Consider the following 115,343-nt stretch of genomic DNA (forward strand, 5'->3'; position numbering starts at 1 on the left):
TATGATCTGTGTAGCATTTTCAGCCATCGACAAATATGGCACAGGAATCTGCACAGTTTGTAAAACCGTCATTCTGGCCACCTGCGGAACGAAAGGTAAAAGTCTGGGGGAATACTGTGAAACTCAAAGGATCTTGCCACTGCCAATCGGTTAAGTTCAGTCTGAACTCCCGGCAACCTTATCCCTTCAACCGTTGTTACTGCTCAATATGCAGAAAAACCGCTGGAGGAGGTGGTTTTGCTATTAACCTGGGGGCGGATTTCCAAACCCTGAAAGTGGAGGGCGAGGAATATTTAAGTATCTATCAGGCTGAAATTGGGATAACGGGTCAGGAAAATGGCGGGAAAAGTCCGGCACGGCGACATTTTTGTTCAAGATGTGGCAGTGCGTTATGGCTTTGGGACCCGCGTTGGCCAGAACTGGTACACCCCTTCGCTTCTGCGATTGACTCTGAGTTGCCGGTACCGCCGGTTCGTAGCCATATGATGCTGGATTCTGCTCCGGGTTGGGCGCAGCCAGATATACGGGAAGGGGATGAAGTGTTTGAAGGCTATCCAGAGGAATCCCTGGCTGAATGGCACCAGCGGAATATTCCCAGTGCTTAGCAGGGGATAAAGAGAGGCGGGGCGAGCCTGAGGCCGCCCCGCTTCAGGTCTATAGCGGTGACCTAGTGTTTACTCTTCCGCGAGATAGAGCACCAGATTATCCAGGAAGTTGACCAGGTCTGCCTTTTCAGTGTCACTCAGCGCATTAAACTGTTCTTTACTGGATTCAGCTTCACCACCGTGATAGACAATCGCCTCGGTCATAGTGGTAGCGCGTCCATCGTGTAGATAAGGTGGTGTTGAGCCAACGCCCCAGAGGTTTTCGGTGAGGAATACAGAGGCTCCCACATTGCCCTCATCAATTTCCTCGGCCATGGCTGTGCCCATATCGTGACGCTTAAGGTCGCCATACAAGCGGACTATTGCTCCGCCATTTTCCGACTCCTCAAACTGTCCCAGCGTTTGTCCGGATGGAAGCTCCTGGGGGTTATCCATGATCTCTGTGAGCAAGTTAAATTGCAGGGATCTGCTAGGTAGGCCGGCTATATCGCCTGCGGGATAAGTCTCATCGCGGTAGTTGGCGTGCTGAGAGGGTTCATAGAAGACTGGTGATGCAACTTCCATCTCAGGGGAGTGGCAAGAGGCGCAGCCAATAGAGCTAAATAGCTCTTCGCCATTTTCGATACTGGCGATTTCTCCGTCGCTTAGTGGTAAGCCGTAAGTCTCCTGCTCTTCCTCGGTTAGGGAATCGATCACGCTGTTAAGCTCGATTTTTGTCACCGGACGGGGCTGTGCTGCGTTGTAGATAGTTAACGCGGTAATGTCACCAACGCTGAGCTCGTTAGTGATCGAATCAAAGTCGCTGTCTGCATCACCGACCAATTCAGTGGCCTGCATGCCCAGCTCCTGGTGTGCCGCGCCACGAACGAATGCGCGTACAAATCCGGTTAGGCCTTTCCATTCAAAGGGCCTGACTACCAGGTCAGCATCGAGGCCTTCGACGTTATCGTAGTTGACCTCATCACAGGAGACGGAGATCTCACCAAAGCTAACGCCTTTTGCGGTTAGTGCGACAGTCGTATCTGTGCCGGATGAGCAGCTCTCACTGATAGCCTCATCCCGCAAAGTGTGCAGCTCGGTAGTCATTTCTTCCGCTACCAACTGTACAGCCCCCATACCGAACAGGTGGGGCGACTGGCGCTCGATAAAGCCTTTTTGCTTGCGTTCAGGGTCCATACGAATCACATTATCGTTCACGCCACCACCGCCATCGGCTACCGGTACGTTGTGACAGCTGATGCAGGAATCACCGTTGGGGCCTGTCGCACGATGGGGCAGGACATTCGCCCATGCATTAGGTCCTTTCAGGTCGGGCCTTGGGAAGCTGGTAAATCTTTTGCCATTGCCCACATTGACCCCGACCCCGTCGAGAGCGTTGTAATTCATCTCGAATAATTCATCGCCTTCCTCAAAAGCATGAACATAGGCTTCCAGGGTTTCCATGGATTCGAGATCAGATTGCTCCAAATGCCCACCCAGGTGAATTTCAATTGCTCCAGCATGCAATATCTGTACGGTATCGAAGACTTCACTGAAGTCGAAGGGAGTGGTTCTTTGCTGTCTTTGGTTTTTTCTTGCGTGCTTGGGAACTCGGTTTTTATCGTGCTTGGAACCAAAGTCGGCAAGCGCTGGAGTGGCATTAAATGTTAAAGCCGATATTGCCATAGCGACAGGCAATAGGTGTTTTTTAAGTATCATCAGCTATATCTCCGGGTACTGATATTGAGCAGACGTAAGGTGAGTTCTTCTACGAAAATGCACTCGATGCGGAGACACTCCACCACTTTTCTTTTAAGCACGATTCCCCAAAAAACTGATTATCAGTTGTGCTACAAGGAAAAATTGATAGAGATTTTGGTAATAACATTTTTATCTCGCAAAGTGCATCCAGTAAAGGTTTAACAGCATCCTTGCAAGCTTCTTATAGGTAGAACTGTGCCTGTTCTGCCACTTATGGCAGGCGTCAAGACCACGGGATATACAGTATTGCGATAGCAGACTTTAAAGCTCAGATTAACTGACCTAAAGATCTAAAATGCGATCCCGATTGTGTCGATTTTGCCCATAACCTACCGCGCTAGAGTACGCGGCTATGTTTTTGTTTTTCGGCTTTTTTAGTTGCCGTTTGTGATAGAGAAGTTCCTTAGAAAAGGCAGGTATTTGCATGTTTACCTTTCGGTGACAGGGTTTCCTGCTTCACGGAAATTCCCTGTTCCCGGTGGTTGTGACATTAGATTTAGGAAAAAGTGCTGGTTATTAACGTTACTGAAGGCAATGGATATTTTGAAAAACTTATAATTATTTTCGATTAAGAGTGAATTCCCCAATTGTGGATTCGTATTGTCTTCAGGTGACACATGGTTTGTAGGCTAATAACTCATCTGTTTGTGGAATTTAATTTCACCTTTGTTGATAGGGTTTATGGAAACGCTTCTTATCTTCGGTGAGTGGCCAGTTCGCTATACCAGATCAAAATTCAGCATGTACTTGTGAGCGTAGACACAGAGATGAAGGGTATTTGATCGCTGTCTTACTTACAGAAAGGTGCTTTGGGGGGGGCGACTAATTTGAACCGTATGATTGTCAAAAAAGTTTAGCTTGATTGAAAACATTATTGGCGTATTTTCCTTTCTAATAGAGGGATAGAGTGATCGGTCTAAAACAATAGTGTTTCCGTTCGAGTGCTCAATGTATTTAGGCTTAAAGTAAAATTGGCGCACTATTCATTTGAATGGCGCGATAAAGATCTTTGTCGCCATATATTTCAATATAGAAACAATGAGATAGTTCTATTATTGCGCCTGTAGGCGAGGAAGCCCCCAACTTACTATCAACTACAAAGCTGCTGAGAGATATTTTAAACGAGTGGTTCATTTTTTCTCATTGTGGCGTACAAGGAACATGGATAGTGATATGGATTGTCACGACAATGTCACAAAAAATCGAATAAATTTGTCTGTATGGCCTCGTTTCACGGCAGTTGGTACTTTTGAATGAGGTAGGTTAATTCGAAGCTGATAAAAATATTAGTGTATTCGAATTGTATAAATTCCTAAGAGTTTTTAGGGGGTAGGGTGAGGAAAATATTGATTTTGGGAGGTGATGGATTTTGTGGTTGGCCTACATCTCTCCACCTTTCAGAGGCGGGTTATGAAGTTATTATTGTTGATAACTTATCACGGCGAAAAATTGATATTGAGCTTGAAGTTGATTCATTGACACCAATCAGGCACCTGTCCGAGCGGCTTCGTGTATGGCGTGAAGTTTCCGGTATGTCCATCAGGCATGTTTATATTAACCTCGGACAGGATTTTGATCGATTGCTCACTCTCTTAAAAGAGGAAAAACCAGACGCGATTGTACATTTTGCTGAACAGCGTGCCGCACCCTATTCGATGAAATCTGTCCGGCATAGACGTTATACACTTGATAATAACTTGAATGCTACCAATGATGTCATAGCGGCTATAGTGGAAAGCGGATTGGATATACATTTGATTCACTTGGGTACTATGGGTGTATACGGGTATGGAACAGCTGGTCTCACTATTCCCGAAGGATATTTAAAAATCCAGGTAGAGACTGAAGGGTATTTGAGTGAACAGGAGATTCTTTACCCTAGTAATCCAGGTTCTATCTATCATATGACAAAGGCACAGGATCAATTGTTATTTGCCTTCTATAACAAGAACGATCAGGTACGTGTCACTGATTTACACCAAGGGATCGTTTGGGGTACCCAGACCCGACAAACACAGAGGGATGAATCTCTGATTAATCGATTTGATTATGATGGTGATTATGGAACAGTCCTCAATCGATTCCTGATGCAAGCGGCGATTAATTACCCACTTACCGTTCATGGCACTGGCGGCCAGAAGCGGGCATTTATTCATATTCAGGATACCTGTCAATGTATTCAGTTAGCTATTGAAAATCCTCCAGAGATAGGCGATAGAGTCAAAATTCTGAATCAAATGACAGAGACGCATCGTATCAGGGATCTAGCAAATTTAATCTCCAACAAGACAGGGGTGGGAATTGCCTACTTGGACAACCCCAGAAAAGAGTCAGCAGAAAATGATTTGTTGGTAAATAATGACCAGCTTATCGAGATGGGGCTCAAGCCTATAACTCTGAATGATAATCTTCTCACTGAAGTTGAGGGTATTGCCAAAAAATATTCACATCGATGTGACCAAGCTAAAATCCCTTGTGTGTCGAAGTGGTGATTTTTTTTTATACTTCAATGGTCCTGGTTTTATATGAAATCAAGGCTGCCTGTGGAAGGTGAGGTTTAATGTCTATAGCTGAAGAGTGCAAAATATGAAGATTTTGATTGCTACGGATACTTATCCGGAGCAACTAAATGGTGTTTCCAGAGTACTGGAAAAAACTGAGAAAGAACTCATAGCAAGGGGGCACCAAGTAAAAATTGTTTCTGCTACTGATTTTACTAATTTCCCCTGGCCGGGCTATAAAGAAGTGAAAATTGCAGTATTTCCCGGTGGGAAAGCTGCCCGAATTATTGAGGATTTTTCACCGGACGCTATTCACATTATGAGTGAAGGTCCTGTGGGGTGGGCTGTTCGTGGCTACTGCAAGCGAAATAATTTGCGTTTTACGACATCTTGGCTGTCCCGTCTCTCTGAATATGTATCGATTCGCTATAAAGTTCCACTGAAGTGGTTACACGGTCTCCTTCGTCGCTTTCATAATTCCGCAGCACAAACAATGGTGACTACAGATGGTATGGCAGCGGAAGCTCGAACCTTGGGGATTGCCCGTGTCACCCGCTGGCGAAGAGGCGTAGAGTTAGAAAAATTCCACCCGGTTGAGACAAAACTTTTTGAGAGCCTAACTCGACCTATCATGCTCAATGTAGGGCGTGTTGCAGTGGAAAAATCGCTGGATAAGTTTTTATCTCTTGAGTTACCGGGAACAAAAGTTATCGTGGGGGATGGTCCTCAACTCAATGAATTAAAGAGGAAGTTTCCACAGGCGGTATATCTGGGAATTAAAGAGGGTAAGGACTTAACTGAATGCTACAGCGCTGCAGATGTTTTTGTATTTCCTTCGGTAACTGACACTTTTGGTCTGGTTAATCTTGAGTCTTTAGCCTGTGGTTTGCCCGTTGCCGCCTACCCTGTGACAGGTCCGAAAGATATCATTGGTGATGCCCCCGTTGGAGCGTTGGATAGCAATCTGCAAGTGGCCATAGAAAAGGCACTATTATTGGACCGATCGGACTGTGTTACTCATGCCAGGACCTATTCCTGGGATGTGGCCACTGAGGATTTTATTTCAAGCCTGGTCCCGGTAAGTGCAGTAGAGGCTTTGCCTGTTGATGGCTAGATAAAAGCGTTGCTCGTAAAGTTCGCAAGGCTTACTTGCGAGCTGACTTGAGCAATTCAACCCAGCAGTACTTGTTAACAAATGCATAGTGTCCCAGCTGGTGCCAGCTTTGAGTTGAGCTATTTGGCATTATACTTGAGAGATATTCTGGCATTTTAATATCAATTATATCGTCGGCATCACCATAAAATATTTTGGTGGAAGTGGTGATTTCACGAGGGTCAAACCCCCAATCCCAAAGCGCCATTATCATTTCAAAAAAACCCTCTCCATGCTGCGTTGCTCCAGCAGAGAATGATTCTTCAAACATTTTCTTAAGAGCCGGGTCTCGAATAAACAGTGCGGCATCAGAGGCGTCTTTCTTTGCAAAGAGCTGAATATAATCTTGTATATTGCTATTGGCTTGGTATGCACTTAATCGGCACAGACAACGAGTAAGAAATTGCCAACGATGGATCTTTGCGATAAGTCTAATATCCGGGTTTTTTAGCAGGTCAGTCATTCCTGGGTAGTCCAGTGGCGCAACAGGGGCTGCAAGGGCAATTTTAGAGACTCTGTGGGGAAGTTTGTTAGCGATAGAAAGCGCATGAGGGGCACCACCTGAATGGCCGACTACCGAAAATGTCTCGATATTTAGACGATTAACCAGTTCTTCGATATCCGCCCCCCAATCAACCATTCGCCGGCCTCTATGGGGAGATGACCCCCCCACACCAGGTTGATCTACAGAGATGATTCTTACGCCAAGAGATGCGGTAAGGTCCTTATCAGGATTACGAATTAGTCGCGAATCTGAGAAGCCATGATTGAAAAGCACAGGCCAGCCATTTGGATCACCATAGTCATCATAAGTAAGGATACGGCCGTCACTTATCTGCAAGGCAGGCATTCTGGGCGCTTCTTTAGGTTAGGTATGATCGGAGTATAGTGAGACTTTGTTTTGTGATGGGTGAGGCCAATGTTGTAACTTGTATCTGACCCAAAGGGGGAGTACCAGTTGATTAGGCGAGAAGGAGAATCACATTGAAAATAAAGACCACGCTGATCAACATCTGCTGTTTGACGTTACTGTTGGTTGCGGGTCTCCCTGTAGCACAGGAGACGGCATCTGGTGATCATGTCAAGGTGCGTTGGCTGGCACCTGATACATTTCGCCAAGGAATGAGAGAGACGGTTGGATTCTACTTTGAGGTAGATCCTGGATGGCATGTGTATTGGCGTAATACTGGAGATTCGGGGGCGGCTCCACGATTTGATATGGAGGCTCAGGGCGCTTTATTAGGGCCGATCGAATGGCCATTCCCAACGCGCCTCCGGGTAGAGCATCTTACTAACCTGGGGTACTCCGGGAATGTTGCCTACCTGTTCCAGCTCCTCCCAGATAAGCGCACGCAAGAGGTCATCCTGCATGCGGACCTGGAGTGGTTGGTTTGTAAAGTGGATTGCATACCGGGCTTTGCCACTATGAGCCTTGTACGGCCGGTTGCAGAGCAGGCGGCTTGGCCAGCTACAGATCTGGCGTTAAGGAATTACTTTGCCAACAGGCTTCCAGGGGGAGAAAGTGAGAGCCCGTGGCAACCAGTATCCATTTCAGCGCGAGGTAGTGAGCATATTACTTTGCAGCTCAGTGGGAATCGTAGCGATGAAATACCTAGCATTTTTCCCGTAAATGGTGACTTGTACTCTGCGTCTGAGCCAGAAGTTCAGCGTGAAGATGAAACTCTCCTCTACAAGTTCAAGCGCCTGCCAGGCTCTGAGATTAGTGAAAGCAGCGATTTTGTGATTACAGACTCGAGCCGGGCCTGGAAAGTCTCTGCCCCCCTATTATCCCAAGTGGGAATTGAGAAGAGCGCGACCTCTATATGGCTTTTACTTCTGTCAGCATTTATTGCCGGTATCCTATTGAATCTGATGCCCTGTGTTTTCCCGGTGCTGTCCATAAAGCTATTTGGACTGATTAACGGTGGTAATCGCCCAGCCGAACGTTTGCGTGAATCTTTCCTATATAGCGCCGGCATTATGGTGACTTTTCTTGCCCTGGGGCTTGCTTTATTGGCGCTACGCTGGGGAGGGTTGGCCGTTGGTTGGGGTTTTCAACTTCAGTCACCGGTTGTGGTAATTGGGTTAATTATGCTCTTCTGGCTGATGGCCCTATCTTTTAGCGGCTTTTTTGAGTTTGGGCACCGATTAATGGAGCTTGCTAGCTCCAATAGCCGTGGCTCCTTTACCACTGGTGTTTTAGCTGTCTTTGTTGCCGCCCCCTGTACCGGTCCATTTATGGGAGCAGCTCTGGGAGCAGCGGTGGTGATTCCTCCACTTCAGGCTCTACTCATCTTCTTATGCCTCGGTTTAGGGCTCGCTGCGCCATTTATTTTGATGTGTGCAAGTCCTGTAATACTGAGGCATCTGCCAGCTCCAGGTCCATGGATGGAGAAGTTGCGTCAGTTTCTGGCATTTCCGCTTTACGCAACGGTGATATGGCTACTATGGATTTTAGGGCGCCTAGCTGGGGACTCTGGTTGGTTGGCCGGTTTAATCCTGTTGCTCGTTGTTACTCTTGCAATCTGGCTAGTAAAAAATTTTTCCAAAAAGGGGGGAGCAGCGGGTCTGATTTGTGTCGCTGCTATTTTGCTAATATCTCTACCGGCAATCCGTATGGAGGGTGGTGAGCAACCTGCAGAAATGGCGTATGACTGGCATCGTTATGACAAGGCACTTTTGACGGAAGCCTTGGATAATGGGCGCCCTGTATTTATTGACTATACCGCAGCCTGGTGTATTACCTGCCAGGTAAATAAAAAGCTGGTGCTTGATACCCCAAGTGTACAAGCATTATTTAAAAAGAATAACGTGCTTCTTATTCGGGCCGACTGGACGCGTTATAACCCTGAAATTACCCAAGCTTTGCAGGATTTAGGGAGGAACTCTGTACCTGTATATGCATGGTATCCTGCAGGAGAGAAAAAACCAGAGTTACTTCCACCACTGCTGCAAGAGTCTTTAATTGCAGCACTGTTTAGTAAGCACTTAACTGTTAATAGTGAGGATGGTTAATTATGAAATTATTTTTCAACGTGAATAATTCGATACTTAGAGGAGTTTTGCTTTTATTCCTGATGTTGCCGAGCGTCGTGTTGGCAGCAGCCGTTCCTGGACAAAAAGCGCCAGAATTCTCAGTAGTGGATGCTGCGGGAAAAACTCACAATCTCTCCGATTACACAGGCCAATGGTTGGTTATTGAATGGTTTAATAAAGATTGCCCCTATGTCAGGAAACACTATGGCAGTGGTAATATGCAGTCCCTTCAAAAAAGGTATACAGCACAGAAAGTAAATTGGCTCACGGTTATTTCTTCAGCTAAAGGAAAGCAGGGCTATTTGGAGCCAGAGCAGGCTATGGCAGTTGCGCAGAGTCATAATCTCGGCGCAAGCGTACCCTTCTTGCTGGATACCTCTGGAGTTATGGGGCGTGCTTATGGGGCTAAAACTACTCCGCATATGTTTATCATTAATCCTCAGGGGGAAGTCGTATATGCTGGAGCCATTGATGATAATGACTCAGCCAATCCTGCGGTTATAGGCAGTTCACACAATTATGTTTCTGCTGCACTGGATGCTTCACTGAAGGGACTGGCTGTGCCAAAGTCCTCGTCGCGGGCTTATGGGTGTAGTGTGAAGTACTAAAGGAGTTTATTTGGGGTGGAAAAAGCTCGTTATAGCTACCTGGTTCAGGCGTTGATATTTATCACCTTGGCGGTACTAATGGTTACTGCCGTGGGTTATTTCCACCAAAGAGATATCCCTGAGAACCAGGCCCCTCAGTTAGAGGGGCAATCGCTGCAGGGAAATCTTATTGACCTAAAGCAAATGTACCCCAAAGGGCCAGTATTAATTTACTTTTGGGCAACCTGGTGCCCCTATTGCCGGATAGTTTCCCCCGCTGTGACTGACCTGTCTCGGGATTACAAGGTTGTTGGTGTTGCGATGCAGTCTGGAACAGAAGAGGTGGTTACCGAATACATGCGGAATCACGAACTTGCTTTTCCTTCTCTAAATGATCCACATGGCGTTTTAAGCGCCCAATGGGGCGTGAAAGTGACGCCAACCTTGCTGATTGTCGATACTGACGGGCGTGTTGCCTGGGTCACCACTGGCGCCACATCCAAGTTGGGTCTGCAGCTGCGCTTAAAGATGACAAAGTAGTCTGTCACTATTAAGGTCACTGCGTCGTATTTAAGCTTATATCAAACTCTCTTTCCCTGAGCCTAGGATGGTTGGAGTTAAAATTTCCTAATTGCCGGGGAGGGCTGCCCTTATAGATATGCTTCTATAATTCCTTAAAGGTCTGTCTCTTGCGCTGGAGAGTGGCGTGTCGGTTATTGATTCTTTTGACTATCAAGATCTGGATGCGCAAAGGGTCGGCCGTTTCGATTTTGGTATCAATACAACCTTTATTGTATATCGGTTGGGTGACACTATTATCGATGCCGGCCCCAGTAACCAGTGGAAATACGTCAAGTGGTTTGTAAAAAATAAACCTTTTCGGCAATTGGTCCTCACCCATCACCACGAAGATCATAGTGGTAACGCCGGTGCAATTTATAAGCTTACCGGTATTCAACCAAGAGCCCCTAAGGCGACAGTAGAGATACTAAAGAGAGGCTTTCGGATACCTCCAATACAGATGCTGATTTGGGGAAGGGCCGGGCGCGCAGAAGCTGCTCCACTACCGGAAGATTTGAGATTTTCCGGGGAAAAAGTAGTGGTTATCCCCGCACCTGGGCATGCTAAAGATATGACCTGTTATCTGGTTCAGGATCGAGGGTGGATATTCACTGCTGATTTGTATGTAGCTAGTAAGTTAAAGCTGTTGCGTAAAGATGAAAGTATTCCAATTTTAATGCACAGTATCAAAAAAGTGCTCACTTATGATTTTGATATTATATTTTGCCCTCATAGAGGGATTGTGGAAAAAGGGAAAGTTCGCTTGCAAGCCAAGTATGATTATTTATTAAATCTTGCAACTGAAGCACGGGATTTGGACCGGCAAGGTTTGCCTCTTGGTGAGATTACCCACCGGCTATTGGGAAGAGAAAACATGATGAGTGTCGTGTCTGGTTTTAATTTCAGTAAGAGGAACTTGATTGCCTCCTGCATGCGCTTTGACCCTACAGAAGTATCTGATTATTGATTTCTCACTAAAAAAAAGAAAAATAGTAAATTGCTTCCGTATGCAATTTGCATTGAGCGCCGAATTTAAACAGAAAGTACAAATTGGTACTTCTAAATAAGTTGTTGGTATTCTTGGTCTCTTTTTATTTGCAGTCAGTCTTTCGATTCGCTCATGTTAGTATTCGCAACATGTATTAAGGGATATCAAGTGAGTTTGAAGATGAAGAAGATTGGCCTTTTGGGTGGAATGAGTTGGGAGAGTACGGCAATTTATTATCGCCTGATTAATGAAGGAATTGCTCAAAGGTTAGGAGGGTTGCACTCGGCCGAAATTCTACTTTATAGCGTCGATTTTGAAAAAATTGCACGGTTACAAATGGAGGGTGATTGGGCTCAGGCAGGTAAGCTATTGGTTGAGGCGGCAATATGCCTGGAAAAAGCCGGTGCTGAGGGCATTTTATTGTGCACTAATACTATGCATAAAGTAGCTGGAGATATTATCGAGACTCTTGATGTACCTTTTTTACATATTGGTGATGCTACAGCTGAAGCACTTAAGAACAGAGGGATAAAGACCGTCGGCTTGTTGGCGACAGCTTTTACTATGGAGCAAGATTTCTATCGTGGCTATATGCAGGAAAAGTATGGGATTGAGGTTTTGATTCCGGAGCCTAGCGATAGAGAGATAGTCCACAGGGTTATTTACGAAGAGCTCTGTAAGGGGAGAGTCCTTAACAGTTCAAAAATGGAATTTATTCGTATTGTGGATTTGCTATCCAATCGAGGTGCCGAAGGTGTGATCCTAGGGTGTACAGAGATTTGCATGTTGCTTTCGCAAGAGGATACCTCTACTCACCTGATGAACTCCACAGAGATTCACGCTCAAGCCGCAATAAAGTTCGCACTTGATTGTTGAATAGTGTTGCTAGGTTTACTTAGAGATATCTTTGTCAACCAAAAGTTAGACTGATGCTCCACTGTGACATCCATTAAAGCCACTCTACTAGCTTCGAAGCGTATCAGTGGGTGGTTTTTTTATAACACAAATCTACTCTTGTTAGGTTTGCTTGTCCCATATTCGTTAGTTTTTTAGTATTAACCTATTTTGTTAAGTGGGTTTTCTGTGGATGTTTGTCTGTGAGTTAGAGCTAACAAGATAAAATATCTTCACAGTATTTGTTTGTGGAAATGATATTTATCATGTTTATTACGGTAGGCTAAGGTTATTTTTTTACCTCAAATCATCAAATAAGTTTCATTTGTCCTCTGTAGAAGTTATTATTTGGGATATACCCTGCTTGTGTATGTGTGCTCTATTTTGCTCCCTCTTGTAATTAAATTTAATTTAATCATCTAATTATATTTATTTTATTTTTGGCAGTTTTGTCAGTATTTACATTTTTAGTCGTTCTTAATTTTTAAATTGCCTTTTTTGCTCTTGCAAATTGTAGTTTTTCTGGCATTTTCTCTGGTTGTCACACTTCTTGCAGTGAATGTATTGGTGGTAACCTCCCTCTGCATAAGCGAGCTTTCAAGTGCGTAAAAAATTTTTATTGATCTCCTGGAGCACTACCTTAATTAGCCAATTTATTTTTGCTGTAACGCACAAATTGGTTTAAGTGAAAGCTGGTTGATTTGGCTCGGAAGAAAATAAGAGATAACTAAAACAGGGTATTTCTCCTATGAATGAAAAAAAGAAGCGCTGGCTTACGGCCTGTGGCGCTCCCTCTCTGCTGGCAGCTTCGATTGCTGCATTAAGCAGTCCCACTTTTGCTGAAGATGCACTCCTTGAGGAAGTGATAACAATCGGTACCCGTGTTGAAGGGCGTTCCGCTACAGATTCCTCCGCTCCCATCGATATCGTGACCGGAGAAGAATTTGTAAACCAGGGTGATGGAGATCTCAGTAACCTGCTTAGAAACGTTGTTCCATCCTACAACGTTAATGCAAAGCCAATTTCTGATGCTGCCTCAATCGTTCGCCCTGCAAACCTGCGTGGACTGCCACCCGATAGCACACTGGTTCTGGTAAATGGTAAGCGTCGCCATCGCGCTGCCGTCATTTCCTTCCTCGGAAGTGGTGTTTCAGATGGTGCCCAGGGGCCAGATATCTCTGCAATTCCGGCGATTGCTCTGAAACAGGTTGAGGTCCTGCGTGACGGTGCCGCAGCCCAATATGGCTCCGATGCGATTGCCGGCGTTATCAACTTTCAGTTAAAGGATGCAGCTGAGGGCGGCACGGTTGAAGCCAAGTATGCTACTACCGCTGAAGGTGATGGTGATCAGAGTACGATAGCGGCGAATTTTGGCCTGCCTCTGACAGACTCTGGTTTTGTGAATGTCAGCCTTGAGTATCGTGAGCAGGATTCTACCAGCCGCAGTGTGCAGCGGGATGATGCAGCCCAGTTGATCGCCGATGGCAATACCTATGTTGCCAATCCTGCGCAGATCTGGGGCCAGCCAGAAGTTAATGACGACACCAAGTTCTTTGTTAACAGTGCCATAGAGCTAAATGATACTGCTGAGCTGTATGCCTTTGGTAACTATGCCAGCCGCGAAACAGATGGGGGCTTTTACTTCCGGAACCCGGAAACTCGTCCCGGCGTTTATGCGCTTGATGATGAGCCCTTAATTGGTGATCTGGATGCTAGCAATGGTATCTATGATTGTATTGGCATGACCCATGAGGAAGCACAGTCTAGTGATGAGTGCTTCTCATACACCGAAATGTTCCCAGGCGGATTTACTCCGCGCTTTGGCGGTGAGCTAGAGGACTACTCAGCAGTATTTGGTGTTCGTGGTGAATTTGCAAATGGCATTGGCTACGACGTAAGTGCCAGTACCGGTCACAACGAAGTAGACTTTTTAATCTACAACACCGTCAATGCCACGCTCGGACCTGACAGCCCGACCAGATTTAGCCCTGGTGGTTATATACAGGAAGAAAACAACTTCAATATCGATTTGACTAAGAGCATTGAACTTGCCGGAATGCCTCTGTTCATGGCCACGGGCTTTGAATGGCGTGAAGAAGAGTTTGAGGTCAAACAGGGTGATACTGCCTCCTGGCAAGTTGGTGATCTGGCGGAGCAGGGTTTCCTGATTGGTTCGAATGGATTCTCTGGTTTTGGTCCTGAGGTTGTAGGCACATTTGACCGGGATAATATTGCACTTTACACCGACTTCGAACTCGAAGTCGTCGAAGCTCTTCGATTAGGTGCGGCACTGCGTTGGGAAGACTTCTCTGATTTCGGAGATACTTCCAATTTCAAATTGTCAGCCCACTATACAATCAACGATGTGATTGCCCTGCGCTCTACGCTGAGCACCGGTTTCCGTGCTCCGACACCAGGTCAGTCCAACATTACCAATGTCACTACGGCTTATACCAATGGCGCATTGGCTAACCGGGGAACTATACCGGCAACCAACCCCATTGCTGTATTGAAAGGCGGTAAGCAGCTGCAGCCAGAGGAGTCTCAGAGCTTTACTTTCGGTACAATTATTGCCGCAGGTGATTGGGATATTACCCTGGATTACTTCCTCATCGAGGTGACAGATCGAATCACTCAATCTGCTAACCAGGAACTGACCGATGAAGAGCGGGATCAGTTGGTTCAGGATGGCATCAGTGGTGCTGATTCCCTTGAATATTTCCGTTTCTACACCAATGACTTCGATACCCAAACCCAGGGTGTTGACTTGGTGGCGACTTACCCACTCGGTGATGCAACAGATTTCAACCTGGCTTTCAACTGGACGGAAACAGAAGTTACCGATTTCAGTACGGATACCATGGATGAAATGCGTATCAGGCAGCTGGAGGATGGCTTACCAGAGGTGCGCGGTAATGCATCTGTTACCCATAGTGGTGACAGCTGGCGGGGCCTAGTGCGACTCAACTACTACGGTAGCTACTGGGAAGCACATTTGGACGATTACAGCTTGCCCATTGATGCCGGTGATGAGTGGACTGTGGATATTGAGGCTGCTTATGACTTCAATGATTCCATGACCTTGATCGCAGGTGCGGAAAACGTATTCAACAACTATCCAGATAAAAACCCCTGGTCCGGTGTTGCTGGAGCGGAATATCCGGAAACGGCACCTATGGGATTCAATGGAGCTCTGTACTACGTAAGAGCGCAGTATGAGTTCTAAGTAATCCCAGCTGTAGCTGGCTAACCTGGGTATTCTTAATACCGGGTTAGCCGACTGCAGAATTATGTGACGATTAGATCCCGCTGTAAGTAGCGGGATTTTTACATATCCCACAGTGAATTTGTGGCCATAGATAAGGTAATTCTTTCCTTATCTTGTATTTGCTTTAGGTCTTCAAACACCTCTTTCACCTCCATCGACTCAATTGCACCATACACCGCCTGATAGAGTTCTGAGAAATAGCGATCTACCTCTCGTCCCATATTATTAATTTCACGAATTGTCGGTGGATCACTCAGATTGAGGCGGCGAATAAAGTCATTGGCACTTTCTTCATGGGTGTATTGCAACCATGTCTTCATCACCTTATTTTGCGCTACATCATTGTAGTTCTGCAGGTTTTTCGCCATTCTCTGCTCATGCTCAAGCATGTGTTTTAATAGCAATTGGGTTCGGTAGTCCTCTGATTTGTCCAGTAAGGTCTCGTAAACAGCTGCCATTTCCAGGTGAAATCTCTCAGCATCCTTGATGACTTCAAATGCTTGTTTGAAAGTCTTCATAGTAAGTACCCTCTGATGACCAGGCTATTGCCTGGGCTTTAAAATATTTTTACATCAGCACTCGCTCTCTACTTTATATAGCATTTATCCAGTTAATAAGGACCTGTGGAAATATTCCGAAAAAAACCAGTACGGCAGCGAGAGTTGCGATTAAAAACTGCCCTGAAGTGGTAATTTGTAACGTTTCGCTGTTACTGCTAGTGTCAATGGCATCTCTTTGTACCATCGTAAGTAGAAGACGAAGGTAATAGAAGAGGCCCAATGCACTACCAATAACCACACCAGCGAGAAGAGCCCACATTTTTCCTTCAACACCTGCGGTAAAGACGTAAAACTTCCCAATAAACCCAATAGTTAAGGGAATTCCAGCCAGAGATAACAGCATTAGAGCAAGACAGCTCGCCAGCCATGGACTACGCCAGAGTAATCCCCGGTAAAAGTCTCTGTGATAGGGATCATCTGCACTGTCGGTCACGTCACTGACATTTGTTCCATTGGTTAGTTGGGCGGCCTCCACTGAATCAGCTATCAGGCCAACAATTGCAAAGGCTCCTAGTGTAGTAATGACATAAGCGACCATGTAATAAATAACCGCCTCTGTACCAAACGCGCTATTGCCGATGATAAACGCCACAATTAAATAGCCTATATGGCCGATTGAGGAGTAGGCCAGCAGCCTTTTGATATTGTTTTGCATCAGGGCCAATAAATTTCCTATCAGCATGCTGGCTATGGCGGCGATTGTCAGTAAATCAATAAGAATAGGGCTCTGGTAGAGATTTAAGGTATTAAAGAATCGCAACAGAAAGGCAATTACGGCTGTTTTTCCCACTGTGGCGATCAACGCCGTCGTAGGCGTAGGTGCGCCCTGGAATACATCGGGTGTCCAGATATGAAATGGAACCAGTGATAACTTGAAAGCAACAGAAATGACCAGCAGAGTGGCGCCGGTTGCAAAAAGAGCAGAAGTCTGTGAAAGATCCTGTATCCGTGTAGCGATACTGCCAAAGTCCAGTGCCCCAGACGCCGCATAAATTAATGCGATACCGAATAGCCCGAGAGCGGTAGAAAGTGCTGAAAGGATTAAGTATTTAAAGGCAGATTCCAGGGAATTTACTTGATCTTTGCTTGAGGACAAATTGCCAGTAACCGCAAATCCCAACAGTGGATAAAGTGCGAGGCTAATTAATTCTATACCAAGGAAAAAGGTGGCAAAGTGGCTGGCAAATACCAGGGTGCTTGCTCCCAAAATGGCGAGCAAAAGTAGTATATAAAACTCTTCTGGATAGCTATCCGGATTTCTATTCAGGTCACACCGAAGCTTTAAGTAGTTGTATCCCATAACGCTGACGGCTATGGCGGTAACTAATATCAGCAGACAGAAGAACAATGAGTTGTAGTCAATCGAGAGTAGGGCAGTCACTTGAATGGACCCGTTATTGCCCGATAGGGTGGCTCCAACCCAGAAACAGGCAATGATAGCGGCTACCAAAGTGATAAGAGTTGTAACCAGAGCGCCCGCATGATTTCTCCAGAAGGATACTTGGAGCAGCAAAATTACAATACCGGTACTAATCAGTAAAAGCGGTAGGATAGAAAATAGTTCTTGGGCACTCATAGAGATGTACCTGTATTAGCGCTTTTAGCAGTAGGAGAGGCTAAGCTTGCTGAAGTTTCCGGCCCTGTCTTTTCTATGACGACTTCTTCATTTTCGGGGGGCTGAAATTTTTTCATTGATTTGGCAATCGTAGGCTCGGCGATATCAAAGATAGGCTGGGGGCGGAGCCCGAAGATCACGAGAAGCACCGCCAGTGAAAGAAGCGCAGAGATCTCCCTGAGGCTTAGATCACTGACAGTTTTCCCCTCTGTAGCGGGTTTCAATTTGTCATTAAACTTGCCAAAGAAGACACGCTGCATCATTAATAATGCATAGAGTGCTGCTCCAATAAGCCCAATTGCTGCAATAACCGTTAACCAGTGATTAGCTTTAAAGCTACCAACCAGCACCAGGAATTCGGCAACAAAATTACCCAGCCCAGGCAGTCCCAGTGAGGCGATGGCAAAGAAGAGTGCAACGGCGGATAGCTTTGGCAGAAGAGGCCAGACACCGCCGAGCTGGCTCATATCCCGAGTATGGAGACGATGCTGTAGTGCGCCTACTAATGCGAAGAGTGCAGCGGTACTCAAGCCGTGGGCGATCATTTGCATCACTGCGCCCTGCAGGGCGATAGTATTCAGCGCGTAGAGCCCCAATAGAACAAATCCCATATGGCTCACACTGGAATAGGCCACAAGTCTTTTCATATCCTTCTGAGCGAATGCCAGCGATGCGCCGTAGACCACACTGATGGCTCCAATGGTCATTGCAACCGGTGCAAAAGCTTGTGAACTCTCCGGGAATAAGGGCAGTGTAAAACGCAATAAACCATAGGCTCCTGTTTTCAACAGAATCGCCGCCAGCAGAATACTGCCGGCAGTAGGGGCCTGGGTATGGGCGTCAGGTAACCAGGTATGGAAGGGCAGCGCTGGCAACTTGACGATAAAGGCAATAAAAAATCCGAGCATTAACCAATAAGCTGCTGTTGCAGACAGTTGAGCACCCAACAAATCCATATAGTTAAAGGTCAGTTGTCCGCTATTCCGATAGTGGATAAATGCCAAGGCAACGATGGCAATCAGCATTAACAAGCTGCTTGCCTGGGTGAAAATAAAGAACTTTATCGCAGCGTAGACTCTGCCCTCATAGCCCCAAACTGCAATCAACAGCAGCATGGGAATCAGCATGACTTCCCAGAAGAAAAAGAATAAAAACAGGTCGATAGCGGTAAACACACCGACAATACCGGCCAGTGTCCACAGGTAGTTAAAATAAAAGAAGCCGCGCCGGAAGGTGACATCATTCCAGGTCATTACTAACCCAAAGATTCCCATCCCCATTGTCAGTAGCAGCATAAGAAAGCTGAGTCCATCAATCGCCAGATGGAAGCTGATCCCAAACCTGGGTATCCACGATATCAAAAGGCTATCCCACCACTGACTGTCACCTGTAACAGCTGTGGACTCTGCCTGGGGGAAATAGCTGATCAAGAGCAGGGATGCGATTATCAGGGAAACCAGGCTGATTAAGCGTCCACCCTCATAGAGATGTCTCTCTGCCAGCCAGGCTAATATTCCCCCAACAAATAAAATTATAATTATTGCCAGTAATGTCATAGAGCCACCAACAGGGCTAGGAATAAAATTGATCCGGCTACAAAGGTGGCCAGGTACCAACGTATTTGGCCATTTTGTGAAGAGCTGAGGGCGTTATTTAGATGTGCACTCAGCGAAGCGGTACCCTTGTAGATACTGTCGATAATATCTTTGTGGTTAAGGGCGGTGATAAATTTAAAAGGTCTTACAAAGACCCGGTCATAGACCCAGTCAAAACCCCATCCCTTAAACCAAAACTGCATTAGTGGAGAGCGCTGCTCCCCAACCTTCTTCTCGAACAGGAACATTTTCCAGGCGATAAACAGGCCGATCAGCGGCATGGCAATGGCAATGGCTTCAATGACCCAGGAGTGGTGTTCGTCGGTTGGGGTGCCAAAGACTCCCTGGAGAGGTGGAGCGAGAATTCCACCAAATAGGGCAAGTACAGCGAGGAGGCCCAAGGGAAGCATCATCACCGTGTTATTGGCGTCTTTACAGTGTGAGGAGGCGCTGCCCTCACTGCCCAGAAATGCAAGAAACAGAACCCGGAAGCTATAAATCCCTGTGACCAGCGCTCCCAATAGACCGGCAAGCCAGAGCAGGTTTACTCCTTGATGGTATTCATAGGCACTGAGCAAAATATGATCTTTGCTGTAGAAACCGGACGTAAATGGGAGCGCTGCCAGGCAGGCGCAACCGATGGTAAAGCAGATAAAGGTAAAGGGGATTTTGCGATAGAGGCCGCCCATGGCAAAGATATTCTGCTCGTGATGTACGCTCAGGATTACTGACCCTGCGGAGAGGAAGAGCAGAGCCTTGAAGAAGGCGTGGGTCATCAAATGGAAGATGGCTCCTGACCAGGCACCGACACCCAGGGCCAGGAACATATATCCAATCTGGGAGATGGTTGAATAGGCCAGGACCCGTTTGATATCACTTTGTGCGATAGCACTGAATCCGGAGATTAATAGAGTCAGAGCGCCGACAATGGCCACAGCTGTCATGGCGGTTCCAGACAGCTGATAAAGCGGGTGCATTCGGGCGATCAAGTAGACCCCGGCCGTCACCATGGTGGCAGCGTGGATAAGGGCGCTGACGGGAGTGGGGCCTGCCATCGCATCGGGAAGCCAGGTCTGGAGTGGAATCTGTGCTGACTTACCCACAGCGCCACCCAGTAACAGCAGCATAGCGATAGTGACAATTTGAGTATTGACCCCGGGATTCCCTGCCGCTGTGATGAGCTCCGGTATATTTAGTGTTGAGAACTCAAAGAACAGCAGGAAAAAGCCGATCGCCATGGCGGTATCGCCGACGCGGGTGACGATAAATGCCTTCTGCGCGGCCGCGCCGTTTGCAGGGTCCTTATACCAAAAGCCAATAAGCAAGTAGGAACAAAGACCAACACCTTCCCATCCCAGATAGAGAAGTACCAGGTTGTCCGCCATTACAAGAATTAACATGGCAGAGACAAATAGATTCAAGTAGGAAAAGTAGCGGCGGAAGTCCGGATCTTCACGCATATATCCGGCTGAGTATAAGTGGATAAGGAAGCCCACTCCGGTAATGATCATCAGCATTACCAGGGTTAGCCAGTCCACGTGAAAGGTGAAGCCGAGTTGGAGGTCAGATACTCGCATCCACTGCCAAACTGACAGCGTAACGACCGATTCCGGGTTGCCCAGAAAGGTGGAGAGTGCGAGATTAAAAACCAGAATTGCTGCGATTCCCACACTGCCCACCCCAATCAAGCTCACTAACTTTTGTGAGGGCTCCTTTTGTGTAAAGAGTGGAATGCTGATGAGGGTCAGGAAACCAAGAAAGGGAAGCAATGGTATCCAGGCTAGTGATCCGTTCATATTAACCCCTCAATCCATTGAGCTGGTCAATATCGACCGTGTGTTTGCGATAATAGAATTGCAAGACCAGCGCCAGTGCAATGGCTACTTCGGCAGCGGCCAGGGTGACAACAAAAACAAACATCACCTGCCCATCAGCATTGCCCCAGTGTGCGCCGGCGACAACAAACATTAATGCTGCGGCATTGGTGCAAATTTCAATACACATCAGCATAAAAATAATATTTCTTCGGATTAGTAATCCAGCTAACCCCAAGCAAAACAGGATGGAGGCCAACAACACGCCAGCCTCCAAACCAGGTGCAGATTCGATAGGCATAGCTTCACTCCGGTTTAACTGTTCTTCTATGTCGGGCGAGGTGAAAAGCTCCAACAAGCCCTGCCAAAAGCAGCATTGAAGCCAGTTCGACAGCGAGAACGTAATGGCTAAAAAGTGCGATACCGACCTGTTTGGGCCCGATATAGTGATAGGTTTGCTCTGAAGGAATTTGCCCGCTACTAACCAGCAGAAGTAACTGGATTAACAAAATGGCTGATAGAAGGGCTGGGCCAATCCAGGTGTGGGGTTGTAACCAGGCTTGCTCCTGTGCAACTGAAGCGTCTCCCTGATTGAGCATCATGATGACAAAAATAATCAATACCATGATGGCGCCGGCATAAATAATAACTTCCAAAGCTGCTGCCAGGGGAGCGCCATATTGATAGAAAATAACGGCAACCGATAAAAGTGAAGTGACAAGATAAAGTAGCGCGTGGACCGCGTTCTTGTGAAAGATAACCATGGCGGTTGAGACAATGGCAACCGCAGCGGTTAAGTAGAAAATGTAATTCACTGGGAAAACCTCTTTTTAGTTATTAGCCTTATTGAAATCAGAGATTTAGGCTTTTTACATTAATGGGCTCGGCCTCATTTTGAGCTTCGCCCTTGTCCTTTCCTGAGATGGCCTTTCCTGCAATTTGATAAAAACTGTAATCGTGATACTTACCGGGACCACTAATTAGAAGATCTTCCTTTTCGTACACCATGTTTTGCCGATCGTACTCGCACATCTCAAAGTCAGGTGTTAGCTGGATGGCATAGGTTGGGCAGGCATCTTCACAAAGCCCACACATAATGCAGCGGGAAAAATTGATACGAAAATATTCGGGACGCCAGCGGCCGTCAGGATCTTCTGTTTTTTGCAGTGAAATACAATCAGGAGGGCAGGCAACGGCGCAGAGATTACAGGCAACGCAGCGCTCGTCACCGTTGGGATCTCGGGTGAGCACGATCCTGCCGCGATATCTGGGTGCCAGGTAGGGCTTTTGGTCGGGGTATTGTACGGTAACGTTCTTCCGGAACAGGTGTTTAAATACCAACCACATGCTGCGAATTTGGCTTGAAATCATTTCTTTGGCCTCGCACGCTTATTTTAATTTTCTAGGCTGTCCACAAAAGTACCGCTGCGGTAGCCAGTAGATTGATCAGGGCCAGAGGTAGCATGACCTTCCAGCCGAATTTCATTAATTGGTCGTAGCGGGGGCGTGGAATCGCCGCCCTTAAAAGAATAAAAACACCAACCAGAATGGCAGTCTTCAGGCAAAACCAAATAAATGGGGGTAGTAGGGGGCCGTGCCACCCACCGAGAAACAGGGTGGTGATTAGTGCTGAAATTAGGATTACTGCCAGATATTCACCCACAAAGAACATGCCGAACTTCATACCGGAGTATTCGGTATGGAATCCCGCAGTCAGTTCGTGCTCAGCTTCCGGAAGATCAAATGGAGTTCTGCGGCTCTCGGCAATACCGGCAATAAAGAAAACAATAAAACCCAGAAATTGAGGGATGATAAACCAACCATCTGCCTGGGCATTAACAATCTCGCGCAGATTGAAACTGCCTGAGAGCATAACAACGCCCATCAGGCTCAAACCCATAAATACTTCATAGGACACGGTTTGAGCGGCAGCCCTTAGCCCACCGAGCAGAGCATATTTATTATTTGATGCATATCCCCCAAGAATTACGCTATAGACCGCAATAGAACTCATAGCCAGCACAAACAGTAATCCGATATTCAGGTCGGTGACCCCAATATTGGGCGATATGGGCACTACGGCAAAGGCAATCAACATGGTTGCCATAACTACGGTGGGTGCCAGTACAAATACGGGAATATCTGCAAATTTCGGGGTGAAATCTTCCTTAAAGAACAGCTTGATCATATCTGCCATAACTTGCAGGGTGCCAAATTTTCCCACCCGGTTAGGGCCTGGGCGATCTTGCCAAAAGCCCAATAGGCGGCGCTCGCCCCAAGTTAAAATGGCTGCTAGCAGCACGGTAACTATCAATACACCGAAAATATTGAGCAATATGATCCAGATATTGGTGCTCATAATTAGTCCTCTTGCCCGATTGTGGAGCTTTCTTCCACTGGCAACAGATTGGCGCCTCCCGGTAATACAGGGGCAAGAATTTCAAGCCCTGGAAGACCATAAGGCACACCCAGGCTGCCCGAAGGTTGGCTATCAGAGATAACCACACTGCCCCGGAAAATACCGCTATTGGTGTCTAACGCCACTGTGTCTCCCTGGTTGAGGTTGGCACTTTCGGCATCACCGCGATTTAAAGTAAAGAATGGCTTATCGATCACTGTAGCGATGGCCATTGCGCGGTTACTGAGCTCTTCCGAACCAAACATTCGGTAAATCGGCAGTGTCGCTAGACTGTGGTTATCGCTATCTCTATCGCCATCGGAGGCTGTGGGCAAGGACCAATCCGAAAGTACTTGCTCTTGTCTCTGGATGTATTTGCCCGAGGCACCACCACGGCGTTCGCCACCCACTTCCTGCTGAAACTTGAAAATTGATTGGTTGGAGTTCCATCCGGGAGACCAGATATTGGCTTGCAGCGGTGACCGGTTTGGGTTGTGCACACCTTCCATGCTAAAGCTCATAGGAGCATCGGGGTCTTGGTGTGGAGGCTCCTCTGAGACATGTTCCTCTGCGTGAATAGCCGTGCGCCCACTGTAGCGAGCGGTCTGTCGAGCAACCTTGAGCCCGTCAATTCGGAAGTTTTCATCCGGCCCTAAATCTTTGATGACCTTGAGTGAAGCAACACTTTCTGCTAGGGAATCGGTGATATCTGGGCAGTGATTCCAATTGATAATAGTGTCGATACTCTCGGAGTGTTCTGTGGAAAAACCAGCGGCATCTACCAGCCAGCGCCAGCTCTCCTGGATATACCCAGTGCCTTCATAGACCGCATAAAATCGCTGTGCCAAACCAGTATTGTTAACAAATGTCCCTTGGGATTCAGCCGTTGCGGATACAGGAAAGATTAAGTCGGCATGTTTGGCGGTTTCATTGAGCAGGGTATCCAGCAGAATGATATGGTCGACGCTGGCAAACAGACTGTTTAACTCTTCGCTCGCGATTCTTAAGGAGAGGTCATTCTCCAGAATCACTAGGGTTTTATCGATATTGGTTTTGTCATTCTTGAGTTCAGTGATCAGATGCTCAAGGGAACCGGTTTCGGGCTCAAACAGCTGAATAACTCCCAAGCTATTAGCCTCTTCACAACACAAGTATAGAGACGTGGGTTTGCCATTTTTTTCCGCCAGTGCACAGGCGATTTTTGCTGCGCTGTGGGTTAGGTGGATATTCTTGCTACTGGTTCCAGAGATAATCACTGGGTTTTTGGCCGCAGTTAATATTGCTGAGATTCTTTCAGCTTCCTCCAGATTCTCTGCACTCAGTGAAGTTTTGCTGCTTTTAACCTCCAGAATATTATTGGCAATTGCCTGGCCGATTTGGGCAGCCTGTTCCGGCAGGGTATAGATCGCTTTACAGGTAATATCTGAGATCTGATTGAGTTCGGTGCCGATAAAAATAATCGGGCTGGGTTCACCCTCTAATTGTCGAACAGAAGCATCCTGCCACAAGGGTATTCTTAATGATTCAGCTTGTTCTTTTTGGCGGCTCCGTGCTGCTTGGCGAACTGCCAGGGCAACCCTGGGGGCTGTATTGTAGATATCTTCCCCGAGTATCAATACAACATCTGAATTTTCTATCTCAGGGATGGACGGGCTGTGGATATTGGCATCGCTCTGAATTCTGTCTACAAGGTGTAGTAGCTGCATATCCCGCTGGTTGAGGCCAGAGAAGAAGTTATCCCGCCCTACAAACTTTAATAGGGCGAAGTTATTTTCCAATGATGCCCTGGGTGAACCTATGCCTATTAAGTGATGCTCACCTCTTTGCGCAGATGCGAGTTTTTCTGAAAGTGAGAACACTGCATCCTTGGGGGAAACCTCTTTGTGCAGACGTTCATCAGTTTCTGCTGTAGAGCTGATCACATCATCTTTGCGCGCAGAAAGTACCTGGGTTATCCGGCTCTTACTGTTGACATATTCGTATCCAAAGCGCCCCCGGTCACAGAGAAAATAGCCGTTGATATCGTGGTGATATAAGTTGACCACACGGCGCAACATCGGGTCTTGGTTGTTGCCGGATTCCCTCGATCCTGGCGCGGTGTTGCAACCCACGGCACAGTGTTCACAGACTGAGGCGGCTGTTTGCAAATCCCATTTTCGGACAAAGTGCTGGCTGAAGGTCTTATCGGTAAATACTCCAGTGGGGCACACTTCGACAAGGTTCCCACTAAAACCATTTTCCAGCATGCCCTCAGTATTGCGCCCAAAAAAGACCTGGTGATTGCGACCCAGTGCTTGTAAATCCTCGCCGCCGGCATAGTCGTGATAGAACCTGACACACCGGTAACAGGTAATACAGCGATTCATTTCGTGATTGATAAAGGGGCCAAGATACTGGTTTCGGTGGGTGCGTTTGGTACCCTGATAGCGGCGCATGGTATGACCGGACATTTCAGTCATATCCTGTAAGTGGCACTCGCCACCCTCCTCACAAACCGGGCAATCGTGAGGGTGGTTGGTCATCAAGTCTTCTATCACAGAACCGCGAAAATCTTTCGCGGCCTCCGAACGGACACTGTAAATACCGCCGTCTTTTATCAGTGTCATACAGCTCATAATCAACCGGCCTCGTTGATCTTCGCTGTCCTTATGCTCGATAACCGCACATTGGCGGCAGGCGCCAACAGAACCCATGGCGGGGTGCCAGCAAAAATAGGGGACATTCAAACCCAGCGACAGGCAGGCAGTGAGCAGGTTTTGATCTCCATCAACCTGGTATTTATTACCGTCTATTGTGATGGTTGGCATTTGAAATCCATTTTCTTTTTATTAATGCTTTCAGGGGCAGGGTTGTCGCGCTAATTTATTTATAGGGGCAACAACCGCCTTCAATATGGTCGATAAAATCCTGCTCAAAGAGTTTTAACGCGCTTTGTATAGGCTCGGCGGCACCGGGAGCCAGGGCGCAAAAAGTATTGCCGGGGCCGATACGCTCGCACTGTTCCCTGAGGAGTTCCAAGTCTTCTTTAGTCCCGTGGCCAGACTCTATTCTCTCCAGAATTTTGACCGCCCAGGGCAAGCCGTCCCGGCAGGGGGTGCACCAGCCACAGGATTCCCGCGCAAAGAACTGGGTCAAGTTCAGTACCAGGCCTACGGGGCAGGTTTTATCGTCGAGCACGGTGATCGTGCCGGTCCCCATACGGCTGCCGGCCTTGCCGATAACGTCGTAATCCATGGGAAGATCGAGGTGGTCCGGGCCGAGGAAATCGGTTGACCCTCCGCCGGGGAGAATGCCCTTCAGTTGCAGGCCATCTTTCATGCCACCAGCATGTTGCTCAATAATTTCGCGAATGGGCGTCCCCATTGGGAGTTCCCAAGCCCCTGGATTATTAACCTTGCCGCTAACACCAAATATTTTGCTTCCCGCATCGTCACGCCGGCTAAGGTTTTTGTACCATTCCACGCCGTGGCTAATTAAATGGGGGAGGTTGCACAAGGTCTCTACATTGTTAACGACGGTGGGTTTGCCCCAAAGCCCGCTGACCTGTGGAAAGGGGGGCTTGGCACGGGGAATGGCCCGCTTGCCTTCAAGGGCGTTTAGCAGTGCGGTTTCTTCACCACAGATATAGTTACCGGCGCTGCGGTGCAGACAGATCTCCAGATTAAAGCCACTGTCGAAAATATTTTCGCCAATCATGCCCTGCTGCTTGGCTTCATCGATTGCCTGTTCGAGCCGGTTTGCAGCCAGGTGGTATTCACCACGAATAAAAATATAGGCGTGAGAGGCGCCAATGGCATAGGCGGCTATAGCCATTCCCTCAAGGAGGAGGTGAGGGTCTCGCTCCATTAGCAATCGGTCTTTGAAGGCGCCGGGCTCCATTTCATCGGCGTTACAGACAACGTACTTTTGCTTGGGCGAATCTTCACCCCTAGGTACAAAACTCCACTTCAGCCCAGTGTTAAACCCCGCTCCACCGCGACCGCGCAGGCCTGCATCTTTTACTTCGTTAATAATGTCGTCCGGTACCATGGTGATGGCTTTGCGCCAGCCCTGGTAGCCGTCGTTTTCCACATATTGCTCAATAGTGGCGGCAATATTTTCACTGGAAATATTTTTAGTCAGTGGATTTGTCAGCATGATATTTTTTCTTCTTATCGATTAATTCATCAATACCTTTCTCATCCAAATGGCGATGCATCTCCTCGCCGAGCATAAGGACTGGAGCTTTATCACAATCTCCCAGGCAAGGCGTTTCCAGCAGGGTGAAAATCCCATCTTCGGAGGTCTCTCCAGGCTGGATATTTAAGCGCTCAGATATTTTTTTCTGCAAATTATCGCAACCCATAATCCAGCAGCTGGAGCTTTTGCATAGGTAGATCACTTCCTTGCCTACGGGTTGGCGGAAAATCAACTGGAAGTAGGTGGCGACACTCTCAAGTTCTGCAACGGGAATATCCAGATAATTGGAAATTGCCTGGAGGCTCTCATCGGAAATCCAGCCGCGATGTTTCTGTACAATCCGCAACGCCTCTAGCCCCACTGAAGTTTTTTCGTGGTAGTGGGTGGCTTCCTGATCAATTTCCTCTTTTTCTTGTACTGTTAAGGTCGCCAGGTTGTCTGCTGAATTGCTATTGCCTTGCTCCATTACTTCAATCAATTCCGGTTCTAGTAAGCTGGACATAGTCGCCCCCGAGATAGAACTTGCGGAGGTTTCGTTGAGGCGCTGCCGCCATCTGTGTTTGCGATGGCTGAAACGCTGGGTGTATTTCCGTGCACTTTTCTACTCCGCTGCTGTACGGCCCTGTGCCTGCCGTAATTCTTTATTGTTATCTGTCCACATCCGCCATGACGAAGTCGATGCTGGCAATAATGGCAATAAGGTCAGCAATCAACAGTCCGTTGGACATCAACGGAATCATTTGCAGGTGTGGGAATGAAGGGGTGCGAATTCGGGTCCTGTATGAGGTGGTCCCCCCATCACTAACGATCTGGTAGCTGTTGATACCTTTGGTGGCCTCAATGGGATAACACACTTCGCCGGCCGGCATTACCGGTCCCCAGCTGTTATTCACAAAGTGCTGAATTAAAGTCTCGATATCCTCCATGGTGCGCCCCTTTCGCGGAGGGGTAGTCAAAGGGTGGTCCGACTTGTAAGGGCCTGCCGGCATATTTTCCAGGCACTGGCGGATAATCCGCAGGCTCTGCCATATCTCGTCCACCCGGACCCGGCAGCGGTCGAAACAGTCCCCACCATCGTAGCTGGGAATCTCGAACTCGAACTGATCATAGCCGCTGTAAGGGCGTTTTTTGCGCAGATCCCAATCCAGGCCCGTGGCACGAAGGCCTGGCCCGGTAACCCCCCACTCAAACGCCTCCGCCGTATCGTAGACACCAATGCCACGGGTGCGGCGTTGCAGGAGTTTGTTTTTAATTACCATGCCGTCGTAATCGGCTAAGCGTGCGGGCATATAGTCAAGAAATTCCCGCACTATCTTGTCCCAACCTTGGGGTAAGTCCTGCGCTACTCCGCCGATACGGAACCATGCCGGGTGCATTCTGCCGCCGGTAATGGCCTCAACTATTCCAAACAGTTTTTCCCTATCGATAAACATATAGAACACGGGAGACATCTGCCCCACGTCCTGGGCAAAGGTGCCAAAAAATACCAGGTGGCTGGATATGCGGAAGAACTCGCACATCATCACCCGTATCATCTGTGCGCGTTCAGGGACCTTAATACCGGCGAGTTGCTCCAGTGCCATCACATAGGGCAGGTTGTTCATGACACCGCCGAGGTAATCGATACGGTCGGTGTAGGGCACATAGGTATGCCAGGCCTGGCGCTCGGCCATCTTCTCTGCACCGCGATGGTGGTAACCGATATCTGGCACTGCATCGATAATCTGTTCACCATCCAGCTGAAGGGCTACACGGAATACCCCGTGCACGCTGGGGTGATTCGGGCCCAGATTGAGGAACATAAACTCTGAGTCTTCATTACTCCTGGCCATGCCCCAGTCTTCCGGCCGGAACAGCAGGGCGTCTTGTTCTTTGCGCTCCTTCTCTTCTGACAGACTAAATGGGTCGACTTCGGTAGCTCGGGCGTGGTGATCCTTGCGCAGTGGATGCCCCTTCCAGGTCAGCGGCATCATGATTCTCTGTAAATGGGGATGACCGGGAAATTCGATACCGAATAGATCCCACACTTCCCGTTCATACCAGTTGGCATTCTCCCAAACGGCAGTAATAGTCGGTGCGCTCAGATCACTCTCGGGAAGAGCCACCTTGATACGGATAAATAAATTGCGGGTAAATGAAAGTAGTTGATATACCAGAGTGAAATCGCTGGAAGGCTGTTTTTCAGTTCCCTCCCCACGGTTGACCCGCAGCCGTTCGTCGATAGCACTCAGGTCATACAGCATTTCAAATGGCTGGGCGATATCCCGCTTGAGAAAGAGCAAAAGAGGGATCAAGGCATGTTTCTCGATCCACAGTGTGGGCATATCATCACAGTGTGGCTGCCACCAGAACGAGTGAAGCTTATATCCGGTGTCGAGATCCCGAATAAATGCCTCTGCTGCTTTCCTGTAGGGAGTTGCTGTGTGGACAGTTTTCGCAATTACGCCAGTCATTGGCTATTCCGTTGTTTTTTTCTTATTCCATGAAGCCTAAACACTGTCGGGCGCACGTAGCATGTCAGCTTTCATACGTTCCTCCCTATGGAGATCACGCTGACTGGGCTTTGGAACCTTGTGAGTTCCTTGATCATCCACAACCCAGCTGAAGGCTCGTCTCTCCGCAGCCACCGACTTTTGCAGCAAGGTCAATCCCTGCAGTAGGGCCTCTGGGCGTGGTGGACAGCCGGGCACATAAACATCGACCGGGAGAAACTTATCGACCCCCTGAACCACACTGTAGATATCGTACATACCGCCGGAATTTGCGCAGGAACCCATGGAGATGACCCAACGGGGCTCGATCATTTGCTCGTAGAGTCGCTGTACCACTGGTGCCATTTTCAGGAAAACCGTCCCTGAAATTACAATCAAATCCGCTTGTCGCGGGGTTGCACGGATGACCTCAGCGCCAAAGCGGGAGATGTCGTGGCGGCTGGTGAAGGCGGTGGCCATTTCTACATAACAACAGGACAACCCGAAGTTAAATGGCCATAGGGAATTTGAACGGCCCCAGGAAACCAGTTCTTCGAGTTTGGTAAGGAGAATATTTTTTTCTAAATCTTGAGTGCTTATTTCTTCAGAAGGATTGCCGTGTTCGGTAGCAACCAGGTCGTCGGCTTTGCTCAGCTTCCAGCGCATTATGAATTCTCATTGTTGTTATTGGGGTTTTTGGCGTTTCTCCAAACTCTTCTGGTATCCGCCCCAGTCAAGTGCACCCAGGCGCCACAGATAAATAAGCCCCACCAGCAGTATCACGATAAATACGGTGGCCTCGATAAACCCGAGCAGGCCAGTTTCATAAAATGCGATGGACCAGCTAAACAGGTAAATCGCCTCCAGGTCGAAGACGATAAACAGGATGGCAACAAGGTAATAGGCGACAGAGAGGCGCAGACGCGCATTGCCCTGGGAAACAATACCCGACTCATAGGGCTCATCGGTAGCCGGGTCTCTGCGTTTCTGACCGAGAAAATAGGAAAGGCTGAGCATTAAGGTAATTAGGGCAAATACGGCCAGACAATAAACAATCAATGGCCAAATCTGAGGAGTGAACTGATCCGGGTAATTCAACTTCGCTCTCCCATGTTTCTGCGGGCGAAGCCCGTATCAATCACTGGTCTTGCAGTAAAAGGGCAAATCAAGAATTCTGATTTTGAGGGTGCTCTCACGCAAGAAGAGATAATTTGAAAAACGATTATTGCTTTTCTGAGAAATTTTTTAGTTGTCGGTAATCCTATTCGCTTGTCTGATTTATAAATCGTTGCGGGAGATAGCGCCAGTGGTGCGAAGGAACGTTTAATTCTTATGTGTATACTTTTTATTCGGTAGGGTTATGTAATGTCTTGCGACAGCTGAATAAATGAAAATGTGCGCCAGTTTTCAGAAGATGAAGGAGGGTCCTATTGCTATTAAACTATTCCTCTGATTAAAAGCAGATCGGTATTTTAGGGATACGCTGTACTGGAATTAGAATGTGATGTTATTGATTTGTTTGGCACCTAATAATTCCATCATAGTGCACTCCACTTGCGGTTCTGTATGGGACCTTCCACTTGTTATGAGTGAGGTAGTTTGGCCAAGCAAGTACATTTATCCAATTCTTCTCGGTATTTCTAACAAGGTACACATCGCTTGCGTTACATTGAAGCTTGTACCTACGGAACCCTTCTTCTATCACGGAATAATCTCGCCCCTTAAACTGAACTTCAGAGTCACCCCAATGGCCATCTGAGCTTTCAAAGCTTACATCGGGGTTGTGGATTTTTATAATGCCAAAGAGGAATGTGATTCCTAAAGCCAAAATTAATAAGCAAATTGCTCTTATTGTGGTGGTAGTCATCGCTTGCTTCTGAGTAACTTTTAGTCTCTTTTTAGGCATGCTTTCGGCGTAGGTATATAGAGCTTAACTTCTATAAGAATTGTAATATATAAGCAGTTTGTTGATTGGCGACAATGATTTGCTATGTGTAGATTACTTGCGAATTACAAGGTCACCACCACTAAATCGAATTTTCTGTCCTTCGAAGATAGCTTCCTCCCAGTTATCAGGGTTGGACGACTCGTTTTCATTTACCACTAAGTAGCAAAAATTTGGATTTTCAGTTTTGGGTAAACTACTTACTAGTGAACCTGCACTGATGCCATACTTTTCGCATAGTTCAAGCTGTCCTATCGCCGACTTTACCTGAATTAAAATGCCAATATGTTCAGCTTTAAGTTCTATCGATTCAAAGTCATTCACCGATTCTAGCTCGATTAAATATCTTTTTAATTCTTCTATGGCTGGGTTCATAGTGATTTACTCATGATGCCTCGCTGAGCCGAGGGCATACAGAATTTATTTTGTGATTAGCTCAACGAAGTATATGTAAATATTGTGCACATTCTAGTTATGATTTGTACCAATCTTTAAATGGAAAATCTAATAAATTGGAATTGTAATACTTTGGATCTCCAGTAACCTCTTTATCAATCCACTCCGGCAATTCCACACTCTCAGATTCACTTTGCATCTCGACCTCAGCAACAATCAAGCCGTCATTATCTCCATGAAAGATATCTATTTCCCAAGTGTGTTTTTCGTGTTCTACTATGAACCTCGTTTTATCTATGAGGGGACCATCACATAGCTCCGCAATCATTTCATTTGCGTCTTCAAAGGATATTGGATACTCAAACTCAGTCCGTGTAATTCCTTTACTTTCACCTTTCAATGTTAGATATGCATGATCTCCGATTACGCGAACTCTGACTACAGCTTTGGACTCCGTACTTATATAGGCTTGTTTGATTCTCTTTCCACCTGTAAAAGAAGCAATAGCCTTTTTATCAACTAAGAACTTCCGCTCAATTTCCTTTGCCATACTTTCTCAACCCTAAAATCTTAACACTTGCTTAATAGGCATATACGAGGTGGTCAAAATCTGAAACGTAGCGTAGTAGTCAGCCAGTATATGCCCTTGTTGGAGCACTTATAAACTGTTCTTGCCGACTTCTTTCAATGCAATCAACGCTTCCCTTGCTTTTTCAGATTGTACAAAAATATGGTCATGGAAGTATGCTGCAATTACATTTGCACTAATACCCTTCGAAGCTAGTTTGTTAGAAACAGAGGCTGTTAATCCAACAGCCTCTAAGCTAGAATGTACGGTTAAAGTTATTTGCTTGTAAGTATTTTTAAACTGCAAGCCCTCACGGCTTGCGATATCCTTTGTTAAGACAAGTGTTAATCCTTCTTTTTCGTTGAAGCTCGCAAGTGGGTTCCATTCAATATATTGAGCTAATGAGCCTGAAACAGTGCAAAATACAAATTCATCTTCAATAAGTTCGGGATTCATTTCGCTCAAAAGACGCTCTAGTTCTAGTATTCCTGACATTGCTTGATGATTCCAAGTTCTTGCTTGTACAGCAAGCGCCAATCAATATGGAGCATGGCTGCAAAATGGTGGTGGTCCAACAAATACTTGTTCTTGCGATCTTGCTTGGCTTTGTATGGTTGTTCTTGCCTGATTCTTATACTGAATTCCTTTTTGTTAGCGGGAAATTGAAGCCCATATTCAATGGTAAGCGAAGCCCTTGATTTGTAACATATTGTTTGATAGCCAGTCTATCAAAGCCCGCATAAACAGGGAATTATCAGAAACCTATTAAGCGTAAATTACATAGTCAGGTTTGGACTTGAGGCGGAAAAATAAGATGACAAGAGAATGAAGAAGAGATAGAGGAACCTTTGGTGTTGTAACATATCGTCATACATAGGATTTTATCTCCCCCTGATAGTTCCATGCAAAGGAATATGCAAATCATTGAACTTTATAATTTTCCATTTTATTAATTAAGAAGTCCCAAAAAGCCTTGATACGTGCTGTGTTTCTCAGATCCTTATTAGCTAGAATCCACAAAGATGAGTTGTACTTAGCATCCAATCGATAGAGTTCGACAAGATCATACGAATCATCAGTTGGTAGCAAAGCTATTCCTTGATCATTAAACGCAGCGTTCAGTGCTGTAGTGATAGAATTACAATATATGGATTTAGCATTGTGTTTAATTCGTTTCTGATACCAATGCACTGCTGGGTTATCTAAGTGCACGTAGTCAATAGCTGTTAGGCGTTCAATTTCGGACAACTTGAAAGGAGCGTTATACCCACTAGCCTTCAAAAAGTCTTCAGAGGCATAGATGCTTAAAATTACATCTCTCATTTTACGTGCAATAAGGTTTTCCGGTGCTGTATGACTTGCCCTAATAGCAATGTCCGCATCGCGATGCTCGATATCCAGAGCCTGCTCACTTTCAAGGATCTCAAACTCAACGTCGGGGAATGACCTCCGGAATTCACTAACCCACTCGGGCAAGGTGGTCGTTGCCATTGTTGAGGGTGCGGTAACACGAATTAAACCTTGAACTTTTTCATGTTGCAGAGAACTTTGAATGAGGATGCCGTCGGCCAATGACTCCATTCGCTTGGCACTATCCAAAATAGTTCGCCCCGCCTCAGTCAGTTGGTAGCCGCGACGACTAACAATAAATAGCTGCGTTGAAAGCTCGCTTTCAAGCTGCTGGATCCGCCTCCACACAGTGGTTGAATTAACATTCAACTGCCTAGAAGCCGCCTTTAAGGTTCCTTTCTCTGCAAGCGCGATAACGACCTTCAAATCGTTCCAATCCATGACATTACCCTGACTTTGCATTCATGCAATAGAAGTTTGCCTTTTTGTCTATATAACTGCAATAAGAGAACACTTAGTCTGTGCCCGTCATTTAACGAAATAGGGTTCCCTTCATGAGAAAACAGGTAGTCATCTTTTACGTGGCCTCATCTATGTTCGCGGTGCTGATGATGATATCAGGCATGGCCAAACTAACAGGACAGGAAGCCATTGTTCAGGCAACAGTTGATTTAGGCTACCCGCTTTATTTGTTGAAAATTTTAGGAACCGCCTATTTGATTGGCGCAATTGCAATTCTTCAACCAAAGTTCAAAACACTTAAACAGTGGGGATATGCTGGCTTCTCGATAGCTCTGATCGGGGCTTCGGGATCGCACCTACTGGCCGGGCAAGCGCTCAGCACCGCTTTACCAGCTACTGTCCTATTAGCCGTTTTAGCGGTTGTTGTAACCTTGAATGCGAGACTGACTCGCCTTAATTTTTATGATGAGGAAGTCAGAAATAATATCTCCTCACCGCAAAGAGCAATGTCAGAGGCCAATAAGATATGACCAGTTACGGTGTATTGGATAGAAATATGTCGGCTTACTCCGTTGATTGATCTGACAAGAGTAGCAATCAACAGAAATATAGTTTTATGGAGGTTGCTAATGTTGGATCACTGGGAAAATAGCCTTACCTGACACTCTTCAGGATACCTTGGAAGATGAGGTAACCGGTTCAGGCCGTATTAGCTGTCGCTCGAGTGAGTGTCCTGAAGAATTTAAGCATTGCATTTACAGTCAGGAGTCTCTATCGGTTAGCATAGACTTGCCTCCAATAAAATTTTCAGGGTCTGCTGGCAATTCTTTTTAAAAATTATATACATTGAGGACAATCTTACGCCCTCCGTATAAAGGCTCAAGGACCATGCGTGCTTGTTGTAGCTCAAGGATATTGTACGTATATTCTTTTTGTTCTTTCTCATAATGTTGATCGTATTCTACATACAGCACAGAGTCTTCTATAGACCAAAAAAAATCATAAGTGAGCGGAAAGTATGGGTGGCCAATATATGTATTGAACTCGCCTTTCTCTCCCTCTTGATAGGTTCAATGTTCTCTGGGCTTACTCCAAGTTTGAATTAACAGGCTTATGGTAAGGTTGTCGTCACCTTTGCAAGGCACCTGAATTGCGCAACTGACAGCAGTAGCTATTGCTAAAATAATTAGAACGATACGCATAGTGTTTTTAGTATCATGGAGAGAGCGCTATTTTGTAAGACTTTAGCAGACTTTCTACTTGTTAAAATTTTACTAAGTAGTAGTTTCTGTTGCTTTTAAATCTAGTTTATCTGGTTTACCCTTATGCCGCATACATGGTCAGTTAGGAGTTTTACCCTCGAATTTTGTAGCTATAGACAGATTCATGGATTTTTTTATAGCTGGGGTCAGAGCCATCAGATTCTACAACAGTGACTCCCTTTGCAGGCATATACAAACCGTACTCTGAAACGAATACACTACCATATTTGATATAAGCACCACTTTGGTCGCAATAGGAATGTCTTTTTCCAATGGGCTCGATATGTTCTACCTCGCTAGAAAAATACTCCCCTTTCTCTGCACATTTTAATAATAGCCGCTCTAAAGACTCAGTCGCTGCTTCTATATTTATGCTGTCTTCATTTATACTTGACGAACAGGAGCATAGAATTAAAACCATAGGTAAAAATACGTCTTTCATTATAGCTATTTTTTACTCCTAACACTTTAATCGATCAGCTGTATTGACTTGTTGGTAATTAGTTGTACTCTGGGCTTAGTACTAGGTACTTGCCCTGAACCCTAAAATTTAGCTTTTGTAGATCGGGCATCAATGTACCTTTATTGCTCCCCTGTGAATCCCATTGAGCTTGTTCATGCCAACCTTCATGGAGGATGGGATCTTTGCAATAAAAGCCATCTTTTCGAATGAGAAATTTGTTACATGGCAGAAAAGGGCGCTCCCAGGTGGGGTCTGGTAACCAATATGTCCCATCGGAGTAGGGCACTACGAAAACTGTCATTTCAGGATTTTTGACCACAAGAGCTTTATACCATTGATAATCGACTTCTAGTGCTCCAGCCTCTGGGATCTCGGACAAATCTATTCTGATTTTTGAGCTGCTCTTAGCAGCTTTATTTGGGTTCATAGAGGCGTGTTGCGACAAAGACTAAGCCAATTAAGATGCTCAAAGTGGTAACTAGTGATAATAGCTTGCGTCGATTCATAGGATTACTTACGCCTTTTGCACGTCCTGTTACATAAAGCCTCCACCGGTAAAGTAGACGCTAGCTTATATTCATCTTATGCGGTCATTTTTTCATATTGATCTTAAGGAAGGACACATCACTTGTCCATTAGGAGTCTAGCTCAGTCGGTATACTTGATTCTCTTTATAAACTTTCAACCCTAATATAAGAGATCCCAGTAAAGAGAGTTAACGAAAGATACTTACTGCTTTACACAAGGTTTCAGTCTCACTCTTATGGAACTCAACGCATTTGTGGTTTATTCGTGCATCATTAACTTTCTGCTCTACCCAAATTTTGGGTTGCATAACTACCATTACATTGGGGTTAGGTACCCCGTAATTCGACGGTTTTCTCTGTCTCGCATGCTCTCCTCACGGCTAAGCTGTTTGTAAAAGACGTGAGAGGACGTAATTGAATATCTATACAGGTATATGGTACCAGAGTGCCGTTGTTTGTGGGCAATGAATGTAAATCTTTCAGCTTTTAGAAACGTGTCGCACTTTTTTGGAGAATCAACTTCCTTATGCAGTTTCTCAACTTGTTTTGCTAGATATTCGTCTTCTGTCAGGGGTTGAGGTTTCATCCCTTTTCATACTCATACTACGGCTGGTCTTCTAGACCAACTTTTTCTCTCTACTTTCCCGTTGTTATCTATACTTCATTTCTGGATGTAGTCCGATGATGTCGGAGGTGGTACTCGTATCTACCATTAGTTGATTAATGATAGCGATCACTTTAACTATGAACGCTGTTGAGAATGCAACAAGGTGCTCTTCGCAAGTATTTTCGGAACCTTCTCCCGATATATTCAAAGAGAAGGCGATTATTCAATGGAGCAAAACTTCATCCAAGATTTGATTCGCGATCTCCCAAGTACCACGTAGTAAATTTCTTCCACCATTACCGCGCACCAGTCAAGATAACGTACGCAATAGAATTCATAGAGCTTGCCTTACTTATTGCCATTATAGGTACGCTTGTTTTGTAATTGATATCTATTGCGCCTGAAGTCTTTACTAGAAAAGTATATATTTTGACTTACAGTCGTCTGTAAATATGAGATAATGCTGGAAATAACTCTGTCGATAATAGACCTGTCTTCCATCCCATTTGTAAATTGGATTTATCTCAATGAAAAAAGTATTAACAGTATTGCTTCCAGCAGCAGTGCTTACAGGTGTTGTTGCGCCGAAAATTGTTGGCATTCAACTTGAGTCATCCATTGATGAAATAGTCACTGCCGCGAATGAAAATTCGGCATACACGGTTGAAGTAAAAAGCATGGATTCATCCTGGTTTTCAACCCAGACAACCTTTTTGGTGAGCTTGGATGTCAGTGCTTTCTCGGATGTATCAGGTGCCCCTGAAATTGATCCTTTTTCTGTAGAAGTAGACTTTAGTGCTTCCCACGGCCCCTTCCGTTTCGGCGAGCATGCTGGTTTTGGTTGGCTTGGCTGGACGCTAGAAGTTGCCGGTGATCAATTGCGTGAACATTTGGTTTGGGCTGAGGAAGCTCCTTTTTACCAGATCCATGGCAATATGAATGCCTTAGGTGGTTATTACTATAACGATAGCATTACGCCATTTACTACTGATGTTGAGAATCAAAAAGCTCAGTTAACCTTTAGCGGTTTTCAAGGGAAAGGGCAATATCAGGATGAGCAACTAGCTTATCAGGGGAGTGCCGATAGCCTTACCGTTACTTCCGAGCTAAGGGATTTTAAGGTTGAAAGGTTGACTATGGATATGACCATGCCTTCCTCCCTTGAAGCAATGTTTGAAATTGCTTTTTATGATTCTGATACAACAATTAACTTTGGTGCTGTAAAGTTTAATGATAGAGAGCAAAACGAAAATATTGACATTGCTGATTTATATATAAAGGCCAGTACTGAACTCAACCCAGAAAATCAGCTGGGGAATATGCAAGTTGCCTATGGAACTAAAAAGGTCGATATAGCTGAATTCCACGGTGAAGATCTGGCCCTTGAGCTTGAGGTCACCAATATCAGCCAGGAATTTATGAAGTCTTATCAGGACTTTGCCGTCTCACTTAATAAACTACCTACGGAAGAAGCAACCGCTAAGACAATGGAGTTTATGAGCGAAAACTTGCTATCTTTAGTGGCTGGCGAGCCTCAACTGAACATTACCAGCTTACGTGGCACTTTCCCACAAGGCAGCTTTAACAGTAACCTTCATACTAGCTTAGTTGGCATCAGTGCGTTACCGGAGCAACCGCTAGATCCGGCTTTTTGGCTGTCACACACCTTAGTTGACGGAGAGCTAAGTGGAGATAAAGCTGTGATTGAATTTATTGCCGTACAAGTGATGAAAGCCCAATTGAAAAATAACCCTCAAACTCAAGGTATGAGTGAAGAGCAACTGGAGCAAATAGCTGCTCAACAAGTGCCGACGATATTAGCGTCTCTTGAACAGCAAGGTTTGTTAGTGTCTACCAATGACGGCTACATCTCAAATGTCAGCCTGAAAGACAGCGAGCTTAAGGTGAATGAAAAACCTATGCCGCTACCGCTTTAGCAGATATTAGCTGTTTGTGATAGAAGTGGCTTATTTTAAGCCACTTCATACTTCCCCTTCTCTTGTTACTCTTCCAAGGCTGATGATTCATTTGTTTTCCTGTTTTAACAGTGTTGTCCTGGGTTGCCAATAAGGTTGGACATAGGTTAGTGTTGTAGACGGTATAATCGCAATAATATCTCATCTAAACATTGCTGCCCCGTGGTTATCATGAGCTCATATGTGATTCTCTAAATACTGATGATGTAGTTATTAAATCAAAGCTAAGTAATAATAAGTGTTAAAGCTTGGGGTGCTCTATTTTTAATTTTAGTATTTTTTTTGGTAAGTAATTATCAATATATTTAGATTGCGAAAGATCGCTTTGTTGATATCTTTAGGGTGGGATATTGTTAGAGCTCTATTTTCAGTTTTTTGATTTCTGCTTTGCTAAATTTTCTACCTTCAATATCACATGTATCCCTTGCTTTATTCATGTGTTCTCCGTTCGGCATTTTACACTTGTGTATATAATATGTGTATTTAGCACGTTTAGCACCTAGCAAAACATGTAGTGCTGAGTCTGGTGCCTAATCAAGTTACGTGACCGTGACTTTTTGCTTTTTCGGATTTTAAACATTATTATTTTCAGAACTCCTTGCATCAATTAGCTACGAGACCGCTGGATCAATATTTCCTGAAAATATTTTACTTGTAGATGGATTATTTCCATAAGACTATTAACGCGTGGGGTTACCGGTAAAGCCTTGCCGTGTCCAGCTTATTGATTGTTGTTGAGCGATACTTTATCCCTCTCCGGGCTTGCGTTGAACAGCTTGATTTACCTCGCTGAGTATAAAGTTACGAAAAGCCTGTACTCCCAGGGCTGTCCCATATAAATCGGTGTAAAAACGAACAAAATAGACCTAGAATAGCTATCTTTTTTGATAAATAGAGTGTTTTTCAGACAAAATGGATAGCGTAAGCCTTTTACATCACTTTGACGACATGGAAGATCCTCGAGTTGATCGGCACAAGCTGCACGCCCTGCCCGATATTTTACTTATCATGTTTTGCGGTGTTATTTGTGGTGCTGAAAGCTGTAGAGATTTTGTCGATTTCGCAGAATCTAAAATAGATTACCTAAAACGATTCACCCCGCTAAATAGCGGAATACCCTCAAAAAACACTTTTAGCCGTGTTATTTCAAGCTTAGACCCCGAACAATTTAAGCGCTGCTTTCTGCAGTGGGTCCAAGGTATTCAGCAAGAACTCGGTAACGTAATTGCGATCGATGGCAAGGCGCTAAGGCGCAGCTTCGATCAGGCCAGCAAGCGATCTCCTATACATATGGTGAGTGCTTTTGCGTCCGAGGCGCGACTTGTCCTTGCTCAGCAAAAAGTAGAAGAAAAGTCGAATGAGATTACGGCCATACCGAAGTTACTGGAGGTTCTTGATCTTAATGGTGCGATTATTACGCTTGACGCCATGGGCTGCCAGAAAACGATCACCCAGAAAATTATCGAACGAGGCGGCGATTATGTGATTGCTGTGAAGGGCAATCAGGACAAACTGCACCAGCAAATTACCACGCATTTTAATAATTTGTTCGATATGCAGTACCACAAGGATGTCGATACTGATTGTGTGGAAGAGGTGAGCCGAGGCCGAATAGAATCCAGAAAATGTCTCTCTACTAACAGTATTGATTGGCTCGGAGGTAAAGAGCAATGGCACGGTCTAAGAAGTGTTATCGCAGTCCAGGCGAAGCGAACTGTAGATGGGCGAACTAGTTGCGAAACGCGCTACTATATCAGTAGTTTAGAGCCGTGCTCAGCAGAACTTAATCATATTATTCGCTCTCACTGGGGTGTTGAAAACTCGTTACACTGGATTTTAGATGTGGTTTTTCGTGAGGATGATAGTCGCTTCAGATCAGGAAATGCACCAGAAAACATGGCGATCTTGAGGCATTCGGCACTCAATCAGTTGCAAGCGGCAAAGCCCAGCTTTAAAAAAGACATGAGCATTAAAAGGCTTCGGAAAAAGGCTGGCTGGGATAATGAAACCTTGGACAAGATAATTACAGCCACCATTTAGACTGATTTATATGGGACAGCCCTGCCTGTACTCCAGGAGTATCAAGTTTTTCGTATGGGCAAACAAGATAATAAGAGAAGTTGGAATCAATACTTACATCGAATGGTTTTACGATTCTTCCAGATTTTAAGTCATCCTCGATTAGAGATATTCGGCCCAGTGCAACGCCCTGGCAGTTTTCGACTGCAATTGCGAGAGAGTTACCATCATTCATGACGCTACCTGATCGCGGATCGACATCGTCGACCCCGGCTGCTTTGAGCCACGATGCCCAATCGTCAAAATTATCTTCATGCAGCAAGGTTTGGAATTTGAGGTCGGAAGGCACTTTCAAAGGATTTTTGCCGTTAAGCAGCGAAGGGTGGCAAATCGGGCTTAAATCGAGCGGCAACGAAAGCCTGGTCACTGAACCTTGCCAGTTTCCGTCACCAGCTCGAATGGAAATATCGACACTATCGTTAGTGAAATTGGCGAGAGCCAGGGTATGGTGAACATTCAGCTGTATATCGGGGTAGGCTCTCCAGAAGTTACCTAACCGCTGTATCAACCATTTGCTGGCAAAACTGGGGGTTACGCTCACGGTTACCACCGGAGATTGACTCTCGGCTTTGATGAGGTGGAGCGTATTTTCGAGTCGATCAAAACATTCACTGGCTTCGGATAACAGCTTTTTCCCAGCATCGGTCAATGAAATCGACTTTCCCGCACGATGGAACAGTTTTACACCCAGTCTCGACTCCAAATTTCTCACTTGGTGACTGATCGCCGTTTGCGTAACGCTCAACTCCTTCGCAGCATCGGTAAAGCTCATATGCCTAGCCGCAGCCTCAAATCCACGCAAGCCGGCCAAAGATGGTAAAGATCGTGTTTTGGTATGAATTAAACTCATAAATACATGTAATTATATCCTTTTGTTGCCACTTTTAAAGATCGTATATTGATCTCCACCCATGAATTATTTGCACTAGAGGATAGAGTAATGTCCGAAACAAAAGTTGCTATTATGACTGGAGCTGGTCAGGGAATTGGTGCCGGCTGCGCCCGCGAAATGGCTAAGGCGGGTTACAAAGTCTCGTTGATGTCCCCCTCCAACCGCAGTGTTGAACTGGCCAAGGAATTAGGTGGTATAGGGCGGCAGGGTTCGGTTCTCGAAACCGCAGATCTGCAAGCAATGGTCGACGACACGATGCAAACCTATGGCCGTATCGACGCCGTCGTTAGCAATATGGGCCATGGTGGCGGGGTACCGGAAGAAATTAAAACAGTAGGGTTCGATCCTGATTTCAACGGCCCCCTACTCGAGCTAAGTGATGATCTCTGGCATGAGAGCCTCGATATGTACGTGCTCAATGTCGTCAAGCTTGCCCGTATCGTCACGCCGATTTATATCGAGCAGGGAGGAGGGGCATTCGTCAATATTTCTTCAATGAACACGGTTGAGCCGAGAGCGCCTTATCCGATGAGCATGCTGCGTGGCGCTTTACACAGTTTTGCCAAGCTCTATGGTGATCGTTATGCAAGATACAATATTCGCATGAATAATTTAATGCCGGGCTTCTGTGAAAACGTAAACCTGTCGGAGTTTGCCCGCAGATCCATACCCGCACAGCGCACTGCCACGTTCGAAGAAATCGGGCAGACCTGTGTCTTTCTTGCTTCACATGAAGCCCGATACATCAATGGGCAAAGTATCTTGTCTGATGGCGGTATGAATCGGGCGGTTCGCTAGACACTAGTGACTACTTGATTCAGTTGAAAATCCTATTAGAGCGCTCAGTACTTTGAAGCCCAAATTGCCAACCTATGCATGATTGCCTTCTGTGATATTTTGTCTTCTGGAAGCGGTTGAATTACCTTATCGTGAACTAAAAGACGGTAAATATATTCGAGTTTCTCGTGAGCTGAATCGGTAGCTTCGAACTCGACAACTCCTCGCTTGGTGCCATATGCAGTACCGAGTGCTATAGCCTTTTTCACTAACTCTTTTTCGTTTTTGAGCTTCTTCATTATTATGTCTCAACGAGGTTGTCGATATTACGCACCTATCGTTTTTAGCAGAGGGAAACTGCGGAACCGCAGGTGTAGTTATTTTTCAGCTTACCTAAATTTGTTAAGGACTGAACCTCGGCACTAACTCTCCAAGTACGCCCCAACAATGGATTCTAATTCTTGAACTAACTCCGGGTCCATGTACTTGTATTCATCTGGAATGTCTAAGACATGAACTGGCTTATGATCCAGCATTCTAGAAAATTCTGCTAATAGCCTATTTTTATGCTTTTGTTCCATGACGAATATCAAGTCAGCCCAGCGAACATCTGCTGAACTGACTGTTTTTTTAGCCCGCGAGCTGGTACCCGCAGACTTAGCGCTGAAATCAGGGTGTTTTCTCCAAATGGCTTCAGCTGTAGGACTACGCCACTGATTCCGGCTGCATATGAATAGGAGATTTCGCATATCTTAATCTTTCTCAGGAAGCTCAGTATTTAGGATTTGAAGCATAGTTCGCTTGGGGTACTCAATCCCTAATTGCTGAGCTCTACGAAGCTTTTCAGAACGTGTATACATCAACTTCCAGTTTTTCTCCGAAATCCACGGCTTTTCAGTTCTAGCACTATTCTTATGGGGCTTAGCTTTGGTCTTGGATCTTCTCGCAGCCCTGCTTCTTAAATCATCCATTATTCTTTCCTCTATAAATTATCGGGTTCAGCAGCCGCGATAAAACGGAGAGGGCTCCTAATCTTGCGTGTGTTTAACACCTGGCGTGATGACGAAGCACACAATGCTAAGTCTAGCAGCAAATTGGTACACCTAGCATGGGTATGGACTAATGGAGTTATAGCCCACTGTAGAGAGATTACCGTTCAATGGATTCCATTAAATGCTAACTACTAGCGAATGGCAACTGCAGCACTGAGAGATCTTGTGGAGAGGAAGCCGCTAGTAAAACGGAGGTTCATTACGGATAGAGAACCGCCAATTGCGGAGCCGCACGATGGGTGGAATGGGGGCTAGAAACTACCGGCTACCCGATTTAGATTTTTTTTCGCCACGATGGAGAATATATGCCAATGATGCGGTGTACCATCTGTAGTTTCTCCTGAAAGGTCATGTTCAGTCCACTTTAATAGCTCAAAGTTACTGAGGTGTTTTCTTATCTTCGATTCATTCATAACTAGAGTATCACTCCAAAATGCTTCCTTATCATATTCAGGCCCAGCCATTGTGTCTTTCGGCCCTAGGAATGAACCACAAAAGATTCCACCCTCTGTCAAAGAGTTAGTTATTTTCAACCAAACTGACTCAAAATCTTTTTCAGGACAAAAGAAAAGACTGGCATCAGCAACTACCAGCGAGGACTCAGGATAGTTAAAAGTATTAAAACTATCCTTTGATAGAAGGACCTGCTCATCATCTTTGAATCGTTTACGACATCTAGATATAGATTCATTTTCGATATCAAAGGCATGAACTGTGAAATCTTTACCGCGCAAATAAGCGATATCTGATCCTGCTCCACAGCCACAATCAACAGCAACCTTTCTTCCTTTTACTTCGCTAAGAGCAAAAATTAAATCTTCTCGAGTATCACTGTGTTCTGTTGAGTCATAATATTTGGAGATTTTTCTCGTTGACATTCCCTATCTCCGATGAGCAGAAAATCTAACACCTTCAACAGCGGCCGAGCGTTGCGAGGTCCAGCCCCCGAAGGTGATGCTGCTTGGCCTTGGTATGCCCAGTATGGGCGTGGACCAATCCCTTGTAGGAATATCACTGCTGAATGGGGTCCATTAAATGCTAACTACTAGCGAATGGCAACTGCAACACCGCGAGGTCTTGTGGGGAGGAGGTCGATAGCAAAACTACACGCTGGCAAATAGAAACATCATATTTGGCTTAGCTTGGAGGCGAGGTGGCCAGGGGCACCGATGCCGGGTGATCTAACGGGTAGGGTCAATGATGCAGTTGTGTAGTGATAGCTTACGTTCTTATCTGGGGAGATCTGTTTAGCTTGTTACTGTGAAGCTGTCAGTGTGGCCGCTGACTCATAAGTAGGCCCAACCCACTAGCCACTATCGTGGGGTAGCCAAATGAAGATCTGCTTAACACTATCGTTGGGTAGAAATTCATTACGGATAGGAAGCCCCCATTGCGTACCCGCACGATGAGTTGTATGGGGGCTCGTAGCTAGAAACTACCGGCTATCCGATTTAAGTGCTTATCGCCGTGCTACCAGTATGACTCCCAGAACAATGAGAACAGCTCCTGAAATCCTTGTGAGAGATAGCTCGATTTTTGGGTACCCGAGCCATCCATTATGATCCAAAACGATCGAAGCTATAACTTGACCGCAGACAATTGAAATTGCCAATACCAACGCACCTAACTTTGGAGCAAGAAATACCGACATTGCGATATTAAAAGCCCCAAAAGCACCACCGAGCCAAGCCCACCACGGCAAAGCAGAAATCGATTCTTTCGTAAACCAGCTTTCATTTTGAAAAATTGAGATCGTCCCCAAAATTACTGTACCGATTAAGAACGAAATAAATGCAGCTTGAATAGGCGAATTCAAAGCTACACGAAGCTGCGAGTTTACTCCTGCTTGGGATGCTAGTGATCCTCCAACTATAAGCGCAAAAACTAGTAGCGCATATGTACTTAAACTATTCAAATTTCATCACTCTTTACTACTTGCAGCACTTAACGTTCGTATTTGCGGTTGGTTTGGAGCGCAGCGGAAAACTAGTCCGGCAACGTGCACTTGGTACACCCAGCATGGGCGTGAACTAATGGGGTGAAAGTCCCGCGTAGGAAGATCATCGTTTAATGGGCGCCATTAAATGCTAAGTACTGGTGAATGGCAACTGTAATACCGCGAGGTCTTGAGGGAGGAAGCCGCTAGCAAAACTATGAACTGACAAACAGAAACATCCTATAAGACTTAGCCTGGTGGCGAGGTGGCGAGGTGGCGAGGTGGCGAGGTGGCGAGGTGGCGAGGTAGCCAAGGGCAGCGAGGCCGAGCGATTTAGCGGGCAGAGTAAATGATGCAGTTGTGTAACGAAAGTCCGCGTTCCTATCTGGGAAGATTTGTTCAACTTGCCGCTATGAAGTTGACAGCGTGGCCGGTGACTCAGAAGTAGCGCATTGCCATGATACTTAGCTCAAATGAAGAGCTGCTCGACACTATCGTTGGGTAGAGATTCATTATGAATAGGGAGCCACCCATTGAGGACCTGCACGATGGGTGGCGTGGGGGCCGGTAGCTAGAAACTACCGGCTACCCGATTTATGCTGTTAACTATCTTACAGCAACTTTACATTGTTGGCGCACGGTCCTTTTTGCCCTTGCCCCACAACATATTCTACTTTTTGCCCTTCATCCAGAGATTTGAAACCACTCATTTGAATTTCAGAATGGTGAACAAATAGATCTTTGCTTCCATCATCTGGAGTAATAAAACCAAAACCTTTGTCACCATTGAACCACTTTACTGTACCTGTACTCATACTAAATATGACTCTTCTTGGGTGATTGCTATTACCTATTTTCGTTATCACCATCACGAAAAAGGTTTCTTAACCATATTTACACATACGCCCAGCACATGGGAGGCCGAAACAGAGCGAAGCGGCGTGTAGGCCGTCCTGCCCATTTTTTTGCTGGGCTTACGTGCTGCTGCTTGGTGCTCCCCGTATGGGTGGGAACTAATGGGGCCCATTAGATGCTAACTGCTATCGAATGGCAACTACAATACCGCGAGGCCTTGTGGGGAGGAAGCCGCTATTAAAACTACGAGCTGACGAACAGAAACATCTTATAAGGCTTAGTCCGTAGGCGAGGTGGATAAGGATGCCGAAGCTGGGTGATCTAACGGGTAGAGTCAATGATGCAGTTGTGTAGTGAAAGCTTACGTTCTTATCTGGGGAGATCTGTTTAGCTGGCTGCTGTGAAGCTGTCAGTATAGCTGCTGAGTCATAAGTAGGCCTAAGCCGCTAACCACCGTCGTGGGGATAGAAAAAAGTGGTGGGACTTGGCGACGCCTCGGTCACCAATGGTCGAGGTGATTAAAAAGAAGTCAGCCGACGGCATAGTAGCCAAATGCCAGGATTAATACCTTGGATAAGGTGAAGGCCTGAACCTAAATCCTTTAGTTGAAAGATAGGGCTAGCCTACCGACATATTTCCAGTCGGATAAAGTTGAGGTAGTGCACTTCAATGGTACTCAACTGAAATGAAGAGCTGATCGACACTATCGTTGCGTAGAAATTCATTGCGAATAGGGAATCGCCCATTGCGGAGCCGGATGATGGGCGGTATGGAGGTCGGTAGCTAGAAGCTACCGGATACTCGATTTATGCATTTTTACCCATTTACTTGAGCATTATATTTTTTAAGCGTTGACATTATATCCTTGTCGGGATTTTCCATCCCCTTGTATATCAGCAATGCCTTTTCACAATGCTTCTTTGCCTTGGCAAGGTTATAGGTTAATTGCTCTTTATCCGCATAAGCATGACATAAATGATACTCAGATTCATAATGGCCAAGAGACACAGCTTTTGCCCAGTACGAAACCGCTAGTTTTTGATCTTGTTTAATTCCGAAACCAAAGAACTTTAAGTACCCTAGATTATTTAGCACATCTACTTGTAAGCCCTGAAATTCTGGATCAACCTTTTTCAGATTAGATAGCTCTTCCCAAGACCTAGCTGATAGTTCATAGTCTTTATTTCGATAATGGCATGTACCTGTGTAATACAGTTTTTCGGCAACAGTTGAAGACTTCTCTAAGCCGATAGATTCTAGCCCGCAATCTTCCTTTGATAACACAGGTGCCGAGAATAGAACCAAAATTAATAAAATTGAATTTCGCATGATTTTTCCAAAAATTACACAAAGAAAGCTATCTGTTGGAGGCCCGTAGGGTCGGAAAGATCTGATTCGCCTTGGTGCGCTAGGCAAGATTCTAATTTTTATTGAAATCAATGTTTACCCTTAATCTTGGTAACTATCTCATTAATTAATTCAGCTGGTAATAACGATTTAGATAAGTACTGCTGCCCCCCAGATTTAGCCACCAAAATAAGACCTAAATCAGTTTCAATAATACGCTCGATATCTGCCCACGACAGAACTGTTATCGTATAAGGATTCTGTGTCTGGATTCCGTCATTATCTATGGTTAATTTCACTTCACTACCGGCACTTTTCCCAAGCATCTGCCGTGCTAACCACCAAGCTCGTCGATATCGAATGTGAATCAGTTCCAGCGCGCCTAATGCAATTAACGTGCAACTTGCGATCTTAGGTTGCTCAGTAAATAACAGTAATCCTGCACCAGAAGATAATAACAATGTAGGAAGAAGATAATTTGGCTTGACATTTTTCCCATAGGGTAGAGACTGATCATAGCATTCGGCAAGGTAATCTCTAGATAAGGTAAATTGAGTATTAAAAGGCTGCATAAAAACAACTTATTGTGTCTGGTAAATTTGTCGTAGCGCTACAGTGAGTGCCAGGGTGATTCTTTAAGCTAATGTCAATTACGCCACATCTATCAATAAGCTCTCGACTTAGCCCCACATAACACCTTTAGCAACGGCAAATTACGGAATCGAAGGCCTAGTAATTTGTCCGCTTTCTTAAATTTGGCACACCCAGCATGGGCGTGGACTAATGGAGTGAAAGTCCCGCGTAGGAAGATCACCATTTAATGGGCGCCATTAAATGCTAAGTAGTAGTGAATGGCAACTGCAATACCGCGAGGTCTTGTGAGGAGGAGGCCGCTAGCAAAGACGAACAGATATGTCTTATATGATTTGGCCTAGAGGCGAGGTGGTCAAGGGCATCGAAGTCGAGTGATCATCCGGATAGAGTCAATGGTGCAGTTGTGTAGTGAAAGTTCTCGTTCTTATCTGGGGAGATCTGTTTAGCATGCTACTGTGAAGCTGTCAGGGTGGCCGCTGACTCAGAAGTGGCGGACTGCCATGACACTCAGCTCAAGTGAAGAGCTGCTCGACACTATCGTTGGGTAGAGATTTAATACGGATAGGGAACCGCCCATTGCGGACTCGTATGGAGAGTGGTGTGGGGGGGCGGTAGTTAGATACTACCGGCTTTTAATGTTTTATTGAATACAACCACTTTCCGCATTTATTGCATATTCGAGCAGTCTACTATTTTTAACTCTTGCATCCTTTATAAATTTTTTCACTATTTTGGGGGCATCTTTGTAGTAAAGCTCTAGATGACCCAATCCATGAAGACCACTTTCGATACATGCAAGGTTATCTAGCGATAAAGCATATTCCATGACCTCAGCAACAGCTGAATATAGAGCATCTGAATCAGGAAGTTCCTCACAATAGCTAAGGGGGGTTGTATCCCAAAGCATATAGCAAAAATTATTGAGTGGATTTCCTACCTCAGAAAGGTGTCCGAGAGAATCTCGGCACCGAAAATTTAAACACTTTGAATACAAGTGCTTTAACGAGTGTATAGCTTGTAGTCGCTTTTCTAAAGAAGATGGACCATCTCTTAAATAGAAAGATAAATCGGAGAAGGTATTGTTAAAAATGTACTCTAATCCTAACGCTAACTGCCAGTCGCTGTACTGTGCTAAATCACTGTCATAATTATCAAACATGCGAATAATATAAGAAACCAATGACTCTCCGGAGATGTCAGGTTCATCCAAATCAATATCCCATCTCCACTCACCAAGAGATTCATTCCTGTTGAATAGGAACTCTAAGAATTCATTATAAGTCGACTCACTCATATCATTTAACGTTCGTATTTGCAGCGGGTGAAGCGTAGCGTAAGCTGTCCGACCGCGATAGCGGCGAACAAAATGTACCCAGCATGGGCGTGGACTATTGGGGTGAGAGTCCCCTGTAGGGAGATCACCATTTTAATGGGCTCCATTAAAAGCTAACTACTAGCGAATGGCAACTGCAATACCGTGAGGTTTTGTGGGAATGAGTCCACTAGTAATGCTACGAGCTGACGGACAGATACATCCTATAAGGCTTAGCCTGGAGGTGAGATGGCGAAGGGCACCGAAGCCATGTGATCTAACGGGTAGAGTCAAGGATGCAGCTGTGTAGTGAAAATTCACGTTCTTATCTGGGGGGATCTGTTTAGCTTGCTGCTGTGAAGCTGTCAGCGTGGTAGCTGACTCATAGATAGGCCCAACCCGCTATCCACCATCGTGGGAATAGATATAAGTAGTGATACATAGCAGAGCTTCGGTCGGCAATGATCAAGGCTATTAAACAGAAGTCAGCCGACGGCATAGTAGCCAAATGCCAAGATTAATACCTTGGACAGGGTGAAGGCCTGAATCCAAAATCCAGGGGTTAAAAGACAGGACCAGCCTGCTGCCGATAGGTTTCCAGTCGGACAAAGTTGAGGTTGCACGCTGCGATGACACTCAACTCAAATGAAGAGCTGCTCGGCTCTATCGTTGGGTAGAGATTCATTGCGGATAGGGAAACGCCCATTGCGGACCCGTACGATGGGTGGTGTGGGGGCGGTAGTTAGAAACTACCGGCGACCCGATTTACACTTTTTATTATTTAAGCTAGTTAAGTTCATATATTGCGGTAATTCTTTGGCCCACTTTAATATATTCCGGTACCGCCATAACTAAGTCCATACCGTAAGAATCTGCGGCCATAGCCAATGCATATTCTTGGGGGTTGAACTTTAAGGAAAATATAGCGTACGCCTGACCAAAGTTTTCCTCCGTAGTTATGCCGTATACACTTTTCACATTTCTAGATTGGGCTTGGGCAAGAGCATTAGCTTTTTTCCGAGCTTTTGCACTAAGCTCAGATATCATTTTCTCCTTGTACTCTTCTTCTTTAGACGTCTCAAAGAATGCATCTATATTTTGAATACCATCTAGCCGGATTAGTTCACTCATAAGGCTGGGGTATTTATCGAGGTTCGTTAGTCTCAAATTGAATCCTTGCTGTACCTCATAACCCAAAACTTCCAAATTATAAGTGCCGTCTTTTCTAGCTCGCTTTGTATTTTTATCAATTTGGGTTGACTCTAAACTTGAAATGAGTACTCCATGCTTTTTAAGGGCCTCCAACATTAGTGCTGAGGATTTTGTTAATTGCTCCATAGCTCTATTAGAGGTTTGTTCATAAGCTAATATACTAAAGCGTACTTTTACTATATCGGGCTTTACCTTTTGCTCAAGTTTCTCTGTGACAATGACGAACGGAAAGTTAGGTACTGGATTTGCCGTAACTGCTAATGACATAGCAAGTGATAAAGCCAAAATAATAAATTTCACGCACGATTCCTTTGTGAGTTTTAACGCCTCAATCACCCGCAGCTGAAATATAGCGAAGCGGAGTATAAGCTGTAGGGCTGAAGGCGCGCAGTTAATTGACTTGGTACGCTCAGGATGAGCGTGGACTAGTGGGATGAAAGTTCCTTGTAGGAAGATCACCATTTAATGGGTTCCATTAAATGCTAACTACTAGTGAATGGCAACTGCAATACAGCGAAATCTTTTGGGGAGGAAGCTGCTAGCCAAACTACGAACTGAGGAACAGAAAGATCCTGCAAGAATTAGTCTGTAGGTGAGGTGGCCAAGGACATGGAAGCCGTGTGATCTTGGGGGTAGAATCAATGATGCCGATGTGTGGTGAAAGTTCACGTTCTTACCTGGGGAGATTTGTTTAGCGTGCTGCTGTGTAGCTGTCAAGGTGGTCGCTGACTCATAAATAGGTGCAACCCGCTAACCATCATTGTGGGGATAGACAAAATGGCGGAACACAGCAGTGTCTCGGTCAGTAATGGGTCAGGTGATTAAACAGAAGTTAGCCGACGGCACAGTAGCCTAATGTCAAGATTATTACCTTGGAAAGAGTAAAGGCCTGAACCTAGATCCACGAGTTAAAAGATAGGGCTAGCCTAGCAATATGTTTCCAGTCGGATAAAGTTGAGGTGGTGCACTGCCATGACACTCAGCTCAAATGAAGATCTTCTCGACAGTATCGCTGGGTAGAGATTCATTACGGATAGGGAGCCGCTCATTGCGGACCTGCATGATGGGTGGTGTGGGGAGCGGTAGCTAGAAACACCGATTCCTCGATTTAAGCAAACTCGAGGTGAGAATTTCCAGCCTCAAACTTGCATATTAGTTTAAAACTACCCTTATCAAACTTCATTCTGAGGATAATATCACCATTAGTTCTTCCATCGAAGCTTACAGTTGCGGATAAAAGGGTCTTGCCTCTAAACCAACCGGAATGATCTTCCCAAGAGATATCGTCATCCTCATCATTACAAGATTGATCTTCAGGATATTTATCAATTCCGCAATAGAGCCCATCAATAAATATTCGATACCACGAACCGGATAACTCGTCATAAAGCCAAAGAAGGTAAATATCCTTGTCAACATCGTCAATTAACGACTTCACGATAGTAAATTTCGAGCCTTCCAACTCGGGTACATCGCCTTCGTAGTCTTGAAATATTCTATCCATCAGTATGTGTACTTAAGGCTAAGTTAACCAGTGCACAATGCGAAGCACGCTTTGTACATCAGGCAGAGGCCGCTTGTGGCCGGAGTATTGTTATGCGCTGCACCAAAAAGCCTATTTTCAAATTTTATAATTGTCATACTCGCAGTGAAAATACTGAGATAATTGCGCACTAATACCAGCCCAACTGATGCCCTGGCAGTGCTCAAGTATGGTGTCAACTTCAGCTAATACAATTGCCCAAGTGTATTCGTTGAGAATAATTGCATGTTTTGATGAGTTCTTGCCATGAAGATTGTTTGGGGTAACGACTCGAACCTGGAAGTTGTCGCCCCCCTTGCTGTCTAGGCCAATTGTGAAATTCATCCAGAAATCTACATCGTAAGCATCCTCTGGCACCCACTCATCTATCGGGTCATGATCAGTACAATCGTAACTAATGATAATTGGTTTCATCAGAACTCTCTGGACGTATAACGCTTAAGTACTTGCATCAAAACCAAAGCGAAACGGTGGTTTTGATGTTGGGTGCCTTTATTTGGTACGCCCAGCATGGGCGTGGACTAATGGGGTGAAAGTACACTGTGGGAAGATCACCGAATAATGGTTTCCATTAAATGCTAACTACCAGCGAATGGCAACTGCAACACTGCGATGTCTTGTGGGGAGGAAGCCGTTAGCAAAACTACGAGCTGACGAATAGAAACATCCTATAAGGCTTAGCCTGGAGGCGAGGTGGCCAAGGACACTGAAGCTGGGTGGTCTGGCGGATAGAGTCAATGATGCAGTTGTGCAGTGAGAGTTCATGTTCTTATCTGGGGAGACCTGTTTAGCTCACTGCCATGATACTCAACTCAAATGAAGACCTGCTCGAGACTTTCGTTGGGTAGGGATTCATTACGGATAGGGAGCCGCCCATTGCGGGCCCGTACGATGGGTGGTGTGGGGGGGCGGTAGCTAGAAACTACCGGCTACCCGATTTAGGCGGGGAAAGTAAATACGAAGCACTACCTTTTTTTGATAGCGATAGATTGAATTTGTTTTAAATCCACAGATTGCTTCTCGGATTTCTGAAAGGTATACAGAAGTTTTTCATAAAACAGTAAATCTTCTTGAAGATCCATTCTTTCATCATCATCTATTTCTTCAGATTCAATATCTAGTTTCAAAAGGCCAATATAGCCTTCCAAGGCTGAACGGATATATGATATTTCTTTATAAGATAATTCTCTTAACTCACTCATACCTTTCTCATCTGTGTGCCGATTTCACTCAGTTTATCAGTGAATTCTGATAATTTCATGCTGTATGCAGGCTGGAAGGCATAGTGAAAATGCCCATGTGCGTCAGGCTCAACATCCTTGGCGATAAGAATTCCCTCTGGTATAACGACATTCTTTGGCACATAATACCAACAGTCATTTTTTCCCATTTTAAGTTTTGGGCTCATAGCATCAAATAAAGAGACACCACCTGATTTTTCTAATACATAAAGCTCATCGTTTTCTTTGAAGGTGATTATTTCATTCCTCTTCGAGGTTTCAATCCCCGTTCTTTTATTAACACTCTTCATTGGGCGGCTATCTTCATGATGCCTTAATCTAGTTATTCTTGTAGTATCATTTTTTCCCATTCGATAAATCATTCGTTTATCAAGTTGCTTTAGATAAACAACCGGTTTAGCTATCCGATGTTGCTCCCTAAATTTAGACATAGCTTCATGTCTAGTTAGTGTAGTTTCCAATATCACTATTTTTTCCTTGTTATATTGTTGATGACGTGATTGCCTAACGAGCCGGCGGCAAAGTCGTCAGTTTGTGCGCTTTGGTACGCCCAATATGGGCGCGGACTAATGGGACGGAAGTACCCTGTAGGAAAATCGCCATTTAATGGATTCTATTAAATGCTAACTACTAGCGAATGGCAACTGCAATACCGTGATGTCTTGTGGGGAGGAAGCCGCTAGCAAACTACGAGCTGACGAACAGAAACATCCTATAAGGCTTAGCCTGGAGGCGAAGTGGCCACGAACCCCGAAGCTGGGTGATTTAATGGGTAGAGTCAATGATGCAGATGTGTAGTGAAAGTTTACTCCCCTATCTGGGGAGATCTGTTTAGATTGCTGCTGTGAAACTGTCAGCGTGGCCGTTGACTCATAAATAGGCCCAGCCCGCTAGTGACCATCGCGGGGATAGATGAAAGGGTGAGACACAGCAGCGCTTCGGTCAGTAATGGCCAGGGTGATTAAAGAGAAGTCAGCCGGCGGCATAGTAGCTTAATGCTAAGATGAATACCTTGGGCATGGTGAAGGCCTGGACCTAAATCCTTGAGTTGAAAGATAGGGCTAGCCTACCGATATGTTTCCAGTTGGATAAAGTTGAGATTGTGCACTGCCATGACACTCAGCCCTAATGAAGGCCTATTTGACACTATCGTTGGGTAGAGATTCATTAAGGATAGGGAACCGCCCATTGCGGACCCGCATGATGGGTGGTGTGGGGGGCGGTAGCTAGAAGCTACCGGCTACCGGATTTAGCATTAGACTTTAGATCTAAAACCCTCAGCAATTTCAGCCATATCCAGCATGAAATTGATATTTCTAGCCCTTTCATGCGCTCTATCTATAACTGCGATTAGCAGGTATGCATTCGGATTCATAAAACCTCGACAATATAAAAGATGTAGATTGCTCAACCTTCGAAACTGGACAATATTTAAGCTCCATTTTTCATTGCCTTTCAGATGGATATGATGCATATCTGCTTTGAGTACAGCATCTGGACGATTGTATGAGGCATCTCGACCAAAGAGTAGCGGAGCATTTCCGGATTTTTTATACGTTCTGAATTCCGATACAAGACTAGCCAATTCCGACTCTGGCATCGTATCCCGTATTAGAGAAGAGGTAAAAACCTTTACTTCCATTCGGTAAATTCCTCAGTATTACTCTTTTCTTTCTTCCTTTTTTCCAAGGCTTATCGGTATTTTTAGACGATATAATTAGCGATGATTCAGAGATAGGCTTTTGAGTTGTATGTTTAACGGAATATTTCACGTTAATTTGAGTGTTCTTTTTCATGCAATAGGCCTTAATTGGATACCACGATTTCTTTGAATATTTTCATGCCCTTGAAGATCGAATAACAGCCGATATCATCCTCTGTGTATTTTTGAGATGGAAGTTTTTCTAACATTTCCTTAGCTGAGAAATTAAATTCAGCTAAAGTTGAGATAAGTGGTAATAGACCATTCTCAGGATTATCCGGTTTGAAATAATATTCAGTCGAATTAGATTCGCCTTCATATATATTGATTACCAAATAGGCATCATCCCCTTCGCCGAATATTTTTAAATTGCAATCTACATCATCTAAAGAAACGTCCTTTTCATTTACGATGAAATCCATCCATTGATAGAGGCTATTTAGGTTTTCGTAACTTATAGATTTCATTAATTTTTCTCGATCTTTGCTACCGACTCAATTTGCGGCAAGCGTCAGCAAGTCCAGCCACGCAGTGGCGAACAACATTGACTTGGTACGCCCAATGGACGCGGACTAATGGGTGAAAGTCCCTAGTAGGAAAATCACCGTTTAATGGGCGCCATTAAATGCTAACTACTAGCGAATGGCAACTACAACACCGTGAGGTCTTGTGGAGAGGAGGCCGCTAGCAAAACTACGAGCTGACGGACAGAAACATCATACATGTCTTAGCCTGGAGGCGAGGTGGCTAGGGGCACTGAAGCCGGGTGATCTAGCGGGTAGAGTCAATGATGCAGTTGTGTAGTGAAAGTTTACATTCTTATCTGGGGAGATCTGTTTAGCTTTCTGCTGTGAAGTTGTCGGCGTTGCTGCTGGCTCAGAAGTAGCTCACTGCCATGATACTCAACTCAAATGAAGATCTGTTCAAGACTTTCGTTGGGTCGAGATTCATTACGGATAGAGAACCGCCCATTGCGGACCCGTACGATGGGGGGGGCCGGTAGCTAGAAGCTACCGGCTACCCGATTTATAGCTTTATCACAAATTTGTCAGACTCTAGCTTCTTCGAGACAAGGTCAAAAACTTTGTAGCGAAGTCCATCTGACACTTGAACAAGCAAGCCCAGTGTCTGTTTATCTGAGAAATACTCGTATTGGATGATTTTGTTTAATCCAGTATCAAGGCACTCCAGGGTTGTTCCATCGGCGGCGCTGACACAAGCACTTATCCCTTCAGATTCAGGGATAATCTCCACATATATGTAGTCGGACGTCGATACATTTGTTTGATTATCATATGTTTTAAGAACGCGATGTTCAATAATTTGAGAGTTATTGTCTGGAAGTAACCATGTAGGCTCCTCCCCGATTTGACTTAAGAAAAGCAGGTTTCGAAGGGTTCGGCTATATCCCCCAGACTTTAAAACACCGTCACGCTTTGAATAGACACGTATATACTGGATTCCTTTGTCTCGAATTGTTTCTACATCTGAAAGCTCGATTATTTCTTTAGTTTCTTTGTCAGAAGTAGCAATTTCTACCGCATTTCTCCTCGTGCTTTTTGTTATCTCTTGAAAGATAAAAAAAGCCCCAATTAATGAAGTAATCAATAATAGTAGAAAGAGTATTGAGTTAACTCTGTTGATTGTTAGAAATATCTTATTGTTTTCCATATCTATCCTTGGTTATAACGACTACAACGGGCACGGCTGGAGCGTAGGTCGCCCTGCGAAGGTCCAAAGGCTCGAAACAACCTGCTTGTACTTGGTAAGCCCAGCATAGGCGTGAACTAATGGGGTGAAAGTCCCGTGTAGGAAGATCACCATTTAATGGGCGCCATTAAATGCTAACTACTAGCGAATGGCAACTGCAATACTGTGAGGTCTTGTGGGGAGGAAGCGGCTAGTAAAGCTGCGAGCTGACGAACAGAAACGTCGTAAAAAGCTTAGCTGGAGATGAGGTAGCCAAGGACACCGAGGCCCAGTGATCTAACGGGTAGAGTCAATGATGCAGTTGTGTAGTAAAAGTTCACGTTCCTATCTGGGGGATCTGTTTAGCTTGCTGCTGTGAAGCTGTCAGTGTAGCCGCTGACTCATAAGTTGGCCCAACCCGCTATCCACCATCACGGGGATAGAAAAAATGGTGGAACACAGCAGTGGCTCGGTCAGTAATGGCCGAGGTGATTAAGCAGAAGTCAGCCGACGGCATAGTAGTCTAATGAAGATCTGCTCGACACTATCGTTGGTGAGAGATTCATTATCGATAGGGAATCGTCCATTGCGGACCCGTACGATGGTGGTGGGGGCCGGTAGCTAGAAGCTACCGGCTATCCGGTTTAAGATATTTCTCTGACAATTTAAAGCTAGTAACCAGAATATAGTCTTTTAGGTAGACTGCCTGCCCATTTACTATGTGTGGGGCGAAAATACTCCCACTTACATTATATTTTGCCGCTTTAATGAAATCTTTGTTGGGACTGTAATCAACAACCCTGATGTTATTGGGTGCACCAGTTTCATCTATATCCACTTTAAGAATAACCCATCCTTCTTGACCTGCTTCAAGCATACTTTTGGGATATTTTCTCGGGGGGGCATTAACTGGGCTTCCTAATGTTACTTCATTTTTGAATGAAGGGAGATTTTTCACAGGTAGCACTTCGATAGTGGTGCATCCTGTAAAAAATAAGATAAGTATCGAAGTGATAATTCTGATCTTCATATGCTTATTAACGCTATGTTCAGCGACACGATGGTGAGTGACTTGAATGACGTTGCAATGTAATGAAAGCATAATTCAAAGCGTGCAGTATCGTGTCCGATCCCAACATTGTGGTACGCCCAGCATGGGCGTGAACTAATGGGGTGAAAGTCCCATGTAGGAGGATCACCATTTAATGGGTTCCATTAAATGCTAACTACTAGCGAATGGCAACTGCAACACCGTGAGATCTTGTGGGGAGGATCAGAAGTCGCTAGCAAACTACGAACTGACGAACAGAAACATCCTACAAGGCTTAGCTTGGTGGCGAGGTGGCTAAGGGCACCTAAGCCGAGTGATCTAGCGGCTAGAGTCAATCATGCAGCTGGGCATGATTCATGGGTGTCCTATTTGTGGCACTACAAGCCAGAATAACTTTGGTAAACCTCATGATCTTTGTAGCCTCCTTGCTCGTTTAAGTTGATATATATTTGAATGGTGCAGTCATAGAGTAGCCAAAGAAATATAGATTCAAATTTACAGTCAGCCTCATTTTCTCGTACGATGGCTTGATACCTAAAATAATGCTTGTCATAAGAGTGCGCAATGTTGGTTGAAGCTAAGTATTCTTCAATTACTTGCTGACTGTCGCCTTGCGAAAGATTTGCAGAAATACTCTTCTGTATTTTTTCGACTGTATTGAGGCTATTACCCCAAGCAGGATTACCAATTATTGCTAGTACTAATATAATAGCTACCTTCATTGCTCTTCCTTGAACGCCGAGTGCCATTTTTACCCGGTAGGCAAAGCACAGCTTTGACTGCCGGAACGTGTGAAATGCCTTGTTATACCTTTTCTAGTTTTAGGTAATGCCGACGAAACCAATATTTAGGCTCCCCCTGAAAAATGGCCTCCCAAGAGAAAGACCTGAAGCCAAGTTCGCAAATACGTAGCCGCCAGCGCTCATTACTATCAAAGATGCCGAACTCCAAGAGGTCTTCACCTTCGACTGTGAGTTCTTCAATAAATCCGAATCTATCTGGTGTTGAAACGCGATCTATGATGCTGCCATTTTTACCAAGCAGGCTATACCAATAACTTACACCATCGTAATAATCATAATTAGAAATCAGCAGAGTAAGATCACCATATGAATATTCATGGCGCAGCTCATCTCCCGGCAACACTAATTTACGTGTACCATCGGAAACCACAATAGAGTATTCTCCATCGGGTTGTTCTTTCCCATTTGCAGGGCTGTAACTGTAAGATTTCTTCAAGACCCTACCTAGCATAACGCCCATAGCTATGAGCAGTTTGTAGTGAGGAACGATCGGATAACTGGTCCGCCAGCCTGCGCATGGTGCGCCCAGCATGGGCGTGAGCTAATGGGGTAAAATCCCAGGGCTGTCCCATATAAATCAGTCTAAATGGTGGCTGTAATTATCTTGTCCAAGGTTTCATTATCCCAGCCAGCCTTTTTCCGAAGCCTTTTAATGCTCATGTCTTTTTTAAAGCTGGGCTTTGCCGCTTGCAACTGATTGAGTGCCGAATGCCTCAAGATCGCCATGTTTTCTGGTGCATTTCCTGATCTGAAGCGACTATCATCCTCACGAAAAACCACATCTAAAATCCAGTGTAACGAGTTTTCAACACCCCAGTGAGAGCGAATAATATGATTAAGTTCTGCTGAGCACGGCTCTAAACTACTGATATAGTAGCGCGTTTCGCAACTAGTTCGCCCATCTACAGTTCGCTTCGCCTGGACTGCGATAACACTTCTTAGACCGTGCCATTGCTCTTTACCTCCGAGCCAATCAATACTGTTAGTAGAGAGACATTTTCTGGATTCTATTCGGCCTCGGCTCACCTCTTCCACACAATCAGTATCGACATCCTTGTGGTACTGCATATCGAACAAATTATTAAAATGCGTGGTAATTTGCTGGTGCAGTTTGTCCTGATTGCCCTTCACAGCAATCACATAATCGCCGCCTCGTTCGATAATTTTCTGGGTGATCGTTTTCTGGCAGCCCATGGCGTCAAGCGTAATAATCGCACCATTAAGATCAAGAACCTCCAGTAACTTCGGTATGGCCGTAATCTCATTCGACTTTTCTTCTACTTTTTGCTGAGCAAGGACAAGTCGCGCCTCGGACGCAAAAGCACTCACCATATGTATAGGAGATCGCTTGCTGGCCTGATCGAAGCTGCGCCTTAGCGCCTTGCCATCGATCGCAATTACGTTACCGAGTTCTTGCTGAATACCTTGGACCCACTGCAGAAAGCAGCGCTTAAATTGTTCGGGGTCTAAGCTTGAAATAACACGGCTAAAAGTGTTTTTTGAGGGTATTCCGCTATTTAGCGGGGTGAATCGTTTTAGGTAATCTATTTTAGATTCTGCGAAATCGACAAAATCTCTACAGCTTTCAGCACCACAAATAACACCGCAAAACATGATAAGTAAAATATCGGGCAGGGCGTGCAGCTTGTGCCGATCAACTCGAGGATCTTCCATGTCGTCAAAGTGATGTAAAAGGCTTACGCTATCCATTTTGTCTGAAAAACACTCTATTTATCAAAAAAGATAGCTATTCTAGGTCTATTTTGTTCGTTTTTACACCGATTTATATGGGACAGCCCTGGGTAAAATCCCCTGTAGGAAGATCACCACTTAATGACTGCATTAAATGCCAACTACCAGAGAATGGCAACTGCAACATCGTGAGGTTTGTGGGACGGTGTTAATCCTGGACACCCAGTGCGCCGAGATAAATCGGCAAAAGATTGGAGGTGAAAGCCCTCTACCCGGTAAGGTTTAGCAAACCGCTGGGACCCCGAGTCATGGGCGCTGTCCGGTAACGGCCAGGGTTAAGCGTTGACAGGGGAAGGTACAGGCTCAGTATTGAGCTCCGAAAACAAGATTTGAGATCGCCGACCTTGTTGGGTGATGGGGAAGGCAACAGAGGTAGATACGTTTCTTGCGAGTATCTACATCGGTCTCCGGAGTCAATTGACCTGATGCATGTACTGATGTCTTTTGCGCGGAACTCGGGAGATCCTGTAGGTGATTCGTGCGTGTCCCGCACGGGTCGGGTCCGGCGAAGCCAGTTAGGCAAAGGCCGGGCATTTACGCCTTCAGGAAGTCAGATAGATCCATAGTAGTGAAGAACCCGGTGAACAAAGTGCTAACTAATAAAGTGCCACATGGCGGAGCCGGTGGAGCGAAGGGATCTAACGATAAGAAATGGCGTTCTGTGCCGGATCTGACTGCGACTCAGAGCGCAGCCGCAGGGTCGTCGGGGCTGGAGCGTCTACACACTCGTGCAAAAGCACAGCGCAAAGAACGGTTCACTAACTTATTCCACCATCTCACCCCGCGACTATTGGCCGAAGCTTATAAAAGCATCAGCCGCAAAGAAACTCGCGGCCTTGATGGAGAAAGCTGGAGCGACTTCGGTAATAACCTACGGGAACGCATCCTGGATCTCCACACACGCCTCCATCGCCAATGCTATCGACCACAAGCAGTCTGCCGTATTTGGTTGCCTAAAGCCGACGGGAGCCAACGCCCCATCGGGATTACAGCAGTCGAAGATAAGGTAGTTCAGCAAGCGCTGGTATGGGTATTAGAGGCCATTTACGAGGCGGACTTTCTCGGTTTCAGTTATGGTTTTCGCCCGGGTCGCGACCAGCATCGCGCGCTCGACGCGATTGCTGTAGCTATCGAGCAGAAGCCCGTGAGCTGGATACTGGATGCAGATATCAGCCAGTTCTTTGACACTATCGACCACGGCTGGCTACGGCGCTTTCTCGCGCATCGTATTGCCGACCGACGCCTACTGCATTTGATCGAACGTATCGTAAAGGCAGGGGTGGTGGACGATGGACGCTTTACCAAGACCAGGATCGGGACTCCACAGGGTGCAGTGATATCGCCGATGCTGGCAAATATTTACCTGCACTATGTCTTGGACCTTTGGGCGCATCAATGGCGACAGCAATCCGCACGTGGAGCCTGTTACATAGTCCGTTATGCGGACGATAGTGTGATGGGTTTCCAATACTGTTCGGATGCCGAGCACTTTCAAGTGGCATTAACCCAGCGCCTGGCAAAATTCGGGTTACAACTTAACGCGGATAAAACCCGGCTACTGGAGTTCGGTCGCTTCGCGATGAGCAATGCCAAACGTCGCGGAGGTAGAAAACCTGAAAGCTTTACCTTCCTCGGGTTTACCCACCGTTGCGGCAAACGTGTTTCGGATGGTCGCTTTGCACTCTGGCGCACCACCAGCCGAAAGCGGCTTAACGCTAGGTTAAAAGCCATCCGGCAGAAGCTGTTCAAAATGCGTCATAAGGACGTATATAAGCAAGGGCAATGGCTGCAAAGAGTGATGCAAGGGCATTACAATTATTTTGCGGTTCCCCGTAACCATCAAGCGCTAAACCTATTTCGCAGAGAAATATGTCGAGCTTGGTTGCAGGCTTTACGTCGCCGGGGGCAGAAAAAGCCGATCATATGGGCGCGCCTACAACGTTTGTTGAAGCGTTTTATACCCAGTGTGAGAGTGTTACATCCATACCCCAACCAACGCCTGTGTGTCTGACTTATCGTAGGAGCCGTATGCGTTAGTAGCGCACGTACGGATCTGTGCCGGAGGGGCAACAAACCTGTTGGGGTGAGTTGGCCCTTTACGGCGATCCGGTGTTAATCCTGGACACCCACCGGTGTTAATCCTGGACACCCACCGGTGTTAATCCTGGACACCCACCAAATAGAAAGTATAAACCGTCATCCCTATTGACAAAAGATTGAAATCCCACAAAATGCTGTATGTTTATACAGAAAAGTGCGCGTGCAGCCGATGACTCTACCGCGAAGCACCCAGATATCTCTTGATGCAACACCGTACTATCATTGTGTCTCCCGCTGTGTACGGCGTGCATTTCTATGTGGCAGAGATACTGAATCCGGAAAAGATTACGAGCATCGGCGCGAATGGATTGAAAGCCGTATGCATAAGTTAGCCGAGGTGTTTGCGCTAGATATTGCCGCCTATGCAGTAATGAGTAATCACTACCATATAGTCAGGGCTGTCCCATATAAATCAGTCTAAATGGTGGCTGTAATTATCTTGTCCAAGGTTTCATTATCCCAGCCAGCCTTTTTCCGAAGCCTTTTAATGCTCATGTCTTTTTTAAAGCTGGGCTTTGCCGCTTGCAACTGATTGAGTGCCGAATGCCTCAAGATCGCCATGTTTTCTGGTGCATTTCCTGATCTGAAGCGACTATCATCCTCACGAAAAACCACATCTAAAATCCAGTGTAACGAGTTTTCAACACCCCAGTGAGAGCGAATAATATGATTAAGTTCTGCTGAGCACGGCTCTAAACTACTGATATAGTAGCGCGTTTCGCAACTAGTTCGCCCATCTACAGTTCGCTTCGCCTGGACTGCGATAACACTTCTTAGACCGTGCCATTGCTCTTTACCTCCGAGCCAATCAATACTGTTAGTAGAGAGACATTTTCTGGATTCTATTCGGCCTCGGCTCACCTCTTCCACACAATCAGTATCGACATCCTTGTGGTACTGCATATCGAACAAATTATTAAAATGCGTGGTAATTTGCTGGTGCAGTTTGTCCTGATTGCCCTTCACAGCAATCACATAATCGCCGCCTCGTTCGATAATTTTCTGGGTGATCGTTTTCTGGCAGCCCATGGCGTCAAGCGTAATAATCGCACCATTAAGATCAAGAACCTCCAGTAACTTCGGTATGGCCGTAATCTCATTCGACTTTTCTTCTACTTTTTGCTGAGCAAGGACAAGTCGCGCCTCGGACGCAAAAGCACTCACCATATGTATAGGAGATCGCTTGCTGGCCTGATCGAAGCTGCGCCTTAGCGCCTTGCCATCGATCGCAATTACGTTACCGAGTTCTTGCTGAATACCTTGGACCCACTGCAGAAAGCAGCGCTTAAATTGTTCGGGGTCTAAGCTTGAAATAACACGGCTAAAAGTGTTTTTTGAGGGTATTCCGCTATTTAGCGGGGTGAATCGTTTTAGGTAATCTATTTTAGATTCTGCGAAATCGACAAAATCTCTACAGCTTTCAGCACCACAAATAACACCGCAAAACATGATAAGTAAAATATCGGGCAGGGCGTGCAGCTTGTGCCGATCAACTCGAGGATCTTCCATGTCGTCAAAGTGATGTAAAAGGCTTACGCTATCCATTTTGTCTGAAAAACACTCTATTTATCAAAAAAGATAGCTATTCTAGGTCTATTTTGTTCGTTTTTACACCGATTTATATGGGACAGCCCTGACCATATAGTACTCTATATCGACACAAAACCGGCTAATAAGTGGTCTCTTACAGAGGTAATTACTCGCTGGAAAAAACTCTTCAAAGCCTCTAGCTTGGCCCAGCGCTATCTTCAGGGCGATACTCTCGATCACGCTGAGGAAGACAGGCTAAAAGAGGTCGTTTCCCTATGGCGGGAGCGTCTAATGGATATCAGCTGGTTTATGCGCTGTTTAAATGAATCCATCGCCCGCCAGGCCAATGCTGAAGACAACTGTACAGGCCGCTTTTGGGAGGGCCGGTTCAAGTCTCAGGCTTTACTGGATGAAAGAGCACTCGCCGCCTGTATGGCCTATGTAGACCTTAACCCCATCCGTGCCAATATTGCCCATACACCTGAAGAGTCTGATTACACTTCGATTCAACAGCGTATTCGTGCGGCAGTCTCAGGTAAGCAGCCCAAAAATCTACTTCCGTTTGTCGGCGGTGAGTGTTTGAATATGCCGAAAGGGCTTCCTTTCCAGCTGGATCACTATTTGGAGTTAGTGGACTGGAGCGGCCGGCATTTAGACCCCAGAAAACGGGGTTGTATTGCCGAAAACATACCTCCTATTCTGGAGCGACTCGGCATTTCACCCAAGCACTTGCTCTATCTTAGCCGGAACTTTGAAAGCCGCTTTAAAGGCTTGGTGGGATCGGTAGAGGTTGTACAAAAAGTTTGTGCTCAACTCGATAAACGCTGGGTACACGGTATAAGCGACTGTCGGCGCCTCCTCTCAGCTACGCCCTGCTAATCTACCCCGGCCTCAAGTACTCAACAGCACGATTACCGCCCTTTTATCGAAAAGCAGCGATCCCAATAGCCTGAAGACCAATTCCAAGTATTTAATCTCCTTTACCTGTAAACCAAAGAGAAAGAGCCGCTAGAGAGGGAGCTAGCTCTATTGCTGGCACCACCCTCCAGTCATTGGCTGTCCTAGATTGCTGGCCCAAAAATCTACTTCCGTTTGTTGGCGGTGAGCGTTTGAATATGCCGAAAGGGCTTCCTTTCCAGCTGGATCACTATTTGGAGTTAGTGGACTGGAGCGGCCGGCATTTAGACCCAAGAAAACGGGGTTGTATTGCCGAAAACATACCTCCTATTCTGGAGCGGCTCGGCATTTCACCCAAGCACTGGCTCTATCTCAGCCGGAACTTTGAAAGTCGCTTTAAAGGCTTGGTGGGATCGGTAGAGGTTGTACAAAAAGTTTGTGCTCAACTCGATAAACACTGGGTACACGGTATAAGCGACTGTCGGCGCCTCCTCTCAGCTACGCCCTGCTAATCTACCCCGGCCTCAAGTACTCAACAGCACGATTACCGCCCTTTTATCGAAAAACAGCGATCCCAATAGCCTGAAGACCAATTCCAAGTATTTAATCTCCTTTACCTGTAAACCAAAGAGAAAGAGCCGCCAGAGAGGGAGCTAGCTCTCTTGCCGGCACCACCCTCCAGTCATTGGCTGTCCTAGATTGCTGCGAAGAAAATTGAAGCGCAGCGCCAATTTTGTCGGTGTGCCTACGCATGATGCGTCCAGCACGGGCGTGGACTAATTGGGGTGAAAGTCCCATGTAGGAGGATCACCGTTTAATGGGCGCCATTAAATGCTAACTACCAGCGAATGGCAACTGCAATACCGCGAGGTCTGGGGGGAGGAAGCCGCTAGTAAGACTACGAGCTGGCGAACAGAAAAATCCTATAAGGCTTAGCCTGGAGACGAGGTGGCTAAGGACACCGAAGCCATGTGATCTAATGGGTAGGGTAGATGATACAGTTACGTAGTGAAAGTTCATGTTCTTATCTGGGGAGATCTGTTTAGCTTGCTGCTGTGAAGCTGCCGGCGTGGCCGTTGACTCATATGTAGGCTTAGCCCGCTAGCCACCATCGCGGAGACAGAAAAAGGTGGTGGAACACAGCAGCGCCTCGGTCAGTAATGATCAGGGTGATTAAACAGAAGTCAGCCGGCGGCATAGTAGCCTAATGCCAAGATTAATACCTTGGACATGGTGAAGCCCTGAATTCAAATTCCACGAGTTAGAAGGCAGGGCTAGCCTAGCGATATGTTTCCTGTTGGATAAAGTTGAGGTAGCGCACTGCCATGACACTCAGTTCAAATGAAGATCTGCTCGATACGATCGTTGGATAGAGATTCATTTTGGATAGGGAACCACCCATTGCGGACCTGCACGATGGGTGGTGTGGGGGCCGATAGCTAGACAATACCTGCTACCCGATTTATGTATTAGCGCTTGCCAAGAATATCTTTCCACCGTTTTGAATTGTGCCAATTAATAATATCTAGCTCTGCATCTGCGTCTAACCAGTGTTCACCATCAGCTAGAGCGTCTTCCAATAATTTGTACCTACCAGCTTCCAAGTGATTTGCAAAATCAGAATACATTTCTTCTATTGATGAAGCTGGGTTTAGCGCTATGTTATAATCTTGATCATACAAAACTATTTGACCAATCTTACCTTCTGAATTTGGATCTAAGTCTATAAACAGCCCACACCCACTAGAGTCATCTCCTATTGGAATACGCATCATGCTTGATACGGAAGTTACCTTTACACCTGGATCAGCATAATTTAATGGTGGAAAATCTTTCATATCTTTAATATTTTTTAGTCTGGAGTACTCTAGTATGACTTCTTCAATTGAATAGAACTGCAAACCATAAACAAGATTTGCAACAGCATTGCTATTTAAGCCATTGTGGATTCGATAAAGCTCTTTTAAGTCCTCAGGCAATTTTTCACCGATAGTTTCTTCCAGTTCAGTTATAGCTTCTTCGCTAGCAGGAGGGTTTAGCGCGTCCCGTATTTTAGGAGCATTTTCAGATAGCCAGCCATCTATTCGCTTCCACGAATTACGTAACGTTAAATCTGTCTTTTCTTTTTGCATATCTATATTATTTGTAGCGCAACCCAGCAAAACAAATACAACTGCCATTAAAAGTAATTTTTTCATTTCAAAGGCTCTACCCAAAAAACACATGACATCCGTAGCAGGCGTGCGTATTTTGTGTCGCCCGACTACGTTTGGTACGCCCAGCATGGGTGTGGACTAATGGGGTGAAAGTCCCCTTTAGGAAAATCACCATTTAATGGGCGCCATTAAATGCTAACTACTAGCGAATGGCAACTGCAATACCGTGATGTCTTGTGGGGAGGAAGCTGCTAGCAAAAACACGAGCTGACGAACAGAAGCATTTTATATGGCCTGGAGGCGAGGTGGCCAAGGACACCGAAGCCAAGCGATCAAATGGGTAGGGTCAATGATGCAGTTGTGTAGTGAAAGTTCTCGTTCTTATCTGGGGAGATCTGTGTAGCTTGTGCTGTGAAGCTGTCAGCGTGGTTGCTGACTCATAAGTAGGCCCAGACCACTAGCCACCATCGTGGGGTAGATAAAAATGGAGAAATACAGCAGCGCTTAGGTCAGTAATGGCTGATGGTGTTAATCCTGGACACCCACCAAATAGAAAGTATAAACCGCCATCCCTATTGACAAAAGATTGAAATCCCACAAAATGCTGTATGTTTATACAGACAAGTGCGCGTGCAGCCGATGACTCTACCGCGAAGCACCCAGATATCTCTTGATGCAACACCGTACTATCACTGTGTCTCCCGCTGTGTACGACGTGCATTCCTCTGTGGCAGAGATACTGAATCCGGAAAAGATTACGAGTATCGGCGCGAATGGATTGAAAGCCGTATGCATAAGTTAGCCGAGGTGTTTGCGCTAGATATTGCCGCCTATGCAGTAATGAGTAATCACTACCATATAGTGCTCTATATCGACACAAAATCGGTTAACAAGTGGTCTCCTACAGAGGTAATTACTCGCTGGAAAAAACTCTTCAAAGCCTCTAGCTTGGCCCAGCGCTATCTCCAGGGCGATACTCTCGATTACGCTGAGGACGACAGGCTAAAAGAGGTCGTTTTCCTATGGCGGGAGCGTCTAATGGATATCAGCTGGTTTATGCGCTGTTTAAACGAATCTATCGCCCGCCAGGCCAATGCTGAAGACAACTGTACCGGCCGTTTTTGGGAGGGCCGGTTTAAGTCTCAGGCTTTACTGGATGAAAGAGCACTCGCCGCCTGTATGGCCTATGTAGACCTTAACCCCATCCGTGCCAATGTTGCCCAGACACCTGAAGAGTCTGATTACACTTCGATTCAACAGCGTATTCGTGCGGCAGTCTCAGGTAAGCAACCCAAAAATCTACTTCCGTTTGTCGGCGGTGAGCGTTTGAATATGCCGAAAGGGCTTCCTTTCCAGCTGGATCACTATTTGGAGTTAGTGGACTGGAGCGGCCGGCATTTAGACCCAAGAAAACGGGCTTGTATTGCCGAAAACATACCTCCTATTCTGGAGCGACTCGGCATTTCACCCAAGCACTGGCTCTATCTCAGCCGGAACTTTGAAAGTCGCTTTAAAGGCTTGGTGGGATCGGTAGAGGTTGTACAAAAAGTTTGTGCTCAACTCGATAAACGCTGGGTACACGGTATAAGCGACTGTCGGCGCCTCCTCTCAGCTACGCCCTGCTAATCTACCCCGGCCTCAAGTACTCAACAGCACGATTACCGCCCTTTTATCGAAAAACAGCGATCCCAATAGCCTGAAGACCAATTCCCAGTATTTCATCTCCTTTACCTGTAAACCAAAGAGAAAGAGCCGCCAGAGAGGGAGTTAGCTCTATTGCCGGCACCACCCTCCAGTCATTGGCTGTCCTAGATTGTTCGCGCTCCTATGATTCATGGGTGTCCAATTTGTGTTCACCTGCGGCTCGTCCGGTAAAAGTTACTGGCGAAGCGCAAAAACTAAGGGTATTCATATTGCGCTCAATAATGAGTTCTTCGAAGAGATGGGGTTGATTTCATTGCGAGATCGTTGGGTAGAGATTCATTACGGATAGGGAACCGCCCATTGCGGACCCGCACGATGGGTGGTGTGGGGGCCGGTAGCTAGAAACTACCGGCTACCCGATTTAGGCGCCTGGATAAGTTAATCTCCATCCCAAATACTTACTCCAAGATCGTTTGCAAATGGATCAAGTATTTTTCTGTCAAGAGGCCAGTTGTTTAATAATTTATTTTTCTTTCTTTTTAGTAGCCAGTAAATAAATAGCACAGTGCTTTGTTGATATAATGGGTTTTTACTATACTTCGATTTTATTATCTCAGGTATATGCGGATTTTTGCTAATAAAGCTTTGGATGCTATCTACAAGTGCAGCATCCACAAGAGACTCAAACTCGTCCCATATGGTTAAAGACGACTTTTGGTTATGAGATTTTAATCCGGTTATAGAGTAGTAGATTCCATCTAGTCTATTTAGAATTGCGTGATCGTCTAATGGACCGCGATTAAGCTCCTGGGTTACTTCAGAGAAAAACTCATCTGTTGTTTCAATCAGAGCCATGCTCTTTGCAACAGTACGGTGTACAGCAGGTTGAACTGTCTTTTTTGCCTTATAAACAGCATCATGTGTTAATTCTGCATGAGCATGTTGCAGTAAAGTTCTAATTTGAACCTCACACGGTATTGAGCAGGGTATAGTTACTCCATCAATTTCCATTTCGTTCTTTGGCCGTAGAACATAATGTACTGATTGATATGTAAAGAGGAGTGGATCTCTTTCTTTGTCCTCGTCAAAATGTTTGCACGCATCAAACTGCCAAACATCTGATTCTTCGACAATCTCACAGATTTTTTCGATATCCTCAAGTAACAATACTACAAACCGAATACCAACCTTATCTTCTATCTGATTATATGGGTCAGAGTAATTTTTTCCCGGTCTAAAAAATGCCTTATCTATTAGAGAGTTATCATCTTTAAGTCTGTATTTAACTGGAATTTTAAGAAATGTGCTTAGATCAACTTCTCGACCCTCTAAATCTTGGGTTATTGACTGGATAATATAATCCCCCCAAGCACTATAGGCAGGCTTCTCGGAATTCCATAACTCCTTAAATTCTAACTCATTCATTCTTGCTGAGTTATCCTATCTTTGACTGTTACTCTCGTCCATATTTGAGGTGTTCCAGACTCATCAGAATCACCGTCTATAGACTCTATAACAACATAATCTTTGAAAACATCAGATGGCGCAATTATTTTTACATTCTTGCTGAAGTTTACTCTTCTGTATTTTAGCTTACTTTCGATGTGTTCAATATCTTTAGTAAATGCTGTTGTTGGCAATCCAGAGTCTTCCATGTGAGACTTGAAATCGTCTTGCACGTCTAAATCAAAATAGTTAGCTGCAAAATCTTCTGAGCTAATTGTTGAGGAGGTACCAACCTTTAAGTATGTTGTTAAAGCGTTAAATAAGTCACTTTTCTTTTCTACTTCTATTTCGAGGCCCTCTATGAAACTACTCGCTGCATCATAGAATTTCTTTGTAGTCCTGGCACTTGTTTCAGGATAATCGCATCCGAGAAAATCTGAATAAAAGTATCGTGCTGCTGCCTTTCCATCAGTCTTGCCAATTTGGTAATCTGAAATCATTACAGCATATTTATCATTTAAATCATCAGGCGTGCTATTATTTTGTTTTTCAAAGAAGGCAGCCGTTTTGTATAGCCTTGTTCCAGGAGTAAGCAAAACCTCTTCTACAAACTTCAAAGATATTTTATTTGTTGTTGGGTCAACCTCTTTCTCGTAGGCACTATGTATTTCTGCTTTTATAACGCCCAAGAAATTTCTTTGAGGATGCCCTTGTTTTCCGGTGAATACTACAACTATTCCACCAGGTATGTTCTTTCTCTGTTGCGCATCAGTTAATCTTTTTGCGAAATCGAATGATGATACTGCGAATGCGTCATCATCTTGATCGATGATTTTATCTGCGATCTTAGGGATATGATTTTCATCTTGACTATGTATCTGCATTTGAACAGCTTTAGAACCTTCCCCTAAAGCATCCCTAATGCGAGACTTGAACTCCTCCATTGCACTTTCATCAAATCGCGTAAATTCATGACTTTGTGTTGGAGGGATTTTTGTTCCATCCTTATCTCTCTGATAGACCTGATGGATGATAATCCTATCTATTGATAGATTTAATAACTGCATTTAACTTCCTTTTAAACTTCTCGATTGTTGTATGAACTTGCTTTAGCGCCTAACAGCTAAATAGTAATTATTCTGACCACTATTATCATGACTATTATCTCAGAATCAATTCCTACTCCACAGCCTAAATTTCTATTTAACACCATAGACTTAGAGTAACCTGATACGTGTGTGCAAACTGGAAAAACGATCACTTTGACTACTGTCCCAATTTTAACACCAGTCCTTAACTCATTGATTTAACAACTTTTTTTGGGTGTATCTTCTTGCTCTCCAATATAACGGTCAATATGATCGTAAATCCGTAAGCTAGCATTCACGAACTTTTACAGGTTGGTTCTAGTTGGGGGGTAAGGTATCTAGTGTGCTTATGAATAACTCCGTAATATCTCTGCGGATCTTGTAGGCTACAGATGTTAGTTGCAGTCCGCCGCGAATTGCCATAGTTCTTTGCAAGTGTTGCAACGCAGCAGCTGTGGCCTTCTAAGGCTGCGTCCTGCAGGGCTTTCAGTGCGATTCATACACCGTGTTGCGACTTCTTCTAAGGTCTAGACATTCCTGCGAAGCTGCGCGCTGATTGTAACCGCTCTGTAAGTAGAAGCATCACTGGGTTGTTCAGAGGCTCCTAAAACCCGCAGAAATATCCTAAAAGCCTGCAAGCTACTTTGGTCTATCGAGAGATCTTCTCTGTAGATATGTGGAAGACATTTCAGCAGTATTGATGATCTATTGTTGTGGTCAACTCCAAGCGGACACTTCTTTAAGCACATTTCTCAAATTCGATAGGGGCTAGGTCTCCCAGTGTTGTATGTATTCTTCGTGAGTTGTAATAAGCAATATAGGCTCTTACATCTGCTACCGCATCCTCCCTTGTCGGATAAAGGTTTCCCGTTAACCACTCCCGCTTCAGGCTGCTGAAGAAACGTTCAGTCGGTGCGTTGTCCCAACAATTTCCCTTACGGCTCATTGAACACACCATCCCCTGCTGACTCAATAACATTTGGTAGGTATGGCTGGCATACTGACTGCCACGATCAGAGTGATGCAGGAGACCTTTTGGGGGCGAACGCAAATTGACAGCCATCATCAACGCACGAGTTACCAGGGCCGTTTCCATCTTCCGATCTAGATGCCAACCAATAATCCGGCGCGAATAGAGATCAATCACTACCGCCAAGTACAACCAGCCCTGCGAAGTCCAAATATATGTAATATCAGTCGTCCAAACTTGATTTTTAGCACTCGGTGAGAACTCCCTATTTAGAAGGTTCTCTGCGACCGGCAGGTGATGTTTACTGTCTGTCGTCAGTGTAAATCGCTTCTTGCGCTTTACTGCCAAGCCTAGCTTTTTCATGAGCTTGCGGACTCGATAGCGCCCGACTTCAAAGCCTTCTTTACGTAACAGCTTCATTAACCGACGACTTCCCAGGCTCTGTCTAGATTCTGCAAATAGGGCCTTCAAACGATGGCATAGTTGCCATGTTTGAGCATCTATTGAGCTATTACCACGGCAACACCAATCGTAATAACCAGACTTACTTACCTGCATTACCCGGCAGAGCACCCTAACAGGAAAGCTGCCTTGCTGTTTTTCAATAAAGCTGTACTTTATTTCATTTCTTTCGCAAAGAAGGCGCTGGCCTTTTTTAGGATTTCTTTCTCCATCCGCAACTGCTTATTTTCACATCGTAATCGCTCTAATTCTGCGCGCTCACCTACATCCAACCTCACACCGTCTTCTTCCTGCTTCAGTTCCTTTATCCAGCGTCGCAGGTTATTGGCTGTTGTTCCTACAGCCTCTGCTGCTTTAGAAATTGAATACCCTTGCTCAGAGACTAGCGCTACGGCGTCTTTCTTAAATTCCGGCTTGAAATGCCGACGTGTACCTTTTGTTGTCATACTTCACCTCGCTTGGTAGTTTTACCATCTTAGCGAAGTGTCCGGAAGGATTAGACCACTACACTATTGCTTTCTGAATTCCAGTGTGGGAGCGGGTGGGGATATTAATTTTTACAGCCATTTTTATACACAATCGAAATTTTTAAAGCGTGAGCAACCAAAAATATAGGCACAAAAATAATCTTATTGGATTTTATTCAGTTTGTTTTAGTGTCAAAGCTGCGTAAAATCGGTGGATATTTATCGGTATTTGGGTCGTCATTGAGCAGCCTTCTAATGACCAAAGAGATTCGGGAGAATCAAGAATTTTCTAAAACGCATTCCCTCAAAGGAGAACGGTAGCGTGACGTAAGAGTAAGTAAAAGGCGCTGACCCAAGGTGCGCTAACACCTGGGGCCAGCTAACCAAATTGATAAGCACAGTATCAAAATGGCTATATGGATCATACGCTAGAAACCCGCTCGTCTTCAATAAAGTGGAGTCCATTCAGTAGTTTGGGGCGTGTCCCTTGGCTCTGGAAGCGTTGCGTCTGCCTTTTCTACTTCTATGCCTACCGTTCTCGCGCCCCACCTGACACTTCCTTAACAGTTACTTTCAAATCCTTCCATTAAGGGAGGTCTACGCATGGTTTGAGTATTTATAGGAAGCAATTATGTTGATCTTAAAGCGCCGGACGGGTGAAAACTTACGAATTGGAGCAAGCGTCTCAATTACGGTATTGGAAGTTAAGGGTAATCAGGTAAAGATAGGCATACGTGCCCCCAAATCTCTACCCGTTCACCGTGAGGAAATCTATAGACGTTTGCAAAAGGAGGGGGTGTTGGGGGATGGAGTTGGTTGAGATTACGGAGCGCCCTAAGCAAGGGCGTCCCTCTGGCAGGTCTTCTTAACTCTCTATGATGCCTTGCTTAATTAGTGTTTTTTTCGCAAACCCTACGAAGAAATAGATAGCGACGGCATGAATAGCTCCGATAATCGCAACTGAGAACAAAAGAACTGAACCACTTACTTCATGACCGGATTCGGAAAGTGCGATAGCTCCGAAAATAGCTTGAATAAGCATGTTAATTGCGATGAGGCCAATCACTACCCTGGTTTTTTCACTTTTATTGAAATAGCGACGATTCTTATTCGCAAAAGAAGAACATACCCAAAATATCGTGCCTAATAATATTCCGATATTTACGCCGCTACTACTGCTAAGGCCAAAATAGTTAAGTGTAAATCCTACGATGAAAATCAGTGTTATATAAGTTAAAGCGAACCGGGTTAATACTCCTCGAATGCTCATTACTTCTCCTTGTGTAGTTGATGCCCTCAGCATGAGTGAGGAGCGCGGCGACGAGTCCAGCTGGATGGGCGTTTATGGCTGCGCTGGTTATATGATTTATGCCACACTTTCTCGTTCCTTACTTGTGACCAATCCATCTATGTTACTAATTATTTTTTGTCTTATCTCATCAGATGATGTTTCTTTTGCGGCCTCTAATTCTGATGGTGTGATACCCACAACCTGAATAAGATCGACTGCTCCAGATTTAATGGTAAAGTTTTCTGGGAAATTCACAGGGTGAGTAAACATCATCGTTTTTATGGAAGTGGAAAGCGCAAGGGGAACACGGTGCCCATAATAAAGGGGTGGAAAATTGCCCATCTGACCGGAAATGAGAAGTAAATTATAAGCCATTAAGGTTTGTAAAACTCCAATTGCCCAATCCGCCTCTTCGTCTGTTTCCATGACAAACTCTACGCCCAATCCAGAAAACTCTTCTGGTTCCTCAGTCACCCAAGGGTTGGACATACCAGATGTAACATAAGCCCAGGTATTTCTTGTTTCGGATGGCTGACTCTTGAAAACTCCATGCGTTAACCAGCGAGGATCAACAGCCTTAGCATTCATGCGATCAAAGGTTTCGTTTGATAAAGTATAAATTCCGGGTCCTAGATCACCAAATATTCCTCTGTATATTGTTTCTTCTCGTTCTTTCCAGGAGTCTTCAAGGAAGCTCATACTTTTTCCCACACATAATATTTATATAGTAATCAATCTGACCACTATTATCATGATTACCATCGCTGGAATCAATCTAGCGAAGAAATGCGTAAAAGCTTGAGGAATCAATAAATCACACACAAGCTTGAACTCTTGTCCCAAATAAAAAATGATCACTTTGCCCACTATCCCCACTGAATAGACTTTCTCTAACTCCCTAGACCTTTGAATCTATCAGGATCTTTATAAGAAATAATATTCAAGCCGATTGAAAATCATATTGATTTCTTATCTGGTACTCAGGAGGGTCGAATGATTGAGCGTAGCTTGAAGCGTTTTAGTGCGCTTTAGGTCGTATACCACTTCCGTAAATCTGATTTTGGCGCTGACAAACCCATAGGCGATGCAGGTACATTGATCACATATTCGAGTTCTGAAGTTGATAGAAAATCGAAAGGTACTAGTTCAAGAAGGGGTTGCCTGATTTATATCAAAAAAAAGAAAAGGGGGCAGAGCCCCCCTTTTTTAAATCAGATCCGCTCTTTAATGGAGCGGATTACCAGTAACCTTAAAGGTTGCTGATTTCCTCAAGTTGCTGTTGCAGACGCTCGTGAGCACCTTTCATTTCTGCAAGCTTGTCCTTCTCCTTGGCAACAACGGCTTCGGGGGCTTTGTCTACAAACTTGGGATTGTTGAGTTTGCCTTCAACTCGTGCGAGTTCTTTGGAAAGTTTATCAATCTCTTTTTGTAGACGGGCGCTCTCGGCTTTAACGTCGATCAGGCCAGCCATGGGTACCAGCAATTCCATATCGCCTACCAGTGCCGTGGCGGAGGCGGGGGCCGCTTCTCCACTTTCCAGCCAGGTGATTTCTTCGAGGCTCGCCAGTTTGGTCAGTAGGCTGCGGGCTTGCTCCAGCAGTTCTTTGTCTCGGCTGGAACCGCCGCGCAGGATCAGTGGGATTTTCTTCGCTGGGGAAATATTCATTTCACCACGAATATTACGCACGCCTTCAATAACCTGCTTCAACCAGGCAATGGCCGCTTCCGCTTCTTCGTCGATCTTGCTGTTATCTGCTTCCGGGTACTGCTGCAGCATAATGGTGTCACCGTTGGAACCGGCGAGGGTTTTTACACGCTGCCAGATTTCTTCAGTGATAAATGGCATCAGTGGGTGAGCCAGACGCAAAATGGTTTCCAGTACGCGGATCAGGGTGCGGCGGGTGCCTTTCTTCACTGCGTCGGAGGCGTTGTCGTCCCACAGTACCGGCTTGGACAGTTCCAGGTACCAGCTGCAGTACTCGCTCCAGATAAAGTCGTACAGGGCCTGGGAGGCGAGGTCGAAGCGGTAGGTGTCCATGGCTTCGCGTACGGTGATTTCGGTGCGCTGCAGCTGGGAAATAATCCAGCGGTCGGCGATGGTCAGTTCAAAATCCGTGCTGCCGTCTTGCCCGCAATCGTGCTCTTCGCAGTTTTGCAGTACGTAGCGGGAGGCATTCCAGATCTTGTTACAGAAGTTGCGGAAGCCTTCGATACGGCCCACATCAAACTTGATGTCGCGGCCGGTGGATGCCAGCGAGTAGTAGGTGTAGCGCAGGGCATCGGTACCAAAAGCAGAGAAACCTTCAGGGAAGTCCTTGCGGGTTTGCTTTTCGATCTTCTCGCGCAGGTGCGGTTGCATCAGACCAGAGGTGCGCTTCTCTACCAGGGTCTCCAGGTCGATACCGTCGATCAAATCGATAGGGTCGATCACGTTGCCCTTGGATTTGGACATCTTCTGGCCGTGGTTGTCGCGCACCAGGCCGTGTACGTATACGGTGTTAAACGGTACTTCCTTCTTGAAGTAGAGGGTCAGCATCATCATGCGCGCGACCCAGAAGAAAATAATATCGAAGCCGGTGACCAGTACGGAGCTGGGGTGGAAGGCTTTCAGTTCTTCGGTATCTTCTGGCCAGCCCAGGGTGCCGAAGGTCCACAGGCCGGAGGAGAACCAGGTGTCGAGTACGTCGTCGTCCTGGCGCAGGCTGATGTCGGCGCCCAGGTTGTGCTTCTCGCGCACTTCCTCTTCGCTGCGGCCAACGTAGACTTTGCCTTCGTTGTCGTACCAGGCGGGGATGCGGTGGCCCCACCACAGCTGGCGGGAAATACACCAGTCCTGGATATCGCGCATCCAGGAGAAATACATGTTTTCGTAGTTTTTCGGTACGAACTCAACGCGGCCATCTTCAACAGCGGCGATGGCTTCATCGGCCAGGGGCTGGGTTTTTACGTACCATTGATCGGTGAGCCAGGGCTCGATCACGGCGCCGGAGCGGTCTCCGTGAGGTACCTTGAGGGTGTGGGGCTCTACTTTTTCCAGCAGGCCGAGGGCGTCCAGGTCATCGACAATTTGGGTGCGCGCGGCAAAGCGCTCCATGCCTCGGTATTTTTCCGGCACTGCGTCGTTCAGGTGGGCGTCGGCATCGAGGATGTTGATCATCTCGAGGTTGTGGCGCTGGCCCATTTCGTAGTCGTTGAAGTCGTGGGCTGGGGTGATTTTTACACAGCCGGTGCCGAATTCACGGTCGACGTATTCGTCAGCAATAATCGGGATTTCGCGATCCGCCAGGGGCAACTTGATGGTCTTGCCAATCAGGTGCTGGTAGCGCTCGTCTTCCGGATGTACGGCTACGGCGGTATCGCCGAGCATGGTTTCCGGGCGGGTAGTGGCAACTACCAAGTGGCCGGAGCCGTCTGAGAGCGGGTAGCGGAAGTGCCACAGGTGGCCCTGTTTCTCTTCGTTTAATACTTCGAGGTCTGAGATTGCCGTGTGGAATTTCGGGTCCCAGTTCACCAGGCGCTTGCCGCGATAAATTAGGCCGTCTTCATACAGTTTGATAAAGACTTCCTGCACCGCTTTGTAGAAGCCGTCGTCCATGGTGAAGCGTTCGCGGGACCAGTCGGGGCTGGCGCCCAGGCGACGCAGCTGGCGGGTAATGGTGCCGCCGGACTCTTCCTTCCATTCCCAAACCTTCTCAATAAATTTGTCGCGGCCCAGGTCGTGGCGGGATACGCCTTCGGCGCCCAGCAGGCGCTCTACCACCATCTGGGTGGCGATACCGGCATGGTCGGTGCCCACTTGCCACAGGGTGTTGTCGCCCTGCATGCGGTGGTAGCGAATCAGGGCGTCCATGATGGACTCCTGGAAACCGTGGCCCATATGCAGGCTGCCGGTGACGTTCGGCGGCGGGATCATAATGCTGTAGGGCTTGGCCTCAGTATCCCCGGAAGGCTTGAAGTAGCCGTTCTCCTCCCAGGTTTTGTACCACTGCTGTTCGATGGCGTTGGGCTGGTATGTTTTGTCCATGCGGGCGGGAAACCTTGTGTTTAACTGACTGCGTGCACAGCGTTTTGGCTCAGGATAGTCTGGTGCTTGCTCGGGCTGCGCGGAAAAAGGGGGGAATTATACCGCCGGGGTCTGGTGGGCAAAAGGCGGTATTTGAGCTTAGGGAGTTATTCAGAGGCTCCCTTAATCCCAAACGCCGAGCTCGTCGACCACGTGTTCTATTTGGGCGCGCAGGCGTGGCTCCAATTTAGCGATCTGCTGGGCGACGAGTTGTTCGATCAATTCCTGGCGCTGGCGCTCTTTGGCGGAGGGCTCAGGGTCTGCGGCCGGATCTTCTTCGGCGGCTTGGGCCTCAGTGCTTGGAAGTTCAGCTTCTTTCTTTACTTCAGGGGCTGGGGCCATTGTTCCTGGGGCTTCTGTTTCCGGGGGCGCTGGGGCTTCGGTTACTTGGGTATTTTCTTCAACTGGCAGGGGCCGTCCACCGGTGAGGCGGGAGCGAATATGATTTGGCAGGAACGGGTTTTCCGCCCGGGGCTCCGGCTGCGGCTCCGGTTCGGTCTCTCTCTCCGGTTCGGCCTCTGGGAAATTTTCAACTTTGGTTTCCCGGGAAATCTGCTCTAACGGTGTTTCAACCGGTTTATCTTCAACGGGCTCTTCTTCGATTTGCCCGGTTTCTGCGGAAGCTTGTGGTTCCTCATCCTCTACAGCCAGCTCTTGAAGCGGGCGCAATAGAGCCAAGTCAGACTCTGCCAGCGACAGGGATTGCTGGGCCAGCATCTCTTCTTCAACCGGTGAAAATAAAATCGGCAAGTCGATATCTTCCAGTGAGGTATCGATATCTTCGAACTCACTGGTAGCCGGTGTCCCACTGGGTTTTGCTATGTCGTCAATAGTGGGAAGAGTGGGGGGCTCTGGGGTTACAGGATTACCCTGCTTGGCCACTTGGCTGAGCACGGGGATTTCTTCACTGTTCTCGTCGGTGACAAGCAAGTTGTGCAGTGAATTAAGTTCATCCAGAAATTCACTGGGCTGCTTGCGCTGCTGTCCGCGGTGCTTGTGTTTGTTTTTTTTGCCGGACATGACTCTCGGACGTAGTTAGAGGCTCTAATTGATCTTATGGGATTGTAACGGATATCCGCGATCGCGGAAGTGACCAAATCGCAATCGGGACCGTTTTAATGGTTCCGGTTGTTGGATCACAACTTCTGCCAAGCGTTCAAAGCGGCTAAACCACTTGGGTACTTTGGAGCAGAGATTGATCAGTAAGCCGTGGTGATCTGCGGGGTCTTCTCCGCTGTTAATTTCTATTTGCGCCTGTTGGTTTTCAGTTTGCGGGGCGTGGGGCAGGAAACTGTCCTCGCGAAATGTCCACAGCAGTTGATCCATCTGCTCCGCCCGTTGCGGGTCGTCTACCGCGATTAATACCCGCATACCCGCGCGGAAGGCTTTCTCAGCCAGGCGGCAGGCAAAAACATCGGCGTGTTCCGGTTGGTCGGAAGAGAGAATATAGAAATCAATGCGAGTCATTACAGATACTGGTCAAATAATCCCGGCCATATTGATACGCTGCCAAAAACAAAAGCGGCCCATTAATCAATGGACCGCCCGGCGCGCCGGGCACCGATGGTGCCGGCGGCTATTGTGCGCTTTGGCTACTTATTTGCCCAGTAGATATTCAACCAGTAGGGGAACCGGACGGCCGGTTGCACCTTTCTGTGCGCCGGACTTCCAAGCACTACCGGCAATATCCATATGTGCCCACTTGTAGTCTTTGGCAAAACGCGCCAGGAAGCAGGCAGCGGTTACTGAACCGGCTTCGCGCCCACCGATATTTTGGATATCGGCAAAATTGGAATCCAGGGAGGACTGGTACTCGTCCCACAGCGGCATTTGCCATGCGCGGTCGCCAGTAGTTTCGCCAGCCTGGAGAAGGCTCTTGGCCAGTTCTTCGTTATTGGCGTAGAGACCGGTGGCGTGATGGCCCAGGGCAATAACACAGGCACCGGTGAGGGTGGCGATATCAATCACTGCGCTGGGCTTGAACTTGGCTGCGTAGGTGATCGTATCGCACAGAACCAGGCGGCCTTCGGCATCGGTGTTGAGGATTTCGATGGTTTTGCCGGACATGGAAGTCACAACATCACCGGGCTTGCTGGCCCGGCCGCTGGGCATATTTTCAGCAGCGGCAACTAGGCCTACTACGTTGATAGAAGGTTGCAGTTCAACCAGGGCGTTCATCACGCCGAAGACACTGGCAGCACCGCCCATGTCGTATTTCATTTCGTCCATAGCCTGGCCCGGCTTGATGCTGATGCCGCCGCTATCGAAGGTGATGCCTTTACCGACCAATACCACAGGTTTTTCGCTGGCCTTGCCACCTTTGTAGTTCATGGCAATCAGCGCGGGGGGCTCGTCGCTGCCTTTGGAGACGCTGAGGAAAGCACCCATGCCCAGGGCTTTCATTTTCTTTTCGTCCAGCACGCTGGTGGTGAGTTTTGCATGTTTTTTGGCCAGCGCCTTCGCCTGGGCAACCAGGTAGTTGGGGGTACAGATATTGCCTGGGAGATCCCCCAAATCACGGGCGACATTGCTGCCCAGTGCTTGAGCGGCACCCACTTCCATGCCGCCTTGAATAGCTTTCAGCTGCTTTTTCTCTGGGGCGTGGATGGTGAATTTCGCCAGGGGCAGGGGCTTTGCATCGGTGCGGGACAGGGTGTAGCGATAGCTTGCCAGACCGGCGGCCATGGCGATTTGCTGTGCTTTCCAGCGACTATCGGCACCTTCAACCTCTACTTCGCAGAGGTAGCTCGCGGCTTCTTTAAAGTTCTTTACCCCATTGGCACTGCTGGCTGCCAGCTTGCGGAATTCCGCCTGGCTGATGGTGCCTTTACCGGTGCGTACGACCAGAACGCGCTCGCTGGGAACGTCGATTAGATTGATCAGCTGGGTGCTGCCGGATTTGGCCCCCAAGTCCCCGCGCTTGAGGATTTTTGCAATCATTCCCCCGGTCAATTTATCCAGGCTTTTTCCACTTTCGCTGAGGTTATTTTTGGCATCTGCTGAAATAATAGAGCAGGCACTGCGTTGTTTACTGATATCTGCAACCTTGGCGGAGAACTGCATTTTTCGCTTTCCTTAAAATCTGACAATAGATTGCATGTCTCTAGGCCGAGACATAGCAAGAATTTTTAGTGATAATGCGTCGCACAAGTTTAACCCGCCTGCCTGTGGATTGCTGTACCTAGAGGGAAACTTGCTCGTTTTTGATTCAGACACCATCACACCGCTGTCACCAAGGAATTTGTTCGCCCTGTGATTATTTTTCGCTATCTCTGCCGTGAGCTGATGCTTGTCACGCTGGCGGTCAGCGCAGTTTTGTTGTTAATTGTGATGAGTCTCCGGTTCGTGAAATATCTAGCGGAGGCTGCGACAGGTGATATTTCAGCGAATGTCCTACTTTCTCTGATGGGTTTCCGCTTGCCAGGGTTCCTGGAGTTGGTTCTACCAATGGGCCTGTTTGTCGGGATCCTATGGGTTTATGGACGCCTCTATATAGAAAGTGAAATGACGGTTCTGCACGCCTGTGGTTTCAGCGACTGGCGTTTGCTGGGTTACACCATGATTCCGGCTCTGATGCTGGCATTGGTGGTGGCATCAATGAGTTTGTATTTTTCTCCGGCGGGTATGGAGCGTTCCACCAGTCTGTTGAATGCAGAAAAGGCGCGCAACGAATTTGATCATCTGGTACCAAAGAAGTTTGTGTCCTCTCAGGGCGGCCGTGCGGTTTACTACGCCGATGCGCTGAGCGAGGACAAGTCCACCATGCTGGGGGTGTTCCTGGCGGAGTTGGGGGGCGCGGAGGAGGAAACTGAGGCGGATCAGCAAGTTGTAATCCGTGCCCGTGAAGGCGTGCAGGAAATCGATCCCAAGACGGGGCTGCGCTACTTAGTATTACGCGACGGCTTTCGCTATGAAGGTGTTCCCGGAGAGCGGGAGTATCGCCAGATGAAATTTACTAGTTATTCTGTGATTCTTGAGGTGCCCCGAGAGCGCAGTCGCCAGCAGGACCAGATGGAATCGGCATCGACCTTGGATCTACTTGAGGGCGATACCCCCCAGGAGAAAGCTTATCTTTATTGGCGACTGAGCCTTCCGGTCCTGGTGTTAGTTGTAGCTATTTTGGCTGTGCCTCTGTCTCGTACAAATCCTCGCCAGGGGCGCTTTGCGAAGATGATCCCTGCCATTTTACTGTATATCACCTATTTGGTGATCCTACAGGGGTTAAGGGGGGCAGTTGAGGATGGCAAGATTGCTAATCCAGTAATGATCTGGTTGGTGCACCCACCTTTCGTTCTAATAGGTTTGTTATTGTTGGCGGGAAGAAGTTGGCGCAAGGCGCCACCCAAGCGGTTGCCCGGGGTGGAGGAGCTGCCAAATGAATAAGCTTGATCTTTATATCGCTCGCACAGTCTTAGTTTCAGTCGGTGCGGCTTTGTTGATTATCCTTGGCCTCACAGTCGTCTTTGCCCTAGTGGATCAGCTGGGAGACCTGAAGAAGGATTACGGGTTTATTGACGCAATCAAGTACGTTGCCTGGACATTGCCGGCGCGTATCTATGAACAGCTGGGCTTTTCCGCCCTGGTCGGGTGTCTGGTGGGACTGGGTTCATTGGCAGGTACCAGTGAGCTGACCGTTATGCGGTCTGCCGGCGTCTCAATCGGTCGGATTACCTGGGCGGTGATGAAGCCCATTATGCTGCTGATTTTACTGGGCTTGGGCCTGGCGGAATTTGTTATTCCCAAGACCAATGTGATTGCCGAGAGTGACAAAGCCCGGGCATTGGGTGAGCTGGAGGCGAGTGGTCTGGAAAGTGGCCTGTGGCTGAAAGACAGCGGCGAGTTTGTGCACTTCAACGCGGCACTGCCGGATGGTGAACTTTACGGTGTTACCCGCTATCACTTCGGTGCCGATCGAGAGCTGGAGCAGGTGGAGTTTGCTGAGCGCGGCCATTTTGATGGCAAGCGCTGGGAGTTGGAGAATAGCCGCACGACCATCTTCACCGGTGAGCATACCGAGAGTGAGGCGCTGCCTACGACCGAATGGAAGGCGGAGATTTCGCCAGAGTTATTCGCTTTGGTGGTGCCTTTGCCAGCGGATCTGTCACCGCGCAATCTGTGGGCTTACGGCAAATTCCTCGATCGCAAAGGTGAAGACTCCAGTCGCTACTGGTTGCAGTTCTGGAAAAAAGTATTGCAGCCTCTCACTATCGCCAGTCTGGTGATGGTGGCGATCTCCTTTATTTTTGGCCCTCTGCGGGAAGTAACCACCGGACTGCGTGTGTTTACCGGATTGGTGGTTGGCCTGGTGTTCCAGTTTGTCCAGGATATGCTGGGGCCATCTTCCCTGGTATTTGGCTTCCCGCCTTTCCTCGCGGTGCTGCTACCGATATTGCTGTGCTTTGGCGCGGGATGGTATTTACTGCAGCGGGCCCGTTAGGGCCCTTAGCCTTCTACTTTTTAGACTTCTTGGGAAGTACGCGCACCTCGGATTCGGAGATAAGGTCATGCCACGTGGCCTTGTCGGATCTGGCCCAGGCAGAGAAGTATCCGAGTCCCAAACAAGCAATAGACAGCGGCGCTACGATGGCGCGAAGAATACATTGGCGCCAAGTGAGCTGGGCTCCGTTTGGGCTTGCCAGCAGCAGACGCCAGGCGCGCATCCCCACAGTTTGACCCGCAGCCCTCCAGGACCAGAAGTAATACCCTACGATAACCGCTAGAGCGCCCAGCTGAAAGAATGGCCCGCTGACACAGGGGTTGTAGTCATTTGCCTCGGGCTGGCAGTTGAGGCCCACCACGGTAGAGGCAACCATCAGCGCGATAAAGCCGTAAACCACCAGTAGGCCCATCAGTATCAGCAGGTCGTAGAGCAGTGCGGCCAGGCGTGGACCCACCCCGGCAACAGGGAGTTCAGGAAAGGATTTGGGGGTGTTCGAGCTACTCACGGTTATCTCCGCCGGTTTTAAGTGGCGGAGATTCTAACAAACCTGTAAACGGGGAAGGAGTGGTAGCGCGCCTGAGTTCAGGGGCTCCCTAAAACTCCAGCTCAAAAGAGAACTTGAATTTGTCGTCGGACAGAGAGATGCCGTAGTCCACCGAGCTGCCAATCTTGCCCTCGTTGTTGGTGTACCTGAGCAAGCCTGTACGTGCGGCGCGAGAGTTCTGTGTCTTGTACGTTTCTAGACCCATTCGCAGGATTTTGGATAATGCCTTGCCACCTTTCAGGGGCTTAAACTTATCTGGATTGGTGTGCATCTGCAGCCACTGGTAATTCAGGCGTCGCTGTACGTTGCTCATACTATTGGTGCGCAAGTACTCGGCGGCCTGGACCAGTGCTTCGTTATCCATAGCAAATGCACTGTCGGAGAAAAACAGACTGCCGGATTCCATATTCAGGGTTTCATGGGAATCCGGGATAAATAACTCATCGGCAGAACAGACGCAGCACGCGGGCAGAAGAAATAGGCCAACGGTTTTTGGCACTAGTTGATTGGCGCTGAATCGGAAACTGCAGAGTAGCATTCTGTTTACCCCTGGGTGTCAACTTCTCATTTCGATGGCCGCAAGCGGTCGTTGAATTTATTATGGGTCACCCTTAACAAAGCATTTTTTCGAATTAATTAGGCGGCTGATGCAACTCCACTTACTGGACAGTCCGAAAAAGTCATCTCTTTCCTTGGAGGCCGCATGAAATGGATACTTTTTCATTTTTGTCTAAGTGGTCGCGAGCGTGAGCAGGAGCCCGCCAATGTTTTTTTATTATTGTTTTGGTATTTCTGTGCCAATGCTGATGAAAAAATTGTCTTGAATAGCTCCTCTTTCCACCGGATCGGGGCTTAGGTGCCAGGAAAGAGTTCCAAAATGCGCTACCGCAAAATTCTCCCACAAATAATCAGTGAGGATGGGGTTGGTTGGCTATCGGCTCTGGGTTCGTGAATCGCTTCTATGGCAAAGCTGTTGTCACGAAATAGCTGGACCCAACTTTCCAGGGTGCGGAAATACCAGGGAGCGGCCTCTTCAAAATCTCCCTCAATACCTTCCCAAGATCCCGGGCGCCATCCATCTCGATAGGGCTCATTACCGCAGGCTTGATGGGGGTGAAGAGTTTGGATGACAAAATACCCACCGGGCAGTATTAACTCGCGTGCATGGCTGAATAGTTGCTCGACAGATTCCTTTCCGATGAGGGAGAAGTTGCACACGATAAGTTCAAACTGCTGTTCCAGTTTTTCGGCGCAAATTTCTTCGTACTGCAATCGCCGGTAGGATTCATTGGCGCCTGCTCGAGCGCTGGCAATATCCACTAAATCTTTAACGCCATCGACACCACAGACTCGAATACCTTGCTCCGCCAGTTTTCTACTGAGCCAGCCTTCACCGCAACCGATATCTAAAATGCTCGCAGGTTGGTACGCCATGATTGTGCTGACAATGGCAGCATCAGTAACTAGTCGGCGGCTGGGAATGGCGGCATTGTCTACTACTTTAGTCCACTCATGAGCATTCTTATGCCAGCAGGTGAGTACCTGATCATCACTGAATTCGGAATTGGGCATGCTTGGGTGACCTCCAGCCTGTCATTATTCACAGCTTGAGTGTACCGTCAGTGGACCATCCAGCTACAAAGGTGCTGAGGTCCCATGTCCACTCAAATGATTTTTGATTATGTGATCGTAGGTGCCGGCTCCGCCGGTTGTGTTTTAGCAAATCGGCTCAGTGCCGAAGAGCAGAATCGAGTTTGTCTTCTGGAGGCGGGTCCTAAAGACCGGAGCCCCTTGATCTCCATTCCTGTGGGTATTGGCGAGTTGCTACCAGGAACTCGCTATAACCTACACCACCATACCACGCCACAAAAGCACCTGAATGACAGGAAACTGTTTTGGCCGAGGGGCAGGACCCTCGGGGGTAGTAGCTCTATAAATGCCATGGTTTATATCCGTGGCAATAGCGATGACTACGATGCCTGGGAAGCAGAGGGTAATCCCGGTTGGGGTTGGAAGGGCCTGTTGCCTTACTTCTTAATGTCGGAAGGCAATGAACGGGGTACTGATGCGCACCACAGTGGCTACGGCCCTCTGTCGGTCTCGGATTTAAAGTGGAAAACCCGATCGGGGCATGCTTTTTTACGCGCAGCTGAGTCCCTGGGACACCGGCCGAATAATGATTTTAATGGCAGCCAGCAAAATGGCGTGGGTTTTTACCAAGTAACCCAACGGCGCGGACGCCGCTGCTCTGCGGCTACAGCTTATCTGCACCCAGTTTCCAGCCGCTCTAACCTACATATTCGTACCAACAGCCAGGTGGCGAGGATTATTCTCAGGGGAGAGAAAGCGACCGGCGTCGAATTGCTTGATGGCACTAAAATCCTGGCGAACAAGGAAGTGATTTTAAGTGCCGGTGCTATCCAGTCGCCACAGCTATTAATGCTGTCTGGTATTGGGGATCAGGACCAACTCCGTAAATCTGGAGTGACTTCGCAAGCGCATCTTCCCGGTGTCGGAAAAAACCTGCAGGACCACCTGGATATCATTCAAGTTGTGGAAGCTTCAGAAGCGGTTAGCTTTTCCGAGGCACTATGGCCGAAGCTTCTCACTGCAATGCGCCTGCCAGAACTGATCTTTTTAAATAAAGGGCCCCTAACCAGCAATGTGGCCGAGGCGGGGGGCTTTGCCAGTTCCAGTCTGGCGGGTGGCAATCCGGATATTCAGTTCCACATGACGGCAGTCCCGACTTTCCAACATGGGTTTAATAAGCGCACCTGCTACGGTTATTCCCTTCACGCCTGTGCCCTGAGGCCTAAGAGTCGCGGTGAGATCACTCTGGACTCCACCGATCCACGCAAACTGCCCAGAATTGAACCCAACTACCTGAGTGAGCCCGAGGATCTGCAGGTAATGGTGGAGGCATTTGAAATGGCACAGGATATCCTCGCCCAGGAGGAACTGAGTCGCTACAAGAAAAAGTCCTTGCGCCCAGAGCAGAAGTTGAGTGATAGAGAGTCAATCATCCACTATATTCGCCAGCATGCAGAATCCATCTACCATCCGATAGGTACCTGTCGAATGGGAAGTGATGAATTGGCTGTAGTGGACAGCGAGCTAAAAGTACACGGTGTGGATGGACTGAGGGTTGTGGACGCCTCCATAATGCCCACCCTGATCAGTGGCAATACCAATGCGCCTGTGATCGCTATTGCGGAGAAGGCGGCAGATTTGATTATGCAGCGGTCTTCGCGCTCGTTTGTAAAAGAGAATAGACACACTCAGGAAGTTGAATGATCTGGCAATGCCCGCTTTGTGCTGCCCCCTTAACTTTAGGTAAAGATACTTGGCACTGTACCAATCGACATAGTTTTGATCGCGCGCGTGAGGGCTACGTCAATTTGTTGCCCGTTTATCGCAAGCGCCGCAAAGATCCCGGTGACTCTTCGGAGATGCTTCACGCGCGGCGGCGCTTTCTTCACGCCGGTTACTATCGGCCTTTGGTTGATAGTATTTCGGCGCTCTTGCCCTACAAGCCCGGCCGCCGTTTACTGGATATCGGTTGCGGTGAGGGGTATTACCTGCGGGAGCTTGAGTCCGCCGGCTGGCATGGCCACGGCCTCTCCGGTATCGACATTTCAAAATCCGGCGTGCGTATGGCGGCCAAGCGCGACAGTGGCGCTCAGTTTGTGGTTGCCAGCAATGTGAATTTGCCGGTGGTCTCGGAGTCGGTGGATAACCTGCTGAAGATCTTTGCCCCAGCCCCCGATCATGAAATGGAGCGGGTAATCAAAACCGGTGGCCACTTGGTAGACGTATCCCCTGGCCCCGATCACTTGTGGTCACTAAAGAAGTACCTCTATAAAGAACCGCGTAAACACCCTGCACCAAAAGTGATTGAGAAGTTGACCCCGGAAGTCGATATGCGTTGCTGTTTCCCTTTCGCATTGAAGGGCAAGCAGGCCATTGCAGATTTTCTCGCTATGACGCCTTTTGCCTGGAAGGGCAACCGTGAAGAACGGCAGAAACTCGAAGAGCGCGACAGCCTGGAGCTGGAGGCGGACTTTGTTATTCGTCGTTTTATTAAACATAAATAACAGGCATTTGCTAGGTAGAGGTAATAGAGCAGCGTTATGGCGACTCCCAGAGACTTTGGATTTATGCGGCGAGCCCTGGAGCTTGCACAACTCGCTGCTGAGCGCGGTGAAGTACCGGTGGGTGCGGTTTTGGTCCAGGATGGAAAAATCATAGGGGAGGGCAGTAATCGCCCGATTGGGAATTGTGACCCCAGTGCCCATGCGGAAATCGTAGCCCTGCGGCAAGCGGCAGATAAACAACAAAACTACCGCCTGCCAAACACCACTTTATATGTGACGATTGAGCCCTGTACTATGTGCTTTGGCGCAATGGTACATGCGCGGGTAGGGCGGCTGGTATATGGCGCTACCGAGCCCCGGGCCGGTGTTGTTGAGAGCCAGCTGGAATTGGCACAGGCCAGCTTTTTCAATCACAAGATTACGGTGGAGTCGGGAGTCATGGCGGAAGAGGCAAGCAATTTAGTGCGCGAGTTCTTTCATGATCGACGCTGATCTGGCATTTGCTTTCGTGGTGAATTCAATAGTTGTCGCCACCGTCGTCCTGATTCACCACGAAGTATTGAGTGCCCTTGCCCGGATTGGCCGCTGGATTCCGATCAAGCATAACCTGGCGATTGTCTTGGGGGTGTTTGGCGCTCTGATCGCCCACGTGGCTGAAATATGGCTGTTTGCCTACTGTTACTACTTTATGGTGAATTCGCCTTACTTTGGCACTTTGGTGGGCAATTTTAATGGCAGTCTGCTGGACTGCGCTTATTTCTCATTTACCACTTATACGTCGCTGGGTTTCGGTGATATCGAGCCCCTGGGGCATCTGCGTTTTACCGCTGGCCTTGAAGCCCTTACGGGACTGGTGATGATTACCTGGACCGCTTCTTTTATGTTTTTAAAAATGCAGCGTTATTGGGAGAATTGATCGCAGGGTTCTTAAGATTTAATTCGCGCCGTACGCCCTGTGCGTTGTGTGGGTTTTTCTGCTGGATAGAACTCTTTTGAGTGGAGCCTTAAATAAAAGTGCCTGCCCACACTGCGCCAGAGTTTTCCGAAAGGGTGCAGCCAATAGAGCCACCGGGCGACTTTCGTGCGGTGGATATTGGATTTAACAATATTGGAGATGTGCTCGTTTTCCCACAGAAGGTGGGGCTCAACGCCATACAGTTTTAGATCAAATTGCCAGAAGTGATCGAATACCTTGTCGATGGGTTCGAAAATACGGCTGGCATACTTTAAAACTTTCTCCATGCCGCGCCGGTTAATCAAATATCCCTGTGCTCCACACCACCCCCGCTCTGGTCGCACTAACTGATGAACACCATCATTCAAGGTTTGCACGACTTTTCGCTTGCGGACCTTAAGTCCCATCAGTCGAATCATCTCGATATTTTCAGGGAGTTGCTCCAACTCCGCTAAGACGCGGCCAAATGAGGGTTCTAGCTGTACATCATCTTCCAGAATACAGACCCGGTCCAAGCCGGAGCGGTATGCGCGGCGAATTGCTCTCAAGTGGGCGAGATAGCATCCAATCTCGGAGCTTTTGAGTTCGCACAAGTGGCGCCACCGGGTGATGTTACTCGCGATATGCTCACCTTCTTCCAGTTCTGGGGTGCCTGAGCGCCCATCAATCCCCTCAATCGTGTTGATATGCAGTCGCTGCATTTTCCCGGCGCTGAGTAATAGATCAACGTCATCACTGTTTGGTTGCAGAGTGATAATCCAACAGGGGGTATTGGCGATATAGGGTCGCTGACGGCGGCCGCGCGGGGTAATTGGGCGTCTGGAGCTTAAAGGGAGGCGGCGACGTTGTCTTGTTGGTGGGGAAAGCGGGTGCCGCTTGGGCTTATGGCTGGTAGCAGCCAGCAGGCCAGGCAAAAATTCCTGAGCTACCACAGTTGCTAGAATGACAGGGCTTTTCCACCAAGAGGCGCTGAAGAAGAGCCGGGCACCAAGGGGGCCTCCTGGACATTTGTAGGTCAGGACTGAAACACCTTTAGTTATACCGTCTGCAGACGGTATAGAAGCGTCATGGGCCATTAACTCCCCTGATCTTATGGTCCTAAGTTAAGTTGCTACGATTGAAGGTTAAGGTTTGACCTGCCAGTCCGAAAAGGATGGGGGAACTTACTACTGGGGTGGAAGGAAAGAATACACCGCACTCGAGACACGCTGTGAATACATCCCTGTAAGCTCCTAATCGGCATCCATGCCTCATAGGGTCGCAAGCGCGGTGTATTCTTTCCTTCTCCCTTTTTAGTAATTGTGAGAGGTGTCTTGTAGAGGTGCCGAGGTGGAGTTGGCTCAATAGGGACTGTGGATGAACTCAGGCTTTATAAAAATGGCGTTGATCCTGGGGCTTTTGAGCTCTGTTGGTCCTATGGCCATTGATATGTATCTGCCTGCATTACCTGCGATGACAAAGGCCCTCGATACCTCAACCCAGGTCGCGTCCTATACGCTGATGGCCTATTTTATTGCGTTCGGGGTGTGTCAGATTTTTTATGGCCCCGCTTCCGATATGTTTGGCCGCAAACCGCCGCTCTATTTTGGTTTGCTGGTTTTTACTTTCGCATCTATTTGCTGTGCCCTTGCTACCACTATCGAGTGGTTGATTGCCTTTCGTTTCCTACAAGGGGTGGGTGCCGCTTCGGTAATGTCGATTCCCCGAGCAATAATTCGAGATTCTTATACGGGTACTCAAGCAACTCGCCTTCTTACGACAGCAATTCTTGTCCTTTCAATTTCTCCTATGTTGGCGCCATTAATTGGTAGTCTGCTATTAATTTCGTTTGGTTGGCGCAGCATATTTTGGGGGATATCCATTGCTACTTTTTTAAGTCTGATACTTGCTATTACGAGCCTTCGCGAAACCTTACCAATGAATAAGCGCATACCATTTAAAATAGGTGCGCTGCTTGAGTCTTATTCGATATTACTACGTGACCCGATCTATATAGGGCTTACTTGTATAGGAGGGTTTGGCTTCGCTAGTGTACTTGCTTTTTTTGCGGCAGCTTCATTCTTATATACGAATTACTACGGATTGACCCCAACCGAATTTAGTCTCGCCTTTGCTCTGAATGCACTTAGTTTCTTCCTGTCGAGTCAATTTTCGGCAAATTTCGGTGCCCGTTTAGGGATGGTGAAGCTGGTGAAGTGGGGTGTAGTTGGATTTGTGATAAGCTCGGTGACTATGTATTTAGTGATAGAGGCCGGTTTTGATCATCTCGTACTACTGATATGCATGCTTATCGTATGTAATATGTTTCTTGGTTTGGTTCTTCCGACGGCATTTATTCTCTCCATGGAAAGACATGGCCCTATAGCGGGAACGGCTTCTGCCCTGGCTGGTACTATGCAGTTGTCAATCGGGGCTGTAGCTATCCTGATAACCAGTTTGGTTTTTAATGGAACACCAGAATCGCTTGCTGGGGTAATTGCGGTGTGTGGAATTTTGGCCTTTGTGGTTTCTTGGTTGGTTTTGCGTAATGTAGTCAGCATCACAGCAGATCAGAGCGATTGAGTAATACCAAAATAAATTAGGGAGCCTCTGAATAACTCTGTGCTGGCATTTCACTCAGCATCGTTCGAGTGATGCTGAGTGAATTCTGGAGTGCTTAAGATCAGTAGGCACCAGCACTGTAGATCAGCTCATAGCTGTGGCTGTAAATTTCCAGAATGTTGCCAAAAGGATCTTCCATATAAATCATGCGATAAGGCTTTTCACCGGGGTAGTAATAACGGGGCTCTGGCATACGTTTTTTACCACCGGCCGCTACAATCTTGTCCGCCAGTTCTTCCAGGTTGGGGTCTTGCACGCAGAAGTGAAAGATACCGGTTTTCCAGTATTCAAAATTATCTTCTGGGTTTTCCTGATTGCTAAACTGGAATAGTTCTACGCCAATCCTGTCCCCTGTCGACAAGTGAGCAATGCGGAAACTACCCCAGTTTGGGCCAAATACGTCGGTGCACATTTCACCGATAGCGCTTTTGTCCTCTGTGATATCTGTGGGCTTCATAATCAGGTACCAACCAAGTACCTCGGTGTAAAACTTCACAGCTTCTTCAAGATTCGGCACTGAAATACCGATATGAGAAAAGGTTCTCGGGTATGCGCTACTCATAGCTGTCTCCTTTGTTGAATGCGGTTAAGTTACAGTCTCTAATGCATTACGTATAATTATCATTTGTGATATTTTTAAGTAGCGTTCGTAATGATAAATCCAGTGTGGTTAAGAAGCTTCTGTACTTTAGCTGAAGAGGGGCACTTCACTCGTACGGCGGATCGCTTGCATATGACTCAGTCTGGGGTCAGCCAGCATATACGCAAGTTAGAGGAGCACTTAGGTGTCGCTCTGTTAGTTAGACAGGGTAAACACTTCACGCTCACTGATGCTGGTGATCGGCTCTACCGGGAAGGGCAGGGGATTATTCAGAAGCTTGCCAGCCTGGGGCAAATTGTTGGTGAAGACCCTCCCCACCGTGGGGATGTGCGAGTAATGTGCCCCGGGAGTGTGGGGCTGAAGCTCTACCCCAAGTTGTTGTCCCTGCAGAAGATCCACCAGGGTTTATCGATTAGCTGCCGTTTTGCACCCAACCTGGATGTGGAGAAGGCTATTGCGGAAAACGGCGCTGATATCGGATTAATGACTAGCCCGCCACAAGCAGAGGAGATTGACAGTCGGCCGATCGCCAGTGAAAGGTTATTGCTAGTGACGCCGGCTAAAGTGAAAACCCCCGACTGGGAGTCGCTTTTAGCGCTGGGGTACATAGGCCATCCAGACGGTATACACCATGCGAGTCTATTATTGGGAGCGAACTTCCCACAATTTAGAAGTCTTGAAGCTTTTCAACAAAAAGGGTTTTCCAATCAGATCAGTTTAATACTGGAGCCCGTTAGTATGGGATTGGGTTTCACCGTTTTACCCGCCTATGCGGTAAGCGCATTTCGAAAGCCGAAATTGATTAAGGCACATAGCCTTGAAAATCCTGTTAGTGAGACACTGTATTTGGCGCTTAGGCGCACTCAACTTGTACCCGCCAGAGTCAGGTTTATTATTGGTGAAATGGAGAAATGGCTTTAATCGGGCTCCTAAGTATCAACAAGCTGAACATTTTTGGTAAAAATACCGGATTGTTTCGCCTCCTGTTATTTTTCGCTCTATCACAGTTTTCTCTTGTGGGAATAGCTAAAGCCGAGAGTGTTAAGGATGAGCAAGATAAGATACTGATGTTGTTGGCTTATTCTTTAGTATTCCAGGACTGGGTCAGACCTACTGATAAAAATAAAAGAGGCCATAATATTGGTGCGGTTTTATTTGATGATATTTCCAAGCGCATTGGGGGAGTTCAGCTTAATTCGGTTTCAGTCTGTGAGGATAAGACCCAGCACGCTGAAGTGCGTGTAATGCAAAGATGTCTTGAGACAAAATGCTTAGGACCTCAGACCAAATACTTAACTAATTCCAATGTCAGTATTTATACAACTCTTGAACCCTGCATGATGTGTAGTGGAATGATGATTTTCTTAGGGATTTCACGTGTTGTATACGGGCAGACCGATCCCGACTACGGTAAAAGTATAGAGCGATTAAAGCAAAGTTATAATGGAAACTGTGGCAAGGAAAATTCCCAGTGTATCGTGGATAAGCCTGGAAATTATTACACTCGCCGTATAACGTCTGAACCGTCGAAATTAGTACAAAAAGAAAAGCTAGACGGAGCTTACTTCGCTTATGAGTTAAAGCATGGAGACCAAATAGTTAGCTTTTTATTGGGAGATGATGCGAAAGAAATTTATCAGGAATCCTATCGGGGCTTCAAAAATCTAAATGTTCGACATAAGGAAAATCAACCAATATATCATCAAGCACTGTCAATACTAGAACAGCTGGAAAATGGCGAACTGCAGCTGGATTACTGTCCATACTGGCAGTTGCACCATCACTAATTATTCAAGAACTACTGACTCAGAGCTTTTCGAGCATGCTCTGTGAGGTTGATAGTGATCTCTTTAATCAATTTCGATTTTAAGTTCCAAACATGCCAGTAAAGAGGAATCTTCAAATACTGGTCTTCAGCGAGTTTTACCAACTTTCCACTTTTTAGCAGGCTCGCGATCTGAATATCTGGCGCCATTCCCCAACCAAGCCCCAGAGTTAAGAAACTGAGGAAGCTCTTTGACGAGGGGATTTCATGAGATGGGTACTGACCAGTCTCCACTCCCCAAAACTGTTTAAGGTAACGACTCTGCAATTGATCCTTATAGTTGAACTCCACTGTGGGAGCGTAGTGGAGCTCTTCAACTTTAATCGGGTCTGAAAAAAACTTCTTCTTAAAAGCCTTAGTGCATACCGGGTAATAGGCCATATGACCGAGTAGTACCGATTGGCAGCCCTGGAGGTTACTGGTTGTTGAACTGATACAGCCAATGACTTCACCATTCTTCAGCAGTTCATGGGTAGCGTCCTGATCGTCGACCTTTAGATCCACGAGCAACTGCTGGGATCGAATCAATGGTGTGATGGCAGCCAGAAACCAGGTATCCAAGCTATCTGCATTCAGTGCGATCCGAACCTTATTCTGGTTGCTATAGCGAGTCTTGCCCCCCTCTGGATCGATATCAGTGAGAAGCTCTTGCTGTAACAAGTGCATTTGCTGGTAGTACCCCAGCACTTTGAGGCCGGCTTCAGTGGGCCGCAAAGGGTTGGAGCGTATCAATAGGGCTTGGCCAACCTGGCTTTCTAAGGCTTTGATTCGTTGGGAAATCGCAGACTGGCTGACATGGAGTAGGGCGGCAGCCTTGTCAAAACTGCGCTCCTCTACGACAAAGGCAAAGGCTTGGAGTTGCTTTAGGTCTAGCATAAGAATTTCTTATGAGGGATCAGTATAATTAAGTTTACTTATTCTAGTTTGACTCTTAATCTCGCGCCACTATTCAGGCCCGCAGCCCTGCGGGCACTTCCAAATTAGAGAATGAAACACAGGAGGCATCGTGTTCTCAGGGTTGTTGCTGGCGCCGCTCGCAAAAGGTTTTTTGACTACCATCAGTTTGATTATGGCGATCGGAGCGCAGAATGCGTTTCTGCTGACGCAGAGTATCCGTCGACAATATCACTTTAGTATCGCGGCTTTATGCGTACTGATGGATATTGCCTTGATCACAGGCGGCGTGTTCCTGGTTGCAAACCTCGCACAAGCGGGTGGCGACTGGATGATCTGGCTGACCTGGCTCGGTGCTGCTTTCCTGTTCTCCTACGGTGCCATGGCTTTCCGTTCGGCCTTCACTAACAAAGGTCTTGGAGAGCAAAAAGAGTGGATGAAATCCCGCCGCTCTGCCTTGATTACCGCGGTAGCCTTAACCCTGCTTAATCCACACGCATATGTGGACACGGTTGTGCTGATCGGCTCAGTAGGGGCGCAGTATGCAGGTAATGGAACCTGGTTTTTTGTGCTGGGGGCGTGTAGTGCATCCCTGTTATGGTTCACCCTTCTCTCTGTGGGTGGCAGCATGATGCAGCCGCTATTTAAGAACCCCAGAACCTGGCAGGTACTCGATGTACTGGTGGGCATTATGATGTGGACCATTGCTATCAGCTTGTTGTGGGCGCAGTAGACGCCCGATAACAGCTGCTAAAAATAGCTGTAGACTGATAAGTCTGCAGCTATTTTCAAATCTTGCCCCATGCTTATCCCAATAGCTTTCTACACTAACTCTCCCCGACCATTTTCCCCGATCTGTTTAGCCCACTATTTCGATCACTCAAATAGCGCCCAAATTGCATACAAGGCCTCTCCACCAACCAATAAATGGCCGCAGCTAGAACAAAGCTAAGTAGTGTTACTGCCACAAGCAACGTGGATAGAGAAATACTTGTAAGCCCTTGTCCCCAAGGTTGGCTTATCGCCCAGCTGCCGAGAAAGACAACGATTAAATGAAACAGGTAAGTGGAATAGCTGATAGTCCCCAAAGCGGCTAAATGTCGTATTGGCTTAGGTGGAAGTAATACAAAAACGAGGAAGATAGCTAAAGCGATGAAATGAGATGATACAAAGCGGAGGGGAGTTTCGCTGATCGACCTACCTAATAAGTGCATGGCCAAAACGAGTAGTGGTATCGAGAAAGTCGAAACCAGGCCCCAAAGCATATAACGATAACCGCGCCTTGTTTCGTAGCAATACCTGAGTAGGGTTCCGCAGAACATAACTGCGATAGCAAAGGGGAGGTAAGTAGTGGTGGCGGGAAGCTGGGAAATTGGAGTGGATGATTGCTCTAAAAGTTGCATGCTGACAAATACCGATAGTGCCCCCCAGCACACTAAGAGTAGATATCTGGGATTCCCTAGTAGTCGAAGAGTGAACATCAGTGCGCAGAGACAGTAAAAAAGCAGCTCTGCAGTAAGAGTCCAATATAGAATCTGAACACTTTCAAACCCCATAAGCCCTTGCAGCATTGTGGTATTGGCAAGAATGGTAGGTGCAGAGAATGTTCGGTCAGCGAGCAACCATGTAAGTCCGATAATTGCAGTCAGAGATAACCAGTAAGCGGGATACAAGCGGAAGAAGCGGCGGATAGCAAAGCTCTTGAGAGTACGGTTAGATGCAAGAAGACTGTGGGGAATGACAAAGCCGGATATTAGGAAAAAGCAAAGTACACCTATCCGGCCAAAATCCAGTTGATTGATAAATTCAGCCAGTGCCGAGCCGTGCTGGGCGATGGATGGGTTGCGGATAAAGACTTCACTACTGTGTTGCCAGACAACCAAAGTTGCAGCTAGCCCCCGTAGCACATCGAGATTAAGAAGGCGTGTGTTCATTACCGATGGACCATACCCTTGGTCAGTGTACTTTCATTCCGCCCAGAATATGATAACTATGCCTCTTGCAAAAGCCTGAGAGCTGAGAATTGTCAAGAAGAAAGGTAATAGTTGTCTGTATTTGCTGTGTACTAGTCTAGACCCAAGCATCTTAGTGATGATTGATTAACGGTAGCGCTATCCATTTTTTTTGAGCCTCTCGACGACTTGATCAATCTCGGCTTTATTCTCCCTGATAAGTCTGTCTGATAAAACTTTTAGCTTATTACTTGCCTTGTAGTCAAACGGGTCAACATATGGATTTACAAGTTCAACATTGAAATAGTTATAATTAATCCGTCCCTCAGGAGTGAGAGATTTCGCAATTTCCAGTGTATATAACTGTTGATTATCCATAGACCTTTGTACGTTTGAAATTAGGTCTTGGATCCAGTTAATTTGCCCCCAGTTTTTTAGGCTTCTATAGTCAGTTTCCGTGGTAGCTAGTGGTTGCGTGCCAGCCCCAAGGACTAGTACATAATAGTTTTTTCCGGGGAACTCCCTGATAATATCACGTAATACAATACTGGTGGGATTGTTAGCGTCTACGCCAGCATCGGCATAATACTGATGATGTATGTCTTGTCCGGTAGTCATAAAATCGACGGGGGGGAATACTGTTTCCGCGCTAGCTGCGGCTGTAACTAATTGGTAGAGTGTATTGGTGGGTAGCTTAGTAATTGCCTCGCCACGATTCTTGAATAATTGAAGCTGGCCCATGTGAATATTGAGGGAGGGGATGATGACGTAGTTTTTCAGGCTCGTAAATTTTAATTTGTCAGTGAAATTTTTTTCCATGGTTTCGCTTAAGCGATCACCGCTAAAGCGGGGGGAGATAAAACCATTAAAGGTTAGTAATTTGTGATACCAAGGTACGGAGAATACGTATCTGCTATCTTTTTTATAAATATTAATGATTTTATCACTTTGAGATTTTAGGTTTTCAGTTCCTGGGTGATCATCTTCAAATGATTCTTGGGTCACATTGAGACCAGTAGCGATGATGGCACCAGTGGATACTCCACTAAAGACATCAAACAATTCATCAATAGGTTTGCCGGTCTGTTCTTCGATATGTTGAATAACATAGAGTGGTATCAAACCACGTATTCCACCGCCATCTATGATAAGGATGTTGATAGTATCTTTGTCTTTAAGGGAAGCATTACTTTTGATGAACTCTTTTGTAACAGGGTGGGCATCAAACCGAATACTTTGGGTCAGTCGGTAATTGTAGACGTACACCAAGCCTAAAAACGCTATGATAATTAGTATGGTGAAGGCTGACGCTAGCCGAAGTTTCATTGATCTGCCTATACTCTAAACCTTAATACAGAGAGTGTGGCAAAGTAGATAAGTTTTATTTCTTTGCGTTATTTAAAAGATACTAAAGGCTGTTTTATTGTCTTGTTTTTGGGTTGTGGCAAGGGATCAAGCAGTATGAGCGGTTTTTATCTGTAAGAGGGGGGCGTAATTTCTATTCTCTGAGGCTCTTACGGGAAATTTCACTATCTTTACAGCGAAAAGCACATAAAGTAATCTGATGACTGAAAGCCCAGGTAGTGAACAGTAATTTAATGGAACTCTCCCAAGTCGGTGGCTGAAGCCTGCACATTTCCCTAGGATTTCAATTTACTGGCTTGATATAAGTATTGGTGGAGCGCTAAATATTATAAGCTGGTCGGCAATCAGGAAACCATTTAGTCTACTGGATGCTGTCTCTGAGTGTGGCTGATACACAAAGTATCCGCAAGGTTGAATGGTTATAAGTTATCAATTAGCTAGTGAATGAAAACCCGCGAGCCTAGCCAAAATTGATTAGAGTGAAAGGGGCCCACCCCGAAGGGTGGGAAATAACTTAATGGGCTTGATGTTCCAATGCGTTTAGGAAAGTTGCAATATCATCTACTTGTTGTGTGCTTAATTTCTGTCCCAATTGGTACCAAGCCATATCGTAAATTGCCTGCTCGATGGTTTCTACACGCCCGTCGTGGAAGTAAGGAGCGCTTCTGCTTACGTCGCGTAACATTGGAACTTTAAACATCATTTTATCAATTTCAAGGCCTGTAACTTTATAACGACCTAAATCTTCCTGGTATGGATATTGGTTGACCAGCCCCATCTTCTGGTACATGTTTCCACCCAAGGTTGCACCATTGTGGCATGCTGAACAACCAGTGTTGATAAAGGTTTGCAGGCCCTTTAACTCACTTTTTGTCATAGCCTGATCATCACCATTCATAAAATCATCAAAACGATCATTTGTAATCAGTGTGCGCTCAAACGCAGCTATAGCCTCAGCAATATTGTCGTAAGAGATAGCATTCTCTTTACCAAAGGCCTGTTTGAAACTTTCTTGATATTCGGCAATTTTTGAAATCTTTGCCTCAACAACCTCTTCTGAAGGCATTCCCATCTCTACAGGGTTTAGAATTGGACCTTTGGCCTGTTCCTTCAGGTCCTCTGCGCGACCATCCCAAAATTGAGCCACTTGGAATCCGGAATTCCAGACCGTTGGAGAGTTTCGATCACCCTTGGTGCCAGGTAAAGCTCCCGATGAAGTCGCTTCATTGTCAACGCCCGAGCCGTTGTAATTCCCTACTTGATGGCAGCTGTTACAGGACTGGCTATCATTGACTGAAAGTCGCTCGTCCATGAACAGTGTTCTTCCAAGCTCAACCATCGCTGGGGTGTCATTCTCACTGCCTGGCATAGTTTCTGAGAGAGTGCCGAACATAATTTTTGATTGTTGACGTAATTGATTTATATCAACTTCGGCCGTTGCCGATACAGTTGTTGATAGCAAGCTTGCTGCTGCTATCAAGCCGCCAATGATTGGAAGCTTGAGATCTCTTTTCGAAAAAATTTTCTTAATCACTTTGGTATCTCTCCCACATCTCAAAAAACAATGACAACTAACCTATTTTTAATCAAAGTTAGGCGGCGCCACTATATAGGGAAGCTCGTTCAGCTGATACCATGTTTTAACAAAAAAAGCCGTGTATTTTTAGAATATCCAGAATCGTTCACAAAATACTTTTTCAGATATTATTCAGAACTCGGCCTATACATTGAGTGCACTGGATTTGCGAGATTGAAGTCTTGCTATTTACCTTTAAAAATTGCAGGGCAATTTCTGAGATGGCGCGGAGGGGTAGGGTTTAGGGGATGCTTATCGATATCTCCAAAGGGAAATGATTCGTATTTCTGCTAGCCGGTTGGTGGTGTAATATCTACTCGAAGATTAAAGACTCATTAACTATCTGAATGTGGTTAATTTTTTAGGTAGGACCTTTAGGTTTTAGGAAGCTTTTAATCTTATTGTTATATCTGGTTAACTTTTATATTGGTCTACGTATTCTAAATAGAGGCGTTTCGCTACCTATCAAGCTGCCGGGCTTAATAAGAATCTCTTCGACTATTCCGCTGCAAGGGCTGGGCAGCTCAATTGTGTAAGTTCCAAAATCGGCAACGAGTATCGTTTGTCCACCGTAAATTGGATAATCAACACCAACCATGACTTCTACTACCTCACCAAGTTCTTTTGGGCGGACTGAGCCGGACAAAGGTTCTTGTTTGTGCGGAATCGAATCAAAAGAGGGTGCGCGTACGATTCCATCGGATGGAAAGCGTTCTTCCTCTAGGGGTATTCTCTCACCACTTTCAATGGAACTTATACCAAGAGCACCATTTATAAAATCAAGTATGAATTTCCACATATATTTCTAGGCTGTTTAGTGTAATTGCCTATAAATTAACCGGTTATTTTAAATTATTCCCTTATCCAATGATTCAGGGCTGTTGACGGGATAAAGATCCCCGGTGGCTATAGTATTAGGATCATCATCGCGTCTCCAAGTAATATCTTTATCCAAAACGATATCTTAAGCTATTAAACTATATCTACCGTTTAATAGCTTAACTTTCAAGATTTATAGTTTTATACATGTAAATTGATCTGTAGTAGAAATTTAATCCTATTTATCTTTAAACCAAAATTCGATCTCATCGGTTTCGACATCAAATGTCGCAGAGTGTTCTACATGTGCTGGTACATGGTACCACTGTCCAATACCAATCCGTTGGGTGGCACCATTCATGGTGAGTATTAGTTCCCCCTTTGTGATAACGCCATGATTATCTGTGTCATGTGTATGGGGTGGAATGAACGTTCCAGCTGGATATGATGCGAAAAGAACATCACTGTTTTCTGCCTTAAGCTTGTAAGCATCAAAGCGACCATCGTAGAGAGGTAATTCCTTAATTTTACTTGGATAACTGCCTGGCATCTCTGCTTCCTTGTTGAGTGCGTATAAAATAGTTTTGCGCTAAAGGTCCTGTAGGTAGAGTAAATCACCGCCCTTATAGTTCCACAACTGTTTTATTATTTTCGGAGTTGCATTTTTTATTTGTTCCTAGATTTCCATAACGACCGACACACTTGGCAATAGCGAGGGGGGCTAGCTGGCTGTAGCCTAGTAAGCTTCCACACAAACGAGCCATGAACCTCATGGGAACCCGTACCAACCAGCTAACCTTAAAAGAACGATACAAGATTGAGGCTCTTAATGGGCAGAGCTATTCAGCTCGAGCCATTGCACAACACCTCCATAGATCCAATAAGACCATCTCTCGCGAGCTTGGTCGTTGCAGCCCCTACTGTGCCGAGAGTGCCCTTCGTCAGGCACTGCAATGGTGGCAAGGAACTCTTAAGCACACCAAGCTCGACTTTGCCATGCAGGTATAAATCGACTTCCAGCTAAAAAAATGCAAGCCCTGAACAAATCGCTGGGCGAATGCGGCTTGAACGGTGTACTAAAGCGGTTAGCTGTTCAACAAGTTACCGCTGGATCCGTCGACTTAACTGGAGGTCACGTCTGCCAAGGAAAGCCAAATCTTATTGTAAAGGGGCAAGTTCTGATGCAGGCGCAAAGCTTTTTCCAGAGCGCATAGATATTTCTGATTCGCGCTGCTGACTTTAATTAATTACCAAGTATATATCCCAGTAGCCGCTGGATTGCGGACATGTCAAGACAAGTCTGCTTTTTAGGTTCACTCAAATGGTTTTAGGCGCTCCATAAGAAGGTTGCGGATATCTTTCATTGATTTTTTTGCAGTATCATCAGCGGAGTTCATCGCGATTAGAAAAATTATGTTGTGCTTCGGCATGATATGTGCCTCGGTGAGCCAATAGAGATTACTACCGGTGTGTGTTAGCAGCAATAACTCTGGATCGTAAAATGCCCCCCAGCCCAGTGCGTAATTACCATTTACGGGTGAGTGTAGTTTGCGATAAGTTTCGGACTTCAATAATTTACCGCGGCCATGTACGCCATTGAGTTGGTCCTCTGCGAAGAGAGTCCAATCTTTAAGAGAAATATTGATTGTGCCGGCGGGGCCGAGCGCTTGAGGATTATCACTTTGTATGTCAGCGGGATCGAGTGGTACGAGCTTGCCCCACCAGGTTTTTTTATGACCGCGCGGTTGGTCCAACTTGCCAGAGGATCCGGGCGCAGCAAATCCAGCATTTTTTATGCCGAGCGGAGTAAAGACCTGTTCCTTGATGAGATCCTCCCAAGTCTTGCCTGTTCGTGCCTCGGCGATGGCACCCGCGATAATGTAACCGAGATTGGAGTATTTAAATGAACCAGTTGCGGATGTAGGTTGCATTGCAAGGTAACTGCGTGCAACAGCAATACGCTGCGCCCGAATACTGGGTACTGACTCAATTAAGTCTTCAAATTGAGGAAATTCACTATCGTCGGTCAGAGATGGTAAGCCTGCGGTATGACTGAGCAATTGCGTGATCGTAATATTGCGGTAACCGGGGTCCATATTTTTTGCGAAAGCGGGAAAAGAATCAGCGAGTGTATCCTCAAATCGCATGACACCTTGCTCAACTAAGCGTGCGATCATTGTTGCAGTTAGCGCCTTGGTATTCGATCCAATATGCCAACGATCGTCGATAGTGGCTGGTTCCATATGACCATGTGCACGAAAACCGTCTGCAGCTATAGCAGCGGTCTTGCCATCGATTTGAATCAGCGCGGCGACGGCTGGAAGATCGTTTTTGTTACGTGCTGTGGTAAGTGTCTGCTCGAGAAATGTCTGCAGCGCTTCGTCTGCACGTACAGCAACGGTTACTGCTAAGAGTGCGATTGTAAGAAAAATCTTTGAAATAATTTTTGTGTGCCGACTATTCATCATGATAAGCCTGTATTAAAAGTAACTTGAAAACTGAGTCAGATCTTAGTTGCCGCTAAAAGTAGTACGAAATTTCGAGGTTATTGGCGTACTACTTCGATTTCTGACTGGATCGCTTTGTTTAAGTTCCTAAAAAGTATGTAATTGTGAGGGGGAAATTCTATCCGGAAAACTATTGGGGGTAATTTATACTGTAATCATGATATTTATAACCTTCTAATACCAAAAAGCTGTTTGTACAAAGCTTGTAAAAGAAGTTGAGGGTATGAATAGGATAAAAAGCATTTGATAGAGTGTCTTTTAAAAAATATCAAATAATTCATTTAAGTCATGCATTTATAAGATTATTGGAAATAGTAAATTGTTGATGGTCTGCTATATCTAAACCAGATAAGCCGCAGTAGTAAATACCTGCATACAACCCTAAGGGTTTTCTAGAACTTTTCATATTGATAGATTTTAAGAGTGGGGAAGCCAGCTGCCCGAAGGCAGCACTAAAAAGTAATTGCTCAGTCTAAGCCCAGTTCTTGCTCAATTTGGGCTTTGCGCCAAACGGATAGTCAGAAGGTAGTTTTGGTTCTTTGGTGTTATCAGCAATGATGGCACGTTTCATACTGGGTCAGGCTAAAACGGCCAAAATTTTCGGAGCGATCACCTGAAAGACCTTGGGCGGGCCTATCAGAATTACTTATACTGCTCTAAGGTAGTTTTCGATGAAGTTTAAACAAAATGACCTTAAGATGGAGGTATTTTATCTCTCTTATTTTTAAATTCAATAAGTGGAATTAGCTTGAAGTCTTCATTCAGAGCCTGAATTTTCCTAATCCTGTCACAACGAAATACCCGCATATCCTCACGGAGTTTATCCCAGGCGAGGATGTACCATACGGGATAACTAAGAAAGAGGTAGTGGGGTTCAATAGTACGTAGCGTTTCTTTTCCGCTTTCGTCACAATAGGTGATCTTTATGCGTTGAAGCATTAAGAAAGCCTGGTGGAGTTTCTCGACAGTTTTACGCTTTGGAGTTAAGAAATTTGAGAGTACAACCTCGGAAGCCGATTTTCCGATGATGATACGTGTCTTTATACCATTCACTTTACTTTTCATGGACGGTGAAAAGGAAGCCATTACTTTGTGGCGGATGCTACTTAGGTGTGCCATAAAGAGGGGGGACTTCATCTGTTCAGCAATAGCCAAACTGATCATCAGGTCAACAGCCTCTGTATAGTTTAAGTTGACACGACCAACGCCCCAGCGCTGGTCCAAACGGATTCCACCACCGCGCCCCACGTCCGTTTCAATCGGCAAGCCTCGGCTTCTCAACACCTCTATATCTCGATTCAGCGTCCGAATGCTAACGCCCACTTCCTTGGCAATTTCACCAATCGTGATGGATTCGTCCGACTTTAATCGGGCAGTGATAACTTCAAGTCTATCTATTCGTGAGAGGGTAGATGTGCGCATAGTTATCAAAATATGCCATATAGTGTCATATTTATCCATAACCTATACCTCGTTCGGTGATATTGAATGATTACAAATTGATTGGAGGTTTTGGGTATATGGCGAAGGCAACTATTGGACGGTGTATTTTAGGTATCTTAGCCCTGTTTTTTATGGGGACTGGATTGGTTCTTATGATCAGTCCATCTGTCATGCTGACCCACACATTTATCGAACCTATTGATTCTGTGAGTGGGCTATCGAGTATTCGCTCTCTTTGGGGTGGGACAACAATCGCAATTTGGGCAATGGTTCTTCTTGGAGCGATAAGATCTAACGTGGACTATATTATGGTTGGATTTATTGCATTGATGTTGGTTCTGGTTGGCCGATTAGTAGGCTATTTTATTGATGGATCTTATCCAGAATTTATCCCTACAGTGGTCCCAACAATTGTGGCTGCTGTCATTATGATAATTGCTTGCAAGCTCATGGCACATACTGTGGATGTTTAAATATCGTTTTAAGTACAATCTAACCAAATTAAAGATAACAAGTTCTAGTTTGCTTAATTTGCAATCTATTTTGGAGAGGGATACTTAAAAAACAAATTTTCATATTGAAGTAATTTGTATTGCAGGAAATGCTGAGATACGCAGGCAGAATATCTTAATAGGTATTCTGCCTGTACCTATTTTTTGCCTAACATAATCAATATAGATATTGGGCAATATAGTAGGTAGAATAAGTTGTATTTTACATCTGTATTCAAAACAAAACGGTTAACTAGGAAGTGATTGGTTAATTTAAAGAATAAATTATCTGGTTAGTACTTTATTTTTGACGCTGAAGGAATAGTAATGTCAAAAGATCCAAAGCTCGTTGCTGAGCAGCTTAGAAAACCATCTGGTACATTGGCTTCAGAAACCGCGCAGCAAATGAACAAAGCGAATAAAGCAACGAATCTTGCCGCTTTAACAGCTCTCAATGTGGTAGATGGTGATTCTGTTCTAGAAATTGGTCCGGGCAATGGCAAATTTGCAGTCGACGTAATTCGTAAGGGATCTTGTGTCCGCTATACCGGCATTGATTGGTCGAGTGAAATGGTTGCAACCGCAAAGGGCCTAAATTTTGAATATATAGAGTTGGGGCAAATAGACTTTTTAGTTGGTAGCTCAGAAAGCCTGCCGTTTGCCGATAAACAGTTCGATAAGGTTCTAGCCGTACACACAATATACTTTTGGGACACCCTAAAAACTCATCTTGCAGAGATCTCCAGAGTACTAGCATCTAAAGGAAAGTTATGCCTGGCTTTTGGCGATAAATCTTTTATGCAAAATCTACCATTCACTCAATATGGATTCAGGCTGTTTGATGAGGGTGATATTTGTGCCCAATTGTCTGATGCTGGATTTAAAGTTGTATCCCGTGGGAAGCACAGTGAGTATGGAGAAAGTAATACAGGGCAGCTTGTGGAGAAGAAAATTAATATAATTGTGTGTGAGTTGAATCCATAAGCAATTGCCAATCTTGGAAAATTGTATCTTTCCGAAGAACACTTTTTATTTTGGCTGATTAAACCCCTATCTAATAGTGATTACCCCCTATCGAGTATATGTAGCAGCATTTACTCAGTCACTTGCCAGAGATTACAAAACTGCGGAAGCAAACGGTTCAGGTAGCTCTAGCGTATGTTAGGGCTACTAAGAGTCCGGGGGTATAGCATTGGCGCTTACATAGTCCTGCAGCTATAACGGTGCTTCAGCCGAGGAAGCTAGGGAGCCTCTGAATAACTCCGTAATGCCTCTGCGGGCCTTGAAGGCTGCAGATGTTAGGCGCAGCTCGCCGGGAATGGCCGTAGCCCTTTGCAAGAGCTGCAACGCAGCAGCTGTGGCCTTCAAGGACCGCCCTTTGGGGCTTGCAGAGCGATTCACACTCCGCGTTGCGACTTCTTGAAAGGTCTAGACATTCCTGCGAAGCCGCGCCTTGATTGTGAACCGCTCTGCATGCCAGAGGTGTCACGGAGTTATTCAGAGGCTCCCTAGAGCTACAATGATCAAGATCTAGTTACATCAATACTAGAAAGCTCCAGCTCACTCACCGGGTACCCCTTTATGCCTATGAATCTCGCGCAGAAACTTATCCAAAGCCACCTTGTGAGTGGATCAATGGAGCCTGGCAGCCCAATAGAGATAAAGATAGATCAGACGCTAGCTCAGGATGGGACGGGAACACTTATCATGTTGGAGCTTGAGGCACTTGGTTTGTCTCAAATCAAGACCGAGCTTTCAGCACAATATGTAGACCATAACCTGTTACAGACGGACTTTAAAAACGCCGACGATCATATATTCCTGCAAAGTGCCTGTCGTAAATTTGGAATTTGGTTTTCGCGGCCCGGTAATGGTGTCAGCCATCCAGTACAGATGGCTTGTTTCGATGTGCCTGGTAAGACGTTACTTGGTGCCGATAGCCATACTTGTGCAGCGGGTTCTATGGGGATGCTGGCGATTGGAGCCGGTGGCTTACAGGTAGCAATGGCCATCGCAGGCGTCCCTTTTGCACTGAAAATGCCCAAAATACTCGGTGTGAAGCTCGAAGGTGAGCTGCCGCCATGGATTAGCGCTAAGAACATCATTCTGGAAATGTTGCGTCGGCAGACCGTCAAGGGCTGTGTCAACAAGATTGTTGAGTATCACGGCCCAGGTCTAGCCCATTTGACTGCGATGGATCGCCATGTGATCGCCAACATGGGGCAGGAGATGGGTACCACTACCAGCGTCTTTCCTGCGGATGAGGCTGTGAGAGCTTTCCTTAGACAGCAGCATCGTGAAAGTGACTTTGTCGAGATGAAGGCTGATGAAGGCGCGAGTTACGACGAAGAAGATACTATTGATTTATCAACTCTCGAGCCGCTAATTGCTTGCCCATCAAGCCCAGACAAAGTTGTGACGGTCCGAGAAGTGGCGGGCCGTTCGATCTACCAGAGCTATATAGGCTCTTCTGCCAACCCTGGATTGAGAGATTTTGCGATACCGGCACGTATGGTTTCAGGTCGCCGAATAGCCGATGACGTTTCCTTTGACATTAACCCGACCTCACGTCAGTTGCTCGAAGAACTCAGTCGGAGCGGCGATCTAACAAAATTGCTTCAAGCTGGAGCTCGTTTGCATCAGACAGGATGCGGCGGCTGTATTGGCATGGGGCAGGCTCCCGCCAGTGGTGGTATCAGCCTACGTACAGTCCCTCGCAACTTCCCCGGCCGCTCCGGCACCGCAGATGACCAAGTCTATTTGTGCAGTCCCGAAGTAGCCACTGCCAGTGCGTTGAGAGGGGTGATCACCGACCCTCGTGACCTGGATATGGACTACCCCAGCTTCCATGAGCCGGAATATCTACCTGATATACGTCCGTTATTACAGCCACCTCAAGAAATCCCAGTAGCAGTGGAGTTAATTAAAGGGCCAAATATCAAGCCCCTTCCTGATTTCGAAAAGCTACCGAAAATTTTAACTGGCCCATTATTGCTGAAAGCAGGGGACAATGTTTCCACAGATGAAATATTACCTGCTGGAGCAGAAATCTTACCGCTACGCTCAAATATCCCCGCCATCAGCCGCTATACATTTTCACGAATCGATGAATCATTTTACGATCGGGCAGTGAAGCTCAATGGAGACTGTTTTGTTGTCGGTGGTGAGAATTATGGACAAGGCTCCAGCCGTGAGCATGCGGCGGTATCTTCACGTTTTCTTGGGGTGAGGTGCATAATTGCAAAAAGTATGGCCCGTATACACCGGCGTAATCTTATTAACTTCGGTGTGCTGCCATTGCTATTTGAAGATTTTGATGATTACGATCGGCTTGAGCAGGGTGTAGCTCTGGAAATTGACAGCCCAATTGCACAGATAAAGTTAAGCAATTCAATTAAGTTGATTATTAAATCATCTGGAGATTGTATTAACTTACGGAGTGATCTGGCTAAGGACGAAATTGAAGTACTTGAAGCCGGAGGTATGATTAACCAGGTTCGAGAAAAATACCTAAGCTCTGATAAGTAGTATGACTTTCTGTGCCTGTAATTTGATAAAGCCAGCGCTGGTCCCGATCAGTAGCATTACTGATACCTATGGCTTCCTTGGTTGTTGACTAATATAGTAGCTATTTCTTCCAGCTCTTTATCAAAATACTCTGCATTCCTCTCTCCCGCTTTTTTTAACATCTTCAGGTTTTCTGGTGTCGCATTGTCCATGGCTGAGTCAGCAGCGTAAAGCTTTGGTTGTATCCGGTAGTAATTTGAATTCTCTACGGTAGAAGAAATTTGCTTCATATAGTAATGAACCATTTGCGAGCTTCCATTTACGGCGATATCAATGGCGGGCCTTGCCCAATTGAGTATTCCCCAATCTTTAACCTCCTTGTATTTGTATCCTGAAAGTTGCCTGCCAGTACCCAGAGATACAATAACCATATCCTTCATCCCAGAGACCCCGCTGAATTTGATGGCTTCGGAGTAGGCGCATAAAGCAGGATCACTGGCTACCATGCCGCCATCAATTAAGACATATTTATTGTTGGATGGGGGGAGTGAAAAGATGCGTGCTGGCTCAAAATAGGTTGGTACCGCGGTGCTTCCCAGTAGAAGGTCTTTAACCAGAAAGTCTTCATTCTTTACTATGGCACAATGTTGCCTAAAAATGACTTGCTCCCGCTTTTTGATATCATAGGAAACAAAGCAGCAGGGCTTTAATAGATTACTAAGTTTCATTTTCCCAAAGAATTGCGATAAAACCCTATCCAACTCCATGGAACAGTACTTTTCCTCCTTCAATATCTTTAACTTTTCTAGAAAAGGCCATGAACCTGAGCCAAATACCTTCTCGCCTTCCTTAAGGTAGAGGCTGACAGCATCCTGGGCAGAAAATTTTGGTTTTCCTTGCTTGTTAGGGCAGATGTAGGCGGCACCTAATATTGCTCCGGTACTTGTTCCGGCCATCAGGTCGAAGTACTCGCCTATCCTGGCGTCAGGATTGCCTGATTTCACCTTTAACTTGTGCTCAAGGGACACTAGTATCTGGCCTGGCAAGATCCCCCGGATTCCTCCACCATCGATAGAAAGGATTCTGATAGCCATTGCTGATGCCCTCTGGCTCCGTAGATTGTACGCGACCCTAGAAACATAGCATTTGGTAACAGGGGTAATCCTTCATATACCCTGAATACCATTAAAAAATCTCATAATATCAATAAGTTAGGCGCATCTATCACCATGCTGAGTTTATTAATATGGTTAAGGTAAAGAAACTCATATAAGGATTGACAGGCATGGGAATTAGCGGGTCTCTGAGCTGACGCCTAAAGTTCAATGGCTAGAGTGTCGTGGAGTTAATCGGAATACAAAAGTAGCTTTTTACGTAACGCTGATTACTTTTCACGGGTGCAGCCGTTTGAAGTCTCTATGGTATATTGGGCTACTCTCAAGCTATTTTTGTAAGTGATGCTTGCAATACAAACCGTATCACCTGGGTGTAGGTTCATATCGCTGCCCACATCAATCACCTTGCGATTCTTCAGCTCTACCGGATATTGGTATTTTGGTATGTGAGCGGCATTGGAACCACCAATGTAAAATTTTGATTTGATTGTACCATTTGCTTTACAACCTTCTCGGTGTTACTGGCAAGATTAATAACATGAAGTAACACCAGTAATAGAAGGAGAACTATTAGGCTAAATCCTTTCCACTCCCTAAAGTGAAATAATAGAATCTTAAGTGTTCTCATTGAGAATATATAAATTAGTCCTTAATTTTCAGAGTCAATTATATTTAGGAGAAAATTTGCAGTTCTACTAAAGTCCCTTTCCACATAGGGAGCAACACTTAGTCCATTCCAGCGCTGAACGGTCCTTTTTTGGCCTCCATAGGCAGCCTCAATATAAACGGTCTCCCCATCGAGCCCCAAAGGGCATTTATTAGGTTCGGAGGAATCTATTTTCGTTGATAATTTTGGAGGCTTGGCACAGTACAAATCAATTAATCTATCATAACTTTCTAATTTAAAGAGGTTGAGATCCTTAAATTGGGAAACCATGTCCTTGTACTGGGATAACGATAGAGGATATTTACCATTTACATCTAGTGTCCCGTCATGGCGTTGGTAAACCGTTGTTATCTTGGCTTGTCCGAATGATGGAGCAAAAACAATACGAAATCCTGCAACATACTCAGGACTTAGGCCGCATAGTAGCTGAGCATTGAATTTTTTGAGCTGATTTTTATAGCGATCTGAGTCTCCGTCGCTAGTACAATTTATACCTCCTGCAAAAACTGCTGCGGGGATAAGTGTAATCAAGAGTACCAATATACGCATAAAATCTCTAAACGGTACCATTTAGTTTTTCTAGTTTTTGACTATGGGGATTGTGAGGGAATCTTATAGATCACATACTGACGCCCACGATAGTCGATACCTTCTGAAAGGTAAAGCCATCTTGATACGGCGACTTTAACGGGGATATCCCATGCTTTATCAGATGAACCTTCGATCTTTATTTCCCCAGGAACAAGACCTCCTCCTTCAGACGTCGTTTTCTCCACTAGTCTAAAGGACACGACTACGCATACGGGTAAGTTCCTGTTAGTGCCTAGTGGACGCAGTGGTGCGACCTTTATTACTGGGTTGGCTTTAGATTCAGGAATGTTGAGATTTAATTTAGGGCAATTATTTACATCCCCTCTTGCTATAGAAGCCATAGAGAATAGGGTCAAAATTATAACTAATGAGTTCTTCATTTGTTGACGCCTTGAGCCTTACTAAGGTGTTATTAGATAGTATAAAAGCCAATAATAGACTTGTCTGTTGACTAATAGCATAGGTATTTGTTCTAAAATCACATAAGTGACTAGATGGTTATTTTGAGCGAAATTTTTTTAAGGCCACTGAACACCAGTTAGTAGCCTTGGTAGTTATTGCAGTAATAACCTATCTTCAATTGGAGTGAATTTGCTCGCCGCATTAATTAATGCTCCAGCCGTCAATTCCGGAACACCATATACTTCAACTTTCTTGCCTCTACCTAACCTGAGCTTATGGGCGAGAATGTCAAAGTCGCCATCTCCTGACACTAAAATCACTGTATCTACCGAGCTTGAATATTCCATAGCATCAATAGTTATGCCCACATCCCAGTCGCCCTTGGCTGAGCCGTCGGATCTCTGGGTGAAGGGCTTTAACTTCACTTCGAAACCAATCGACCTTAAGATGTTTTGAAATTCATACTGTTTTCTATCACCACGGTCGATTGCGTAAGCTATGGCTTTAACAACTTTTTTACCCCCTGTCACCTCCCGCCAAAACTTGTTGTAATCAAAGTTTCGTTTATAGATTTGTCGACATGTGTAATAAACATTTTGCACATCAACAAATATGGCAACCTTTTCCATTTGGGAATCCAGTTATTATAAAATTCTGAAATTGACAGTGAAGTTATGATCTGCCTGCACCAGGGTGGATGCATTAAGCCACTAGTTTTACATACTTAAGCGATGATTGTCAGCCAAATTTAGAGGTGAGGAACATCTCGGCAACAAAGCCAATTTATCAGTAGCTGATGAGTTGTATCGAGATATATAGTGTTGGGCAGTGGCTTTATGAAGTAGCATGTCTTGCTCATGTGCACATGTTATCCTCAGATGGCCACTTTATAGTGAGTATCCTACCGTGAACGCCTTCTTTGCGGGATTCTGTGTGGATAATCAGAAAGGGAATTTTCTAGAGAAATGGATACTAAGTAGCGGATTATTGTTCCAGCCAGTTTAAAATCACTTGATTGGTTTCTTCCGGTCTTTCCTGTTGAATCCAATGGCCGCAATTAAGGTTCACCTCATCTACATTGGGGACGAAATCCTTGATATCTGGAGACCTAGGTATCAAATCATGATCGCCGTAAATCATAAGGGACGGCTTTTGGATGACTGGGTCTACATCTGCCAAGATATTCCAATTGCGATCCAGGTTTCTATACCAATTTATGCTACTTGTAAAACCCGTTTTTTCAAATGCGGAAACCAAAACAGCCAGTTCATTATCATTCAGCAAGGGGACACCAAGCGGTGATACTGCTCTTGCGAGATTGATCATTACCATACCAGGCTCCGGCGGTGTAGGAGGTACGTTTTTACGGAGCAAATTGCGAAGGAACTGGGCAGCGTTCTTGTCTAACACTGCGTCCGCAACACCTGGCTGCCTATTGAAGTGCACAAAATAATAATCGCTCCCAAGGAGTTCCTCCATAATCTCGATCCAAGGTTTTTCTGTTCGGGCTTGATAGGGCAGTGCGAGGTTTATAATTTTATTAACACGGCTTGGATGTAATAGCGCTATTCCCCAAACGACCATTGCACCCCAATCATGACCGATGAAGGTTGCATCTTGGTATCCGTAGTGATCCAGAAGTGCAGCTAGATCGCCGGTTAATTGTTCGATGTCATAGCTGGTTACTTCCGTTGGGCAGGATGAGTTGCCATAGCCTCGCTGATTGGGAACGATAACGTGGTAGCCCGCTGCGGCGAGAGCGGGTATTTGGTGGCGCCAGGAAAAGGCATGTTCCGGCCATCCGTGACAAAGCACAACGGGGTTTCCTGTGTTCTGTTGGCCCGCTTCAAAGACCTCCAGCTCTATGCCATTCACTGAGATAAGAGTAGGTGTGGGGAAATCGGGTATTCTAGACAATTTACTTCCTCTTTTTTGGGGAGGCCTTGAGAGCTGCTGTTTACCAGCAGGCTCCGCTCTCTATCCTTAAGGGTTGTTCCAACTTCAACATCCCTTTGCTGGATCGTGAGTGCATAGGCTAGAATCTAATGGTGCCAAAAACTGTCACCATTTATTAATGTCTGTGTAAAATGAATGTACGTCTCCGACAAGACGCCATAGTGCGAAGCCTTCGGCGAAAGGGCACTTTGACGATTGCCGATTTAGCCGCTGAAGTTGGCGCATCCAGGCGCACCGTGCTGCGTGATATCAGCTCGTTGCGGGATGAGGGCTTTGTTATCCGTTCTGAACCTGGCCCTGGGGGCGGCCTGCAACTTGATCCGCAATCGGTTCAAACCACAGCTCGGCTCTCGGTCGCTGAGATTTTTGCGTTGCTTATCAGCGTTGCATCCGTGCGTGCAGCAGGGAGTTTGCCCTTTTCGGATCTTGCGGATGCCGGGCTGGCAAAAATAGAGAAGGCTTTACCCGTTGATAAGGTGCGTGATTTACGCAGGTTTATGGATTGCCTGTACATCGGTAAGCTTTC

105 protein-coding genes and 1 pseudogene (1 of these 106 only partly in view) are annotated in these 115,343 nt (G+C 46.2%); 35 read left to right on the forward strand and 71 right to left on the reverse strand.

Annotated elements, in window-relative coordinates:
* Window positions 1-116 precede the first annotated feature (116 nt).
* Window positions 117-605: a GFA family protein gene (locus ACJJI8_RS10960; protein ID WP_444914567.1), complete on the forward strand. Its 489-nt coding sequence runs from the start codon at window positions 117-119 to the stop codon at window positions 603-605.
* Window positions 606-674: 69 nt separating this feature from the next.
* Here ACJJI8_RS10960 and ACJJI8_RS10965 read toward each other — a convergent pair whose 3' ends face one another.
* Window positions 675-2,303: a di-heme oxidoredictase family protein gene (locus ACJJI8_RS10965; protein ID WP_444935051.1), complete on the reverse strand. Its 1,629-nt coding sequence runs from the start codon at window positions 2,301-2,303 to the stop codon at window positions 675-677.
* A gap of 1,376 nt (window positions 2,304-3,679) precedes the next feature.
* Here ACJJI8_RS10965 and ACJJI8_RS10970 point away from each other — a divergent pair.
* Entirely contained in the window at window positions 3,680-4,837 is a 1,158-nt protein-coding gene (locus ACJJI8_RS10970; protein ID WP_444935052.1) for an NAD-dependent epimerase/dehydratase family protein, read from the forward strand.
* Between the two features lie 94 nt (window positions 4,838-4,931).
* On the forward strand, window positions 4,932-5,960 hold the full coding sequence (locus ACJJI8_RS10975) for a glycosyltransferase family 4 protein (protein WP_444935053.1): 1,029 nt from the start codon (window positions 4,932-4,934) through the stop codon (window positions 5,958-5,960).
* Between the two features lie 31 nt (window positions 5,961-5,991).
* Here ACJJI8_RS10975 and ACJJI8_RS10980 read toward each other — a convergent pair whose 3' ends face one another.
* A complete protein-coding gene (locus ACJJI8_RS10980) occupies window positions 5,992-6,849 on the reverse strand; it encodes an alpha/beta hydrolase (RefSeq protein ID WP_444935054.1) in 858 nt (285 codons plus the stop codon).
* A 134-nt stretch (window positions 6,850-6,983) separates the two neighbouring features.
* On the opposite strand from ACJJI8_RS10980, the gene ACJJI8_RS10985 reads away from it, so the two are divergent.
* The 6 genes from ACJJI8_RS10985 (at window position 6,984) to ACJJI8_RS11010 (ending at window position 15,291) form a co-directional block, all read left to right on the forward strand.
* The gene (locus tag ACJJI8_RS10985) at window positions 6,984-9,014 is read left to right on the forward strand and encodes a protein-disulfide reductase DsbD family protein (protein ID WP_444935055.1); all 2,031 of its coding nucleotides are present in this window, start codon (window positions 6,984-6,986) and stop codon (window positions 9,012-9,014) included.
* Window positions 9,015-9,016: 2 nt separating this feature from the next.
* Window positions 9,017-9,643 (forward strand): thioredoxin family protein, encoded by a 627-nt coding sequence (locus ACJJI8_RS10990; protein WP_444935056.1) that lies wholly within the window; start codon window positions 9,017-9,019, stop codon window positions 9,641-9,643.
* A gap of 15 nt (window positions 9,644-9,658) precedes the next feature.
* Window positions 9,659-10,162: a protein disulfide oxidoreductase gene (locus ACJJI8_RS10995; protein ID WP_444935057.1), complete on the forward strand. Its 504-nt coding sequence runs from the start codon at window positions 9,659-9,661 to the stop codon at window positions 10,160-10,162.
* A 166-nt stretch (window positions 10,163-10,328) separates the two neighbouring features.
* A complete protein-coding gene (locus ACJJI8_RS11000; RefSeq protein WP_444935058.1) occupies window positions 10,329-11,150 on the forward strand; it encodes an MBL fold metallo-hydrolase in 822 nt (273 codons plus the stop codon).
* Window positions 11,151-11,351: 201 nt separating this feature from the next.
* Window positions 11,352-12,047 carry an aspartate/glutamate racemase family protein gene (locus ACJJI8_RS11005; RefSeq protein WP_444914558.1) on the forward strand — a complete coding sequence of 232 codons (696 nt, stop codon included), beginning with the start codon at window positions 11,352-11,354 and terminating at the stop codon, window positions 12,045-12,047.
* Window positions 12,048-12,813: 766 nt separating this feature from the next.
* Complete coding sequence (locus ACJJI8_RS11010) at window positions 12,814-15,291, forward strand: TonB-dependent receptor plug domain-containing protein (protein WP_444935059.1); 2,478 nt, start codon at window positions 12,814-12,816, stop codon at window positions 15,289-15,291.
* Window positions 15,292-15,392: 101 nt separating this feature from the next.
* Here the strand turns inward: ACJJI8_RS11010 and ACJJI8_RS11015 are convergent, their stop codons facing one another.
* From ACJJI8_RS11015 to ACJJI8_RS11100, 18 genes are all read right to left on the reverse strand, one after another.
* Window positions 15,393-15,851 (reverse strand): hypothetical protein, encoded by a 459-nt coding sequence (locus ACJJI8_RS11015; protein WP_282934036.1) that lies wholly within the window; start codon window positions 15,849-15,851, stop codon window positions 15,393-15,395.
* A gap of 73 nt (window positions 15,852-15,924) precedes the next feature.
* Window positions 15,925-17,469 carry an NADH-quinone oxidoreductase subunit N gene (locus ACJJI8_RS11020; RefSeq protein WP_444935060.1) on the reverse strand — a complete coding sequence of 515 codons (1,545 nt, stop codon included), beginning with the start codon at window positions 17,467-17,469 and terminating at the stop codon, window positions 15,925-15,927.
* Complete coding sequence (gene nuoM / locus ACJJI8_RS11025; protein WP_444935061.1) at window positions 17,466-19,064, reverse strand: NADH-quinone oxidoreductase subunit M; 1,599 nt, start codon at window positions 19,062-19,064, stop codon at window positions 17,466-17,468. The genes ACJJI8_RS11020 and nuoM overlap by 4 nt, the downstream gene beginning before the upstream one ends.
* Entirely contained in the window at window positions 19,061-20,899 is a 1,839-nt protein-coding gene (gene nuoL, locus ACJJI8_RS11030; protein ID WP_444935062.1) for an NADH-quinone oxidoreductase subunit L, read from the reverse strand. Before nuoL ends, nuoM begins: the two co-directional genes overlap by 4 nt.
* Before the next feature lies 1 nt (window position 20,900).
* Window positions 20,901-21,218 carry an NADH-quinone oxidoreductase subunit NuoK gene (gene nuoK, locus ACJJI8_RS11035; RefSeq protein ID WP_444892930.1) on the reverse strand — a complete coding sequence of 106 codons (318 nt, stop codon included), beginning with the start codon at window positions 21,216-21,218 and terminating at the stop codon, window positions 20,901-20,903.
* A 4-nt stretch (window positions 21,219-21,222) separates the two neighbouring features.
* A complete protein-coding gene (gene nuoJ, locus ACJJI8_RS11040) occupies window positions 21,223-21,732 on the reverse strand; it encodes an NADH-quinone oxidoreductase subunit J (RefSeq protein WP_444895022.1) in 510 nt (169 codons plus the stop codon).
* 37 nt (window positions 21,733-21,769) lie between these two features.
* The gene (gene nuoI / locus ACJJI8_RS11045) at window positions 21,770-22,288 is read right to left on the reverse strand and encodes an NADH-quinone oxidoreductase subunit NuoI (RefSeq protein WP_282934031.1); all 519 of its coding nucleotides are present in this window, start codon (window positions 22,286-22,288) and stop codon (window positions 21,770-21,772) included.
* A 31-nt stretch (window positions 22,289-22,319) separates the two neighbouring features.
* The gene (nuoH, locus tag ACJJI8_RS11050) at window positions 22,320-23,276 is read right to left on the reverse strand and encodes an NADH-quinone oxidoreductase subunit NuoH (protein ID WP_444895021.1); all 957 of its coding nucleotides are present in this window, start codon (window positions 23,274-23,276) and stop codon (window positions 22,320-22,322) included.
* A gap of 2 nt (window positions 23,277-23,278) precedes the next feature.
* Window positions 23,279-26,122, reverse strand: a complete 2,844-nt coding sequence (gene nuoG / locus ACJJI8_RS11055) for an NADH-quinone oxidoreductase subunit NuoG (protein ID WP_444935063.1) — start codon at window positions 26,120-26,122, stop codon at window positions 23,279-23,281.
* A gap of 55 nt (window positions 26,123-26,177) precedes the next feature.
* Window positions 26,178-27,452: an NADH-quinone oxidoreductase subunit NuoF gene (nuoF, locus tag ACJJI8_RS11060; protein ID WP_444935064.1), complete on the reverse strand. Its 1,275-nt coding sequence runs from the start codon at window positions 27,450-27,452 to the stop codon at window positions 26,178-26,180.
* Entirely contained in the window at window positions 27,430-27,996 is a 567-nt protein-coding gene (gene nuoE / locus ACJJI8_RS11065; RefSeq protein WP_444935065.1) for an NADH-quinone oxidoreductase subunit NuoE, read from the reverse strand. Before nuoE ends, nuoF begins: the two co-directional genes overlap by 23 nt.
* A gap of 145 nt (window positions 27,997-28,141) precedes the next feature.
* Window positions 28,142-29,947, reverse strand: coding sequence for an NADH-quinone oxidoreductase subunit C/D (gene nuoC / locus ACJJI8_RS11070; RefSeq protein WP_444935066.1), 1,806 nt, complete (start codon window positions 29,945-29,947; stop codon window positions 28,142-28,144).
* Between the two features lie 36 nt (window positions 29,948-29,983).
* Complete coding sequence (locus tag ACJJI8_RS11075; RefSeq protein WP_444935067.1) at window positions 29,984-30,631, reverse strand: NADH-quinone oxidoreductase subunit B; 648 nt, start codon at window positions 30,629-30,631, stop codon at window positions 29,984-29,986.
* Window positions 30,632-30,649: 18 nt separating this feature from the next.
* Entirely contained in the window at window positions 30,650-31,063 is a 414-nt protein-coding gene (gene ndhC / locus ACJJI8_RS11080) for an NADH-quinone oxidoreductase subunit A (protein ID WP_444906223.1), read from the reverse strand.
* Window positions 31,064-31,964: 901 nt separating this feature from the next.
* Window positions 31,965-32,285, reverse strand: a complete 321-nt coding sequence (locus ACJJI8_RS11085) for a hypothetical protein (RefSeq protein ID WP_444914550.1) — start codon at window positions 32,283-32,285, stop codon at window positions 31,965-31,967.
* A 97-nt stretch (window positions 32,286-32,382) separates the two neighbouring features.
* Window positions 32,383-32,856, reverse strand: a complete 474-nt coding sequence (locus ACJJI8_RS11090; RefSeq protein ID WP_444935068.1) for a CYTH domain-containing protein — start codon at window positions 32,854-32,856, stop codon at window positions 32,383-32,385.
* Between the two features lie 108 nt (window positions 32,857-32,964).
* Entirely contained in the window at window positions 32,965-33,369 is a 405-nt protein-coding gene (locus ACJJI8_RS11095) for an ACT domain-containing protein (protein WP_444935069.1), read from the reverse strand.
* Between the two features lie 426 nt (window positions 33,370-33,795).
* Window positions 33,796-34,665, reverse strand: coding sequence for a LysR family transcriptional regulator (locus ACJJI8_RS11100; protein ID WP_444935070.1), 870 nt, complete (start codon window positions 34,663-34,665; stop codon window positions 33,796-33,798).
* A gap of 113 nt (window positions 34,666-34,778) precedes the next feature.
* Here ACJJI8_RS11100 and ACJJI8_RS11105 point away from each other — a divergent pair, with 113 nt between their 5' ends.
* Window positions 34,779-35,216, forward strand: coding sequence for a DoxX family protein (locus tag ACJJI8_RS11105; RefSeq protein ID WP_444935071.1), 438 nt, complete (start codon window positions 34,779-34,781; stop codon window positions 35,214-35,216).
* Window positions 35,217-36,039: 823 nt separating this feature from the next.
* Here the strand turns inward: ACJJI8_RS11105 and ACJJI8_RS11110 are convergent.
* Entirely contained in the window at window positions 36,040-36,390 is a 351-nt protein-coding gene (locus ACJJI8_RS11110) for a hypothetical protein (RefSeq protein WP_444935072.1), read from the reverse strand.
* 58 nt (window positions 36,391-36,448) lie between these two features.
* Window positions 36,449-36,838: a hypothetical protein gene (locus ACJJI8_RS11115; RefSeq protein ID WP_444935073.1), complete on the reverse strand. Its 390-nt coding sequence runs from the start codon at window positions 36,836-36,838 to the stop codon at window positions 36,449-36,451.
* Between the two features lie 1,234 nt (window positions 36,839-38,072).
* Here ACJJI8_RS11115 and ACJJI8_RS11120 point away from each other — a divergent pair.
* Entirely contained in the window at window positions 38,073-39,482 is a 1,410-nt protein-coding gene (locus tag ACJJI8_RS11120) for a YdgA family protein (RefSeq protein ID WP_444935074.1), read from the forward strand.
* Window positions 39,483-40,433: 951 nt separating this feature from the next.
* The gene (locus tag ACJJI8_RS11125; RefSeq protein WP_444932648.1) at window positions 40,434-41,561 is read left to right on the forward strand and encodes an ISAs1 family transposase; all 1,128 of its coding nucleotides are present in this window, start codon (window positions 40,434-40,436) and stop codon (window positions 41,559-41,561) included.
* Here the strand turns inward: ACJJI8_RS11125 and gcvA are convergent.
* Window positions 41,545-42,450 (reverse strand): transcriptional regulator GcvA, encoded by a 906-nt coding sequence (gene gcvA, locus ACJJI8_RS11130; protein WP_444935075.1) that lies wholly within the window; start codon window positions 42,448-42,450, stop codon window positions 41,545-41,547. The two genes, ACJJI8_RS11125 and gcvA, sit on opposite strands and share 17 nt — an antisense overlap.
* 90 nt (window positions 42,451-42,540) lie before the next feature.
* On the opposite strand from gcvA, the gene ACJJI8_RS11135 reads away from it, so the two are divergent.
* Window positions 42,541-43,290, forward strand: coding sequence for an SDR family oxidoreductase (locus ACJJI8_RS11135; RefSeq protein WP_444935076.1), 750 nt, complete (start codon window positions 42,541-42,543; stop codon window positions 43,288-43,290).
* 44 nt (window positions 43,291-43,334) lie between these two features.
* Here the strand turns inward: ACJJI8_RS11135 and ACJJI8_RS11140 are convergent, their stop codons facing one another.
* The 20 genes from ACJJI8_RS11140 to ACJJI8_RS11235 all read right to left on the reverse strand — a co-directional run bounded on the left by ACJJI8_RS11140 (window position 43,335) and on the right by ACJJI8_RS11235 (window position 61,316).
* The gene (locus ACJJI8_RS11140) at window positions 43,335-43,568 is read right to left on the reverse strand and encodes a DUF5062 family protein (protein WP_413664607.1); all 234 of its coding nucleotides are present in this window, start codon (window positions 43,566-43,568) and stop codon (window positions 43,335-43,337) included.
* 453 nt (window positions 43,569-44,021) lie between these two features.
* Window positions 44,022-44,240 carry a hypothetical protein gene (locus ACJJI8_RS11145; protein WP_444935077.1) on the reverse strand — a complete coding sequence of 73 codons (219 nt, stop codon included), beginning with the start codon at window positions 44,238-44,240 and terminating at the stop codon, window positions 44,022-44,024.
* A gap of 332 nt (window positions 44,241-44,572) precedes the next feature.
* Window positions 44,573-45,199 (reverse strand): class I SAM-dependent methyltransferase, encoded by a 627-nt coding sequence (locus tag ACJJI8_RS11150; protein WP_444935078.1) that lies wholly within the window; start codon window positions 45,197-45,199, stop codon window positions 44,573-44,575.
* Window positions 45,200-45,780: 581 nt separating this feature from the next.
* Complete coding sequence (locus ACJJI8_RS11155) at window positions 45,781-46,236, reverse strand: DMT family transporter (protein ID WP_444935079.1); 456 nt, start codon at window positions 46,234-46,236, stop codon at window positions 45,781-45,783.
* A 632-nt stretch (window positions 46,237-46,868) separates the two neighbouring features.
* A complete protein-coding gene (locus tag ACJJI8_RS11160) occupies window positions 46,869-47,072 on the reverse strand; it encodes a cold-shock protein (RefSeq protein WP_444919221.1) in 204 nt (67 codons plus the stop codon).
* An 856-nt stretch (window positions 47,073-47,928) separates the two neighbouring features.
* On the reverse strand, window positions 47,929-48,441 hold the full coding sequence (locus ACJJI8_RS11165; protein WP_444919222.1) for an SEL1-like repeat protein: 513 nt from the start codon (window positions 48,439-48,441) through the stop codon (window positions 47,929-47,931).
* A gap of 107 nt (window positions 48,442-48,548) precedes the next feature.
* On the reverse strand, window positions 48,549-49,031 hold the full coding sequence (locus ACJJI8_RS11170) for a YcxB family protein (protein ID WP_444919223.1): 483 nt from the start codon (window positions 49,029-49,031) through the stop codon (window positions 48,549-48,551).
* Window positions 49,032-49,693: 662 nt separating this feature from the next.
* Window positions 49,694-50,347 (reverse strand): hypothetical protein, encoded by a 654-nt coding sequence (locus ACJJI8_RS11175; RefSeq protein WP_444919224.1) that lies wholly within the window; start codon window positions 50,345-50,347, stop codon window positions 49,694-49,696.
* Between the two features lie 804 nt (window positions 50,348-51,151).
* Window positions 51,152-51,877: an SIMPL domain-containing protein gene (locus ACJJI8_RS11180; RefSeq protein ID WP_444935080.1), complete on the reverse strand. Its 726-nt coding sequence runs from the start codon at window positions 51,875-51,877 to the stop codon at window positions 51,152-51,154.
* 808 nt (window positions 51,878-52,685) lie between these two features.
* A complete protein-coding gene (locus tag ACJJI8_RS11185; protein ID WP_444935081.1) occupies window positions 52,686-53,081 on the reverse strand; it encodes a hypothetical protein in 396 nt (131 codons plus the stop codon).
* Between the two features lie 117 nt (window positions 53,082-53,198).
* On the reverse strand, window positions 53,199-53,534 hold the full coding sequence (locus tag ACJJI8_RS11190) for an Imm8 family immunity protein (protein WP_444935082.1): 336 nt from the start codon (window positions 53,532-53,534) through the stop codon (window positions 53,199-53,201).
* 551 nt (window positions 53,535-54,085) lie between these two features.
* Window positions 54,086-54,322, reverse strand: a complete 237-nt coding sequence (locus tag ACJJI8_RS11195) for a hypothetical protein (protein ID WP_108732064.1) — start codon at window positions 54,320-54,322, stop codon at window positions 54,086-54,088.
* The gene (locus tag ACJJI8_RS11200) at window positions 54,319-54,828 is read right to left on the reverse strand and encodes a Tse2 family ADP-ribosyltransferase toxin (protein ID WP_108732065.1); all 510 of its coding nucleotides are present in this window, start codon (window positions 54,826-54,828) and stop codon (window positions 54,319-54,321) included. The genes ACJJI8_RS11195 and ACJJI8_RS11200 overlap by 4 nt, the downstream gene beginning before the upstream one ends.
* A gap of 788 nt (window positions 54,829-55,616) precedes the next feature.
* Window positions 55,617-56,003, reverse strand: a complete 387-nt coding sequence (locus ACJJI8_RS11205; protein WP_108732066.1) for a type II toxin-antitoxin system YafO family toxin — start codon at window positions 56,001-56,003, stop codon at window positions 55,617-55,619.
* 164 nt (window positions 56,004-56,167) lie between these two features.
* On the reverse strand, window positions 56,168-56,530 hold the full coding sequence (locus ACJJI8_RS11210; protein WP_444935083.1) for a hypothetical protein: 363 nt from the start codon (window positions 56,528-56,530) through the stop codon (window positions 56,168-56,170).
* 559 nt (window positions 56,531-57,089) lie between these two features.
* Window positions 57,090-57,734 (reverse strand): hypothetical protein, encoded by a 645-nt coding sequence (locus ACJJI8_RS11215; RefSeq protein ID WP_444935084.1) that lies wholly within the window; start codon window positions 57,732-57,734, stop codon window positions 57,090-57,092.
* 646 nt (window positions 57,735-58,380) lie between these two features.
* Window positions 58,381-58,782, reverse strand: a complete 402-nt coding sequence (locus ACJJI8_RS11220; protein ID WP_444935085.1) for an energy transducer TonB — start codon at window positions 58,780-58,782, stop codon at window positions 58,381-58,383.
* Window positions 58,783-59,180: 398 nt separating this feature from the next.
* Window positions 59,181-59,552: a hypothetical protein gene (locus ACJJI8_RS11225; protein WP_444935086.1), complete on the reverse strand. Its 372-nt coding sequence runs from the start codon at window positions 59,550-59,552 to the stop codon at window positions 59,181-59,183.
* Window positions 59,553-59,607: 55 nt separating this feature from the next.
* Complete coding sequence (locus ACJJI8_RS11230) at window positions 59,608-60,042, reverse strand: hypothetical protein (RefSeq protein WP_444935087.1); 435 nt, start codon at window positions 60,040-60,042, stop codon at window positions 59,608-59,610.
* Between the two features lie 146 nt (window positions 60,043-60,188).
* Window positions 60,189-61,316, reverse strand: a complete 1,128-nt coding sequence (locus tag ACJJI8_RS11235; protein WP_444932648.1) for an ISAs1 family transposase — start codon at window positions 61,314-61,316, stop codon at window positions 60,189-60,191.
* A 631-nt stretch (window positions 61,317-61,947) separates the two neighbouring features.
* On the opposite strand from ACJJI8_RS11235, the gene ltrA reads away from it, so the two are divergent.
* On the forward strand, window positions 61,948-63,369 hold the full coding sequence (gene ltrA / locus ACJJI8_RS11240) for a group II intron reverse transcriptase/maturase (protein WP_444933476.1): 1,422 nt from the start codon (window positions 61,948-61,950) through the stop codon (window positions 63,367-63,369).
* A gap of 258 nt (window positions 63,370-63,627) precedes the next feature.
* Window positions 63,628-63,852, forward strand: a pseudogene (locus ACJJI8_RS11245) (transposase); the annotation flags it as partial.
* A 23-nt stretch (window positions 63,853-63,875) separates the two neighbouring features.
* Here the strand turns inward: ACJJI8_RS11245 and ACJJI8_RS11250 are convergent.
* Complete coding sequence (locus ACJJI8_RS11250; RefSeq protein ID WP_444932648.1) at window positions 63,876-65,003, reverse strand: ISAs1 family transposase; 1,128 nt, start codon at window positions 65,001-65,003, stop codon at window positions 63,876-63,878.
* Window positions 65,004-65,189: 186 nt separating this feature from the next.
* Here ACJJI8_RS11250 and ACJJI8_RS11255 point away from each other — a divergent pair, with 186 nt between their 5' ends.
* Window positions 65,190-65,867 carry a hypothetical protein gene (locus tag ACJJI8_RS11255; RefSeq protein ID WP_444935088.1) on the forward strand — a complete coding sequence of 226 codons (678 nt, stop codon included), beginning with the start codon at window positions 65,190-65,192 and terminating at the stop codon, window positions 65,865-65,867.
* Window positions 65,868-66,103: 236 nt separating this feature from the next.
* Window positions 66,104-66,397 carry a hypothetical protein gene (locus ACJJI8_RS11260; protein WP_444935089.1) on the forward strand — a complete coding sequence of 98 codons (294 nt, stop codon included), beginning with the start codon at window positions 66,104-66,106 and terminating at the stop codon, window positions 66,395-66,397.
* 957 nt (window positions 66,398-67,354) lie between these two features.
* Here the strand turns inward: ACJJI8_RS11260 and ACJJI8_RS11265 are convergent.
* Entirely contained in the window at window positions 67,355-68,083 is a 729-nt protein-coding gene (locus ACJJI8_RS11265) for an SMI1/KNR4 family protein (protein ID WP_444919226.1), read from the reverse strand.
* A 597-nt stretch (window positions 68,084-68,680) separates the two neighbouring features.
* Between ACJJI8_RS11265 and ACJJI8_RS11270 the strand changes: the two genes are divergently transcribed.
* Window positions 68,681-69,667, forward strand: a complete 987-nt coding sequence (locus ACJJI8_RS11270; protein WP_444935090.1) for a transposase — start codon at window positions 68,681-68,683, stop codon at window positions 69,665-69,667.
* A gap of 456 nt (window positions 69,668-70,123) precedes the next feature.
* On the opposite strand, the gene ACJJI8_RS11275 is transcribed toward ACJJI8_RS11270, so the two are convergent.
* From ACJJI8_RS11275 to ACJJI8_RS11285, 3 genes are all read right to left on the reverse strand, one after another.
* Window positions 70,124-71,110: a GTP pyrophosphokinase gene (locus ACJJI8_RS11275; protein WP_444935091.1), complete on the reverse strand. Its 987-nt coding sequence runs from the start codon at window positions 71,108-71,110 to the stop codon at window positions 70,124-70,126.
* Window positions 71,107-72,198, reverse strand: coding sequence for a nucleoid-associated protein (locus tag ACJJI8_RS11280; protein ID WP_444935092.1), 1,092 nt, complete (start codon window positions 72,196-72,198; stop codon window positions 71,107-71,109). Before ACJJI8_RS11280 ends, ACJJI8_RS11275 begins: the two co-directional genes overlap by 4 nt.
* 760 nt (window positions 72,199-72,958) lie before the next feature.
* Window positions 72,959-74,097, reverse strand: a protein-coding gene (locus ACJJI8_RS11285) for an IS3 family transposase (protein ID WP_444933095.1) whose coding sequence is annotated in 2 segments (ribosomal slippage) — window positions 72,959-73,848 and window positions 73,848-74,097 — 1,140 coding nt in all. Because the reading frame shifts where the segments join, the coding sequence is not laid out codon by codon here.
* Window positions 74,098-74,749: 652 nt separating this feature from the next.
* On the opposite strand from ACJJI8_RS11285, the gene csrA reads away from it, so the two are divergent.
* Window positions 74,750-74,938 (forward strand): carbon storage regulator CsrA, encoded by a 189-nt coding sequence (csrA, locus tag ACJJI8_RS11290; RefSeq protein ID WP_444932055.1) that lies wholly within the window; start codon window positions 74,750-74,752, stop codon window positions 74,936-74,938.
* A 45-nt stretch (window positions 74,939-74,983) separates the two neighbouring features.
* Here the strand turns inward: csrA and ACJJI8_RS11295 are convergent, their stop codons facing one another.
* From ACJJI8_RS11295 to ACJJI8_RS11320, 6 genes are all read right to left on the reverse strand, one after another.
* Complete coding sequence (locus ACJJI8_RS11295) at window positions 74,984-75,388, reverse strand: ABZJ_00895 family protein (RefSeq protein ID WP_444935093.1); 405 nt, start codon at window positions 75,386-75,388, stop codon at window positions 74,984-74,986.
* A gap of 96 nt (window positions 75,389-75,484) precedes the next feature.
* Window positions 75,485-76,108: a suppressor of fused domain protein gene (locus ACJJI8_RS11300; protein WP_444935094.1), complete on the reverse strand. Its 624-nt coding sequence runs from the start codon at window positions 76,106-76,108 to the stop codon at window positions 75,485-75,487.
* A gap of 550 nt (window positions 76,109-76,658) precedes the next feature.
* Complete coding sequence (locus ACJJI8_RS11305; protein ID WP_444935095.1) at window positions 76,659-79,433, reverse strand: valine--tRNA ligase; 2,775 nt, start codon at window positions 79,431-79,433, stop codon at window positions 76,659-76,661.
* Window positions 79,434-79,595: 162 nt separating this feature from the next.
* Window positions 79,596-80,492: a hypothetical protein gene (locus ACJJI8_RS11310; RefSeq protein WP_444935096.1), complete on the reverse strand. Its 897-nt coding sequence runs from the start codon at window positions 80,490-80,492 to the stop codon at window positions 79,596-79,598.
* A gap of 24 nt (window positions 80,493-80,516) precedes the next feature.
* The gene (locus ACJJI8_RS11315; RefSeq protein WP_282933987.1) at window positions 80,517-80,939 is read right to left on the reverse strand and encodes a DNA polymerase III subunit chi; all 423 of its coding nucleotides are present in this window, start codon (window positions 80,937-80,939) and stop codon (window positions 80,517-80,519) included.
* A 129-nt stretch (window positions 80,940-81,068) separates the two neighbouring features.
* Window positions 81,069-82,535 (reverse strand): leucyl aminopeptidase, encoded by a 1,467-nt coding sequence (locus ACJJI8_RS11320; RefSeq protein ID WP_444935097.1) that lies wholly within the window; start codon window positions 82,533-82,535, stop codon window positions 81,069-81,071.
* Between the two features lie 189 nt (window positions 82,536-82,724).
* On the opposite strand from ACJJI8_RS11320, the gene lptF reads away from it, so the two are divergent.
* Window positions 82,725-83,855 (forward strand): LPS export ABC transporter permease LptF, encoded by a 1,131-nt coding sequence (lptF, locus tag ACJJI8_RS11325; protein WP_444935098.1) that lies wholly within the window; start codon window positions 82,725-82,727, stop codon window positions 83,853-83,855.
* Window positions 83,848-84,909, forward strand: a complete 1,062-nt coding sequence (lptG, locus tag ACJJI8_RS11330) for an LPS export ABC transporter permease LptG (RefSeq protein WP_444935099.1) — start codon at window positions 83,848-83,850, stop codon at window positions 84,907-84,909. The genes lptF and lptG overlap by 8 nt, the downstream gene beginning before the upstream one ends.
* A gap of 13 nt (window positions 84,910-84,922) precedes the next feature.
* On the opposite strand, the gene ACJJI8_RS11335 is transcribed toward lptG, so the two are convergent.
* Complete coding sequence (locus ACJJI8_RS11335) at window positions 84,923-85,417, reverse strand: RDD family protein (protein ID WP_444906181.1); 495 nt, start codon at window positions 85,415-85,417, stop codon at window positions 84,923-84,925.
* Between the two features lie 88 nt (window positions 85,418-85,505).
* Window positions 85,506-85,994 (reverse strand): hypothetical protein, encoded by a 489-nt coding sequence (locus tag ACJJI8_RS11340; protein ID WP_413664649.1) that lies wholly within the window; start codon window positions 85,992-85,994, stop codon window positions 85,506-85,508.
* A 165-nt stretch (window positions 85,995-86,159) separates the two neighbouring features.
* Here ACJJI8_RS11340 and ACJJI8_RS11345 point away from each other — a divergent pair, with 165 nt between their 5' ends.
* Window positions 86,160-86,312, forward strand: coding sequence for a hypothetical protein (locus ACJJI8_RS11345; RefSeq protein ID WP_413664650.1), 153 nt, complete (start codon window positions 86,160-86,162; stop codon window positions 86,310-86,312).
* A 26-nt stretch (window positions 86,313-86,338) separates the two neighbouring features.
* On the opposite strand, the gene ACJJI8_RS11350 is transcribed toward ACJJI8_RS11345, so the two are convergent.
* Entirely contained in the window at window positions 86,339-87,028 is a 690-nt protein-coding gene (locus ACJJI8_RS11350; protein ID WP_444906180.1) for a class I SAM-dependent methyltransferase, read from the reverse strand.
* Between the two features lie 84 nt (window positions 87,029-87,112).
* Between ACJJI8_RS11350 and ACJJI8_RS11355 the strand changes: the two genes are divergently transcribed.
* Genes ACJJI8_RS11355 through ACJJI8_RS11370 form a run of 4 tightly spaced genes read left to right on the forward strand, consistent with a single transcriptional unit; the run spans window position 87,113 to window position 90,466 of the window.
* The gene (locus ACJJI8_RS11355) at window positions 87,113-88,750 is read left to right on the forward strand and encodes a GMC family oxidoreductase (protein ID WP_444935100.1); all 1,638 of its coding nucleotides are present in this window, start codon (window positions 87,113-87,115) and stop codon (window positions 88,748-88,750) included.
* Window positions 88,747-89,550, forward strand: coding sequence for a putative RNA methyltransferase (locus ACJJI8_RS11360; protein ID WP_444914512.1), 804 nt, complete (start codon window positions 88,747-88,749; stop codon window positions 89,548-89,550). Before ACJJI8_RS11355 ends, ACJJI8_RS11360 begins: the two co-directional genes overlap by 4 nt.
* Before the next feature lie 36 nt (window positions 89,551-89,586).
* A complete protein-coding gene (tadA, locus tag ACJJI8_RS11365) occupies window positions 89,587-90,042 on the forward strand; it encodes a tRNA adenosine(34) deaminase TadA (RefSeq protein WP_282933978.1) in 456 nt (151 codons plus the stop codon).
* Window positions 90,029-90,466: an ion channel gene (locus tag ACJJI8_RS11370; RefSeq protein ID WP_192879377.1), complete on the forward strand. Its 438-nt coding sequence runs from the start codon at window positions 90,029-90,031 to the stop codon at window positions 90,464-90,466. Before tadA ends, ACJJI8_RS11370 begins: the two co-directional genes overlap by 14 nt.
* Window positions 90,467-90,477: 11 nt before the next feature.
* Here the strand turns inward: ACJJI8_RS11370 and ACJJI8_RS11375 are convergent, their stop codons facing one another.
* The gene (locus ACJJI8_RS11375) at window positions 90,478-91,581 is read right to left on the reverse strand and encodes a glycosyltransferase family 25 protein (RefSeq protein ID WP_444935101.1); all 1,104 of its coding nucleotides are present in this window, start codon (window positions 91,579-91,581) and stop codon (window positions 90,478-90,480) included.
* Between the two features lie 280 nt (window positions 91,582-91,861).
* Between ACJJI8_RS11375 and ACJJI8_RS11380 the strand changes: the two genes are divergently transcribed.
* Window positions 91,862-93,067 (forward strand): multidrug effflux MFS transporter, encoded by a 1,206-nt coding sequence (locus ACJJI8_RS11380; RefSeq protein ID WP_444935102.1) that lies wholly within the window; start codon window positions 91,862-91,864, stop codon window positions 93,065-93,067.
* A gap of 100 nt (window positions 93,068-93,167) precedes the next feature.
* Here ACJJI8_RS11380 and ACJJI8_RS11385 read toward each other — a convergent pair whose 3' ends face one another.
* Entirely contained in the window at window positions 93,168-93,668 is a 501-nt protein-coding gene (locus tag ACJJI8_RS11385; protein WP_444914509.1) for a lactoylglutathione lyase family protein, read from the reverse strand.
* Window positions 93,669-93,758: 90 nt separating this feature from the next.
* Between ACJJI8_RS11385 and ACJJI8_RS11390 the strand changes: the two genes are divergently transcribed.
* The gene (locus ACJJI8_RS11390) at window positions 93,759-94,628 is read left to right on the forward strand and encodes a LysR family transcriptional regulator (RefSeq protein ID WP_444935103.1); all 870 of its coding nucleotides are present in this window, start codon (window positions 93,759-93,761) and stop codon (window positions 94,626-94,628) included.
* Window positions 94,619-95,494: a nucleoside deaminase gene (locus ACJJI8_RS11395; protein ID WP_444935104.1), complete on the forward strand. Its 876-nt coding sequence runs from the start codon at window positions 94,619-94,621 to the stop codon at window positions 95,492-95,494. Before ACJJI8_RS11390 ends, ACJJI8_RS11395 begins: the two co-directional genes overlap by 10 nt.
* An 11-nt stretch (window positions 95,495-95,505) precedes the next feature.
* Here ACJJI8_RS11395 and ACJJI8_RS11400 read toward each other — a convergent pair whose 3' ends face one another.
* The gene (locus ACJJI8_RS11400; RefSeq protein WP_413664659.1) at window positions 95,506-96,408 is read right to left on the reverse strand and encodes a LysR family transcriptional regulator ArgP; all 903 of its coding nucleotides are present in this window, start codon (window positions 96,406-96,408) and stop codon (window positions 95,506-95,508) included.
* Window positions 96,409-96,538: 130 nt separating this feature from the next.
* Here ACJJI8_RS11400 and ACJJI8_RS11405 point away from each other — a divergent pair, with 130 nt between their 5' ends.
* On the forward strand, window positions 96,539-97,159 hold the full coding sequence (locus ACJJI8_RS11405; protein ID WP_282933969.1) for a LysE/ArgO family amino acid transporter: 621 nt from the start codon (window positions 96,539-96,541) through the stop codon (window positions 97,157-97,159).
* A gap of 94 nt (window positions 97,160-97,253) precedes the next feature.
* On the opposite strand, the gene ACJJI8_RS11410 is transcribed toward ACJJI8_RS11405, so the two are convergent.
* The 5 genes from ACJJI8_RS11410 to ACJJI8_RS11430 all read right to left on the reverse strand — a co-directional run bounded on the left by ACJJI8_RS11410 (window position 97,254) and on the right by ACJJI8_RS11430 (window position 102,688).
* Entirely contained in the window at window positions 97,254-98,360 is a 1,107-nt protein-coding gene (locus ACJJI8_RS11410) for an acyltransferase family protein (RefSeq protein ID WP_444935105.1), read from the reverse strand.
* Between the two features lie 177 nt (window positions 98,361-98,537).
* The gene (locus ACJJI8_RS11415; RefSeq protein WP_444935106.1) at window positions 98,538-99,704 is read right to left on the reverse strand and encodes a patatin-like phospholipase family protein; all 1,167 of its coding nucleotides are present in this window, start codon (window positions 99,702-99,704) and stop codon (window positions 98,538-98,540) included.
* 553 nt (window positions 99,705-100,257) lie between these two features.
* Complete coding sequence (locus ACJJI8_RS11420; protein WP_444935107.1) at window positions 100,258-101,277, reverse strand: cytochrome-c peroxidase; 1,020 nt, start codon at window positions 101,275-101,277, stop codon at window positions 100,258-100,260.
* 463 nt (window positions 101,278-101,740) lie between these two features.
* Window positions 101,741-102,118: a biotin/lipoyl attachment domain-containing protein gene (locus tag ACJJI8_RS11425; protein WP_444914502.1), complete on the reverse strand. Its 378-nt coding sequence runs from the start codon at window positions 102,116-102,118 to the stop codon at window positions 101,741-101,743.
* A gap of 258 nt (window positions 102,119-102,376) precedes the next feature.
* A complete protein-coding gene (locus ACJJI8_RS11430; RefSeq protein WP_444935108.1) occupies window positions 102,377-102,688 on the reverse strand; it encodes a cupin domain-containing protein in 312 nt (103 codons plus the stop codon).
* A gap of 212 nt (window positions 102,689-102,900) precedes the next feature.
* Here ACJJI8_RS11430 and ACJJI8_RS11435 point away from each other — a divergent pair, with 212 nt between their 5' ends.
* Window positions 102,901-103,146 carry a helix-turn-helix domain-containing protein gene (locus ACJJI8_RS11435; RefSeq protein ID WP_444935109.1) on the forward strand — a complete coding sequence of 82 codons (246 nt, stop codon included), beginning with the start codon at window positions 102,901-102,903 and terminating at the stop codon, window positions 103,144-103,146.
* A 305-nt stretch (window positions 103,147-103,451) separates the two neighbouring features.
* On the opposite strand, the gene ACJJI8_RS11440 is transcribed toward ACJJI8_RS11435, so the two are convergent.
* The gene (locus ACJJI8_RS11440; RefSeq protein WP_444935110.1) at window positions 103,452-104,606 is read right to left on the reverse strand and encodes a serine hydrolase domain-containing protein; all 1,155 of its coding nucleotides are present in this window, start codon (window positions 104,604-104,606) and stop codon (window positions 103,452-103,454) included.
* A gap of 732 nt (window positions 104,607-105,338) precedes the next feature.
* Window positions 105,339-106,106: a helix-turn-helix transcriptional regulator gene (locus tag ACJJI8_RS11445; protein ID WP_444935111.1), complete on the reverse strand. Its 768-nt coding sequence runs from the start codon at window positions 106,104-106,106 to the stop codon at window positions 105,339-105,341.
* Window positions 106,107-106,165: 59 nt separating this feature from the next.
* On the opposite strand from ACJJI8_RS11445, the gene ACJJI8_RS11450 reads away from it, so the two are divergent.
* The 3 genes from ACJJI8_RS11450 to ACJJI8_RS11460 all read left to right on the forward strand — a co-directional run bounded on the left by ACJJI8_RS11450 (window position 106,166) and on the right by ACJJI8_RS11460 (window position 110,107).
* A complete protein-coding gene (locus tag ACJJI8_RS11450; protein ID WP_444935112.1) occupies window positions 106,166-106,561 on the forward strand; it encodes a DUF4345 family protein in 396 nt (131 codons plus the stop codon).
* 345 nt (window positions 106,562-106,906) lie between these two features.
* Window positions 106,907-107,563, forward strand: a complete 657-nt coding sequence (locus ACJJI8_RS11455; RefSeq protein WP_444935113.1) for a class I SAM-dependent methyltransferase — start codon at window positions 106,907-106,909, stop codon at window positions 107,561-107,563.
* Window positions 107,564-108,160: 597 nt separating this feature from the next.
* Window positions 108,161-110,107, forward strand: a complete 1,947-nt coding sequence (locus tag ACJJI8_RS11460) for an aconitate hydratase (protein WP_444935114.1) — start codon at window positions 108,161-108,163, stop codon at window positions 110,105-110,107.
* A gap of 56 nt (window positions 110,108-110,163) precedes the next feature.
* On the opposite strand, the gene ACJJI8_RS11465 is transcribed toward ACJJI8_RS11460, so the two are convergent.
* The 4 genes from ACJJI8_RS11465 to ACJJI8_RS11480 form a co-directional block, all read right to left on the reverse strand.
* Window positions 110,164-111,180: a patatin-like phospholipase family protein gene (locus tag ACJJI8_RS11465; RefSeq protein ID WP_444935115.1), complete on the reverse strand. Its 1,017-nt coding sequence runs from the start codon at window positions 111,178-111,180 to the stop codon at window positions 110,164-110,166.
* A 670-nt stretch (window positions 111,181-111,850) separates the two neighbouring features.
* The gene (locus ACJJI8_RS11470; protein WP_444935116.1) at window positions 111,851-112,417 is read right to left on the reverse strand and encodes a hypothetical protein; all 567 of its coding nucleotides are present in this window, start codon (window positions 112,415-112,417) and stop codon (window positions 111,851-111,853) included.
* Window positions 112,418-113,013: 596 nt separating this feature from the next.
* Window positions 113,014-113,490, reverse strand: a complete 477-nt coding sequence (locus tag ACJJI8_RS11475; protein ID WP_444935117.1) for a LabA-like NYN domain-containing protein — start codon at window positions 113,488-113,490, stop codon at window positions 113,014-113,016.
* Between the two features lie 355 nt (window positions 113,491-113,845).
* Complete coding sequence (locus ACJJI8_RS11480; RefSeq protein WP_444935118.1) at window positions 113,846-114,778, reverse strand: alpha/beta fold hydrolase; 933 nt, start codon at window positions 114,776-114,778, stop codon at window positions 113,846-113,848.
* Window positions 114,779-114,948: 170 nt separating this feature from the next.
* Between ACJJI8_RS11480 and ACJJI8_RS11485 the strand changes: the two genes are divergently transcribed.
* A protein-coding gene (locus ACJJI8_RS11485; protein ID WP_444935119.1) for a helix-turn-helix transcriptional regulator crosses the window boundary here: on the forward strand, window positions 114,949-115,343 show its 5' portion. The gene runs 334 nt beyond the window's last position; only the first 395 of its 729 coding nucleotides appear in the window; its start codon is at window positions 114,949-114,951; its stop codon lies off the right edge, out of view.

It is taken from the genome of Microbulbifer maximicatervae (SeqCode) (assembly GCF_052467695.1).

Excerpts from the sequence above, each read along its gene's own strand:
- ACJJI8_RS10965 (WP_444935051.1), bottom strand. The coding sequence starts at position 2,303 with ATGATACTTAAAAAACACCTATTGCCTGTCGCTATGGCAATATCGGCT.
- ACJJI8_RS10975 (WP_444935053.1), top strand. The coding sequence starts at position 4,932 with ATGAAGATTTTGATTGCTACGGATACTTATCCGGAGCAACTAAATGGT.
- ACJJI8_RS10980 (WP_444935054.1), bottom strand. The coding sequence starts at position 6,849 with ATGCCTGCCTTGCAGATAAGTGACGGCCGTATCCTTACTTATGATGAC.
- ACJJI8_RS10990 (WP_444935056.1), top strand. The coding sequence starts at position 9,017 with ATGAAATTATTTTTCAACGTGAATAATTCGATACTTAGAGGAGTTTTG.
- ACJJI8_RS11005 (WP_444914558.1), top strand. The coding sequence starts at position 11,352 with ATGAAGAAGATTGGCCTTTTGGGTGGAATGAGTTGGGAGAGTACGGCA.
- ACJJI8_RS11010 (WP_444935059.1), top strand. The coding sequence starts at position 12,814 with ATGAATGAAAAAAAGAAGCGCTGGCTTACGGCCTGTGGCGCTCCCTCT.
- ACJJI8_RS11015 (WP_282934036.1), bottom strand. The coding sequence starts at position 15,851 with ATGAAGACTTTCAAACAAGCATTTGAAGTCATCAAGGATGCTGAGAGA.
- ACJJI8_RS11020 (WP_444935060.1), bottom strand. The coding sequence starts at position 17,469 with ATGAGTGCCCAAGAACTATTTTCTATCCTACCGCTTTTACTGATTAGT.
- nuoM (WP_444935061.1), bottom strand. The coding sequence starts at position 19,064 with ATGACATTACTGGCAATAATTATAATTTTATTTGTTGGGGGAATATTA.
- nuoL (WP_444935062.1), bottom strand. The coding sequence starts at position 20,899 with ATGAACGGATCACTAGCCTGGATACCATTGCTTCCCTTTCTTGGTTTC.
- nuoK (WP_444892930.1), bottom strand. The coding sequence starts at position 21,218 with ATGCCTATCGAATCTGCACCTGGTTTGGAGGCTGGCGTGTTGTTGGCC.
- nuoI (WP_282934031.1), bottom strand. The coding sequence starts at position 22,288 with ATGATTTCAAGCCAAATTCGCAGCATGTGGTTGGTATTTAAACACCTG.
- nuoH (WP_444895021.1), bottom strand. The coding sequence starts at position 23,276 with ATGAGCACCAATATCTGGATCATATTGCTCAATATTTTCGGTGTATTG.
- nuoG (WP_444935063.1), bottom strand. The coding sequence starts at position 26,122 with ATGCCAACCATCACAATAGACGGTAATAAATACCAGGTTGATGGAGAT.
- nuoF (WP_444935064.1), bottom strand. The coding sequence starts at position 27,452 with ATGCTGACAAATCCACTGACTAAAAATATTTCCAGTGAAAATATTGCC.
- nuoE (WP_444935065.1), bottom strand. The coding sequence starts at position 27,996 with ATGTCCAGCTTACTAGAACCGGAATTGATTGAAGTAATGGAGCAAGGC.
- nuoC (WP_444935066.1), bottom strand. The coding sequence starts at position 29,947 with ATGACTGGCGTAATTGCGAAAACTGTCCACACAGCAACTCCCTACAGG.
- ACJJI8_RS11075 (WP_444935067.1), bottom strand. The coding sequence starts at position 30,631 with ATGCGCTGGAAGCTGAGCAAAGCCGACGACCTGGTTGCTACCGAACAC.
- ACJJI8_RS11085 (WP_444914550.1), bottom strand. The coding sequence starts at position 32,285 with ATGAACCCAGCCATAGAAGAATTAAAAAGATATTTAATCGAGCTAGAA.
- ACJJI8_RS11090 (WP_444935068.1), bottom strand. The coding sequence starts at position 32,856 with ATGGCAAAGGAAATTGAGCGGAAGTTCTTAGTTGATAAAAAGGCTATT.
- ACJJI8_RS11095 (WP_444935069.1), bottom strand. The coding sequence starts at position 33,369 with ATGTCAGGAATACTAGAACTAGAGCGTCTTTTGAGCGAAATGAATCCC.
- ACJJI8_RS11100 (WP_444935070.1), bottom strand. The coding sequence starts at position 34,665 with ATGGATTGGAACGATTTGAAGGTCGTTATCGCGCTTGCAGAGAAAGGA.
- ACJJI8_RS11105 (WP_444935071.1), top strand. The coding sequence starts at position 34,779 with ATGAGAAAACAGGTAGTCATCTTTTACGTGGCCTCATCTATGTTCGCG.
- ACJJI8_RS11110 (WP_444935072.1), bottom strand. The coding sequence starts at position 36,390 with ATGAAAGACGTATTTTTACCTATGGTTTTAATTCTATGCTCCTGTTCG.
- ACJJI8_RS11115 (WP_444935073.1), bottom strand. The coding sequence starts at position 36,838 with ATGAACCCAAATAAAGCTGCTAAGAGCAGCTCAAAAATCAGAATAGAT.
- ACJJI8_RS11120 (WP_444935074.1), top strand. The coding sequence starts at position 38,073 with ATGAAAAAAGTATTAACAGTATTGCTTCCAGCAGCAGTGCTTACAGGT.
- ACJJI8_RS11125 (WP_444932648.1), top strand. The coding sequence starts at position 40,434 with ATGGATAGCGTAAGCCTTTTACATCACTTTGACGACATGGAAGATCCT.
- gcvA (WP_444935075.1), bottom strand. The coding sequence starts at position 42,450 with ATGAGTTTAATTCATACCAAAACACGATCTTTACCATCTTTGGCCGGC.
- ACJJI8_RS11135 (WP_444935076.1), top strand. The coding sequence starts at position 42,541 with ATGTCCGAAACAAAAGTTGCTATTATGACTGGAGCTGGTCAGGGAATT.
- ACJJI8_RS11140 (WP_413664607.1), bottom strand. The coding sequence starts at position 43,568 with ATGAAGAAGCTCAAAAACGAAAAAGAGTTAGTGAAAAAGGCTATAGCA.
- ACJJI8_RS11145 (WP_444935077.1), bottom strand. The coding sequence starts at position 44,240 with ATGGATGATTTAAGAAGCAGGGCTGCGAGAAGATCCAAGACCAAAGCT.
- ACJJI8_RS11150 (WP_444935078.1), bottom strand. The coding sequence starts at position 45,199 with ATGTCAACGAGAAAAATCTCCAAATATTATGACTCAACAGAACACAGT.
- ACJJI8_RS11160 (WP_444919221.1), bottom strand. The coding sequence starts at position 47,072 with ATGAGTACAGGTACAGTAAAGTGGTTCAATGGTGACAAAGGTTTTGGT.
- ACJJI8_RS11165 (WP_444919222.1), bottom strand. The coding sequence starts at position 48,441 with ATGCGAAATTCAATTTTATTAATTTTGGTTCTATTCTCGGCACCTGTG.
- ACJJI8_RS11170 (WP_444919223.1), bottom strand. The coding sequence starts at position 49,031 with ATGCAGCCTTTTAATACTCAATTTACCTTATCTAGAGATTACCTTGCC.
- ACJJI8_RS11175 (WP_444919224.1), bottom strand. The coding sequence starts at position 50,347 with ATGAGTGAGTCGACTTATAATGAATTCTTAGAGTTCCTATTCAACAGG.
- ACJJI8_RS11185 (WP_444935081.1), bottom strand. The coding sequence starts at position 53,081 with ATGGATAGAATATTTCAAGACTACGAAGGCGATGTACCCGAGTTGGAA.
- ACJJI8_RS11190 (WP_444935082.1), bottom strand. The coding sequence starts at position 53,534 with ATGAAACCAATTATCATTAGTTACGATTGTACTGATCATGACCCGATA.
- ACJJI8_RS11195 (WP_108732064.1), bottom strand. The coding sequence starts at position 54,322 with ATGAGTGAGTTAAGAGAATTATCTTATAAAGAAATATCATATATCCGT.
- ACJJI8_RS11205 (WP_108732066.1), bottom strand. The coding sequence starts at position 56,003 with ATGGAAGTAAAGGTTTTTACCTCTTCTCTAATACGGGATACGATGCCA.
- ACJJI8_RS11210 (WP_444935083.1), bottom strand. The coding sequence starts at position 56,530 with ATGAAATCTATAAGTTACGAAAACCTAAATAGCCTCTATCAATGGATG.
- ACJJI8_RS11215 (WP_444935084.1), bottom strand. The coding sequence starts at position 57,734 with ATGGAAAACAATAAGATATTTCTAACAATCAACAGAGTTAACTCAATA.
- ACJJI8_RS11220 (WP_444935085.1), bottom strand. The coding sequence starts at position 58,782 with ATGAAGATCAGAATTATCACTTCGATACTTATCTTATTTTTTACAGGA.
- ACJJI8_RS11225 (WP_444935086.1), bottom strand. The coding sequence starts at position 59,552 with ATGGCACTCGGCGTTCAAGGAAGAGCAATGAAGGTAGCTATTATATTA.
- ACJJI8_RS11235 (WP_444932648.1), bottom strand. The coding sequence starts at position 61,316 with ATGGATAGCGTAAGCCTTTTACATCACTTTGACGACATGGAAGATCCT.
- ACJJI8_RS11250 (WP_444932648.1), bottom strand. The coding sequence starts at position 65,003 with ATGGATAGCGTAAGCCTTTTACATCACTTTGACGACATGGAAGATCCT.
- ACJJI8_RS11260 (WP_444935089.1), top strand. The coding sequence starts at position 66,104 with ATGCCGAAAGGGCTTCCTTTCCAGCTGGATCACTATTTGGAGTTAGTG.
- ACJJI8_RS11265 (WP_444919226.1), bottom strand. The coding sequence starts at position 68,083 with ATGAAAAAATTACTTTTAATGGCAGTTGTATTTGTTTTGCTGGGTTGC.
- ACJJI8_RS11270 (WP_444935090.1), top strand. The coding sequence starts at position 68,681 with ATGACTCTACCGCGAAGCACCCAGATATCTCTTGATGCAACACCGTAC.
- ACJJI8_RS11275 (WP_444935091.1), bottom strand. The coding sequence starts at position 71,110 with ATGAATGAGTTAGAATTTAAGGAGTTATGGAATTCCGAGAAGCCTGCC.
- ACJJI8_RS11280 (WP_444935092.1), bottom strand. The coding sequence starts at position 72,198 with ATGCAGTTATTAAATCTATCAATAGATAGGATTATCATCCATCAGGTC.
- csrA (WP_444932055.1), top strand. The coding sequence starts at position 74,750 with ATGTTGATCTTAAAGCGCCGGACGGGTGAAAACTTACGAATTGGAGCA.
- ACJJI8_RS11295 (WP_444935093.1), bottom strand. The coding sequence starts at position 75,388 with ATGAGCATTCGAGGAGTATTAACCCGGTTCGCTTTAACTTATATAACA.
- ACJJI8_RS11300 (WP_444935094.1), bottom strand. The coding sequence starts at position 76,108 with ATGAGCTTCCTTGAAGACTCCTGGAAAGAACGAGAAGAAACAATATAC.
- ACJJI8_RS11305 (WP_444935095.1), bottom strand. The coding sequence starts at position 79,433 with ATGGACAAAACATACCAGCCCAACGCCATCGAACAGCAGTGGTACAAA.
- ACJJI8_RS11310 (WP_444935096.1), bottom strand. The coding sequence starts at position 80,492 with ATGTCCGGCAAAAAAAACAAACACAAGCACCGCGGACAGCAGCGCAAG.
- ACJJI8_RS11315 (WP_282933987.1), bottom strand. The coding sequence starts at position 80,939 with ATGACTCGCATTGATTTCTATATTCTCTCTTCCGACCAACCGGAACAC.
- ACJJI8_RS11320 (WP_444935097.1), bottom strand. The coding sequence starts at position 82,535 with ATGCAGTTCTCCGCCAAGGTTGCAGATATCAGTAAACAACGCAGTGCC.
- lptG (WP_444935099.1), top strand. The coding sequence starts at position 83,848 with ATGAATAAGCTTGATCTTTATATCGCTCGCACAGTCTTAGTTTCAGTC.
- ACJJI8_RS11340 (WP_413664649.1), bottom strand. The coding sequence starts at position 85,994 with ATGCTACTCTGCAGTTTCCGATTCAGCGCCAATCAACTAGTGCCAAAA.
- ACJJI8_RS11345 (WP_413664650.1), top strand. The coding sequence starts at position 86,160 with ATGAAATGGATACTTTTTCATTTTTGTCTAAGTGGTCGCGAGCGTGAG.
- ACJJI8_RS11350 (WP_444906180.1), bottom strand. The coding sequence starts at position 87,028 with ATGCCCAATTCCGAATTCAGTGATGATCAGGTACTCACCTGCTGGCAT.
- ACJJI8_RS11355 (WP_444935100.1), top strand. The coding sequence starts at position 87,113 with ATGTCCACTCAAATGATTTTTGATTATGTGATCGTAGGTGCCGGCTCC.
- ACJJI8_RS11360 (WP_444914512.1), top strand. The coding sequence starts at position 88,747 with ATGATCTGGCAATGCCCGCTTTGTGCTGCCCCCTTAACTTTAGGTAAA.
- tadA (WP_282933978.1), top strand. The coding sequence starts at position 89,587 with ATGGCGACTCCCAGAGACTTTGGATTTATGCGGCGAGCCCTGGAGCTT.
- ACJJI8_RS11370 (WP_192879377.1), top strand. The coding sequence starts at position 90,029 with ATGATCGACGCTGATCTGGCATTTGCTTTCGTGGTGAATTCAATAGTT.
- ACJJI8_RS11375 (WP_444935101.1), bottom strand. The coding sequence starts at position 91,581 with ATGGCCCATGACGCTTCTATACCGTCTGCAGACGGTATAACTAAAGGT.
- ACJJI8_RS11380 (WP_444935102.1), top strand. The coding sequence starts at position 91,862 with ATGAACTCAGGCTTTATAAAAATGGCGTTGATCCTGGGGCTTTTGAGC.
- ACJJI8_RS11385 (WP_444914509.1), bottom strand. The coding sequence starts at position 93,668 with ATGAGTAGCGCATACCCGAGAACCTTTTCTCATATCGGTATTTCAGTG.
- ACJJI8_RS11390 (WP_444935103.1), top strand. The coding sequence starts at position 93,759 with ATGATAAATCCAGTGTGGTTAAGAAGCTTCTGTACTTTAGCTGAAGAG.
- ACJJI8_RS11395 (WP_444935104.1), top strand. The coding sequence starts at position 94,619 with ATGGCTTTAATCGGGCTCCTAAGTATCAACAAGCTGAACATTTTTGGT.
- ACJJI8_RS11400 (WP_413664659.1), bottom strand. The coding sequence starts at position 96,408 with ATGCTAGACCTAAAGCAACTCCAAGCCTTTGCCTTTGTCGTAGAGGAG.
- ACJJI8_RS11410 (WP_444935105.1), bottom strand. The coding sequence starts at position 98,360 with ATGAACACACGCCTTCTTAATCTCGATGTGCTACGGGGGCTAGCTGCA.
- ACJJI8_RS11415 (WP_444935106.1), bottom strand. The coding sequence starts at position 99,704 with ATGAAACTTCGGCTAGCGTCAGCCTTCACCATACTAATTATCATAGCG.
- ACJJI8_RS11425 (WP_444914502.1), bottom strand. The coding sequence starts at position 102,118 with ATGTGGAAATTCATACTTGATTTTATAAATGGTGCTCTTGGTATAAGT.
- ACJJI8_RS11430 (WP_444935108.1), bottom strand. The coding sequence starts at position 102,688 with ATGCCAGGCAGTTATCCAAGTAAAATTAAGGAATTACCTCTCTACGAT.
- ACJJI8_RS11435 (WP_444935109.1), top strand. The coding sequence starts at position 102,901 with ATGAACCTCATGGGAACCCGTACCAACCAGCTAACCTTAAAAGAACGA.
- ACJJI8_RS11440 (WP_444935110.1), bottom strand. The coding sequence starts at position 104,606 with ATGATGAATAGTCGGCACACAAAAATTATTTCAAAGATTTTTCTTACA.
- ACJJI8_RS11445 (WP_444935111.1), bottom strand. The coding sequence starts at position 106,106 with ATGGATAAATATGACACTATATGGCATATTTTGATAACTATGCGCACA.
- ACJJI8_RS11450 (WP_444935112.1), top strand. The coding sequence starts at position 106,166 with ATGGCGAAGGCAACTATTGGACGGTGTATTTTAGGTATCTTAGCCCTG.
- ACJJI8_RS11455 (WP_444935113.1), top strand. The coding sequence starts at position 106,907 with ATGTCAAAAGATCCAAAGCTCGTTGCTGAGCAGCTTAGAAAACCATCT.
- ACJJI8_RS11460 (WP_444935114.1), top strand. The coding sequence starts at position 108,161 with ATGCCTATGAATCTCGCGCAGAAACTTATCCAAAGCCACCTTGTGAGT.
- ACJJI8_RS11465 (WP_444935115.1), bottom strand. The coding sequence starts at position 111,180 with ATGGCTATCAGAATCCTTTCTATCGATGGTGGAGGAATCCGGGGGATC.
- ACJJI8_RS11470 (WP_444935116.1), bottom strand. The coding sequence starts at position 112,417 with ATGCGTATATTGGTACTCTTGATTACACTTATCCCCGCAGCAGTTTTT.
- ACJJI8_RS11475 (WP_444935117.1), bottom strand. The coding sequence starts at position 113,490 with ATGGAAAAGGTTGCCATATTTGTTGATGTGCAAAATGTTTATTACACA.